General features: G+C 65.7%; 99 protein-coding genes. 62 read left to right on the top strand and 37 right to left on the bottom strand.

Features of this window, described 5'->3' with window-relative positions; all coding sequences use genetic code 11:
* The first annotated feature begins 43 nt into the window (after positions 1-43).
* From AC6LJY_RS07715 to AC6LJY_RS07680, 8 genes are all read left to right on the top strand, one after another.
* On the top strand, positions 44-868 hold the full coding sequence (locus tag AC6LJY_RS07715) for an ABC transporter ATP-binding protein (RefSeq protein ID WP_046805787.1): 825 nt from the start codon (positions 44-46) through the stop codon (positions 866-868).
* Positions 868-1746 carry a branched-chain amino acid ABC transporter permease gene (locus AC6LJY_RS07710; RefSeq protein WP_046805786.1) on the top strand — a complete coding sequence of 293 codons (879 nt, stop codon included), beginning with the start codon at positions 868-870 and terminating at the stop codon, positions 1744-1746. The genes AC6LJY_RS07715 and AC6LJY_RS07710 overlap by 1 nt, the downstream gene beginning before the upstream one ends.
* Before the next feature lie 3 nt (positions 1747-1749).
* A complete protein-coding gene (locus AC6LJY_RS07705; RefSeq protein ID WP_046805785.1) occupies positions 1750-2787 on the top strand; it encodes a branched-chain amino acid ABC transporter permease in 1038 nt (345 codons plus the stop codon).
* Positions 2788-2836: 49 nt separating this feature from the next.
* A complete protein-coding gene (locus AC6LJY_RS07700; protein ID WP_498135671.1) occupies positions 2837-4018 on the top strand; it encodes an ABC transporter substrate-binding protein in 1182 nt (393 codons plus the stop codon).
* A 64-nt stretch (positions 4019-4082) separates the two neighbouring features.
* Complete coding sequence (locus AC6LJY_RS07695; protein WP_046805831.1) at positions 4083-4877, top strand: ABC transporter ATP-binding protein; 795 nt, start codon at positions 4083-4085, stop codon at positions 4875-4877.
* Positions 4878-4888: 11 nt separating this feature from the next.
* Positions 4889-6730: an AMP-dependent synthetase/ligase gene (locus tag AC6LJY_RS07690; RefSeq protein ID WP_498135670.1), complete on the top strand. Its 1842-nt coding sequence runs from the start codon at positions 4889-4891 to the stop codon at positions 6728-6730.
* Positions 6727-7881 (top strand): acetyl-CoA C-acyltransferase, encoded by a 1155-nt coding sequence (locus AC6LJY_RS07685; RefSeq protein ID WP_314358913.1) that lies wholly within the window; start codon positions 6727-6729, stop codon positions 7879-7881. Before AC6LJY_RS07690 ends, AC6LJY_RS07685 begins: the two co-directional genes overlap by 4 nt.
* 6 nt (positions 7882-7887) lie before the next feature.
* Positions 7888-8532, top strand: coding sequence for a TetR/AcrR family transcriptional regulator (locus AC6LJY_RS07680; protein WP_104145031.1), 645 nt, complete (start codon positions 7888-7890; stop codon positions 8530-8532).
* Here AC6LJY_RS07680 and AC6LJY_RS07675 read toward each other — a convergent pair.
* From AC6LJY_RS07675 to AC6LJY_RS07650, 6 genes are all read right to left on the bottom strand, one after another.
* Positions 8529-8849, bottom strand: coding sequence for a preprotein translocase subunit TatB (locus AC6LJY_RS07675; RefSeq protein WP_498135669.1), 321 nt, complete (start codon positions 8847-8849; stop codon positions 8529-8531). The genes AC6LJY_RS07680 and AC6LJY_RS07675 overlap by 4 nt on opposite strands.
* A 36-nt stretch (positions 8850-8885) precedes the next feature.
* Positions 8886-10409: a lysine--tRNA ligase gene (gene lysS / locus AC6LJY_RS07670; protein ID WP_498135668.1), complete on the bottom strand. Its 1524-nt coding sequence runs from the start codon at positions 10407-10409 to the stop codon at positions 8886-8888.
* A gap of 10 nt (positions 10410-10419) precedes the next feature.
* A complete protein-coding gene (locus AC6LJY_RS07665) occupies positions 10420-11175 on the bottom strand; it encodes an SDR family oxidoreductase (RefSeq protein WP_314358904.1) in 756 nt (251 codons plus the stop codon).
* A gap of 43 nt (positions 11176-11218) precedes the next feature.
* Positions 11219-12323 (bottom strand): peptide chain release factor 2 gene (gene prfB / locus AC6LJY_RS07660; RefSeq protein WP_100856261.1). Its coding sequence is split into 2 segments (ribosomal slippage): positions 11219-12241 and positions 12243-12323, totalling 1104 coding nucleotides; the frame shifts between segments, so codons are not numbered across the junction.
* Positions 12324-12463: 140 nt separating this feature from the next.
* On the bottom strand, positions 12464-14164 hold the full coding sequence (recJ, locus tag AC6LJY_RS07655) for a single-stranded-DNA-specific exonuclease RecJ (protein ID WP_046805778.1): 1701 nt from the start codon (positions 14162-14164) through the stop codon (positions 12464-12466).
* Positions 14146-15090, bottom strand: a complete 945-nt coding sequence (locus AC6LJY_RS07650; RefSeq protein ID WP_046805777.1) for a hypothetical protein — start codon at positions 15088-15090, stop codon at positions 14146-14148. The genes recJ and AC6LJY_RS07650 overlap by 19 nt, the downstream gene beginning before the upstream one ends.
* 178 nt (positions 15091-15268) lie before the next feature.
* On the opposite strand from AC6LJY_RS07650, the gene AC6LJY_RS07645 reads away from it, so the two are divergent.
* The 4 genes from AC6LJY_RS07645 to AC6LJY_RS07630 all read left to right on the top strand — a co-directional run bounded on the left by AC6LJY_RS07645 (position 15269) and on the right by AC6LJY_RS07630 (position 20554).
* Complete coding sequence (locus tag AC6LJY_RS07645; RefSeq protein ID WP_498135703.1) at positions 15269-16501, top strand: lipoprotein-releasing ABC transporter permease subunit; 1233 nt, start codon at positions 15269-15271, stop codon at positions 16499-16501.
* Positions 16494-17198 carry an ABC transporter ATP-binding protein gene (locus AC6LJY_RS07640; protein WP_046805775.1) on the top strand — a complete coding sequence of 235 codons (705 nt, stop codon included), beginning with the start codon at positions 16494-16496 and terminating at the stop codon, positions 17196-17198. Before AC6LJY_RS07645 ends, AC6LJY_RS07640 begins: the two co-directional genes overlap by 8 nt.
* A gap of 48 nt (positions 17199-17246) precedes the next feature.
* The gene (locus AC6LJY_RS07635) at positions 17247-18065 is read left to right on the top strand and encodes a TatD family hydrolase (protein ID WP_498135667.1); all 819 of its coding nucleotides are present in this window, start codon (positions 17247-17249) and stop codon (positions 18063-18065) included.
* 209 nt (positions 18066-18274) lie between these two features.
* Complete coding sequence (locus tag AC6LJY_RS07630; RefSeq protein WP_498135666.1) at positions 18275-20554, top strand: TonB-dependent receptor domain-containing protein; 2280 nt, start codon at positions 18275-18277, stop codon at positions 20552-20554.
* Here AC6LJY_RS07630 and AC6LJY_RS07625 read toward each other — a convergent pair.
* Positions 20544-21974 carry a sensor histidine kinase gene (locus AC6LJY_RS07625; RefSeq protein WP_485858975.1) on the bottom strand — a complete coding sequence of 477 codons (1431 nt, stop codon included), beginning with the start codon at positions 21972-21974 and terminating at the stop codon, positions 20544-20546. The genes AC6LJY_RS07630 and AC6LJY_RS07625 overlap by 11 nt on opposite strands.
* The gene (locus AC6LJY_RS07620) at positions 21974-22687 is read right to left on the bottom strand and encodes a response regulator transcription factor (RefSeq protein ID WP_104145039.1); all 714 of its coding nucleotides are present in this window, start codon (positions 22685-22687) and stop codon (positions 21974-21976) included. Before AC6LJY_RS07620 ends, AC6LJY_RS07625 begins: the two co-directional genes overlap by 1 nt.
* 211 nt (positions 22688-22898) lie before the next feature.
* On the opposite strand from AC6LJY_RS07620, the gene AC6LJY_RS07615 reads away from it, so the two are divergent.
* The 5 genes from AC6LJY_RS07615 to AC6LJY_RS07595 are packed head-to-tail and all read left to right on the top strand — an operon-like array spanning position 22899 to position 28694.
* Positions 22899-24920, top strand: a complete 2022-nt coding sequence (locus AC6LJY_RS07615; RefSeq protein WP_498135665.1) for a ligand-gated channel protein — start codon at positions 22899-22901, stop codon at positions 24918-24920.
* 59 nt (positions 24921-24979) lie between these two features.
* Positions 24980-25930 (top strand): siderophore ABC transporter substrate-binding protein, encoded by a 951-nt coding sequence (locus AC6LJY_RS07610; RefSeq protein WP_498135664.1) that lies wholly within the window; start codon positions 24980-24982, stop codon positions 25928-25930.
* A gap of 31 nt (positions 25931-25961) precedes the next feature.
* Positions 25962-26954 (top strand): ABC transporter permease, encoded by a 993-nt coding sequence (locus AC6LJY_RS07605; protein WP_498135663.1) that lies wholly within the window; start codon positions 25962-25964, stop codon positions 26952-26954.
* Between the two features lie 25 nt (positions 26955-26979).
* Positions 26980-27939 carry an iron chelate uptake ABC transporter family permease subunit gene (locus AC6LJY_RS07600; protein WP_485859013.1) on the top strand — a complete coding sequence of 320 codons (960 nt, stop codon included), beginning with the start codon at positions 26980-26982 and terminating at the stop codon, positions 27937-27939.
* Positions 27936-28694, top strand: coding sequence for an iron ABC transporter ATP-binding protein (locus AC6LJY_RS07595; RefSeq protein WP_498135662.1), 759 nt, complete (start codon positions 27936-27938; stop codon positions 28692-28694). The genes AC6LJY_RS07600 and AC6LJY_RS07595 overlap by 4 nt, the downstream gene beginning before the upstream one ends.
* Positions 28695-28721: 27 nt before the next feature.
* On the opposite strand, the gene AC6LJY_RS07590 is transcribed toward AC6LJY_RS07595, so the two are convergent.
* From AC6LJY_RS07590 to AC6LJY_RS07565, 6 genes are all read right to left on the bottom strand, one after another.
* The gene (locus tag AC6LJY_RS07590) at positions 28722-29939 is read right to left on the bottom strand and encodes an MFS transporter (RefSeq protein ID WP_498135661.1); all 1218 of its coding nucleotides are present in this window, start codon (positions 29937-29939) and stop codon (positions 28722-28724) included.
* 88 nt (positions 29940-30027) lie between these two features.
* The gene (locus AC6LJY_RS07585) at positions 30028-32154 is read right to left on the bottom strand and encodes a 5'-nucleotidase C-terminal domain-containing protein (protein WP_498135660.1); all 2127 of its coding nucleotides are present in this window, start codon (positions 32152-32154) and stop codon (positions 30028-30030) included.
* Positions 32155-32304: 150 nt separating this feature from the next.
* Entirely contained in the window at positions 32305-33132 is an 828-nt protein-coding gene (thiM, locus tag AC6LJY_RS07580; RefSeq protein WP_498135659.1) for a hydroxyethylthiazole kinase, read from the bottom strand.
* A gap of 97 nt (positions 33133-33229) precedes the next feature.
* On the bottom strand, positions 33230-33946 hold the full coding sequence (locus AC6LJY_RS07575; RefSeq protein WP_498135658.1) for an IclR family transcriptional regulator: 717 nt from the start codon (positions 33944-33946) through the stop codon (positions 33230-33232).
* Between the two features lie 17 nt (positions 33947-33963).
* On the bottom strand, positions 33964-34860 hold the full coding sequence (locus AC6LJY_RS07570) for an NAD(P)-dependent oxidoreductase (RefSeq protein WP_498135657.1): 897 nt from the start codon (positions 34858-34860) through the stop codon (positions 33964-33966).
* A gap of 69 nt (positions 34861-34929) precedes the next feature.
* Complete coding sequence (locus AC6LJY_RS07565) at positions 34930-36384, bottom strand: aldehyde dehydrogenase (RefSeq protein WP_498135656.1); 1455 nt, start codon at positions 36382-36384, stop codon at positions 34930-34932.
* Positions 36385-36555: 171 nt separating this feature from the next.
* Between AC6LJY_RS07565 and AC6LJY_RS07560 the strand changes: the two genes are divergently transcribed.
* The 25 genes from AC6LJY_RS07560 (at position 36556) to AC6LJY_RS07440 (ending at position 59239) form a co-directional block, all read left to right on the top strand.
* Positions 36556-37524 carry a tripartite tricarboxylate transporter substrate binding protein gene (locus tag AC6LJY_RS07560; RefSeq protein ID WP_046805761.1) on the top strand — a complete coding sequence of 323 codons (969 nt, stop codon included), beginning with the start codon at positions 36556-36558 and terminating at the stop codon, positions 37522-37524.
* Positions 37525-37623: 99 nt separating this feature from the next.
* Entirely contained in the window at positions 37624-38604 is a 981-nt protein-coding gene (locus tag AC6LJY_RS07555; RefSeq protein ID WP_120156143.1) for a Bug family tripartite tricarboxylate transporter substrate binding protein, read from the top strand.
* Positions 38605-38649: 45 nt separating this feature from the next.
* Positions 38650-40197 carry an acyl-CoA carboxylase subunit beta gene (locus AC6LJY_RS07550; protein ID WP_120156142.1) on the top strand — a complete coding sequence of 516 codons (1548 nt, stop codon included), beginning with the start codon at positions 38650-38652 and terminating at the stop codon, positions 40195-40197.
* Positions 40198-40217: 20 nt separating this feature from the next.
* The gene (locus tag AC6LJY_RS07545) at positions 40218-41579 is read left to right on the top strand and encodes an acetyl-CoA carboxylase biotin carboxylase subunit (RefSeq protein WP_485858966.1); all 1362 of its coding nucleotides are present in this window, start codon (positions 40218-40220) and stop codon (positions 41577-41579) included.
* 72 nt (positions 41580-41651) lie between these two features.
* Positions 41652-41864, top strand: coding sequence for an acyl-CoA carboxylase biotin carboxyl carrier protein subunit (locus AC6LJY_RS07540; protein ID WP_104145050.1), 213 nt, complete (start codon positions 41652-41654; stop codon positions 41862-41864).
* Between the two features lie 7 nt (positions 41865-41871).
* Positions 41872-43959, top strand: a complete 2088-nt coding sequence (locus AC6LJY_RS07535) for a 3-hydroxyacyl-CoA dehydrogenase NAD-binding domain-containing protein (RefSeq protein ID WP_498135655.1) — start codon at positions 41872-41874, stop codon at positions 43957-43959.
* Between the two features lie 64 nt (positions 43960-44023).
* Positions 44024-44422: a Zn-ribbon domain-containing OB-fold protein gene (locus AC6LJY_RS07530; protein WP_498135654.1), complete on the top strand. Its 399-nt coding sequence runs from the start codon at positions 44024-44026 to the stop codon at positions 44420-44422.
* Entirely contained in the window at positions 44422-45594 is a 1173-nt protein-coding gene (locus tag AC6LJY_RS07525; protein ID WP_219992701.1) for a thiolase family protein, read from the top strand. Before AC6LJY_RS07530 ends, AC6LJY_RS07525 begins: the two co-directional genes overlap by 1 nt.
* Positions 45595-45630: 36 nt before the next feature.
* A complete protein-coding gene (locus tag AC6LJY_RS07520) occupies positions 45631-46323 on the top strand; it encodes a 3-oxoacid CoA-transferase subunit A (protein ID WP_046805756.1) in 693 nt (230 codons plus the stop codon).
* Positions 46313-46984: a 3-oxoacid CoA-transferase subunit B gene (locus tag AC6LJY_RS07515; RefSeq protein WP_104145054.1), complete on the top strand. Its 672-nt coding sequence runs from the start codon at positions 46313-46315 to the stop codon at positions 46982-46984. Before AC6LJY_RS07520 ends, AC6LJY_RS07515 begins: the two co-directional genes overlap by 11 nt.
* 111 nt (positions 46985-47095) lie before the next feature.
* Entirely contained in the window at positions 47096-47491 is a 396-nt protein-coding gene (locus AC6LJY_RS07510; RefSeq protein WP_314358846.1) for a hypothetical protein, read from the top strand.
* Positions 47488-48336, top strand: coding sequence for an alpha/beta fold hydrolase (locus AC6LJY_RS07505; RefSeq protein ID WP_219990385.1), 849 nt, complete (start codon positions 47488-47490; stop codon positions 48334-48336). The genes AC6LJY_RS07510 and AC6LJY_RS07505 overlap by 4 nt, the downstream gene beginning before the upstream one ends.
* Before the next feature lie 48 nt (positions 48337-48384).
* A complete protein-coding gene (locus AC6LJY_RS07500) occupies positions 48385-49557 on the top strand; it encodes an ABC transporter substrate-binding protein (RefSeq protein WP_314358844.1) in 1173 nt (390 codons plus the stop codon).
* An 18-nt stretch (positions 49558-49575) separates the two neighbouring features.
* A complete protein-coding gene (locus AC6LJY_RS07495; protein ID WP_104145056.1) occupies positions 49576-50445 on the top strand; it encodes a branched-chain amino acid ABC transporter permease in 870 nt (289 codons plus the stop codon).
* Between the two features lie 3 nt (positions 50446-50448).
* Positions 50449-51423: an ABC transporter permease subunit gene (locus AC6LJY_RS07490; RefSeq protein WP_314358841.1), complete on the top strand. Its 975-nt coding sequence runs from the start codon at positions 50449-50451 to the stop codon at positions 51421-51423.
* A complete protein-coding gene (locus AC6LJY_RS07485) occupies positions 51420-52202 on the top strand; it encodes an ABC transporter ATP-binding protein (RefSeq protein WP_498135653.1) in 783 nt (260 codons plus the stop codon). The genes AC6LJY_RS07490 and AC6LJY_RS07485 overlap by 4 nt, the downstream gene beginning before the upstream one ends.
* Complete coding sequence (locus AC6LJY_RS07480) at positions 52189-52902, top strand: ABC transporter ATP-binding protein (protein ID WP_219990382.1); 714 nt, start codon at positions 52189-52191, stop codon at positions 52900-52902. Before AC6LJY_RS07485 ends, AC6LJY_RS07480 begins: the two co-directional genes overlap by 14 nt.
* A gap of 14 nt (positions 52903-52916) precedes the next feature.
* Positions 52917-53732, top strand: coding sequence for an N-acyl homoserine lactonase family protein (locus tag AC6LJY_RS07475; RefSeq protein ID WP_498135652.1), 816 nt, complete (start codon positions 52917-52919; stop codon positions 53730-53732).
* 181 nt (positions 53733-53913) lie between these two features.
* Positions 53914-54354, top strand: a complete 441-nt coding sequence (locus tag AC6LJY_RS07470; protein ID WP_046805748.1) for a nuclear transport factor 2 family protein — start codon at positions 53914-53916, stop codon at positions 54352-54354.
* Between the two features lie 129 nt (positions 54355-54483).
* Positions 54484-55443, top strand: a complete 960-nt coding sequence (locus AC6LJY_RS07465; protein WP_498135651.1) for a Bug family tripartite tricarboxylate transporter substrate binding protein — start codon at positions 54484-54486, stop codon at positions 55441-55443.
* Positions 55444-55502: 59 nt separating this feature from the next.
* Positions 55503-56267, top strand: a complete 765-nt coding sequence (locus tag AC6LJY_RS07460) for an SDR family NAD(P)-dependent oxidoreductase (RefSeq protein WP_120156132.1) — start codon at positions 55503-55505, stop codon at positions 56265-56267.
* Positions 56268-56276: 9 nt separating this feature from the next.
* Positions 56277-56807: a VOC family protein gene (locus AC6LJY_RS07455; protein ID WP_498135650.1), complete on the top strand. Its 531-nt coding sequence runs from the start codon at positions 56277-56279 to the stop codon at positions 56805-56807.
* 60 nt (positions 56808-56867) lie between these two features.
* On the top strand, positions 56868-57896 hold the full coding sequence (locus AC6LJY_RS07450; protein ID WP_498135649.1) for a LacI family DNA-binding transcriptional regulator: 1029 nt from the start codon (positions 56868-56870) through the stop codon (positions 57894-57896).
* A gap of 25 nt (positions 57897-57921) precedes the next feature.
* Positions 57922-58428, top strand: a complete 507-nt coding sequence (locus AC6LJY_RS07445) for a 2,4'-dihydroxyacetophenone dioxygenase family protein (protein ID WP_046805743.1) — start codon at positions 57922-57924, stop codon at positions 58426-58428.
* A 16-nt stretch (positions 58429-58444) separates the two neighbouring features.
* On the top strand, positions 58445-59239 hold the full coding sequence (locus AC6LJY_RS07440; RefSeq protein ID WP_120156128.1) for an SDR family NAD(P)-dependent oxidoreductase: 795 nt from the start codon (positions 58445-58447) through the stop codon (positions 59237-59239).
* Between the two features lie 86 nt (positions 59240-59325).
* On the opposite strand, the gene AC6LJY_RS07435 is transcribed toward AC6LJY_RS07440, so the two are convergent.
* On the bottom strand, positions 59326-59625 hold the full coding sequence (locus AC6LJY_RS07435; RefSeq protein WP_498135706.1) for a hypothetical protein: 300 nt from the start codon (positions 59623-59625) through the stop codon (positions 59326-59328).
* On the opposite strand from AC6LJY_RS07435, the gene AC6LJY_RS07430 reads away from it, so the two are divergent.
* Positions 59542-62049 carry a DNA internalization-related competence protein ComEC/Rec2 gene (locus AC6LJY_RS07430; RefSeq protein ID WP_498135702.1) on the top strand — a complete coding sequence of 836 codons (2508 nt, stop codon included), beginning with the start codon at positions 59542-59544 and terminating at the stop codon, positions 62047-62049. The two genes, AC6LJY_RS07435 and AC6LJY_RS07430, sit on opposite strands and share 84 nt — an antisense overlap.
* A gap of 76 nt (positions 62050-62125) precedes the next feature.
* On the opposite strand, the gene AC6LJY_RS07425 is transcribed toward AC6LJY_RS07430, so the two are convergent.
* The 5 genes from AC6LJY_RS07425 to AC6LJY_RS07405 form a co-directional block, all read right to left on the bottom strand.
* Positions 62126-63727 (bottom strand): four-carbon acid sugar kinase family protein, encoded by a 1602-nt coding sequence (locus tag AC6LJY_RS07425; protein ID WP_498135648.1) that lies wholly within the window; start codon positions 63725-63727, stop codon positions 62126-62128.
* The gene (locus AC6LJY_RS07420) at positions 63724-65001 is read right to left on the bottom strand and encodes a ribulose-bisphosphate carboxylase large subunit family protein (protein WP_498135647.1); all 1278 of its coding nucleotides are present in this window, start codon (positions 64999-65001) and stop codon (positions 63724-63726) included. Before AC6LJY_RS07420 ends, AC6LJY_RS07425 begins: the two co-directional genes overlap by 4 nt.
* A gap of 141 nt (positions 65002-65142) precedes the next feature.
* The gene (locus AC6LJY_RS07415; RefSeq protein ID WP_046807840.1) at positions 65143-65682 is read right to left on the bottom strand and encodes a VOC family protein; all 540 of its coding nucleotides are present in this window, start codon (positions 65680-65682) and stop codon (positions 65143-65145) included.
* 73 nt (positions 65683-65755) lie between these two features.
* Positions 65756-67636 (bottom strand): TRAP transporter large permease, encoded by a 1881-nt coding sequence (locus AC6LJY_RS07410; protein ID WP_046807841.1) that lies wholly within the window; start codon positions 67634-67636, stop codon positions 65756-65758.
* 9 nt (positions 67637-67645) lie between these two features.
* On the bottom strand, positions 67646-68665 hold the full coding sequence (locus AC6LJY_RS07405; RefSeq protein WP_046807842.1) for a TRAP transporter substrate-binding protein: 1020 nt from the start codon (positions 68663-68665) through the stop codon (positions 67646-67648).
* A gap of 112 nt (positions 68666-68777) precedes the next feature.
* Between AC6LJY_RS07405 and AC6LJY_RS07400 the strand changes: the two genes are divergently transcribed.
* The 3 genes from AC6LJY_RS07400 (at position 68778) to AC6LJY_RS07390 (ending at position 72104) form a co-directional block, all read left to right on the top strand.
* Positions 68778-69839 carry a substrate-binding domain-containing protein gene (locus AC6LJY_RS07400; protein WP_314365604.1) on the top strand — a complete coding sequence of 354 codons (1062 nt, stop codon included), beginning with the start codon at positions 68778-68780 and terminating at the stop codon, positions 69837-69839.
* A gap of 107 nt (positions 69840-69946) precedes the next feature.
* The gene (locus AC6LJY_RS07395; protein ID WP_314365606.1) at positions 69947-70408 is read left to right on the top strand and encodes a MarR family winged helix-turn-helix transcriptional regulator; all 462 of its coding nucleotides are present in this window, start codon (positions 69947-69949) and stop codon (positions 70406-70408) included.
* A gap of 145 nt (positions 70409-70553) precedes the next feature.
* Positions 70554-72104 carry an MFS transporter gene (locus tag AC6LJY_RS07390; RefSeq protein WP_314365609.1) on the top strand — a complete coding sequence of 517 codons (1551 nt, stop codon included), beginning with the start codon at positions 70554-70556 and terminating at the stop codon, positions 72102-72104.
* A 191-nt stretch (positions 72105-72295) separates the two neighbouring features.
* Here AC6LJY_RS07390 and AC6LJY_RS07385 read toward each other — a convergent pair whose 3' ends face one another.
* The 9 genes from AC6LJY_RS07385 to AC6LJY_RS07345 all read right to left on the bottom strand — a co-directional run bounded on the left by AC6LJY_RS07385 (position 72296) and on the right by AC6LJY_RS07345 (position 82811).
* Entirely contained in the window at positions 72296-73573 is a 1278-nt protein-coding gene (locus AC6LJY_RS07385) for a nitrate- and nitrite sensing domain-containing protein (RefSeq protein WP_498135646.1), read from the bottom strand.
* A 16-nt stretch (positions 73574-73589) separates the two neighbouring features.
* Positions 73590-74363: a uroporphyrinogen-III C-methyltransferase gene (gene cobA / locus AC6LJY_RS07380; RefSeq protein ID WP_498135645.1), complete on the bottom strand. Its 774-nt coding sequence runs from the start codon at positions 74361-74363 to the stop codon at positions 73590-73592.
* A gap of 25 nt (positions 74364-74388) precedes the next feature.
* Positions 74389-76152 carry a bifunctional protein-serine/threonine kinase/phosphatase gene (locus tag AC6LJY_RS07375; protein WP_498135644.1) on the bottom strand — a complete coding sequence of 588 codons (1764 nt, stop codon included), beginning with the start codon at positions 76150-76152 and terminating at the stop codon, positions 74389-74391.
* Positions 76153-76176: 24 nt separating this feature from the next.
* Positions 76177-76989, bottom strand: a complete 813-nt coding sequence (locus tag AC6LJY_RS07370; RefSeq protein ID WP_046807848.1) for a formate/nitrite transporter family protein — start codon at positions 76987-76989, stop codon at positions 76177-76179.
* A 43-nt stretch (positions 76990-77032) separates the two neighbouring features.
* On the bottom strand, positions 77033-77431 hold the full coding sequence (gene nirD, locus AC6LJY_RS07365; protein WP_498135643.1) for a nitrite reductase small subunit NirD: 399 nt from the start codon (positions 77429-77431) through the stop codon (positions 77033-77035).
* Complete coding sequence (nirB, locus tag AC6LJY_RS07360; RefSeq protein ID WP_314365621.1) at positions 77431-80004, bottom strand: nitrite reductase large subunit NirB; 2574 nt, start codon at positions 80002-80004, stop codon at positions 77431-77433. Before nirB ends, nirD begins: the two co-directional genes overlap by 1 nt.
* Before the next feature lie 351 nt (positions 80005-80355).
* The gene (locus AC6LJY_RS07355) at positions 80356-80979 is read right to left on the bottom strand and encodes a low affinity iron permease family protein (protein WP_498135642.1); all 624 of its coding nucleotides are present in this window, start codon (positions 80977-80979) and stop codon (positions 80356-80358) included.
* Between the two features lie 61 nt (positions 80980-81040).
* On the bottom strand, positions 81041-82123 hold the full coding sequence (locus AC6LJY_RS07350; protein WP_498135641.1) for a flavodoxin family protein: 1083 nt from the start codon (positions 82121-82123) through the stop codon (positions 81041-81043).
* 52 nt (positions 82124-82175) lie between these two features.
* Positions 82176-82811 carry a helix-turn-helix domain-containing protein gene (locus AC6LJY_RS07345; protein WP_498135640.1) on the bottom strand — a complete coding sequence of 212 codons (636 nt, stop codon included), beginning with the start codon at positions 82809-82811 and terminating at the stop codon, positions 82176-82178.
* A 127-nt stretch (positions 82812-82938) separates the two neighbouring features.
* Between AC6LJY_RS07345 and AC6LJY_RS07340 the strand changes: the two genes are divergently transcribed.
* Positions 82939-84126: an NAD(P)/FAD-dependent oxidoreductase gene (locus AC6LJY_RS07340; protein WP_498135639.1), complete on the top strand. Its 1188-nt coding sequence runs from the start codon at positions 82939-82941 to the stop codon at positions 84124-84126.
* 99 nt (positions 84127-84225) lie between these two features.
* Here AC6LJY_RS07340 and AC6LJY_RS07335 read toward each other — a convergent pair whose 3' ends face one another.
* Positions 84226-85113 (bottom strand): LysR family transcriptional regulator, encoded by an 888-nt coding sequence (locus AC6LJY_RS07335; RefSeq protein ID WP_498135638.1) that lies wholly within the window; start codon positions 85111-85113, stop codon positions 84226-84228.
* A 187-nt stretch (positions 85114-85300) separates the two neighbouring features.
* Between AC6LJY_RS07335 and AC6LJY_RS07330 the strand changes: the two genes are divergently transcribed.
* Positions 85301-86959, top strand: coding sequence for a GMC family oxidoreductase (locus AC6LJY_RS07330; protein WP_104145079.1), 1659 nt, complete (start codon positions 85301-85303; stop codon positions 86957-86959).
* 19 nt (positions 86960-86978) lie between these two features.
* On the opposite strand, the gene cfa is transcribed toward AC6LJY_RS07330, so the two are convergent.
* On the bottom strand, positions 86979-88166 hold the full coding sequence (cfa, locus tag AC6LJY_RS07325) for a cyclopropane fatty acyl phospholipid synthase (protein WP_104145080.1): 1188 nt from the start codon (positions 88164-88166) through the stop codon (positions 86979-86981).
* Between the two features lie 331 nt (positions 88167-88497).
* On the opposite strand from cfa, the gene AC6LJY_RS07320 reads away from it, so the two are divergent.
* The 3 genes from AC6LJY_RS07320 to greB all read left to right on the top strand — a co-directional run bounded on the left by AC6LJY_RS07320 (position 88498) and on the right by greB (position 90979).
* Positions 88498-89433 (top strand): alpha/beta fold hydrolase, encoded by a 936-nt coding sequence (locus tag AC6LJY_RS07320; protein ID WP_498135637.1) that lies wholly within the window; start codon positions 88498-88500, stop codon positions 89431-89433.
* A gap of 70 nt (positions 89434-89503) precedes the next feature.
* The gene (locus tag AC6LJY_RS07315; RefSeq protein WP_046806948.1) at positions 89504-90349 is read left to right on the top strand and encodes a 3',5'-nucleoside bisphosphate phosphatase; all 846 of its coding nucleotides are present in this window, start codon (positions 89504-89506) and stop codon (positions 90347-90349) included.
* An 81-nt stretch (positions 90350-90430) separates the two neighbouring features.
* Positions 90431-90979 (top strand): transcription elongation factor GreB, encoded by a 549-nt coding sequence (gene greB, locus AC6LJY_RS07310; protein WP_046806947.1) that lies wholly within the window; start codon positions 90431-90433, stop codon positions 90977-90979.
* Between the two features lie 272 nt (positions 90980-91251).
* On the opposite strand, the gene AC6LJY_RS07305 is transcribed toward greB, so the two are convergent.
* From AC6LJY_RS07305 to AC6LJY_RS07295, 3 genes are all read right to left on the bottom strand, one after another.
* On the bottom strand, positions 91252-92280 hold the full coding sequence (locus AC6LJY_RS07305) for a DctP family TRAP transporter solute-binding subunit (RefSeq protein WP_219990365.1): 1029 nt from the start codon (positions 92278-92280) through the stop codon (positions 91252-91254).
* Between the two features lie 86 nt (positions 92281-92366).
* Positions 92367-93665, bottom strand: a complete 1299-nt coding sequence (locus AC6LJY_RS07300; protein ID WP_046806945.1) for a TRAP transporter large permease — start codon at positions 93663-93665, stop codon at positions 92367-92369.
* The gene (locus tag AC6LJY_RS07295; protein ID WP_498135636.1) at positions 93662-94195 is read right to left on the bottom strand and encodes a TRAP transporter small permease; all 534 of its coding nucleotides are present in this window, start codon (positions 94193-94195) and stop codon (positions 93662-93664) included. Before AC6LJY_RS07295 ends, AC6LJY_RS07300 begins: the two co-directional genes overlap by 4 nt.
* A 363-nt stretch (positions 94196-94558) precedes the next feature.
* Between AC6LJY_RS07295 and purL the strand changes: the two genes are divergently transcribed.
* Entirely contained in the window at positions 94559-98608 is a 4050-nt protein-coding gene (gene purL, locus AC6LJY_RS07290) for a phosphoribosylformylglycinamidine synthase (protein WP_219990364.1), read from the top strand.
* A 122-nt stretch (positions 98609-98730) separates the two neighbouring features.
* Here the strand turns inward: purL and AC6LJY_RS07285 are convergent, their stop codons facing one another.
* Positions 98731-99639 carry a LysR substrate-binding domain-containing protein gene (locus AC6LJY_RS07285; protein WP_046806943.1) on the bottom strand — a complete coding sequence of 303 codons (909 nt, stop codon included), beginning with the start codon at positions 99637-99639 and terminating at the stop codon, positions 98731-98733.
* A gap of 285 nt (positions 99640-99924) precedes the next feature.
* Between AC6LJY_RS07285 and AC6LJY_RS07280 the strand changes: the two genes are divergently transcribed.
* Positions 99925-101553: a methyl-accepting chemotaxis protein gene (locus AC6LJY_RS07280; RefSeq protein WP_046806942.1), complete on the top strand. Its 1629-nt coding sequence runs from the start codon at positions 99925-99927 to the stop codon at positions 101551-101553.
* Positions 101554-101852: 299 nt separating this feature from the next.
* On the opposite strand, the gene AC6LJY_RS07275 is transcribed toward AC6LJY_RS07280, so the two are convergent.
* Both AC6LJY_RS07275 and AC6LJY_RS07270 read right to left on the bottom strand, forming a co-directional pair.
* Positions 101853-102839, bottom strand: coding sequence for a Bug family tripartite tricarboxylate transporter substrate binding protein (locus AC6LJY_RS07275; protein ID WP_120156110.1), 987 nt, complete (start codon positions 102837-102839; stop codon positions 101853-101855).
* A gap of 19 nt (positions 102840-102858) precedes the next feature.
* On the bottom strand, positions 102859-103812 hold the full coding sequence (locus tag AC6LJY_RS07270) for an alpha/beta hydrolase (protein ID WP_046806940.1): 954 nt from the start codon (positions 103810-103812) through the stop codon (positions 102859-102861).
* Positions 103813-103933: 121 nt separating this feature from the next.
* Here AC6LJY_RS07270 and AC6LJY_RS07265 point away from each other — a divergent pair, with 121 nt between their 5' ends.
* From AC6LJY_RS07265 to AC6LJY_RS07225, 9 genes are all read left to right on the top strand, one after another.
* Positions 103934-104851, top strand: coding sequence for a LysR family transcriptional regulator (locus AC6LJY_RS07265; RefSeq protein WP_104145086.1), 918 nt, complete (start codon positions 103934-103936; stop codon positions 104849-104851).
* Positions 104852-105007: 156 nt separating this feature from the next.
* Positions 105008-106477 (top strand): M20 family metallopeptidase, encoded by a 1470-nt coding sequence (locus AC6LJY_RS07260; protein ID WP_498135635.1) that lies wholly within the window; start codon positions 105008-105010, stop codon positions 106475-106477.
* Positions 106474-107031 (top strand): DUF1415 domain-containing protein, encoded by a 558-nt coding sequence (locus tag AC6LJY_RS07255; protein ID WP_104145087.1) that lies wholly within the window; start codon positions 106474-106476, stop codon positions 107029-107031. Before AC6LJY_RS07260 ends, AC6LJY_RS07255 begins: the two co-directional genes overlap by 4 nt.
* A 131-nt stretch (positions 107032-107162) precedes the next feature.
* Positions 107163-108056, top strand: a complete 894-nt coding sequence (locus tag AC6LJY_RS07250; protein WP_498135634.1) for an alpha/beta hydrolase — start codon at positions 107163-107165, stop codon at positions 108054-108056.
* Positions 108057-108222: 166 nt separating this feature from the next.
* Complete coding sequence (locus AC6LJY_RS07245) at positions 108223-109521, top strand: SAM-dependent methyltransferase (RefSeq protein WP_104145089.1); 1299 nt, start codon at positions 108223-108225, stop codon at positions 109519-109521.
* A complete protein-coding gene (locus tag AC6LJY_RS07240; RefSeq protein ID WP_498135633.1) occupies positions 109518-110375 on the top strand; it encodes a DUF1295 domain-containing protein in 858 nt (285 codons plus the stop codon). Before AC6LJY_RS07245 ends, AC6LJY_RS07240 begins: the two co-directional genes overlap by 4 nt.
* A gap of 2 nt (positions 110376-110377) precedes the next feature.
* Positions 110378-111463 (top strand): class I SAM-dependent methyltransferase, encoded by a 1086-nt coding sequence (locus AC6LJY_RS07235; RefSeq protein WP_314355709.1) that lies wholly within the window; start codon positions 110378-110380, stop codon positions 111461-111463.
* A gap of 15 nt (positions 111464-111478) precedes the next feature.
* Positions 111479-112051, top strand: a complete 573-nt coding sequence (locus AC6LJY_RS07230; protein WP_498135632.1) for a lipocalin family protein — start codon at positions 111479-111481, stop codon at positions 112049-112051.
* Between the two features lie 372 nt (positions 112052-112423).
* A complete protein-coding gene (locus tag AC6LJY_RS07225; RefSeq protein ID WP_046806934.1) occupies positions 112424-113518 on the top strand; it encodes a TRAP transporter substrate-binding protein in 1095 nt (364 codons plus the stop codon).
* Positions 113519-113561 lie beyond the last annotated feature (43 nt).

Below are 113561 nucleotides of genomic sequence, written 5' to 3'. Positions count from 1 at the left end.
ACAAGGCGGCAAATAACTTCGCGATCAATCAGCGAGGAGACAAATGGTGGATCAGTCCGAACACGCTCCCTTGCTGGAGGTGGATGGCGTTACCTTGGCTTTTGGCGGCGTAAAAGCGCTGACGGGCGTGGGCTTCCGGGTGGCGCCCGGCACCATCACCACCGTCATCGGCCCCAACGGCGCAGGCAAGACGTCGCTGTTCAACACCATTTCCGGCTTCTACAAGCCGGCCACCGGCCAGATCCGATTTGAAGGCCGCGACATCAGTCGCGTGGCGGCGCCCGAGCGCGCGCGGATGGGCTTGGCGCGCAGCTTTCAGAACATCGCGCTGTTTCGCGGCATGACCGTGCTGGACAACATCAAGCTGGGTCGCCACGCGCACCTGCGCACCAACGTGCTGGATGCGCTGCTGTACCTGGGCCGCGCGCGCCGCGAAGAAATGGCGCTGCGGGCCGACATCGAAGAACGCATCATCGACTTTCTTGAAATCGACCACATCCGCCATGCGCCCGTGGCGGCGTTGTCCTATGGGTTGCAAAAGCGCGTGGAACTGGCCCGCGCGCTGGCCATGCAGCCCAAGGTGCTGATGCTGGACGAACCCGTGGCCGGCATGAATCGCGAAGAAACCGACGACATGGCGCGCTTCATCCTGGATGCGCGCACCGAATGGGGCGTGACGGTGCTGATGGTTGAGCACGACATGGGCATGGTGATGGACCTGTCGGATCACGTCGTGGTGCTGAACTTTGGCCAGGTGATTGCCGATGGCACGCCCGCCGAGGTGCAAGCCAACCCCGAGGTCATCAAAGCCTATCTGGGCGCGGGGGACGTGGGCGACCTGCGCCGCCGTCTGCGGGAGGCCGCGTGATGGACGCGCTGTTCTTCCTGGAAGTGACCCTGGCGGGACTGGGCAGTGGCGGCCTGTACGCGCTGGCTGCCCTGGCGTTCGTCATCGTCTACAAGGCCACGCGCGTCGTGAACATCGCCATCGGTGAATTCCTGATGCTGGGCGCCTATGTGTTTTACGCGTTTGCCACCGGCATGCAGTGGCCGATCTGGCTGGCCATTGTGGGTGCTGTCGTCGTGTCGGGCGCGTTGGGCGCGCTGGTCGAACGGCTGACGATACGGCCGATGCTGGGCGAAGCGCCCATCTCGGTATTCATGGTGACCGTGGGCCTGGCCTCGATTCTGGTGGGGGTGGTGGAACTGATCTGGACAGCGGATCAACGGCGCTTGCCGGAATTCATGCCGCGCTCGCCCGTGATGATCGGCGAGGCATTTGTTGCCCCCAAGGTGTTCTACGGATTCTGGGTGGCGGTGGTGCTGGCGTTGCTGGTGCTGGTGGTGTTTCGCTACTGGCGCGGCGGCGTGGCCTTGCGCGCCACGGCGTCCGATCAGGGCGCGGCCTATGCGATGGGCATCAACGTGCCGCGCGTGTTCTCGTTGGCCTGGGTGGCGGCGGGCGCGCTGGCGGCGGTGTCGGGCGTGATCGTGGGCGCCATCGGCGGCATCTCTTCGTCGATGGGCGTGTTCGGCCTGTCGGTATTGGTGGTGGTGATCGTGGGCGGGCTGGACAGCGTGGCGGGGGCGCTGGTGGGCGGTGTGTTCATCGGCTTGCTGGAAGCCTGGGCAGGCGCCTATCTGGGTGGCGAATTCAAACTGCTGGCCACTTTCATCGTGCTGGTCGTGGTGCTGATGGTCAGGCCCTACGGCCTGTTCGGCACCCGTGAAATCGAGAGGCTCTGACTCATGCGCATCGCGACCGCGAAACAGACTTACCTGGCGGACGAGGCCCTGTTCGATACGCGCACCCAGCACGTGTGGCTGGCCTTGCTGGCGGCTTCGCTGGTGTTGTTCCCATTCGTGGCCGACGCGTACTGGTTGTACCTGGCCTGTCTGGTCGCTATCAATATCGCCAGTGCCACGGGCTTGAATATCCTGACGGGCTACACCGGGCTGGTCAGCCTGGGTCAAGCCGCGTTCATGGGGCTGGGCGCGTACACGGTGGCCGTGATGGAACTGCGCCTGGGTACGCCGGTGCTGGTCAATTTGCTGGGGGGCGGGGTGGTGGCCATGCTGGGCGGGCTGCTGGTGGGCATCCCGTCGTTGCGGGTCAAGGGCCTGTACCTGGCCATCGCCACCATCGCCGCGTCGTTCATCGCGCATTTCATCTTTGCCAATTGGCAATTTACTGGCGGCACCACCGGCTTGCAGGTGCCCCCCGCGCGCTTGCTGGGCGTGGACCTGGACACGTCGTTCAAGATCTATTGGCTGATCGTGCCGGTGACGATCCTGATGGTGCTGGGCGCTGCCAACCTGTTTCGCACCCGCATCGGCCGCGCCTTCATCGCCATCCGCGACCGCGATATCTCGGCCGAAGTGCTGGGCATCCACCTGCTGCGCTACAAGCTGCTGTCGTTCGGGCTGTCGTCTTTTTATGCGGGCGTGGCGGGCGGCTTGTGGGCGTACTTTTTTCGCGTCGTCACACCCGAGAGCTTTCCGCTGATCATGTCGATTTTTTTCCTGGCTGCGATCATCGTGGGTGGCATGGGCTCGATCCTGGGGGCCATCCTGGGCGCGGTCTTTATGACGATGGTGCCGGAACTGCTCAAGCTGATCGTCGGTTGGCTGCCCGTAGGGGGCGACGCGCTTCGCTTGGTATCGCCGGTGCGCACCATTGTTTTCGGCCTGCTGATCGTGGGCTTCCTGATCTTCGAGCCGCATGGGCTCGCGGAAATCTGGCGGCGCGTGCGTCGCTTCTTTCACCTGTGGCCATTCCGGACCTGAACGCGGTTTGGCCGATTGCATGATCCAAAAAGACCCAAGGAGACACACCATGAAGCGCATCCGGATAGGCAGCGGTTTATCGAGGTTGTTGGCCCCGCTGGGCCTGGCGGCGGCAATAGCGGCGGCGCCCGCCGCGCACGCTGCTGACGACCTGGTGCTGGGCGGGTCAATTCCCTTGAGCGGCGTGTTCGCGTTCGCCGGTCAGGGCATCCACGCCGGCATCACCGATTACGTGAAGATCATCAACGACCAGGGCGGCATCAAGGGGCGCAAGCTGCGCTACGTGCCGGAAGACACGGCGTACAAGGTCGATGCGTCGGTGGCCGCCTTCAAGAAGATCACCAGCCAGAATAAGGTGAATTTCTACTACGGCGATTCCACGGGCTTTTCAAAGACTATCAACGCTGAATTGAACCGCACGGGCGACATTCTGATGACGGGCGCGTCGTTCGCCACCGAGCTGAACGACCCCGCCAAGTATCCGGCGCAGTTCATGCTGGGGCCCGACTACACCGAAATGTTCGGCATCCTGCTGCGCTACATCGCCAAGGAGCAGCCTGGTGCGAAAGTCGCGTTCGTGTATTCCGACACCGAGTTCGGCCGCGACCCGATTGCCAGTTCGCGCGCGGTCGCGGAAAAGCTGGGCCTGAAGGTCGCTACCGAGATCATGACGCCGCCGGGCAGCGTGGACGTGTCCACCGAAGTCATCAAGCTGCGCCGCGCCGACCCTGACTTCACGATCTTCCACGGCTACGTGCTGGCGCCCATTCCCGAATTCGTGGGACAGGGCAAGCGCATGGGCTTGAAGACGCGCTACATGGGCACGTTCTGGACGATGGACAACTCCACCGTGATGCAGATGGGCGAAGACGCCGAGGGCTTCATGGGCGTGATGCCGTATCGCTACTACTACGACACCGAGGGCGATGCGCCGATGCTCAAGAAGATTCGCGAGATGCGTCCGCAATATCAAAGCACGGGCTATATGCAGGGCTTCCTGGCCGCGATGCTGTTTTCCGAAGTGGCCAAGCGCACCCTGGACGCCGGCAAGGAGTTGACCAGCGCCAACATGAAAGCCGCGCTGGATGGCATCAAGGACTTCGACACGGGTGGGCTGATCGGCGTGCCCATCACCATCAAGGGCAACTCCATTCCGGTGGGCCGGATCTATCGCGCCGATGTGAAGCAAAAGCAGATGGTGCCGGCGTCCGACTGGATCGTGCTCAAGTGAGGCGCCTGTGACGTTCGCCCCTGACGCGCACGCGGCATCGACCGGCACCGCCACGCCCGCGGCGGTGCTGGACATCAACAATATCGAAGTCGTCTACAACAAGGCGGTGCAGGTGCTGCGCGGGCTGTCCCTGTCGGTGCCGGCCGGCAACATCGTGGCGCTCTTGGGCAGCAACGGCGCGGGCAAGTCCACCACGCTCAAGGCCGTGTCGGGTCTGCTGGACCTGGAAGACGGGGCACTGGTGCGCGGCCACATCGTGTTCAACGGCGGCGACACTCGCGGCGCCAAGCCGCAGAACCTGGTGCGATCGGGCCTTGCGCACGTGATGGAAGGGCGCCGCGTATTTGAAGACCTGACCGTGGAAGAAAACCTGGTGGCCGCCACCTACGCGCTGACGGGCAGGCCCGGCGCGCGGGTGGACTTCGACCTGGTCTACGGCTACTTTCCGCGCCTGTTCGAGCGGCGGCGCGGCCTGGCGGGCTATCTGTCTGGCGGTGAACAGCAGATGCTGGCCATCGGCCGAGCGTTGATCGCGCAGCCGCGCCTGATGCTGCTGGACGAGCCCTCGCTGGGCTTGTCGCCGATGCTGGTCGAAAACATTTTTTCCATCATCGCGCGCATCAACGCCGAGCAGGGCGTGTCGATGTTGCTGGTTGAGCAGAACGCGTCGGTGGCGCTGGCCGTGGCGCACTACGGCTACATCATGGAAACCGGCAAGGTGGTCATCGACGGCTCGGCCGACAAGCTGGCCGCCGACCCCGACGTGCGCGAATTCTATCTGGGCGTGGGCGGCACGGGCGAGGCGCGCGGCTTTCGCGATATCAAGCATTACAAGCGCCGCAAGCGCTGGCTGTCATGAAGGACAAGGCCATGGTTGCGTTGATTGATCCCGCCGTCTGGCCCGAGCTGACCCTGCCGCAGATGTTGCGCGAGCAGGCGCGGCGCAAACCCACGGCCATCGCCATCCGGCAAAAAGACTTTGGCATCTGGAAGCCGCTGTCGTGGGCGGACTACTGGCAGCGCGCCTGCCGCGTGGGCCTGGGGCTGCGTGCCCTGGGCTTGGGGGCAGGCGGGCGCGTGGCCATCGTGTCGGAAAACCGCGTGGAATGGCTGCTGACGCAGTTGGGGGCGGGCACGGTGGGCGGCGTGGCGGTGGGTGTGTATTCGACCAGCCCGGCCGAGGAAATGGGTTATGTGCTGGAGCATGCCGACGTCGAACTGGTGGTGTGCGAAGACCAGGAGCAGACCGACAAGGTGCTGCAAGTGGCCCACCGGCTGCCCTTGCTGCGCCGCATTGTGATGATGGAGACCAAAGGCCTGCGGTCATACCCGCCCGCCGACCGCACGCGCATCGTCACCTTTGCCGAAGTCGAAGCCGACGGCGCGCGTCGCGAGGCCGTCGAGTTTCCCGCGCTGAACGCCGCGCTGGATACGCAGCGGCTGGATGACACGGGGCTGATGATTTATACGTCGGGCTCCACCGGCAAGCCCAAGGGCGCCATGCTTAGTTACCGCAACATGCGCGGCGTGGCGCCGGGCATCGCGGACCGGCTGTCGATGGATGCGGCCAGCGTGCACCTGTCGTATCTGCCGTTATGCCATGTGGCCGAGCAAATGCTGTCCACCTTCGTGCCTCTGTACCTGGGGTCGCAGGTGAATTTTGGGGAATCCATTCGCACCGTGCAGGAGGACCTGCGTGAAGTGGCGCCGACGATTTTCCTGGGCGTGCCGCGCATCTGGGAAAAGTTGCACGCGTCGATCTCGATCAAGATGCAGGAGGCGGGGCGGCTGCAACAGTGGTTGAACCGGCGGGCGCTGGCGCGTTGTGCGCCGTTTCTTGAAAAGTCGCCTGCGCAATACAGTGCGGGCGAACGGCTAACGCATGCGCTGTGGTACTGGCTGGTGCTGCGCGCCTTGCAGAACTTCATCGGCTTGCGGCGCGTGCGCGTCGCGATGACGGGCGCCGCGCCGATACCGCCCGATGTGGTCCGCTACTTTCGCAATCTGGGCGTGCCGCTGCTGGAAGTCTATGGGCTGACCGAGTCCGCCGGCATGATCTTCGGCCAGCACCCCGATCGCGTGAAGGTAGGCACGGTGGGTGAACCGATCCTGGGCGTGGAATGGAAGATGGGCGAGGCGGGTGAATTGCTGGTGCGCGGCGACATGGTGTTCCAGGGCTATTACAAGAACCCGGACGCCACCGCCGATACGGTGCGCGACGGCTGGCTGCATACGGGCGACGTGGTGGCGGAACAGGACGGCCGCGTGCGCATCGTGGATCGCCTGAAAGACATCATGATCACGGCCGGCGGCAAGAACCTGACGCCGTCCGAAATCGAAAACGCCGTCAAGGGCAGCCCGTATGTGAAGGAATGCATCGTGATCGCGGATGGGCGCAAGTTCGTGTCGGCGCTGATCCAGCTTGAATTCGACACGGTGGGCAAGTGGGCCGAGTCGCGCCGCATTGCGTTTACGCATTTCCGGTCTCTGGCGGAATCGCCCGAGGTGCGCGAGCTGGTGCAGCAGGAGGTGTCGCGCGCCAACGCCGGGCTGGCCCCGGTGTCGCAGATCAAGCGCTTTCACCTGTTGACCAAGGAACTGGACCACGATGATGGCGAGGTCACGGCCACGATGAAAGTGCGCCGGGCCAGCATCTATCGCACGTACGCGAACGAAATCGAAAGGCTCTACGTTGAGGAGACGATGGCATGAATGACGCCGTGATCGTGGAGGCGGTTCGCACGCCGTTTGGTCGGCGTGGCGGATGGTGGGCCGATACGCGGCCCGATACGTTGCTGGCGCAGACGGTGGATGGCTTGCTGGCGCGTGCCGGCTTGCCGGGCGACAAGGTCGAGGACCTGATCGCGGGCTGCGTCAGCCAGGCGGGTGAGCAGGGCGCAAACGTGGGGCGGCTGGCGGCACTGCTGTCCGGCGTGCCGGCAACCGTTCCGGGCGTAACACTGAACCGCATGTGCGGCTCCAGCCAGCAGGCGGTGCATTTTGGCGCGCAAGCCATCGCGGCGGGCGATATGCGCTACGTGGTCGCGGGCGGCGTCGAAAGCATGAGCCGCGTGCCGATGTTCCTGGACGTGACCTTGGGCCAGGGCGAATTCAAGGGTTTTGAATCCTTGAACCCGGCGCTGTTGGAACGCCATGCGCTAGTGCATCAGATTGAAAGCGCCGAGCGCATTGCCGACCAATGGAAACTGTCGCAGGCGGACATGGACGATTGGGCGCGTGAAAGCCACGCACGCGCCTGGGCCGCCGCGCGGGCCGGCCTGCATGCCGAACTGCTGCCCGGCCCGCAAGACGCCGCGCATCGGGACGAAGGTATCAGGGAGAAGACCGACGCGGCGCGTATGGCTGCCATGGCGCCCGCGATGCGGCCCGCTGGCCAGGGCGGCGTTACCGCCGCCAACGCCAGCCAGCTGGCAGACGGGGCGGCGGCGGTGTTGCTGGCGGATCGCGACACCGCGCTGTCCGACGGGCTGCGGCCTCGGGCGCGCTTCCTGGCGCGGGTGGTCGTGGGGTCCGACCCGGTGATGCAGCTGACGGGCGTGATCCCGGCGGCGCGTCAGGCCTTGGCGCGTGCCGGGTTGGCGCTGGAAGACATCGACTGGATCGAAATCAACGAAGCCTTCGCCAGCGTGGTGCTGGCGTGGCAGCGCGAGCTTGATGCGAAGCCCGCGCGCGTGAATCCCTGGGGCGGCGCCATCGCGCACGGCCACCCATTGGGTGCGACCGGTGCCGGGCTGATGGCCAAGATGCTGGCGGGGCTGGAGGCGACCGAGGGTGAAATCGGCATGCAGCTGATGTGCATCGGCCATGGCATGGCCACGGCCACCATCATTCAAAGGCTGTGATCGGCCATGACCAAGACCGCGGCCCTTGTGCCGCGCGAAGAGGGCGCTGATTCCGAACGCCGCCGCGAACTGGTCCTGACGGCCGGCAGGCTGTTCTGCAAGCACGGCTACGAACGGACCACGGTGCGCGAACTGGCGCGCGCCGTGGGCTTGCAGTCGGGCAGCCTGTTCCATCACTTTCGCAGCAAGGAAGAGATCCTGGTGGCGGTGATGAACAACGGCATCCAGGAAGTGATCGACGGCGGCGAACGCGCGCTGGCGTACTACGATGCGCCGGCGGATCGGCTTGCCGCGCTGTTTCGCGTGCACATGTGGAGCATGCTGCAAGGCGCGGGCGGCGATGCAATGAATGCGTTGGTCTACGAATGGCGCAGCTTGTCCGCGCCCAGCCAGTCGGCGGTCAAGGCGCTAAGCGATCGCTACGAAGCGATGTGGCAGTCGGTGGTGGCGGATGCCGTTCAGACGGGGCTGATCCAGGGCGACGCGCGCGTCATCAAGCGCTGCGTGTTGGGGGCGATGAACCTGACGGTGCAGTGGTACAAGCCTGGCGGGCGTCTGGCGCCGGCGGCTTTCATCGATGCGATGTTGTTGGCGTCGTTGCCGGCGTTGCCGGAAGGGGCGGGCGCGTGGCCGCTGGATGCCGCCGCCTAGCCGCGACGCTTCAGGAATGCCGCCACGGCGCACGCCACGCCCAAGGCCAGCAGGCAACCGGAGACAGGCAGCAGGAAGTCGGCTTCGCCGTGATAGCCGCCGCCGGTGACGCCGCCGGCCACGCCACCCATCCACAACAGCGCCGTCAAGATCGCGGCCACCACGGAGATGGCGGTGGCGATGCATAGCGCAATGAACACCGGGCGGCGTGGCCGCGCGGGCGCGTAGGTCGCGCCCGGCAGGACGCGGCGGGGGTGCTTGATCCAAAAGACCAGCCCCGCCACGATCAGCAGCAGCATCAGGATCTTGAAGATCACGACGCTGCTCCGGCGCTCGCCTGCGCTGCTGCGACCTTAGTCTTCACGACGCAGGTGCGGGAACAGGATGACGTCGCGGATGCTGGGGCTGTCGGTCAGCAACATGACCAGGCGGTCGATGCCGATGCCGCAGCCGCCTGTCGGAGGCATGCCGTATTCCAGCGCGCGGATGTAGTCCGCGTCGTAGAACATGGCTTCTTCGTCGCCGGCGTCCTTGGCTTCGACTTGCGAGCGGAAGCGTTCGGCCTGGTCTTCGGGGTCGTTCAATTCCGAGAAGCCGTTGGCGATTTCGCGGCCGGTCATGAAGAGCTCGAAGCGCTCGGTGATGCCTGCTCGTGTGTCGGAGGCTCGCGCCAGCGGCGACACTTCAACCGGGTAGTCGATGATGTACGTGGGGTTCCAGAGCTTGGCTTCGGCCGTCTCTTCGAACAGCGCCAGTTGCAGCGCGCCCAGGCCGGCGCGCGACAGCACGGGGCCGTCAGCGTCCGCGCCCAGCTTCTTGAGTTCGGCGCGCACGAAGACCGGGTCGTCCAGCTGTGCCTGCGTGTAGCCCGGCGCGTACTTCAGGATGGCTTCGCAGATGGTCAGGCGGTCGAACGGCTTGGACAGATCAAGCTCGCGCTCCTGATACGTCAGCACGGCGCTGCCGGTGGCCGAGATGGCGGCCTGGCGGATCAGTTCTTCCGTGAAGTCCATCAGCCAGCGGTATTCCGCATAGGCCGCGTAGAACTCCATCATCGTGAATTCAGGGTTGTGACGCGGGCTGACGCCTTCGTTGCGGAAGTTGCGGTTGACTTCGAACACGCGTTCGAAGCCGCCGACGATCAGGCGCTTCAGGTAGAGCTCGGGCGCAATGCGCAGGTACATTTCCATGTCCAGCGCATTGTGGTGCGTGACGAACGGCTTGGCCGCCGCGCCGCCCGGAATCGGGTGCAGCATCGGCGTTTCCACTTCCAGGAAACCGGCGTTCAGCATGAACTGGCGGATGCTGCCCACGGCCTTGCTGCGCGCTTCGAACGTGCGGCGCGTGGCGTCCGTCATGATCAGGTCAACGTAGCGCTGGCGGTAGCGCAGTTCCTGGTCGGCCACGCCGTGGAACTTGTCGGGCAGCGGACGCAGCGACTTGGACAGCAGGCGGGCGGTGGCGGCGTGCACCGACAATTCGCCCTTGTTGGTCTTGAAGACCGACCCTTCGATCGCGATGATGTCGCCGATGTCCCATTGCTTGAACGCGGCGTAGTTGTCTTCGCCCAGCGTGCCCCGGTCCAGGTAGATCTGGATGCGGCCGGTGCTGTCTTGCAGCGTGGCGAAGCTGGCCTTGCCCATGACGCGCTTGAGCATCATGCGGCCGGCCACCTTGACGGTGACGCCGGCGGCGGCCAGGGCTTCCTGCTCCTCGCCGTCGTACTTGTCGTGCAGCGCGGCGGCGCGGGCGTCCGGAACGAAGTCGTTCGGGTACGCAACCCCGGTTTCGCGCAGTTTGGCCAGCTTGGCGCGCCGTTCGGCGATCAAGCGGTTTTCATCCTGGGCGGGTGCCGGAGCGGTCGAGTGGTCGGTCATGGTAAGGGGATCAGTCGTAATTGCGGATGTCGTCGATGTCGGTCGTGCCGAAATCTTCGCGATCCAGGTAGGCAAGGATGCGGGCGGCCACATTGGCGGGCGAAGCGAGCTTGCCCGTGGCGTGGAAGTCCTGGAACTTGGCCAGCGCGGGGAAGCTGTCGGGGTCGCTGGAACGGATGGCGACCTGCATGTCGGTGTCGACAATGCCGGGAGCCAGCGCGACGATGCGCGCGCCGTCGGCGCCTTGTTCCTGCTTGACCACGCGCGTGTACATGTCCAGCGCGGCCTTGGTGGCGCAGTAGACGCCCCAGCCGGCGTTCGGGTTGCGGCCCGCGCCGGAGGAAATGTTCAGCACGCGGCGGTCAGCGTTAAGGCCTTCGACGGCGGCCAGAAAGCGCGCGGTCAGCAGCATGACGGCGGTGACGTTCAGGTTGAAGGCGGCGGTAATGGCCGCGCTGTCGATCAGGGCGTCGGTACCGGCCACGGGGTGCACCGTGCCCGCATTGTTGATAAGCAGATAGCGCTTGGCATCGCGCGGCAGGGCCGCGCAGATGCGTTCAGCCGAGGCTTCGGCCGCTTTCAAGTCCGAGAGGTCCACGGACAGTTGTTCCAGCTGCACATCCTGCGACTGCGCGTAGGCGGCCAGTTCGGGGTCTTCGCGGCGCGCCAGCGTGATCAGGCGGGTGCCCGGTTTGGCCAGGCCGCGCGCCATGGCGGCGCCGATGCCGCGCGAAGCGCCGGTAAGGATTGCGATGGTGTCAGACATTCGTGGACCTCTGGGTACGGTTAGCGGAAGTATCGCGACAGACTTAAACGCCTTGCTTCAGGCTGGCCTGGATGAAGGGATCCAGGTCGCCGTCCAGCACTTTCTGCGTGTTGGAGATTTCAACGTTCGTACGCAGGTCCTTGATGCGGCTTTGGTCCAGCACGTACGAACGAATCTGGTGGCCCCAGCCCACATCGGTCTTGGAGTCTTCCAGCTTCTGCTGTTCGGCCATGCGGTTGCGCATTTCCAGTTCGTAGAGCTTGGACTTCAGCATCTGCATGGCTTCGGCGCGGTTGCGATGCTGCGAGCGGTCGTTCTGGCACTGCACCACGATGCCCGTCGGGATGTGCGTCAGGCGCACGGCGGAATCGGTCTTGTTGATGTGCTGGCCGCCCGCGCCGGACGCGCGGTAGGTGTCCACGCGCAGGTCGGCGGGGTTCACTTCCACTTCAAACGATTCATCGACTTCGGGGTATACGAAGACGCTGGCGAACGAGGTGTGGCGGCCGCCGGACGAATCGAACGGGCTCTTGCGAACCAGGCGATGCACGCCGGTTTCGGTACGCAGGTAGCCAAAGGCGTATTCGCCTTCCATCTTGATGGTGGCCGACTTGATGCCCGCGACGTCGCCTTCGGATTCTTCCAGGACTTCGACCTTGAAGCCCTTGCGCTCGGCGTACTTGAGGTACTGGCGCAGCAGCATCGATGCCCAGTCCTGGGCTTCCGTGCCGCCCGCGCCCGCCTGGATGTCCAGGAAGCAGTTCAGCGGGTCGGCCGGGTTGGAGAACATGCGGCGAAATTCCAGGTTTTCCAGCTTTTCCTGGAACGCGTCGGCGTCCTTTTCGATGGATTCGAGCGTGGAATCGTCGTCGTCGGCCTCGGCCAGTTCAAACAATTCGTTGGCGTCGGCCAGGCCCGTGCCAAGACCGGTGAGCGTTTCCACCACGTCTTCCAGGGCTTTCTTTTCACGGCCCAGGTCCTGGGCGTGCTTGGGGTCGTTCCAGACCGCCGGGTCTTCGAGCTCGGCGTTTACAACGTGCAGGCGTTCAGCTTTGGCATCGTAGTCAAAGATACCTCCGTAGAGCCTGTTCGCGCTCCGCGTAATCGGCGAGGCGGGCTGCGAGCTGGTTCTGACGTTCGGCTTCCATGATGATCCTGTCCTGATGACTTTTGTGCGAAACCTGGCATTTTACCGTGGTTGGGGCAACTACGCGGGCGCGTGTTGCAACAGAGGGGACGGATCGCTGGTTGGGAAGCGATCGTGCCGGCGTCGGCTCCCCCCCAGGCTTTACCCCGCGTGCTCGATCACCAGCTGCACGGACACCATGCCGTTCCAGACGTTCTGTTCCAGGCGGTACGCGGCCTGGATGTGTTCGGGCAGCGACTGGTCGTGGCCGAACCAGATGGCGTCAAAGCGCTGGTGGCCGCGTTCCAGCGACAGCTTCAAGTGCTTTTCGCCGACCAGGCGCTGGTTGCGTACGGTGAATTCGTCCAGGAACAGGGGGGCGGCAAAGCCCGCGCCCCAGACCTGTTGCTGCAACATGCCGGCGATTTCGGCGTTGGCGTAGCCGGTTTCCAGCGACCCGTCGGTTTCAATGACCGGTTCGAAGGTGTCGCGGCCGGTCAGCTCGCGCACGGCGGCGTCGAACGCGGGCGCGAAGGCGGGAAAGTCGGCGCGGCCCAGCGTCAGGCCGGCCGCCATGGCGTGGCCGCCGAATTTGCGGATCAGGTTGGGGTGGCGCTTGGACACGAGGTCCAGCGCGTCGCGCAGATGCACGTCGGGAATGGAGCGGCCCGAGCCACGGATTTCGTCATCGCCCGCCGGCGCGAAGGCCAGCGTGGGACGCCAGAATTTTTCTTTCAGGCGCGAGGCCACCAGCCCCACCACGCCCTGGTGCCAGCCGGGGTCGAACACGCAGACCGTGGCGCCCGCCGCCGCATTGGGCGCTTCCATGGCGGCCAGTGCCTGTTCGCGCATTTCGGCTTCGATCGTGCGGCGTTCGCGGTTGATGTTGTCGAGCTCGCGCGCCATTTCCAGCGCTTGCGCTTCGTCATCCGTCGTCAGGCAGGCGATGCCCAGGCTCATGTCGGCCAGGCGGCCCGCCGCGTTGATGCGCGGGCCCAGCGCAAAGCCCAGGTCGAAACCATTGGCGCTGCGCGGTTCGCGGCCCGCCACGGCAAACAGCGCGCGCAGGCCCGGTTGCAGCCGGCCGCTGCGCATGCGCTGCAAGCCCTGCGTGACCAGCAGGCGGTTGTTGGCGTCCAGCTTGACCACGTCGGCAACGGTGCCCAGCGCCACCAGGTCGGACAGCGCGTCCAGGCGCGGGCCGCCATCGGCGGGGTAAACACCACGGCGACGCAACTCGGCGCGCAGCGCCAGCATCATGTAGAAGATCACGCCCACGCCGGCCAGGTTCTTGGACGGGAAGCCGCAGCCGGGCTGGTTCGGGTTCACGATGGCCAGCGCGTCGGGCAGGGTGTCGCCGGGCAAGTGGTGGTCGGTGATGACCACGCCGATGCCCGCGTCGTTGGCGGCGGCCACGCCGTCCACGCTGGCGATGCCGTTGTCCACGGTGATGATGATGTCGGGCTTGCCGCTGCGGTGGCGCACGGCCAGCTCGACCACGGCGGGCGACAGGCCATAGCCGGTCTCAAAGCGGTTGGGCACCAGGAAGTCGACGTCGGCGCCCATGGCCGACAAGGCGCGCAGCCCGACCGCGCAGGCGGTGGCGCCGTCGCAATCGTAGTCGGCCACGATCAAGAGCTTTTTGCCGGCCTGGATGGCATCGGCCAGCACGCCGGCGGCGTGCGCGGAATGGGTCAGGCCGGCGGGCGGCAACAACGATGGCCAGGCCAGCTTGGTCTGATCAGGATGCGTGACGCCGCGCGCGGCCCACAGGCGGGCCAGCAAGGGATGGATGCCCGACGCTTCCAGGACGCGGCAGGCGTCCAGGTCGGCGGGGCGAGTCGTTAAGCGGGGTGAGACCACCAGGCGCTCCAGTTTTTCTTGGGCGCGGGCAGCAAGCCCAGCAGGCCCCCGCGCGGTTTCAGGGTCAGGGCGACTTGGCGGTCGTCGCCCAGCAGCAGCAGTTCGGCGGGCCTGTCGGGCACGCCCTGCTTGCCCGCCAGGGGGCGCAAATGCTGCGTATCGAGTTCGGTCAGGGCATCAAGCCAGGCGGCCCAATCGCCCGCGCGCTGGGGCGCGTCAAGGCCGGTCAGCACGCGTTCCGGGCCGGGCGCGGCCACCGGCCAGGGCGTGCCGCCGCCGTACAGCCATAGCGCATTGACGGGCGGCAGGCCGCGCGCGGCGCGGTCGTCGTTGACGGGGTGTTCGTGCCACGCCATCTGTATTTCATTCAGCAAGCGCCGCCACGGCCGCGTTTCCGCGTCCTGGCGCCACCATTCATTCAAGCGATGCCCCGCCACGACCATCGGCGATGCCGTCTGCGGACGCAGGCCGTCAGGCAAGGTCAGCCGCCAGCGCTGCGGGGACAGGGGCTGGACCGTAAAACCGGTGCCGTCGAACAAGGGCTGCGCCGTGTCCAGCAAGGCGGCGGATTCTTCGGGGCGCAGATCCATCTGGCCCGGGTCCAGCAGATTGGCCTGGTCCGCGCCCAGGGCCAGATGGACCAGCTCGGCCAGCCACACGGCTTGCCCGGACGGGGCCTGCTCATCGGCCAGCAACGGACCCAGGCCCGCGCCTTGCAGCAGGCCGGGCTCGGGTCGGTAGCCCGCGCGGGTCAGTTGCCAGGATTCGAAAGCCGTGCACCCGGCGGCACGTACATCGAAGGGGGCGGCCCGGGCGGCGCCGGCCAGCAACCAGCGGTGCAGCGTGGGGGCGCGTTCAGGCAGCAGCTTGGCCAGTTCGGCGGCAACGGGAAGGGCGGGCAGGGCGCCCGGAATGACGATCAGCATGGCCGCGATTGTAGTCCGCCCGGGCGGCGGGAACTAAGCGGCGGTGTCGGCTGCCATAGGTTGACACGGCTGGTCGTGGAACCGCACATCCGCGGCGCGATTTCCAGGCCGTTAATGCCATAATGCGCACGTGCTGAAAATACCCTACGAACTCTGGATAGGCGCCCGCTATGCCGGGATGGCCCGAATCCGCCAGCGACGCGGGCGCCGCGATCGCTTCATCTCCTTCATCGCCGCCAGCTCCATGGCGGGCATCGCGCTGGGCGTTGCCGCCCTGATCGTAGTGCTGTCCGTGATGAACGGTTTCCAAAAAGAAGTGCGCGACCGCATGTTGTCGGTGCTGCCGCACATCGAACTCTATATTCCCGGCGCCTTGCCCGAACAGGTGCTTGAGCGCTGGCAGCAGTTCGCCACCGCCGCCGAGCAAAACCCCCAGGTCAAGGCCGGCGCGCCCTTCGTGGCGGCGCAGGGCATGCTGGTGCGGGGGCAGGCGTTGCGTGGTGTGCAGGTACGGGGCATCGACCCGGTCACCGAAGGCAACGTGTCGGACCTGCCGCGCCAGATGGTGTCGGGCAAGCTGACCGATCTGAAAGCCGGTGGCTTTGGCGTGGTGCTAGGCAACGAACTGGCCGACGGGCTGGGCGTGAAAGTGGGCGACACGCTGTTGATGATGGCGCCGCAAGGCTCAATCAGCCCGGCCGGCTTTGCGCCGCGCATGCGCCAGTTCACCGTGGTGGGCGTGTTCTCGTCGGGCCACTATGAATACGATTCGTCGCTGGCGTTTGTCGATAACCAGGACGCCGCCCGCGTGTTCCGGGAAAGCGGCACGGCCGGTGTGCGGCTGCGCATTGCCGACATGCAAAAAGCGCCCGAAGTCGCCAATGAACTGAAGAAGGTGCTGCCGCCTTACGTGATGGCCAGCGACTGGTCGCGCAACAACCGCACCTGGTTCGCCGCCGTGCAAACCGAAAAGCGCATGATGTTCCTGATCCTGGCGCTGATCGTGGCGGTGGCCGCGTTCAACCTGCTGTCGTCGTTGGTGATGGCCGTGAAAGACAAGCAGTCGGACATCGCCATCTTGCGCACGCTGGGCGCGGGGCCGGGTGAAGTCGCGCGCATCTTCCTGGTGCAAGGCGCGATGATCGGCGTTATCGGCACCTTGCTGGGCGTGGTGGGCGGCATTGCCATTGCCTACAACGTGGATGTGATCGTGCCGTTCATCGAGCGCATGCTGGGCGTGCATTTCCTGCCGCGCGAAGTCTATTTCATCAGCGCGTTGCCGTCCGACCCGCAAATGGGCGACATCGCCACCATCGGCCTGACGTCGCTGGTGCTGTCGTTGCTGGCGACGCTGTATCCCAGCTGGCGCGCCTCGCGTCTGCAACCGGCACAGGTGCTGCGCCATGATTAAGATTCCAAACGCAGACGCCCTGACGCCCGCGTTGCAGGCCGAGAACATCGTCAAGTACTACGACGAAGGCCCCGCCCGCATTGACGTGCTAAGCAACGTCAGCCTGTCGGTGGCGCGCGGTGAAATGGTTGCCATCGTGGGCGCTTCCGGCTCGGGCAAGAGCACCTTGCTGCACATCCTGGGCTTGCTTGACGTGCCCACCAGCGGCTCGGTGTCGGTGGACGGCAAACTGGCCGTGGGCTTGTCCGAGGCCAAGAAAAGCGCCGTGCGCAACAGCAGCCTGGGCTTTGTCTATCAGTTTCATCATCTGCTGCCGGAATTTTCCGCGCTGGATAACGTGGCCATGCCGCTGATCGTGCGCCGCGAGACCCGCGACAAGGCTCGCGCCGCCGCGCGCGAAGTGCTGGCGCTGGTGGGCCTGGCCGCGCGCGAGGACCATTTTCCGGGGCAGTTGTCGGGCGGTGAACGCCAGCGTGTGGCGCTGGCGCGCGCGCTGGTCACGCGACCTGTTTGCGTGCTGGCCGACGAACCCACCGGCAACCTGGACCGCAACACCGCGCACAAAATGTTTGAATTGTTGACGCGCGTGAACCAGGAATCGGGCACGGCATTCGCCATCGTCACGCATGATCCTGAACTGGCCGCCCGCGCCGACCGCCAACTGCTGATGGAAAACGGCCGGCTGGTGTCGGGGTAGCAGGGCCATGCCGGCGGCGAGCATAATGGCGCCAAGGAGACCCCGCCCATGCTGATCGACACCCACTGCCATCTGGACGCCGCCGAGTTCAACGCCGACCGCCAGCAGGTAGCCGACCACGCATGCGAAGCCGGCGTGGGGTCCATCGTGATCCCCGCCGTCGAACGCGCCAACTTTTCCGTGGTGCAGGCACTGGCCGGGCAGATTGCCGGCGGCGCCTACGCGCTGGGCATCCACCCGCTGTACGTGCAGCGCGCCGACGATGCCGACCTGGACGTCCTGCGCGACACCATCAAGCAATGCCTGGGCGACCCCCGCTTTGTCGCCATCGGCGAAATCGGCCTGGATTTCTTCGTGCCCGAGATCGCCACGGGTGAACCGCGCGAACGCCAGGAACGCTTCTATGCCGCGCAGCTGGCCATGGCCGCCGAGTTCAAGCTGCCGGTGCTGCTGCACGTGCGCCGTTCGCAAGACATCCTGCTCAAGTACCTGCGCCGCCATGGCCCCATCGGCGGCATTGCACATGCCTTCAACGGCAGCGCGCAGCAGGCGCAGGCGTTTGTCGACCACGGTTTTGCCTTGGGCATGGGGGGCGCGATGACCTACGAACGCGCCTTGCAGATCCGTCGCCATGCGGCGGATGTGGACTTGTCCCATCTGGTGCTGGAGACGGACGCGCCCGATATCCCGCCCGCCTGGCTGCACCCGCCGCAGCGCCGCAACCGGCCAGGCGAACTGCCGCGCATTGCCGCCGTGCTGGCCGAGCTGCGCGGCATCACGCCCGCCCAGGTGGCGCACGCCACTACCGTCAACGCCATGCGCGTCTTGCCGCGTTTGCCCGCCGCCATTCTGGCCGGAGACGACTGAATCCGTCCCCGCATGATGCCGCCGGAAGGCGGCATTTTGTCGTCTGGATACATCAAAGATCCGAGAAATTTCTTAAAACTTTCTAAAAACTGAATTAAAGCTGACAAAAAGTTGAATCGCATATTGGGAATGCCTATCATTGCCGTTCATTGAAATTCCCAATCAGCGCACTGCGCGCCGCCCGCCTCGGGTGGTTGTCCCGATTCCCCATGTCGACTCAGAAAAGCACTAAAGACCTCGACCTCGTCGCCCCCCGTCCTTCCCATCTTGTTCCTCGTCTTGCCCGCCGTCCTGGCTTCCGTCTGTTGCCGCTCGCGCTGGCCATCACCGCGTCATGCGCGGCGCATGCGCAAAACACGGCCGGCGCCATGGAAGACACCATGGGCGTGGCGCAGCTGGACACCGTGGTGGTAACGGCCGCCGGCTTCGAACAGGAAATCAAGAACGCGCCGGCGTCCATTTCGGTCATCACGCGTGAGCAGCTGGAGACGCGCCCGTTTCACAACCTGGCCGATGCGGTTGCCGACGTCGAAGGCGTGACGGTCGAGCGGGGCGGCAAGGCGGGTGGCATGAACATCAGCATCCGTGGCCTGCCCAGCGACTACACGTTGGTGCTGGTCGACGGCAAGCGCCTGAACCAGAACAGCTCGGGTGCGCGGCCCAACGGCTTTGGCGACGTCGACACCAACTTCATCCCGCCGATGGCCGCCATTGAACGCATCGAGGTCGTGCGCGGCCCCATGTCCACGCTGTACGGCTCGGATGCCATGGGCGGCGTCATCAACATCATCACGCGCAAGGTCAGCCAGGACTGGACCGGCCAGATCACGCTGGACGGCACCGCACAAGGCGACAACACCTACGGCAACAACTATGGCGCGGCCTTCTACCTTAGCGGCCCCATCAAGACCGACAAGCTGGGTCTGACGCTGCGCGGCGGCCACTACCGCCGGCTTGGCGCCAACGGCAGCTACCCGGTCAACCAGGCCGAATACAACAGCGGCAACTACACCGGCGACATCGCCAGCTTTTCCGGCCTGGGCGACAGCACCCAACAGAACGTGGGCCTGCGCCTGGCGCTCACGCCCAACCGCAACCACGACGTGCTGTTCGACGTGGACAGCAACTGGCAAACCTATGACAACGGCAACGGCGAGCTGGGCACGCTGAACACCAGCATCGCGCCCAATCGCCAGGGCGGTGGTTACGACCCGGAAATGGAGTTCAACCGCCAGCGCTATGCGTTGACGCACCTGGGCCGCTACGGCGGGTCGGTCAGTTCCGATACCAGCTTGGTCTATGACACGACCGAGACCATCGGCCGCACCAACCCGATGAACGCGCCGCGCCGCCCGACCGACGGCGACAAGCGCGATCTGGAATACGACAACTGGGTGTTCGACACCAAGTGGACGATGCCGCTGTTCAATGAACGCCACAACCTGACGGTGGGCGGCCAGTGGCGCGAACAGCACTTCAAGGACACGCTGGTGTCCGCGCCGCTGGACCAGCGCCAGTATCAATGGGCATTGTTCGCCGAAGACGAATGGCGCATCGTGGACGACCTGGCCCTGACGGCGGGTGCGCGTTACGACCGCAACGAGCAATTCGGCGGCAAGTGGAGCCCGCGCGGCTACCTGGTCTGGAACGCAACGCCGATGTGGACGGTGAAGGGCGGGGTCAGCAAGGGCTACAAGACGCCCGACATCAATCTGATGACCGACGGCATCATCGGCCTGGGCGCCCAAGGCACCATGCCGCTGTTGGGCAATTCGCAGCTGAAGCCGGAAAGCAGCACCGCGTCCGAATTGGGCCTGCTGTTTGACGACGGGGAAGGCCTGTCGGGCAACCTGACGGCATTCCACACCAAGTTCAAGGACAAGATCGACAGCCAGAACGTGCCCAACTGCCTGGCCGTAGGTGGCCCGGCCGCAGGCTGCCTGGACCTGGGCGTATGGGAACGCAACGGCATCCCGGTGGCCAATTTCTCGCAACGCGTGAACGTCGATACCGCAACCATCCAGGGTTTCGAGCTGGGTGGACGCGTGCCGCTGGGCGGCGGCGTGTCGTTCAACGGCAACTACACCCTGACCGCCAGCGAAGTGACTTCGGGCGCCAAGCAGGGCCAACCGCTGGGTTCGCAACCGCGCCACGCGCTGAACCTGGGCTTGAACTGGCGCATCAACGACCAGTTCAACGTGTGGGCGCGCGGCGAATACCGCGCCAAGCAGTTCAACGACATCGATTGGGAAAAAGAGCAGGTGTTCTACAACCCGTACTGGCTGGCCAGCACGGGCGGTTCATACGTGGTCAACAAGAACGTGACCTTGTCGGCGTCAGTGTTCAACCTGTTCGACAAGAACTTCGTGAACTACGGCCCGACCAAGGTAGGCGCCACGATCCCGGCCGCCAACGCCAACTGGACCAATTCCTACCGGCAGGTGCTGGAAGGGCGCCGCTTGTGGGTGTCGGCCAACATCACGTTCTGATCGGGGGCGGGGAGCCAGGCGGCGGAGCGGGCAGCGGATGTGGCACTTCAATGCGCACCGCCAGCCCGTGCGGCGACACGTTCCGTGCCGCTATCCGCCCCTTGTGCGCGGCCACGGCGGCCTGGGCGATCGACAGGCCCAGGCCCGCTCCGGAGCCCGGCGTCTTGGCGCCCGAGGCCGCGCGAAAAAAGGGTTCGAACAATGATTCCAAATCATTCGGCGACACGCCGGGCCCTCGGTCTTCAATTTCCACGCAGGCGTAATTCGCGTTCTGTATCAGCCGCACGCGGATGGCGCTGTGCGCCGGCGCGAAACGCAGCGCGTTGCGCATGACGTTTTCAATGGCGCTGGACAGGCTGTCGCGTTCACCCGTGATCAGCACCGGCGGGGGCGGCTCCCAGGCGATGCGCACTTGCAACGTGGTCGCTTCAAAGCGGGCGTCTTCGACCACGGCGTTGACGATATCGCCAAGGTCTAGCGTGTCGTTCGGTTCGGGCAGCGCGCCCAGCCGCGCCAGCCGCAGCGTGCTGCCCACCAGCGCATCCAGCCGTTCGCATTCACGTTCGATGCGGTCCAGCTGCACGTCCTGGCGTTCATCCTTGCGCCGCGCCAGCTCGCTGGCCAAACGCAGCCGCGCTAGCGGCGAACGCAATTCATGCGCGATGTTGTGCAGCAGTTGTTCACGCGTGTCGACCACCGCTTTCAGGCGGTCGGCCATGGCGTTGAAGTCGCGCGCCAACAGGCCAAGTTCGTCCTTGCGGCCGGCCAGCTTGGCCGGCGTGTGCGCGCCCAGATGGCCCGCTGCCAGCGCCTGCGTGGTGTGACGCAACTGCGTCAAGGGCGCCGTCACGTGACGGGTCAGCGCCCAGCAGAACGGCGCCGTCACTGCTAGCGCGAACAGCAGCAAGGCCAGCGCCACGGGCGACAGTCCCAACACTTCCCAGTGCGACGAGTCGAACGGCAGGAACAGCATCAGCAGCTCGGCGCCATCCGGTAGCACCAGCAGCTGCGGCTGCCACCACGACACGCGTTGCACAGAGGGGTCCGGCTGCGCCGGGTCCGCCGGCACGGGCCGGTCGGGCGCCGCGCGGTAAGCGCTTAGCCAATCGTGCATGCGGGCCGGCAGCGTGCGGCCCAGGATCTCGCGGTCGTCCGTATCCAGGATGTAGATCTTCAGCGCGGAATAGCGCTGGTCCATCGCTTGCACCCAGCGTTCCAGGCCGTCCTTGCCGTGGATGCGCGCCACCTGGGCGGCGTCATGCGTCAGGCTGCCCGGGTTCAGGCCGTCCAGCGAATTGATGCGATACCAGGCCACGGCCGCCGTGAACAGCATGCCGCACACCAGGATGATGGCCATGGCGGACCAGAAGGTCAGGAACGCGCGCCAGAACAGCGAGCGCGTCGGCAATAACCAGCGCATCAGGCCGCGCCCGCCAGCACGTAACCCAGGCCGCGCAGATTGCGGATCGACAGCGTGCCGTTGGCCTGATCCAGCCGCAGCTTCTTGCGCAGCGCGCTGATGTGCGTGTCGATACTGCGGTCATAGCGGTCGGGCCGCCGGCCCAGCGCATACATGCCGATCTGTTCGCGCGCCACGACCTGGCCCGGCGCGCGCATCAGCAGTTCCAGGATGCGCTGTTCGGCGCCGGTCAGCAGCACCTCCTCGGCGTCCAGGCAGGCGCGCCCGGAGGCCGGGTCCAGCGACAGCGCGCCCAGCGTCAGGCTGGGCTTGGTGGTTTCAGGTACCTCTTCAAAGCGCCGCAGCACGGCGGTGATGCGGGCCTTGAGTTCGCGCGGGCTGAAGGGCTTGGCCAGGTAATCGTCGGCGCCGAATTCCAGCCCCAGCACGCGGTCGGTTTCGCCGCCGTGCGCCGTGAACATGATGACGGGGCGGCGCGAGCGTTGCCGGTATTGCTTGAGCAGGTCCAGGCCGCTGCCGTCTGGCAGCATCAGGTCCAACAGGATCAGGTCGTAGTCGTCCTGCGCCAGCAGGGCCAGCCCGTGCGTGCCCGTATGCGCCAGGGTCAGCACGCAATGGTTGGGTTCAAGGTATTCACGCAGCATCTGTGCCAGTTCGACGTCGTCGTCGATAAGCAGGATGCGGCGCGCGACCGCTGATTGGGAGAAGAGCATCCGTAGTGTGTTCCGCACCCGGCAGTGTGGCCGATGGCCGCCCGCCGAAGTGTCAAGAAGTCTGAAGAAGATAAAAGTTGCGGAAAGGTGTTTGCCCGGTTCCGAAAGCCTCAATTCTAATATGAGAATAGTTTTCATTAAGAAATAAGAGGCAGCGCCGAGGCCGCACGCGGGGTGCGGCAGGGCGCTGGTACGGGAGAAAACAAGCATCATGAGCAGCAACGATCTGGCCTTGGGCGGCCGTGTTTTGACATCGCGCACGCAGCTGGCGGCGGCGTTGTGCGCGGCCGGCCTGGGCATGGCGCCTGCGGCGTCGTGGGCGCAGGCCGCAAGCGAAGCCAAGACGCTGGACACCGTGGTGGTCACGGCCAGCGGCTTCGAACAGCAGATCCAGGACGCGCCGGCTTCCATCAGCGTCATCACCCGCGAAGACCTGGACAAGAAGTTCTACCGCGACGTGAATGACGCGCTGATCGACGTGCCGGGCGTCATCGTTACCGGCGGTGGCGACCGCCAGGACATCAGCCTGCGCGGCATGGGCCCGCAGTACACGCTGATCCTGATCGACGGCAAGCGCCAAAGCTCGCGCGAGACCCGCACCAATTCCGACTCCGCCGGGGTCGAAGGCGGCTGGACGCCGCCGCTTGCCGCCATCGAACGCATTGAAGTCGTGCGCGGCCCGATGTCGTCGCTGTACGGCTCGGACGCCATGGGCGGCGTCATCAACATCATCACCCGCAAGGTGCCCAAGGAATGGCACGGTGAAATCCGCATGGATACCACCATCCAGGAAAGCAGCAAGTCGGGCGATATCTACCAGGGCAACTTCTACCTTGCCGGCCCCATCAAGAATGACCTGCTGGGCCTGCAAATCTACGGCCAGGCCTCGCAGCGCGACGAAGACAATATCGTTGACGGATTCCGCAAGCGCAATTCCGACAGTGTCACGGCCAAGCTGGCGCTGACCCCCAACCGCGACCACGACATCGTGCTGGAAGCCACCACGATGCGTCAGAAAATCCAGGAAACGCTGGGCAAGACGGTCGCGCCGCTGGCGCCGGGAGCGGCGTGCGCGCGCACCGGTTGCCCCGCGTCGGCGCAGAACGACTACCGCAGCAACAAGTGGGCGCTGTCGCATACCGGGCGCTGGGGTTGGGCGGTGTCGGACAGCTATGTGCAGGAAGAAGAATTCGACAACCGCTCGCGCCAGATGAAGGTCAAGAACCTGAACCTGCAAACCAGCTGGACCCTGCCGCTGGGCTCGCACATGCTGACGCTGGGCGGCACCTACCTGAGCCAGCGCCTGAACGACCAGACCGGCAACCAGCTGTCCGGCGGCCCCAACAAGATCGACCGCTACCAGTGGGCATTGTTCGCTGAAGACGAATGGCGGCTGACCGAGCAGTTTGCCGTCACTGCCGGCCTGCGCATGGACGAAGACGAAAACTTCGGCACGCACTTCAGCCCGCGTCTGTACGGCGTGTGGCATTTCGCTGACCGCTGGACCCTGAAGGGCGGCGTGTCCACCGGTTTTCGCGCGCCGGACCTGCGCCAGACGGTGGCCGGCTGGGGTCAGGTCAGCCGGGGCGGCAACATGTACGGCAACCCGGACCTGACGCCCGAGAAGTCCGTCACGGAAGAAATCGGCCTGCTGTATGACGACGGCGAAGGCTTCAACGCGGGCGTCACGCTGTTCAACAACGACTTCAAGGACAAGATCACGCGCGTGGCGTGCCCCTTGTCCCAGTGCACCGAAGGCCCTAACCAGTTCGGCTCCAACCCCACCACCTACATGAACGTGGACAAGGCCGTGTCGCGCGGCGTGGAAGCCAGCATGAAGTTGCCGCTGGCGCGCGACTGGTCGCTGACCAGCAGCTACACGTTTACCAAGTCGGAACAGAAGTCGGGCCAGTACAAGGGCGAACCGCTGAACCAGTTGCCCAAGCACTTGTTCACCACCACGGTGGACTGGCAGGCGTCCGACGCGCTGCAAGCGTGGGCGCGCGTGAACTATCGCGGCAAGGAAAGCCAGCCGACCACGGGCGCATCGTCGTCGTCGGTGGTGGCGCCGTCCTACACCTTCGTGGACATGGGCGCGTCGTACGCGGTGAACAAGACCGTGTCGGTGTATGCCGGCATCTACAACCTGTTCGACAAGCAGGTCACGTATGACGATTACGAATACGTCGAAGACGGCCGCCGGTACTGGCTGGGCGTAGGCGTGAAATTCTGATCGGGATGAATGAACTGGGGGGGCGATTCCTGCTTCCCCGCGAAGCCTGAGAGGTACGTATGACGATGCAGCAAAACACCGGCCATGGCCGACGCCGGCTGATCCAGGCAGGCGCCGCGCTGGCCCTGTCGGCCGCCTTTGGCGTGTGCATGGCGCAAGCCACCGTGCCGGTCAAACACGCACGCGGGCAGACGAGCGTGCCGGCCAATCCCACCAAAACCATCGTGATGGACATGGCGGTGCTGGACACCCTGCACGCGCTGGACGTGGAAGTGGCCGGCGTGCCCACGGCCGCCAAGCTGCCGCCGCAGCTGGCGCAATATGCCGAGCCGCGCTACCTGAAAGTGGGTTCGCTGTTCGAGCCCAACTACGAAGTGATCCACGCCGCGCAGCCGCAGGTGATTATCGTCGCCGGCCGGTCGGCGCCGAAGTACGACGAACTGTCCAAGCTGGCGCCCACCATCGACCTGACCGTCGACCCGCGCGACCTGGTCGGCAGCGTCACCCGCAACACCGAAACGCTGGCCGCCATCTACGGCAAACAGGCGCAAGCGCGCCAGAAGCTGGACGCCTTGCGTGCATCGATTTCCGCGCTGCAAGGCCAGGCCGCCACGGCCGGCACGGCGCTGATCATCCTGACCACGGGGGGCAAGATGAGCGCCTACGGCCCGGGTTCGCGCTTTGGCGTTATCCATGATGCGTTCGGCCTCAAGCCCGCGGCCAAGGGGCTGAACGTGTCCAACCACGGCCAGGCCATCTCGTTTGAATTCATTGCCGAGACGAACCCCGACTGGCTCTTCGTGATTGACCGCGATGCCGCGATCGGTCGCGAAGGCGTATCGGCCCAGCGCATGCTGGACAACGACCTGGTGCGCGCCACGGCCGCGTGGAAGAACAAGCGCGTGGTCTATCTGAACGGCTTTAACTGGTACCTGCTGGGCAGCGCCGGGCTGACGGCCATGCAGCAGAACGTGGACGACATCGCGGCCGCGCTGGCGCCGGGAAAGTAAGCGGCATGGCTGGGGCAAGGGAAGGCCGCCGATGACCTGGCGGCGCACGATAAGCGGGTGGGGCGGCCTGACGCTGGCGGTGATGGTGCTGTTGGCGCTGTGTGCGGCCAGTGTCAGCCTGGGCGCGGGCACCTTGTCCGTCTCGGCGCTGCGGGGCAGCGGCGAAGAGGCCGAGCGCGCCTGGCGCCTGTTGATGGTCAGCCGCGTGCCCCGCACGCTGGCCTTGCTGCTGGCCGGCATGGCGCTGGCGGTGGCGGGGTTGATCATGCAGATGCTGGTGCGCAACCGCTTTGTGGAACCCACCACGGCCGGCACCGTCGAATCGGCCACGCTGGGCATTCTTGTTATTACCTTGCTGGCGCCCGATACGCCGGTAATCGGCAAGATGATGACGGCCACCGCTTTTGCGCTGGCCGGCACCTTGCTGTTTTTGGCCTTGCTGCGCCGCGTGCCGCTACGCACGCCGTTCATCGTGCCGCTGATCGGCCTGATCCTGGGCGGGGTCATCCATGCGGCCACTACCTTCATTGCCTTTCGTTTTGACCTGCTGCAATCGCTGCACGCCTGGACCACCGGTGATTTCTCGGGCGTGCTGCGCGGCCGCTATGAATTGCTGTGGATCGGCTTTGTGCTGGCCTGCGCCGCCTATGTAGCGGCGGATCGCTATACGGTCGCGGGCATGGGCCGCGAGTTCGCGTCCAACCTGGGCTTGAACCACGCGCGCCTGACGTTCGTGGGCCTGCTTATCGTGTCGGCCATTTCAGCCGTGGTGGTGGTCACGGCGGGCGGCATACCCTTCCTGGGCTTGATCGTGCCCAACGCCGTCAGCCTGGTGCTGGGCGACAACATGCGCCGCTCCATCCCGTGGGTAGCCCTGCTGGGCGGCGTCTTCGTGCTGGCCTGCGACATCATCGGGCGGCTGGTGATCCACCCCTACGAAATCCCGATCGGCACCGTGGTGGGCGTGGTCGGCAGCATTCTGTTCCTGTGCCTGCTGCGTTTGAAAAGGACTCGTCTTGGCTGATCCGGCTATCTTGCCCGCCGTGCAGATGCGCGCACGCTCGCCGCAGCGCGCGCGGCTGCTATGGCTGTCCGCCGTGGCGCTGGCCTGCGTGGCGGCGTATATGAGCCTGGGCGCCAATGGCCAGTGGTCGTTCGTGATCCCGTTTCGTGGCGGCAAGCTGGTGGCGATGGTGCTGGTGGCGTATGCCGTGGCCGTGTCGTCCGTGCTGTTCCAGACCATCACGCACAACCGCATCCTGACGCCCGCCATCATGGGCTTCGATGCGCTGTACCTGCTGATCCAGGCGGTGGTGGTGTTCGGCTTCGGCCAGGCCGCCACGGCGGCCCAGCATCCCGTGGCGGCCTTCATGCTGGAGGTGTGCGCGATGACGGCGTTTGCCTGTCTGCTGTTCCGATGGCTGTTTTCGGATGCGTTGCGCAGCCTGCACCTGATGATGCTGGTGGGCATTGTTTTCGGCCTGCTGTTTCGCAGCCTGTCCAATTTTGTCGTGCGCTTGATCGACCCCAACGAATTCCTGGTGCTGCAAGACCGCATGTTCGCCAGCTTCAATGCCGTGCGCGTGTCGCTGTTGCCCATTGCCCTGGCGGCGGTATGCGCGGCCACGCTGGTGATCTGGCGGCTGCGCCAACGCTACGACGTGTTGGCGCTGGGGCGGGACATTGCCGTGAGCCTGGGCGTGGACTATCGCCGCAGCCTGCTGCTGACGCTGGGCGCTATTGCGGTGCTGGTGTCGGTGTCCACCGCGCTGGTCGGCCCCGTCACCTTCTTCGGCCTGCTGGTCAGCAACCTGGCATACCAGGCGATGGGGTCCGACAAGCATCGCTACACCGTGCCGGCCGCCACCTTGCTGGGCGTCATCTTCCTGGTTGGCGGGCAAACACTGCTGGAACGCGTGCTGGGCTTGAACACCACCGTCAGCGTGGTGATCGAATTTGTGGGCGGCGTGATGTTCCTCGCCCTGATCCTGCGCAAGGGGCGCCGATGATAGAAATAGACAAGGTCAGCAAGCACTACGGCGACAGCGTGGTGGTGGATGACGTCACGCTGCAACTGCCCGCCAACGGCGTCACCGCCATCATCGGACCCAACGGCGCGGGCAAGTCCACGCTGCTGTCCATGGTGAGCCGGCTGCTGCCCGCATCCACCGGGCGCATCCATGTGGACGGCCTGGACGTGATGCGCGCCGACAGCCGCGAGCTGGCGCGCCGCCTGTCCATCCTGCGGCAAGACAACCACCTGCCGCTGCGCCTGACCGTCCGCGACCTGGTCGCGTTCGGCCGCTATCCGCATACGGGCGGGCGGCTGACCGTGGACGACAAGACCCACATCGACCGCGCCCTGGCGTATCTGAACCTGCAAGCCCTGGCCGGGCGCTATCTGGATGAGATGTCTGGCGGCCAGCGCCAGCGCGCTTTCGTTGCGATGGTGCTGTGCCAGGACACGCGCTACGTGCTGTTGGACGAACCGCTGAACAGCCTGGACATGAAGCACGCGGTCGCGATGATGGGCACCTTGCGCCGCGCCGCCGATGAGTTGGGCAAGACGGTGGTGCTGGTGCTGCACGACATCAATTTCGCGTCCAGCTACGCCGACCGCATCGTGGCCATGCGGCAGGGGCGCGTGGCGTATCAAGGCACCCCGGCCGAACTGATCCGGCCCGAGGTGCTGAGCCCGCTGTATGAATTGCCGATCGACGTGCACGAGATCGGCGGCAAGCGCATCTGCGTGTATTACCGCTAAGGAAGGTCGTGCGGCGCGCCACAACCCCTACGCTGATTCGGCGCTGGCGGTAAGCCCGGCCTGCCGCCTGGCGCGATGGCGGCGTTCCAGCATCACCGCCCACAGCCACAAGGGCATGCTGCCGATGGCCAGCAAACTGCCCACCCAACCCGTCGACGTCCAGCCGTAGCCCGCCGCGATGGCCAGGCCGCCTAGGAAAGGCCCCAGCGCATTGGCGGTATTGAAGGCGGAATGGTTTAGCGCGGCGGCCAGGCCCTGGGCATCGCCCGCCACGTCCATCAGGCGCGTCTGCAACACGGTGCCCAGCGCGCCGCCCACGCCCACCAGGAACACGTTCAGCGTGATCAGCCAGACGTTGTGCGCCATCAACGGAAATAGCGCCAGCACCACGGCCGACCACACCAGCAGCAGCCCGGCCGTGCGCATCACGGCGCGGTCGGCAAACACCGGCACCACCATGTTGCCCACCGTCAGCCCCACGCCGAACGCGCTGAGCACAAAGGGCACGGTGGTGGGCGCTACCTGCGTCACGGCGGTCAGCGTGTCGGCCAGGTAGGTGTAGATGGAGAACAGGCCGCCAAAGCCCACCGCGCCGATCGCCAGCGTGATCCAGACCTGACCCCGGCCCAGTGCGCTCAGCTCGCGCAGCGGGCTGGCCTTGTTGTCGGCGGGCGTATCCGGCGCGTAGACGGCCACGCTGATCATCGTCAGCACCGCCAGCAGCGACACCAGCCCGAAGCTCCAGCGCCACCCGATCACCTGACCCAGCCAGTTGGCCAGCGGTACGCCGACGATGGTGGCCACCGTCAGCCCCAGGAACACGCGCCCCACGGCCATGGTGCGGCGATTGGCCGGCACCAGCGAACTGGCCACCAGCGACGCAATGCCAAAGTACGCACCATGCGGCAGTCCGCTAAGAAACCGGAAAAACAGCATCCAGTGATAATCCGGCGCAATGGCGCTCAGGCCGTTGCCAACGGCAAACAAGCCCATCAACGCAATCAGCAGGCGGCGGCGCGGCATTCTGGCGCCCAGCACGGCCAGGATCGGCGCGCCAACCACCACGCCCAGCGCATAGGCGCTGATGACGTGGCCGGCGGTGGGGGCGTCGATCCCTAGGGATTGGGAAAAATAGGGCAGCAGGCTCATCGTGGCGAACTCGGTGGTTCCGATGGCGAAGCTGCCCACAGCAAGGGCAAGCAGCACCAGCGCGGGGCGGTGCTGCAAGGAAGCAGGGTGAGACATGGGGATGGCTAGGGGTGATTCGAGGAATGTTGCAACGCAACAGCCGTATTGTAAGCACCCCTGGCTGTCATCCACATGTCTACGCGGCCTACTGGGTCAGATCCACCGCATAGCGCGACAACTGCGTCGTAGCGTCCGGGGTGGCGTCATACACGCTGACATTGGTCACGCCGTGCGCCGCCGCCATCGGCAGGGTGCCGGGCACCGACCAGAAGACCACGGGGCCGGCCAACCCGCTTAGCGGCTTGAAGCGCCAGCTGCGGTCCAGGCCGTAGGTGGCCAGGTCCAGCGTCGGGTTCTTCTTGATAAAGCTGATCAGCACGTCGCGGCTGGCGTCCGGGGCTTGCAGCACGATGTCGCCCTTGCCGCCCGCCAGGCCAGGAAAGTCACCGCCACCGCTGGCGCGGTAGTTGTTGGTGACCACCAGGAACTGCGCGGCCAGATCCAGCGGCGCACCTTGGTAGGTCAGGTTCGAGATACGCGTACCCTTGGGCTGGCTGACATCGATTTCGTACTTCAGCGCATTGCCCGGGGCATAGAGCACATCGAAATTGAACGTGGGGAAGGTCGTGTCGACCAGGTCTTGCGGTGCGACCTGGGCGGGGGCGATCTGCTTGAACTGTTCGGCCGTCTTCTCCAGCCACTGGCGGACCGTATCGCCCGTGACGCGCACCACCTGCAAGGTGTTCGGGTACAGGTACAGGTCGGCCGCGTTGTTGATGGCCACATTGCCTTGTTTGACGAAGGTGAAGTCGCCCGGCCCATTGCGCCCGCCCTTGAACGGCGCGGCGGCCGACAGGATGGGCAGGGCGCCGTAAGCCGGATTGTTCTTGGCGATATAGTCCTTCAGGTAATCGATCTGCGCCATGTTCACGATTTGCAGCGCCGACACGTCGCCCGTCAGCGCGTAGTAGGTTGCCATGTCGAACTGGCTTTGGCCGATTGGCGTCTTCACGTAGTCGATGGTGGCGGCATGCTCGCCTTGCACCAACTGCTGCACGGCGGTGTCCGGCGCCACGTAGGTGGCCGGCGTCGAGCCGCTTTGCGCGGTCAGGCGCGTGGAAATGCGCTGCACCGTGGTCGCGTCCTGCTGCACGCGCCAGCCCTTGTCATACGACAGCTTCAATGTGATCTGGCCCAGGTTGTTGCCCCACTGGCCCGCCTGCACGGCGGGCACGCCGTTGACCAGGCCACGCACCGGGTCCACGCCCGGCTGCCCGACGAACGGGGACGTGGCGCTGGTGTCCGGAAACAGCAAGTGCTGGTGGCCCGTGATCAGCGCGTCGATGCCCGGCACCTGGCTCAGGTAGCCGGCGCCGTTCTCCATTGCCGGGTCGTACGCCGTCTTCATGTCGATGCCGCCGTGCGCCAGCGCCACGATGATGTCCGCGCCCGCCGCCTTCATCTCGGGCACGTAGCGCTGCGCGGTTTCCTTCCAGCCCGTGACCTGCACGTGGCCTTCCAGATTGGCCTTGTCCCATTGCAGGATCGGCGGCGGGGCAAACCCGATCACGCCCACCTTGAACGGCACATCTATCGTCTTGCCACCCGCGTCCGTCGCCTTGAAAGTCTTGTCCAGCAACACCCAGGGCTTGAAGATGGGTTGCTTGCTGGCGGTCGACACCACGTTGGCCGACACGAAGGGGAAGGCCGGCGCGGCGCAGTTCTTGGCGCCGGTGGGATTGGTCTTGTCCGTGCCTTTGCCGATGCCGGCCAAGCCGAAGTCCACATTCGTGATCTGCGACAGATAAGGCAGGCCGTAGTTGAATTCGTGATTGCCCATCGTGCCCGCGTCGTAGGCCAGCAGGTTCATCTGCTTGTAGATGGCGATCATGTCCGAGCACTGCACCGGCGTCACCAGCGCCTGGTAGTCGGACAGCGCGGTGCCCTGGATGGTGTCGCCGTTGTCGAACAACAGCGTGTTGGCGTGCTGCTTGCGCGCGTTGGCGATCAGCGTCGCGCTGCGGTCCACGCCATAGCTCTTGTCTTCGGCCAGCTTGTAGTAGTCGTAGCCCAGCACATTGGCGTGCAGGTCGGTGGTGGCCAGGATCGCCACGTCCAGCGCGGCGCCTTGCGGCACGCTGGCGACGGGCGGGGTGACTGCGCCGGTGTCATCATCATCATCGTCATCGCCGCCGCAGGCGGTCAGGCCCGCCAAGAGCGCAACGCTGGCCGATACCGCGAATAGTTTTCGTACGTGGGGCTTCACCGTCATTCCTCCGTGTCATGAAGGAATCTGAGTGTGAGGATGGTGTGTGACCTGGGCGTGACACGGATGACGCCGGGTATGCAAGCCGGGGTATGCCAGCGGGGTGTGCCCGCCGGGGTGTGCAAGCCGGGGTGTGCAAGCCGGGTAAGCGGCGTCCTACCGCAGCGGTGATGCTCCTGTCAGGCTGTCGGGTTCCAGCGCCGCCAGCGCATCCAGGAAGCGCCACGCGAATGAGCCCGGGCCGTCCGCCAGCGCGCCCGCGCGTTCGCCTGCGATGGCAAAGCAGGTCAGGGCGGCAACGGCCGCGATGTACGGGTCGTCTTTGGACACGGCGGCAAAAGCGCCCACCACTGCCGTCAACGCGCAGCCCGTGGCCGTGACGCGCGGCATCAGCGGCGAGCCGCCCGTGATGTGCACCGAACGTTGGCCATCGGTGACGTAATCGGTTTCGCCCGTCACGGCCACCACGGTGCCATGGGCAGCAGCAATGGCGCGTGCCGATTGTTCTGCCTGCGCCACGGCGTCGCGCGCATCCACGCCCTTGCCGGCGCTGTGACCGCCCGCCAACGCAATGATTTCCGACGCGTTGCCGCGCACGATAGTCGGTTGCAAGGCCAGCAATTGCCGCACGGCGTCGCGCCGGAAAGCGGTGGCGTGGTGCGCCACCGGGTCCAGCACCCACGGCACGCCGGCCTGCCGCGCCGACGCTGCTGTCAAGCGCATGCTTTCCAACCAGGGCGCGGACAGCGTGCCGATATTGATGACCACCGCCCCGGCCATGCGCGCAAACTCCGGCGCTTCTTCGGCGGCGTGCACCATGGCGGGCGATGCGCCGATTGCCAGCAGCACATTGGCCGCGATGTTCATGGACACGAAATTGGTCAGGCACTGCACCAGCGGTGCATCCTGCCGCAGCGCCGTGTACCGGTCTTGGCACGCGCGCGCCAGGGCGGCGGTGTCGAGGTCGATGGAAGATTCAGCCATGCCTAAAGGTCCTTGCTACGCGTTCCGATGGATCGGCGTATGTTCTGGTGTTGCCCGGCACGCTGTCAATCGAGTCTGGTCGCGACCGTTCGTCACCTTACTTCGCGGACGGCCAGCGTCCGCCCAGGGCGCGCGTGGCGTCGGCCGCCGCTTCCTGCACCAGCTTGGCCATTTTCTTGACGGCCGCGGGCGAATAACGTTCTTTAGGGCCAGACAAGGAAATCGCCCCGCAGATGTCGCCGTCGGGGCCGAATACCGGGCTGGCCACCGCCGCGCAGTTCGGGTCGCGTTCGCCCATGGACGTCAGCATCAGGCCGACTTCGGCGGGGGGCTTGCCGTCGACCAGATACGCGGTCAGCAGCCTGCCCGCCGCTCCCTTGTCCAGCGGCAGTAGGTCGCCGACACGAATACGGTCCAGCGTGGAATGGTGCGAATCCACGCGCAGCACGCAGGCGCGTGAATTGGCATCGTGGTAGACGTGGAACGACGCGCTTTCGGTGCCCTTATCGACCAGGGCTTGCAGCAGCGGCAGGATGGTTTCGGTCAGGCGGTAGGTGGCTTCGTACGCGCGCCCCAGGTGATGCGCGTAAGGCCCCAGGGAATAGCGGCCGTCGGCGCGGCGCACCACCAGCGCCACTTTTTCAAGCGAGGCAATCAGCCGCAACAAGGTGCTTTTGTAGAACCCCGTGGCCCGGGAAAGGTCGGCAAGCGTGATGGGCTCGGTGCGTTGCGCAACGGCCCCGACGATGGTCAGGGCGCGTTCGACGGCGGCGACGCCGTCAGTGGAATTGTCCTGAGTAGGGGTGCGACTCATTGGAATGGTAGGGATGATTAGGCATGGGTTCCCGACTCCGGATCGATCACCCGGCTGATGACCGGGAAATAGCGGTTGCCATGGCCCTGGGCCAACGCGGCGCTGAACCAGTGGTCAACGTTGCGGGCGCCCAGCGCTTGTACGCCGGTTTGTTCCGCCAACGCCAGCGCGTAGCGCAGGTCTTTGCGGGCATAGTCCACGGGGAAGGCTTTTTCGGGAAATTCACCGGGCAGAATAGCCTTTAAGCCGTGGTTGCGCAACGCGAAGCTATCCGCCGAACCGCGCGTGAAAGTCTCCAGCAATACCTGCGGATCCACGCCGGAACGCCGCGCAATTGCACGCGCTTCCGACAACGCCACCACGGTTTCGAACAGCACCATATTGTTCAGGATCTTCACCACCTGGCCGCTGCCGACCGGGCCGCAATAGGTGATTTCGTTGGCGAAGGTGGACACCAGCGGCTTGACCCGCTCAAACGTCGCGGTCTCGCCGCCGATCATCACGGACAGCGTGCCGGCCTCGGCGGCGGCGCGGGTGCGGGCAACCGGGGCGTCGATGAACGTTGCGCCCTTGGCGGCAAATTCACCGGCCAGCTCGCGCGTCACATCAACGGGCGACGTGCTCAGGTCCACGATCAACTGGCCGCTGCGTGTATTGGCCAGCAAACCATCGGCGGCGCGCGCCAGCTGCGCCACGACTTCGCCGGACGGCAGCGACAGGAACACCACGTCGCAGTCGCGCACGATCTGCTGGGCCGTCGCGCTCTGGACGCCATGTGGGGCCAGACGCTGCAAGGGTGCCGCGTCGGTGTCGCAGCCCAGCACGGGCAGGCCGCCCTTGGAGGCCAGGTTGCGGCAGATGGGTTCGCCCATGACGCCCAGGCCGATGAAGCCGGCTCGTTGAAATTCAGACATGTGGATAGTCTCCGAAGAAGGGGGGCCGTCGTCGCGGCCCTGGAAAGAATGCGTACAGGCTCCTGCGGCCTACATGCCGAAGTAGATGCCCTTGGATTGTTGGTACAGACGCAGCCCGCTGACGCCTTTTTCGCGCCCGATGCCGCTTTGCTTGAAGCCGCCGAACGGCGTGGATATCGACAATTGCTTATACGTGTTGATCCACACGCTGCCGGCTTCCAGGCGCCTGGCCACGCGCCACGCGCGCCGGTAGCCCGCCGTCCATACGCCGGATGCCAGGCCGTAGACGCTGTCGTTGGCCTGGTCGATCAAATCGTCTTCGTCCTCGAAGGTCAGCGCGCACAGGACCGGGCCGAAGATTTCTTCGCGCACCACGTGGGCATCGCGAGACAGCCCGCCCAGGATGGTGGGCCGGTAGAACGCGCCCGCTTGCAGCGCGTCGTCGTCGGGCCGCTGCGCGCCCAGCAACACTTGCGCGCCGTCGCGCTTGGCGGATTCCACCATGCCTTCAATCTTGTCGCGATGGCCAAAGGACGCGATCGGGCCCATCTGGGCGCCGGTGGCGTCGGGCAGGTTGACATTGAGCCGTGCGGCACGCGCCACAAGTTTTTCGATGAACGCTTCTGCGATACCGCGCTGCACGTACAGCCGCGATCCGGCAACGCAGGATTGCCCGCTGCCTTCAAAAATGCCGCCGATCACGCCGTCTATCGCCGCGTCCTGGTCCGCGTCGTCAAACACGATGTGCGGGGACTTGCCACCCAGTTCCAGTGCCACGGGCATTAGCTTTTCAGCGGCGGCATGGGCGATGGCCCGACCGCTGGCGGTGCCTCCGGTGAACGACACCATGCGCACGCCCGGATGTTCCACCAGGCGACGGCCCACGGTGGCGCCCAGGCCGGTGACCACGTTGAGGATGCCAGGCGGCAAGCCGGCTTCCAGGGCGATGCGGCCCAGCGCCAGGGCGGGCGACGAGGTCACCTCCGACGGCTTGAGGATCACGGCGTTGCCGGCGGCCAGCGCGGGCGCCACCTTCTGCGCTTCCATCGTCAGCGGCGAGTTCCACGGCGTGATCGCCACGACCACGCCATACGGCTCGTAATGCGTCATGGACAGGTAGTTGCCGCGCGCCGGCGTGACTTCCGCGCCCAGCGTTTCGCACACGCCCGCGTAATAGCGGAAGGTGGCCGCCGCGCTGGCGACCTGCGTCTTGCATTCCGCCCAGACCTTGCCGTTTTCAATCATCTGCAAGCGTGCCAGCAGTTCCGAATGCTGTTCGATGCCATCGGCGATGCGGCGCAGGATCGCGGCGCGCTGGTGCGGCAGCATGTCGCGCCAGGCAGCCTGGCGCACTGCCTTCCAGGCGGTATCCACGGCCTGGTCAACCTGCGCGTCCGACGCGGCGCTGACCAGGTAGTTCTGCGCGCCCGTGGCCGGGTTGGTGGACGCGAATGCCGCCTCTTGCCGGGCGATCCATTCACCGCCGATCAGCATGGATTTAAGGGTTTCCGATGATTCGGACATGACGTGATGTTCCTCTCTTGATGGGATTTTCCGGCGCGTCCGATGGCGGCCGGTATGCATTTATTCGTTGACAGTCGCTGGCCGAAAAAATATAAAATAGAATAAGCGTTCTGTCTACAGGAACGGTAAGAATAAACAAACCGTCATTCAAAGACAAGAGGAGACAACTCGATGCACCGCAATGTCTTGTGCGCGCTGGCATGTGCCACGGCGCTGTTCGCGGGAACGGCGCAGGCCGATTCCTACCCTTCAAAACCCGTGTCGATGATCGTGCCGTATCCGGCCGGCGGCGCCACCGATGTGGTGGCGCGCGCCGTCGCTGAAAAGCTGACGCAGTCGTGGGGCCAGTCCGTCATCGTTGAAAACCGCGCGGGCGCCGGCACCACCATCGGCGCCAGTTCGGTGGCGCGGGCGCCGGGCGATGGCTACACGCTGTTCATGACCACGTCTGCCCACACGATCAGCGGCCATCTGTACAGCAAGCTGAACTACGACCCGGTCAAAGACTTTGCCCCCATCACGCTGGTCACCAAGGTGCCGCTGGTGCTGGTGGTCAACCCCGCCATCCCGGCCAAGACATTGCAGGAATTTTTGGCCTACCTGAAGCAGAACAGCGGCTCGGTCAACTTTGCGTCTCCGGGCAACGGCACCGCGCAGCACCTTAGCGGTGAGCTGTTCAAGATCGCCACGCAGTCCAGCATCACGCACGTGCCTTATCGGGGTGACGCGCCGGCCTTCACGGACCTGGCGGGCGGCCAGGTGCAGATGATGCTGGCCACGATTACGTCGGCGCTGCCCTTGATTGAATCCGGCAAGCTGCGCGCGCTGGCCGTGGCCAACGGCACGCGCGTGCAGGCGCTGCGCAATGTGCCGACCTTTGCCGAAGCCGGCATGCCCGGCTTCGAGGCCGCAACGTGGTTCGGGCTGCTGGCCCCCGCATCGCTGCCACCGGCGCAGGCGCAACGCATCTACGAGGACGTGTCCAAGATCGTGGCCACGCCCGCGATGCAGGCGCGCATCGAGAGCCTGGGCGGCGAAGTGGTCAACAGCACCCCGCAGGCGTTCGCCGCGTTCATGTCCAGCGAGCAGGACAAGTGGGGCCGCGCGGTCAAGGCGTCCGGCGCCGTCGCCGCGCAGTAATCACAACGCCAGGCACATAGCCAGGCACAGCAACGGCCCGGAGCCGAGCGCCGATGCAGCGCAAGGCACGGGTTCAGGCAACCACGGAGGAGACACATCATGACAGTTTCAAAATGGCTGGCAGCAAGCGTGTTCGTGTTGTCGACGGCAGCGCCCCTTGCGGCAAGCGCTGCCGACTACCCCAGTGCACCGGTGAAGTTCGTGGTGGGCTTCAGCCCCGGCAGCACTATCGACACGGTGGCGCGCATCGTCGGCGAGGCGCTGTCCGCGCGGATGAAGCAGACCTTCGTCGTGGACAACAAGACGGGCGCCAACGGCATGATTGCGGCACGCGCCGTCGCGCAGGCCAAGGCGGACGGCTACACCATCCTGGTCAGCAATTCCAGTTCGATCACCGTTAATCCCTTGCTCTACAAGGATCTGCAATACGACCCCTTGAAGGATTTTGCCCCGGTCACCACGGTGATGTCGGTGCCCTTCATTCTGACCATCAACGCCGAGAACCCCCGCGTGGCGGGTGTGACCGACGTCAAATCGCTGGTGGCGCTGGCCAAGCGCAATCCCAATACGGTCAGCTATGGCTCGGCCGGCAACGGCAACCTGATGCATCTGGCGGGCGCGCAGCTTGCCGCCATGTCCAACGTGCAGATGCTGCACGTGCCGTACCGGGGCGCCGCGCCGATGGAAGCCGGGCTGCTGTCCAAAGAGGTCGACTTCGGCTTTGACACCTTGTCCGGCGTACCGCTTATCAAGTCGGGCAAGTTGCGTGCGCTGGCGGTGTCGTCCGCCGACCGCTGGCACGACCTGCCGGACGTGCCCGCCGTGTCCGAGCTGGGCTATCCCGGGTTCGACATCTCGTTCTGGGTCGGCATCTTTGCGCCCGCGGGCACGCCGCAGACGGTGGTGGACCGGCTCAATCGGGAAATCGCAGCGGTAACCCAGGACCCCGAGGTGCGCGCACGGCTGGCGGCGCAGGGCAATCCGCTGACGCAATCACCACAGGCTTTCCGCCAGAAGATCGCCGAAGAACTTACGCAAAACGAAGCGCTGATCAAGCGCGCCAACATCAAGATCGATTGACCGGGCGGCAACCGCCGCATCGGCAACGGGCAGGGAGGAGCACACGTGTCCTGGGACAAAGAACTGCAAGAACTGGCGCTGCGCAAAGAACTGGCGCAGCGCATGGGGGGCGAGGCCAAGGTGCGCCGGCATCGAGAGGGCGGCAAGCTGCCGGTGCGCGAACGCATTGCGCACATGGTCGATGTGGGATCGTTTCGCGAGGTGGGCGCGCTGGCGGGCAGCGGGGAATACGATGCCGAAGGTCGCTTGACGGATCTCACGCCGTCGAACCTGCTGATCGGCCGCGCCAAGGTCGACGGCCGGCCGGTGGTGGTGGCGGCCGACGACTTCACGGTGCGTGGCGGCGCCAACGACGGCGCGGTGGGCGATAAGCTGGTCGAGGCCGAACGCATGGCGCATGACCTGAGGCTGCCGCTATTGCGGCTGGTGGATGGCACGGGCGGCGGCGGGTCGGTGCGCAATATCGAAATCAAGGGCCACACCTTGCTGCCCAAGCTGCGCATGTGGCCGTTGATGGCACAGAACCTGGCCACCGTGCCCGTGGTGTCGCTGGCCCTGGGGTCGGTGGCGGGCCTGGGCGCCGCGCGCGTGGCTGCCAGCCATTACGCCATCATGGTGCGCGAGACTTCGCAGCTGTTCATCGCCGGCCCGCCGGTCGTGGCGCGCATCGGCCAGACGCTGGACAAGAATGAACTGGGCGGCAGCGACATCCATACCCGCAACGGCGTGGTGGACGACGAAGCTGATTCGGAAGCCGACGCCTTTGCCATGGCGCGGCGCTTCCTTTCTTATCTGCCGCGTTCGGTGCATGAATTGCCGCCCCGCGAGACCGGCACCGCCGTCGCGTCGGCTGACCAGGATTGGCTGCGCAAGGCCATCCCCGCCGACCCGCGTGCCGTCTACAAGATGCGACCCATCGTGTCGGCCTTGATGGACGAAGGCTCGTTCATGGAGATCGGCAGGCGCTGGGGCAGGGCGGTCATCACGGGGCTGGCGCGCATCGACGGCTGGCCGGTGGCGGTGTTTGCCAGTGACCCCTATCACTACGGCGGCGGCTGGGACGGCCCGGCCGCCGAGAAGTTCACGCGCTTGCTCGACCTGGCCGAAACGTTTCACTTGCCGGTCGTGAACCTGGTGGATGTGCCCGGCTTTCAGATCGGCCTGAACGCCGAGAAGGCCGGCGCCATGCGCTACGGCGTGCGCGCGCTGACGGCGGTGGCGCAGTCCACCGTGCCCTGGTGCTCGATCATTGTGCGCAAGGCCTTTGGCGTGGCGGGCGGCGGCCACCAAAGCGCGGGCCGCTTCAATTTCCGCTATGCGTGGCCGTCTGCCCAATGGGGATCGTTGCCGGTCGAAGGCGGCCTGGAAGTGGCCTACAAGGCCGAGATCGAAGCCGCCGCCGACCCCCAGGCCAAGATGCGTGAAATTGAAGCGCGCGTGCGCGGCCTGACCTCTCCGTTTCGCAGCGCCGAAGCTTTCGTCGTGGAAGACATCATCGACCCGGCCACCACGCGGCAGGTGCTGGAAGAGTTCGTGGAAGTGGTTGCGCCGCTGCGCGAACCCGGCCCGCGCGCCTTTGGGTATCGGCCATGACGGCGGGCTTGGAGCGCAATATGAAAAGAGTCATCGTCGCCAACCGGGGCGCTGTCGCCCGGCGGGTCATCCGAGGGTTGCGCGCGCTTGGCCTGGAATCGGTCGCCGTGTATTCCGAGGCGGATCGCGATCTTCCTTATCTGCGTGAAGCGGACGTGGCCGTTCCCATCGGGCCGGCGCCCGCCGCGCAAAGCTATCTGAACCGCGACACGCTGCTGCGCGTGGCGCGCGAGACGGGCGCCGATGCATTGCATCCCGGTTATGGCTTCCTGTCCGAGAACGCGGACTTTGCCCAGGCGGTGGAATCGGCCGGCATGATCTTCGTCGGCCCGTCGCCGCGCTGGATACGAATGCTGGGGCACAAGACGCGGGCGCGCGATGCGATGCGGGCGCTTGGCATGCCGATGGCCGCCAGTAGCGCCGTGTTGGGCGCCGACCTTGACGCTGTGCGCCATGCCGCCCAGGACCTGGGCTACCCGGTGCTGATCAAGCCGGCCTCGGGTGGCGGCGGCATCGGCATGATTCCGCTGCACGGCCCGCAGGAGGTGGAACCCGAATGGGCGCGGGCGCGGCAGATCGCCGAGCGCAGCTTTGGCGGATCGGACTTGTATCTGGAAAAGCTGCTCGTCAACCCGCGCCATGTGGAATTCCAGTTCCTGGCGGACCGCCATGGGCAAGTGCGCTGCCTGTATGAACGCGACTGCTCTACGCAGCGGCGGCACCAGAAGGTATTGGAAGAGGCGCCCGCGCCGGGGCTGGACCGAGACTTGGTGGCCGACATGGCGGCAAAGCTGGAAGGCATGTTGTCGACGTTGGGCTACGACGTGATTGGCACCGTTGAAATGCTGTACACGCCCGAGTCCGGCTTTTCGTTCCTGGAAATCAACACCCGCCTGCAAGTTGAACACGCCGTGACGGAAGCGGTTACGGGCATCGACATCGTGGCCGCTCAACTGAGGCTGGCGGCGGGCGAACGGATGGGCAGCGTGTTGGCGCGGGTGCCGCCTTTGCAAGGGCATGCGCTGGAGGCGCGCGTCTACGCGGAAGATCCTGTGCGTTTTCTGCCGTCCCCCGGTGTGCTGCAAGTCTTTGCGCCGCCCGTGCTGCCCGGCGTGCGCGTGGAGACGGGCTACGCCGAAGGTTGCCGCGTGTCCAGCCATTACGACCCGATGCTGGCCAAGGTGATCGCGCATGCCGCCACGCGCGACCAGGCGTTGCTGTTGTTAAAGCAAGCGCTGACGCAGTTTCAGGTGGACGGCGTCAAGACCAACATTCCCTTCATGTTGCGCGTGCTGGACGACCAGGGCTTTGGCGCGGGCCAGGTGTCCACCGGCATGGTCGCCCGCATTCTGGACGCGACGCGCGCGGCGCAGGCGGCGTGAATAGCGAATCAGCAGCCAGGCGTTGACCGCCTTGGCATCGTGGACTGAACCGAAGTATTCAAGGAGACAACGATGTTCAAAGTAGAAACCCCCGTTGTGGGCCGAGTGGTTGCCGTCAGCGTGCGTCCGGGCCAGCGTGTCGACGCTGGCGATAGCGTCATCAAGGTCGAGTCTATGAAGATGGAAATCCCTGTCGAGTCCGAACGCGCGGGCATCGTCGCACGCGTGCTGGTGGGCGAAGGCGACGAGGTGGACGAAGGCCAGGTTGTGGTCGAGCTGGAGTAACGCCGCCATGCTGATCCATACGGAACGAACCGAGGCGGGCCGGGTCGCGATGCTGCGGTTGCGCAACCCGCCGGTCAATAGCTTGAGCGCGGCCTTGCGCAGCGAACTGCAAGCGAGCATCAAGGACGCGCTACAGGACCCGGAAGTTCGCGCACTGGTCTTGATTGGGGACGGCGGCTTCTTTTGTTGCGGGGCCGAGATCCGCGAATTCAATACCCCTATGTCGACGCGCGAACCGACACTGCGGTCCCTGATCGCGTTGATCGAAGGCGCATCCAAACCCATCGTTGCGGCAATACATGGCGCCGCCTTGGGCGGTGGGCTGGAGCTGGCGCTGGGTTGTCATTACCGGATCGCGCTGCAAGGCGCGTCGCTGGGTCTGCCCGAGGTGAAGCTTGGCGTGCTGCCCGGCGCGGGCGGCACGCAGCGGCTGCCCAGACTCGTCGGCGTCGAGCGCGCGCTGACGATGATTGCGCAGGGCGACCCCATCGACACCGCCACCGGCCTGGTCTGGGGCCTGCTTGATGCAGTCGTGGCCGACAATCTGCCCGAACGCGCCGCTGCCTATGCGCGGGCGAAGGCCGACGCGCCACTGGCCGGGCGCAACGTGGGCGCGCGGCAGGTGCCTGCGCCGCAAGATTCGGGCGTGTACGAGCGTGCCCGCGAACAGGCCGCGCGCCGTTATCGTGGCTGCGTGGCGCCGCTGGCGTGCATCGATTGCGTGAAAGCCGCCACCCACGGCACGCTGGAAGACGGCCTGGCGTTTGAACGCGCGCACTTTCTGGACCTCGTCAACGGCAACCAGTCCCAGGCGCAGCGTCACCTGTTCTTTGCCGAACGCGCCGCCGTCAAATTGCCGGCGGAGTGGACGGCCACAGCCGGCATCACGACCGTGGGCGTGGTCGGCGCGGGCACGATGGGCGGCGGTATCGCGATGAGCCTGGCCAACGCCGGGCTGGACGTCGTGCTGGTCGAACGCGATGCGCAGGCGCTGGAACGCGGCTGGTCGGCCATCCGCAAGAACTACGCGGCGACGGCGGCGAAGGGCAAGCTGACGGCGGCGCAGGTGGACGAACGGCAGGCGCGCATCCGCCCGTCACTGGATATGGACGATCTGCGCGATGTCGATCTGGCGATCGAAGCCGCGTTCGAGGACATGGACGTCAAGCGCCAGATCTTTACCGCGCTGGACGCGGTGTGCAAGCCGTTGGCGATTCTGGCCTCGAACACGTCGCGTCTGGATATCGACAAGATCGCCGGCTTTACGCGTCGGCCCGCCCAGGTGTTAGGCATGCACTTCTTCAGCCCGGCCCACGTCATGCGCTTGCTGGAAGTGGTCAAGGGTGGCCAGACGGATGGCAACGTCATCGCCTCGGTGTTCCAGCTGGCGCGCCGCATGGACAAGTTGCCGGTGCTGGTGGGCGTATGCGACGGATTCGTCGGCAACCGCATGGTCAGCCCTTACACGCGCGAGGCGCATTTTCTGCTGGAAGAGGGTGCGTCGCCGTCGCGGGTGGACGGCGCCTTGCAGCGTTTTGGGCTGGCCATGGGGCCGCTGCGCATGGCGGACATGGCGGGTCTGGACATCAGCTGGGCGTTTCGCAAGCGCACCGCATCGACCCGGCCGGCGCACCTGCGCTATTCGCGCGTGGCCGACAACCTGTGCGAACAAGGGCGCTTTGGGCAGAAGACGGGCGCCGGCTTTTATCGCTACGCAGCGGGCAGCCGTGAGCCGTTGGAAGACGCGCGGGTGTTGGCGTTGATCGAGGCATGCGCGCGCCAGGACGGCATCGTGCGACGCGACATCACCGACGAGGAAATCGTGCAGCGCACGATGTGCGCGCTGGTGAACGAAGGCGCGCGCATCCTGGAAGATGGCATCGCCCGCCGCGCGTCGGATATCGACGTCATCTACGTCAACGGCTACGGCTTTCCGGCGCATCGGGGCGGCCCGTTGTTTTATGCCGACCAGCAAGGCTTGCCGAATGTGCTGGCCACGATCCGGCGCTTTCACGATCAACACGGCGAGCTTTGGCAGCCCGCCCCGTTATTGGAACGCCTGGTGGCGCAGGGCAAGCGTTTTGCGGACTTGTAAATCGTTGGCCCGCCGCGCCGTGACATCGGGCGCGGCGACTCAGAACAAATAGAAGGAGACAGCAATGCATACGGAACAAGCCGAGGCCCTGTCGCGGGGGCCACAGGAACAGTACTTTGCCGCGTTGGCCAAAGGCCGTTTTCAAATTCAACGTTGCAGGGCATGCGAACGGCATCAGTTCTTACCCCGCACACTGTGCATGCACTGCGGCGCGACGGACCTGGCGTGGATCGAGCCCGCGGGCACCGGCACGGTCTATTCGTTCAGCATCGTGCGGCGCAAGGCGGAAGCGGGCGGCGACTACAACGTGGCGCTGATCGATCTGGACGAGGGCGCGCGCATGATGAGCCGGGTGGACGGCGTGCCGTTGGAACGGCTGCGGATCGGCATGCCGATCAAGGCGCGGGTGTTGTTGGATGCGGCCGAGCCGCTGGTGGTGTTCGAGCCTGTGGAGGCCGCATGATGACGCTGGAATCACTGCGCGGCCGGGTCGCCATTGCCGGGGTCGGGCACGCGGGCCTGGGCGAAGCGCACGGCTACACCGAAATGGAAGTGCTGGCCCAGGCCGCGTCGCGGGCAGTGGCCGATGCCGGGCTGACCATGAAGGATATCGACGGGCTGGCCACATGCAGTTCATCGGCCACGATGTGGAGCATGCCCGTTGCCGAATACCTGGGCCTGCGTCCTCGGTATATCGAAGCCACGATGCTGGGTGGGTCCAGCTTTGTCTCGCACCTGCTGCCCTCGGTGATGGCATTGGCGTCCGGGCAATGCAATGCGGTGCTGGTCTGCTATGGCAGCACGCAAAAGACCGCCACGTTCGGCCGCAAGGAAGGCATCAAGGCGCGTACGTTGCTGGACCCCCAACCATTCGAACATCCGTATTCGCCGCTACAGCCCGTGACGTCCTACGCGTTGGCCGCCGCCCGCCACATGCATCAATACGGCACAACCCGCGAACAGCTGGCCGAAGTGGCCGTCGCGGCGCGCGCTTGGGCGGCGCTGAACCCCGAGGCCGCGATGCGCGACCCCTTATCGATCGAGGACGTGCTGCGTTCGCGCCCGGTCTCGGATCCATTGACGGTGCGCGACTGCTGCCTGGTCAGCGACGGTGGCGGCGCCTACGTGATGGTGCGCGCCGACCGAGCCCGCCAGCTGCGGCAGCCTCCCGTGTACGTGCTGGGCAGCGCCACGGCGGTGTGGAACCGCCAGATATCGTCCATGGAAGACCTGACCGTGACGGCGGCGGCGGAATCCGGCAAGCGCGCGTTGGCCATGGCTGGTTTGAACGTGGCGGACGTGGACGTGGCCGAGCTTTATGACGCCTTCACGATCAACACGTTGCTGTTCCTGGAAGACCTGGGCTTTTGCAAAAAGGGCGAAGGCGGCGCCTTTGTTCAGGGCGGCGGCATTGCGCCCGGTGGGCGTCTGCCGGTGAACACGAACGGCGGCGGCTTGTCGTGCGTGCATCCCGGCATGTACGGCATTTTCCTGGTGATAGAAGCCGTGCGTCAGCTGCGGGCTCAGGCGGGCGAACGACAGGTGGCGGGCGCGGATATTGCGCTGGTACACGGCAACGGCGGCACCTTGTCCAGCCAGTCCACCGCCATCCTGGGCGGCCCGTCCACGCGCTGACGCCGGCCTTGCGCCTTCCTTAGAAATGGGATTTTCATGCTGGACAAAACAGTCGATACGCTGGCCGCCGCGGTGGCCGGCGTGCAAGACGGCGCGGTGATTCTGATCGGCGGCTTTGGCGCCTCGGGCGTACCGACCGAACTGGTTTGCGCGCTGCTTGACCAAGGCGCGCGCGACCTGACCATCGTCAATAACAACGCCGGCAATGGCGAACGTGGCCTGAGCCAATTGGTGCGAGCAGGCCGGGTGCGCAAGATGGTCTGCTCGTTTGCGCGTTCGTCGGATCGCAAGAACCCAAACGCCGCCGCCTTCGCCGAGGCCTATCACGCGGGAAAAATCGAGCTGGAATGCGTGCCGCAGGGCACGATGGCCGAGCGCATGCGCGCGGCGGGCGCGGGGCTGGGGCCGTTTTTCACGCCAACCGCCTTTGGCACGCCCTTGGCGAAAGGCAAGGAGACGCGCGTGATAGACGGCGTTGGGTACGTGCTGGAAGCCCCGTTGAAGGGCGACTTTGCTTTCGTCAAAGCTCGCACGGCAGACCGCTGGGGCAATCTGGTGTACCGCTATGCCGGGCGCAATTTCGCGCCGGTGATGTGCATGGCGGCCACCACCACGGTGGCGCAGGTGGACAGCATCGTGGAGCTGGGCGCCATCCCGCCCGAACACGTCATGACGCCGGGAATTTTCGTTAAACGAGTGGTGCAAGTGGAGCGCGATCATGGAATATGAAAAGCTGAATCGACGCCAGATTGCACGCCTGGTGGCCCAGGACATTCCGGATGGCGCCTATGTCAACCTGGGCATCGGCATACCGACGCTGGTATCGGCCTTTTTACCGGCCGACCGCGATGTGATCCTGCACACCGAAAACGGCATCGTCGGCATGGGGCCGGGCGATCCCGACGCGCCGCTGGACCTGGACCTGATCAACGCCAGCAAAGAAGCGGTGACCTTGTTGCCGGGCGCATCCATTACCGACCACGTGGTGTCGTTCGCCATGATGCGCGGCGGCCATCTGGACCTGACGGTGCTGGGCGCATTCCAGGTGTCCGCGCGCGGCGACCTGGCCAACTGGGACACCGGTGCGCCGGGCACGATTCCGGCCGTGGGCGGCGCGATGGACCTGGTGGCCGGCGCGCGCCAGGTCTACATCACGATGGACCACGTGACCAAGGATGGGCGGCCCAAGATCGTGCGCGAATGCACCTATCCGCTGACTGGCGCTGGCGTGGTCGACCGCATCTATTCTGATCTGGCCATCATCGATGTACTGCCGGATGGCATGCGAGTGATCGCGATGGTGGCGGGGCTGCGGTTTGACGCCTTGCAGGACCTGACGGATTGCCCGCTGACGCTGGCGGACGATTGGCGGGTGTTGTCGCCTGAATAGCCTTCGGCTCGTACTTCCCCGTGTTGACAGGGGAAGTTTTCGATACTTAGAATGTTCTTATAGAAAGAATATACGTTCTGCACATAAGAACAACATAAGCGGGAAGAGACAATGGAAAACCACGCCACGCCAGCGCAACACGCGTCGGACGCGCAGCTTGCGCATCGATTCCGTAGCCGCGCGTTGTCGTTCTCGCGGCCGCGCCAGGTCGATATGGACCTGCTGGTGCGGGTCGGCGATGCGCCGCTGCTTGTACGCATTCGCGACGGCCGGGTCGCCAGCGCCGACGCGCCCGCTGCGCCGCTGCCTTCCTGCGACGTATCGCTGCGCGCCTCTGCCGCCGCCTGGTCGCGCTTCTGGCAAGCCGTGCCGGATGCGGGCTGGCATGACATCTTTGCGCTGAGCAAGCGCGGCGAACTGGCTATCGAAGGCAACTTGCAACCCTTGATGGCGCACTTGCAGTTCGTCAAGGATCTGCTGGCCAGGGGCCGCGAGGCGCACGCATGAACGCCGCCCTGGAACCCATCGTTGGCCGTTATGTGCACATCGACATCGGCGGCAAGCCTTGCCGTGTTTACTTCGAAGAAGCGGGCGAGGGCATCCCGCTGGTCTGCCTGCACACCGCCGGCGCCGACAGCCGCCAGTACCGCCACATGCTGTGCGATGCGGACATCACGTCGCGCTATCGCGTCATTGCTTTCGACATGCCATGGCACGGCAAGTCCTACCCGCCGGCCGGCTGGCAGGACGAGGAATATCGCTTGTCCACCGAACGTTATGTGGAAACGGTCATGGCGTTCTGCCAGGCGTTGGCGCTGGATCGCCCCGCGCTGATCGGCTGCTCGATCGGCGGACGTATCGTGTTGCAACTGGCGCATCAGCACGCCGAACGCTTTCGCGCGTTGATCGGAGTCGAAGCGGCTGATTTCCAGCAGCCCTGGTACGACACCTCGTGGCTGCATCGCGGCGACGTCCATGGCGGCGAGGTCTGCGCGGCCTTGGTATCGGGCTTGGTGGCGCCGCAGTCGCCGGACGTCTATCGGCACGAAACCTTGTGGCAATACATGCAGGGCGGCCCCGGCGTGTTTCGCGGCGACCTGTATTTCTACCGTGTCGACGGCGATTTGCGGGGCCGGCTGGACGGCATCCGCACCGAGCGTTGTCCGCTATTTCTGTTGACGGGGGAATACGACTTTTCGTGCACGCCCGAAGACACCTTGCGCACCGCCGCCGGTATTCCCGGTGCGCAGGTCACCATCATGCGCGAATTGGGGCATTTCCCCATGAGCGAGAACCCACAGCAGTTTCGCGGCTACATATTGCCGGTGCTGGACGCCATCGCCCGCCTATAGCGCGGCAACAACGACGGGCGGCATTGCCCGCGACTCACAGGAGGCATCATGCGTTATCCGATCATTCTGGCCGGCATCTTTGCGCTGGCCGCGGTTCCCGCCGTCAAGGCGCAAGAGGCACAAGGCACACTCAAGCTTGGCGCCTTGGTCACGCTGTCCGGCGCCGGTGCCGCCTGGGGGCAGGGCATGAAAAATGCCGCCGAGATTGCGGCGGACCAGGTGAACGAGGCGGGCGGACTGGAGGTGGACGGCAAGAAGTATCGCGTGCAGGTGGTGGCCTATGACGACAAGTACCAGGCCAACGAAGCCGTCACCGTGGCCAACCGCCTGGTGTTCGAGGACAAGGTGCGCTATGTGATCGGCCCGGTGGGATCGGCGCCGGTGCTGGCCATCCAGCCCATGACGGAAAAGAACAAAGTGATCGTCATGACGCTGGGCTTTACCGCCAAGGCGCTGGCCGCGGACAAGCCCTATACGTTCCGTCCCAACGTCACCACGGCCGAGGTGTCGCAGCCGCAGATCGACTGGCTGGTCAAGTCGCAAGGCCTGCGCAAGGTGGGGGCGCTGTTCCCCAACGACGAAACCGGGCAGCAGATTGCGCTGGACCTGGAAGCTGCCTACAAGAAGGCGGGCGCGGCCTTGTCCGTCAAGGAATTCTTCGAACGCGACCGGGTCGACTTCGTGCCCGTGCTGACGCGCATGATGGCGCGCGGCATCGACGCCATCGAACTGGACGGCAATTCGCCCACCACCGCCGGCTTGATCGTGAAGCAGGCGCGCGAACTGGGCTTTGAAGGACGCATCGTGCGTACTGGCGGCCCGGCCACGCAGGAAATCGTCAACGTGGCCGGCAAGGCGGCTACCGAGGGCATGTTCGTCCATACGCCGATCGATCCCGAGCTGCCCGCTACCAAGGCCTACGCCCAGCGATATGCCGCCAAGTACAAGCACGCGATGAACGGCTTCAGCCCCGCGTTTTATGACGGCACCAACATGCTGTTCGAAGCCATGCGCCGCGCCGGCACGGTGGAAGACACGGACCGCGTGCGCGTCGAACTGGAAAAGCTGGAAGGCTTTGACGGATCACTGGGCAAGCTCAGCTGGACGGGCAAGGCCATGTACGGCATCAACCATCAGTTGAACGCGCCGTTCTACGTGGCCGAGGTCAAGGATGGCCGCGAGGTGATCCGCGCGCGCTGCACCGTCGAGGGATGCCGCTAGCGCGGCGGGGGATGGCACGTGGATTGGAGCATTTTGCTGACGCAGGCCACGATCAACGGCTTGATCGTGGGATTGCTGTATCTGTTGATGGCGGTGGGCTTCACGCTGGTGTTCGGCGTGATGCGGATGGTGAACTTTGCCCACGGCGAGTTCTACATGCTGGGCGCTTTTGGCGCCTACTACCTGACGACCCAGGCGGGCTTCTCGTTTCTGCCTGCCGTGGCGCTGACCTTTGCGTTGTCGGTGGTCGGCGGCGCGGTGCTGGAATGGGGCGTGCTCAAGCCGTTTCGCCGGGACGAATTGAACGGCATGATCGCCACCATCGGCCTGGCGATGATTCTGCAAAACCTGGCCTTGATGTTCTTCGGCCCCGACCCCTTGTCCATGCCCGCCGTGGCGCAGGGCACCGCCCGCATGGGCAAGCTCGTTGTGCCGTTGTCGCGCGTGTACGTGGTGGTGTTTGCCTTGCTGGCGCTGGCCTTGCTGTATGGCTTCCTGCGTCACTCGCGGCCGGGCCGCGCGCTGCGCGCCGTGGTCGAGGACTTTGAGATTGCCGGCATCCAGGGTATCCGCTCGCGCATCTATTACCCGCTGGGTTTTGGCCTGGGGGTAGGGCTGGCAGCGGTGGCCGGCGCGCTGATGGCGCCGCTGTTCTCGGTGTCGCCATTCGTGGGCGCCACGCCGCTGCTCAAGGCGTTCATCGTCGTGATCCTGGGTGGGCTGGGCAGCATCCCGGGCGCGGCTTTCGCGGGCCTGGCGCTGGGCCTGGCGGAAAGCTATGGCAGCCTGCTGTTCGACAGCAGCACGGCGGACATGCTGATTTTCGCCGTCGTAATCGTGATGTTGGTCGTGCGGCCCAAGGGCTTGCTGGGCCGGGGGGAGGCATAAACCATGACGGACCTTTCACTTGATGCAGCCGTGACGCGGCCCGCGCCATTACGCTGGCTGTTGTGGGCGGCGTTGGCCGTGGCCGCGTGCACGCCGTGGTTTGCCGGGCCGTTCGCGCAACATCTGGCGGTGCTGACCTGCCTGAACGTGCTGATCGTCAACGGCTTGGCGCTGATTGCACGCTGCGGGCAATTGTCGTTGGGACACGCGGCCTTCGTCGCGCTGGGCGCCTACGGCTCGGTGCTGGCCGCCCGCTACCTGGGCTGGGGCTTTTTGCCGTCCACCTTGGTGGGGGTGGCGTTGACGGCGGGTGTGGCGCTGATATTGGGCGCGATCATCCTGCGCTTGAAAGGCGTTTATTTCGTGCTGGTGACGTTTGCGTTCGGGGAACTGGTGCGGCTGATTTTGCTGGACGGGTCATCCTGGTCGGGTGGCGCGAACGGAGTCGCCAGCATCCCGCCGGCCGCGCTGGCCGGTATCGTGTTCGATACGCGGGCCAGTTTTTACGGCCTGGCGCTGTGCGCGGCCCTGGGCTCGGTCGCGCTGTTGAGCGCGGTGGCAAGGCAGCCATTCGGCCACGCCATCGACGCCGTGGCCGAGAACCCGGCCCTGGCCGAATCCACCGGCCTTAGCGTGCACCGGATTCAGCTGTGCGCATTTGTGGCCGGTTGCGCGCTGGCGGCAGTGGGCGGCGCCTTGCAGGCGCGTTACGTGGGCTACGTGTCGCCCGAGTCATTCAACGCCAGCATATCCATCGGCTTCATCATCATGCTGGTCATCGGCGGCCGCCGCTCAGTATGGGGCGGGCTGATCGGCGCCATGGTGCTGACGCCGCTGCCCGAGCTGTTTCGCGGGGCGGTGCAAACGCAGCACATTTTTTACGGCGCGGCGCTGATCCTGATCCTGCGTTTTCTGCCGGCGGGCCTGGCCGGCTTGCCGGGGCCGTGGCAATCGCGTCGGCACAAGGAGTCCGCATGAACACACCTTTATTGCAGGTGCAGGGCCTGTCGCGCAGCTTCGGCGGCTTGGCAGCCTTGCGCAACGTCAGCTTCGCCATCGCGCCGGGCGAAATCGTGGGCTTGATCGGCCCCAACGGCGCGGGCAAGACAACGGCCTTCAACGTCATCAGCGGCACGATGCCGCCGTCGTCGGGCTCCGTGCATTTCGATGGCCGTGATATTTCCGGCGGCCCGCCCAGCCGTGTCGTGGTGCGAGGGCTGGCTCGTACGTTTCAATCCACCTCGACCTATCCCGAGGCCACCGTGGCCGAGAACATCCGGCGCGGCATGCTGTCGCGCATTCAGCATTCCTGGCTGCGTCGTCTGGCCGGGCGTAACCAGGATCTGTTGCCGGCGTCGGAAGTGACGCGGGAGGTCGACCGGCTGCTGGTCCTGCTAGACCTGCAAGGCTGGCGCGACGCGGCGGCCGGATCGCTCGCCTACGGCTTGCAGAAAAAGCTGGGCATCGCCGTTGCGCTGGCCTGCCGGCCGCGCATGTTGTTGTTGGACGAGCCGGCGGCGGGGCTGAACCATGAAGAATGCAACGAGCTGGGGCGGTTGCTGCGCCGCCTGCAATCCGAGGAAGGGCTGACGATGCTGCTGGTGGAACATCACATGGCGCTGGTCATGGAACTTTGCCATCGCATCGTGGTGCTGGTGCAGGGAGAAAAAATCGCCGAGGGCACGCCGCAAGCCATCCGCGACAACCTCGCCGTGATCGAAGCCTATCTGGGAGCGCCCGACTATGCCCATGCTTGACGTCCAGGACCTGAAGGTTCGCTACGGGCCGCTGGAGGCGGTGCGCGGCATCAGCTTTACGGTTGAACAAGGCCAGATCGTTGCGCTGGTCGGCTCGAACGGCGCAGGCAAAAGCTCTACCTTGAAAGCGCTGATCGGCCTGGCGCCGGCCGCGGGCGGGCGCATTGTGTTTGACGGGAAAGACATCGCGGGGCTGGCTTCGGCGGCGCGCGTATCGGCCGGCTTGTCCTTGTCGCCGGAGGGGCGGCGCTTGTTCGGCCGCATGACCGTGCTGGATAACCTGATGGCCGGCGCGCATGGGGTGAGGTCGCGCAGCCGCGTTCGCGCGCGGCTGGACGAGGTCTACACGCTGTTTCCGCGTGTGCAGGAACGGCGTGCACAGTTGGCGGGCTCGTTGTCCGGTGGCGAGCAGCAGATGGTGGCCATCGGCCGCGCGCTGATGGCGCAACCCCGCTTGTTGATGCTGGATGAACCGTCGTTGGGCATCGCGCCCAAGGTCGTGGCCGAAATCGCGGACGCCATTGAGCGCATCAACCGCGACAGCGGCATCGCCATTGTGCTGGTGGAGCAAAACGCGCGGCTGGCGCTGCGCCTGGCGCATCATGCCTATGCGTTCGAACATGGCGAGGTGGTGCGCAGCGGCAAGGGCGCCGACCTGCTGGCCGACCCCTTCGTGCAGAAAGCCTATCTGGGCATATGAAGAGAGCCTTGGCGATGCAGAACGTTCTTCCCGAATACGAAATCTACGCCATCCGCTACGCCCGCATGCCGCGCCAGCGACGCGACAACTTCCTGGGCGGCGATCCGCATGACGGCGACATGCCCATGGACTTCTACGTGTGGTTGATACGCGGCGCGGGCCGCGTTGTTCTGGTCGACACGGGGTTCAATGCGGACATGGCGCGGGTGCGGCGGCGTGAGCTGATCCAGTGCCCGATCTCGGCCCTGGCCCAACTTGGCGTGCAGCCAGAAGACGTGCAGCACGTGGTGCTGACCCATCTGCATTACGACCATGCGGGCAACCTGGACTTGTTGCCGCAGGCGCGCTTTCACGTGCAAGACGATGAGCTTGACTTCGCCACCGGCCGTTGCATGTGCTTTGAACCGCTGCGGCATGCCTACGCAGTAGAGGATGTGATCGCGCTGGTGCGGCGCGTGTACGACGGCCGGGTGCAGTTTCATGACGGCGACAGCACGTTGTTGCCGGGCCTGGAACTGCTGCATATCGGCGGCCACACGAAAGGCCTGCAAGCGGTGCGCGTGCATACCGAACGCGGCTGGGTAGTGCTGGCGTCCGACGCCAGCCACTACTACGAAAACATGGGGCAGGGCAGGCCGTTTCCCATCGTCTACAACACGGCCCAGATGCTGTCGGGATACGCCAAGCTGTTTGGCGCGGCGCAGTCCGAGCAGCATGTCGTGCCGGGGCATGATCCGTTGGTGCTGGATCGGTATCCAAAGTGGCAGGAGTCAGCGCACGTGGTGATGCTGCATCGCGAACTTCTGTCTGGCGGTGCGCAGCAGCCGTAACAACGATTCCCCTTACCACCCCAACCGTTCAAGCCCGCCCTCACGCGCAGCCCGGTCCCGAGCGCCGCCTCGTCGGACCAGGCTGCGTTATCGTTTCCACTAATTATCGTAATCCCTAGCTTTTTATGGACTTACAGCGCGTCCATAATCTGCGGAAACGTTTCCACAAAAGAGGGTTTCCATGAGTACCGAGTTGCAGGCTGCACGCGTGAAGACCGTCGTTGACCACATGGCGCTGGAATGCGTTCAGGAGTGGGACAAGGTCATCGACACCTTCGAACATCCCCGATACGAGATGCACTCCAGTGGTGCGGTCTTTGACGGCGAGAGCGAAGTCATGGGGTATTTCGAGTCGTCGCGGGCCTCGTTTCCCGACTTGAAGAACGAGATCATCGCGGTGGCCGCCGCCGAGGGCACGGACATCGTCCTGGTGGAATTCTGGCTTTCCGGCACGCATGCCGGCCCGTTCACTGTTGACGGCAAGACGTACGAGCCGACGGGACGCCAGTTTCGCGTTCGCATGGCGGCCACGTTCGAATTCGCGCCGAACTCGGCCAAGGTGATCTGCGAGCGTCCGTACACCTGTCAGAACGCCAAGCTGCGTTCGCTCGGGTTGCTGTAGGGATAGCGGTAGCGGTAGCGGTTGTTCCGTTCAGGAGGCGGGCAACCTGGTTGGGCCAATGCGTTCTACAGAAAAAACCGGGCAGGCCGGTCAGGCGCTGCACCCGGAGATAAATCCGAGGAGACAACAATGAAGAAGCTGTCCGTTGCAGCCGCGCTGCTGACCTTGCTGGGCATGGGCGCGGCCCATGCCGACGACTACCCGAATCGCCCGATTCGCATGCTGTTGCCGTTCTCGGCCGGCGGCGGTGGCGACACCTTGGGCCGGATCCTGGCAGAGCGGTTTTCAGCCGAACTGAAGCAGCCCATCATCGTCGAGAACAAGCCCGGCGCAGGCGGCACGATCGGCATCGCCGCCGTGGCCCGCTCGGCGCCGGACGGCTACACGATCACCATCGGGGGGATGACCACGCACATCCTGTCTCCGTCGGTCTACAAGGATCTGCCGTATGACCCGATCAAGAGCTTTACGTCGCTGGGCGCCATCGGCAATTCGGCCATCATGGTGGTTGCGAACAACAACTTTCCGGCCAACGATATCGAAGGCCTGAAGAAACTGGCGGAATCCCGCAAGGACCCTATCCAGTACGCAAGCTGGGGCATCGGCTCAACGGGTCACTTCTGCGGCGAAGTCATGGTGCAGAAGGGCGACCTGAAGATGCAGCACGTGCCCTACAAGGGCACCACGCAGATCATGACGGACATCATGGGCGGGCATATCGACCTGGGTTTTGTCGACATGGCCACCGCCACGCCGATGGTCACGCAGCACAAGGTGAAGGGGCTGGCCGTCTGTACCAAGCGGTCGCCCAGCGTGCCGGAAGTTCGCAGCTACAAGGAACAGGGCATCGACTTTGACCGCGACCTGAATTGGGCGATGTACGTGCCGGCCGGCACGCCCCAGCCCATCGTCGATCGCCTGTCCGGCACCTTGGAAAAGGTGCTGAAAGAACAGGAAGTGATCGACAAGTTGCTTGGCCTTGGCATTTCGGCTCGGTACGTTGCCGGGCCCGCGCATCAAAAGGCAAACATGGCCGACATCGAAGCCTGGCGCGTGGTGGCGAAAGAAGCCGGCATTACGCCGCAATAGACGGTTCCTTGGCTGTGGCAACGAACCGTCGCGTTGCCCCCTTTCCTGCACGAGACACTATGAAACTGCTTCAAGACCGCGTGGCTGTCATCTCGGGGGCCGCGCACCCCAAAGGCATCGGTAAAGCCACCGCAAAGCTCTTTCTTGAGCATGGCGCGCGCGTGGCGATCCTGGACGTTGACGAGGCACGCATACAGGAAAGCGCGGCGGACCTGGGCGCCCCGGCGGCTCAACTGCTTGCGCTGGCTTGCGACGTGGGCAGCGACGAGCAATGTCGCGCTGCCATCGACAAGGTGGCCGCCTGGTCCGGCGGCGTCGTCGACGTGCTGGTGAACAACGCGGCGATCACGCAGAAAGCCACGTTCCGGGACATCACCCCCGCCGACTTCGAACGCATCCTGCGGGTCAACCTGACCGGCGTGTTCAACCTGAGCCAAGCGGTCATCCCCTTCATGGTTCAGCGCGCCGGGGGAAGCATCATTTCCATTTCGTCGCTGTCGGCGCAAAACGGCGGCGGCATCTTCGGCGGCGCCCATTACTGCGCCGCCAAGGCGGGCGTGCAGGGCATTACCCGCGCCATGGCCAAGGAATTCGGCGAACACAAGATCCGCGCCAACGCGATTGCGCCAGGCCTGATCACAACGGACTTTTCGCGTACCGGACGCTCGGATGAAAGCAAGGACGACGCCGCGCAAGTCTGGCCGCTGCGTCGCGCCGGACGCCCGCATGAAATCGCGGGCGGCTGCCTGTTCCTGGCCAGCGACCTTTCCAGCTACATCACCGGCACGACGTTGGATATCAACGGCGGCGCCCACATGAATTAAGGAACATCAATGAGCAAGATTTTCGGCGGCGTCCGGCAAGTGGGCTATGTAGTCCGCGACATTGAAAAGGCCATGCGCCACTGGTCCGAGGTGCTAGGCGTCGGACCCTGGTTCTACAAGGAAGAGGTCGGGACCACTGAATTCCGATATCGCGGCCAGGTCTCGCAACCGCCGCGTTTGTCGATTGCATTGGCCAATTCCGGCGACCTGCAAATCGAGCTGATCCAGCAACGAGACGAGGCGCCATCGCTTTATCTGGATTCCCTGCGTGCAAGCGGGGAATGCGCGCAGCACGTGGCGTTCTGGACGCTGGATAACTTCGACGAGTTTTGCGACCGGCTGCGTGGCAGCGGCTACGAAGAAGGGCACGGCGGAAGGATGGGCCTGCGCGGCCGCTTCGCGTACTTCGTGCATCCTGATTTGCCCAGCGGCATGATCGAAGTGTCTGAAATGAAAGGCGGCAAGGGCGAATATTTCGACGAGATCAGAAGGGCGGCCGGAACCTGGGATGGGTCCGCGCCGATACGCCCGCGCACCTAGCCGGCCCGGTGCCGAAGACGGTGTATGTTAGCCACTTCCGGCACAGACAAAACCAACATCATGAAAGACCGAAGCACCCGAATCACCATACGCGACGTCGCCAAGAAAGCGGGGGTATCCCTGGGCACGGCGTCGCGCGCGCTGAACCGCACCGGCCGTGTCAGCGAAGCCGCCATCGCGGCGGTCGAGCAGGCGGTACGCAGCCTGGACTATCGCCCGGATGCCGTGGCCAGAAGCCTGCGCACAAAGTCCTCGGGCGTGATCGGGCTGCTGGTGTCCGACCTGGCCAACCCGCTGTACGCGCGCATCATCACGGCCACCGAGACCGCGCTACAGGCCGAAGGCTATTCGTTGCTGGTGGCCAGCACGCATAACGAAAGGCGTCGCGAAGCGTCGCTGATCGACATCTTTCGCGGCCGCCGCGTTGACGCATTGATTCTGGGCCCGTGCGAAAAAGAATCTGCCGAGCTGATCGACAAGCTGTCTCAAGAAGTTCCCGTTGTGGCGCTGGACCGGGAGTTTGGCGACGTGTCCGTCGGTATCCATGTGGATCATGCAACGGGGGCGTTCCAGGCGACCCAGTATCTGCTGAACCTGGGCCACACACGGATTGCGCTGTTGACGCCGGGTACGGATTTGCGCACCGGCAAAGAGCGTATCGCGGGCTTTCGCCAGGCGTTCAAAGAGCGCGGCATGGTTCCTGACCCGGCGCTGATCCGGGCGGAACAGTCCGCAATGCAGTTTGCGTTTTCGGAGGCGATGTCGCTGCTGTCGCACGCGAATCGACCCACCGCATTTGTATGCCTGGGAACCAGAATTTTGTCCGGCGTGCTGCAAGCACTGCGCCATACCGGAGACGCGGTGCCCAACGATATCAGCGTAATCAGTATCGGCGACACCGATCTGTCTCAGCTGTTCAGCCCGGCCATCACCTCGCTTAGTTGGGACCTTGAGGCGGTGGGCACTTGCGCGGCACAACTGGTCCTAAAGCAACTTGATCGCCAGAGCGCGCCCGCGCAAGGCGATCGCATCGTTATCAAGACGCAGCTGATATTGCGCGAATCGTGCGCGCCCGCGGCGCCGTCTTGACCCTACACCCTTATCAGGAATGCTCATGACACTACCGTACACCGTCACCCATCAAGATCGCCTGCTGACCGTCAACATCGAAGACGGCGTCCAGCTGCCAGGCGCCGCCCCGGGCTCGTCGATCATTCCGTTGTTCCTGGATCGGGAAAACGGCGTGTGGGTGCTGTACGGCAAGTTCGCGCCGGGCACCCGCCTGCCCACGCACTTTCATACGGGCGTCGTCCACTTCTACACCACCAAGGGGCAGTGGAACTACCTGGAATATCCCAACGACGTGCAGACGGCGGGCAGCTATCTGTACGAGCCGGGCGGGTCCGTTCACACCTTTTCAGTACCCGAGGACGCCAAGGAGCCCGCCGAAGGATTCATGGTCGTTTTCGGCGCCAACATCAACTTCATCGACGGCCAGTTCGCCAACATCCGCGATGCCGGCGCCATCGAGGACTCGATTATCGACGCGGCCAAGAAGGCCGGCTTGCCCATCCCCCGCTATATCCGCCCCAAGGGCGGCGCCGAGTTCACGCGCGACTGAGCGCAGGAGTCGGATCATGCGTCTGGCATCAAAAGTGGCGCTGGTAGCCGGCGCCGGAACGTTAAGAAATTCGTTTTCCGCCGCCGACCAGGTCGGCAATGGCGCAGCCTGTGCGATTCGCTTCGCCCGAGAGGGGGCGGCGGTCATCTGCACCGACCGGTCCTTGGCCGCCGCGCAAGAGACCGCCCGGCAGATCCGGTCGGAAGGCGGCGTGGCGGAGGCTATCGAGCTCGACGTTACCGACTCGGCGCAAATCGCGCGGGTGGCGCAAGACGTGGCATCGCGCTTTGGCGGCATCGATATCCTGCACAACAATGTCGGCATCGAAATCCAGGGCGACCTGCTCGCCGTGCAGGACGACGAGTGGGACCGCGTCATGACGGTCAACGTGCGCGGCTCCATGGCGATGGCGCGCGCCTTTCTGCCGCAAATGAAGGCGCGCGGCGGCGGGGCCATCATCAACGTCTCGTCAACCGCAAGCCTGAAATGGAGCCCGATGCAATTCCTGTCGTATAGCACGGCAAAAGCGGCGGTCAACCACATGACGCGGGTCATCGCCCGTCAGTACGCGGCGGACCAGGTGCGATGCAACTGCATCATCCCCGGCATGATCCGCACGCCGCATGCCGACGCGCTGTATGCAAGCAGCGAGGCGGCGCAAGAAGGGCATAAGGCTCGGGACGCCAGGTGCCCGATGGGGCGCCAGGGCAGCCCGTGGGATATTGCGAACGCGGCGCTGTTTCTGGCGTCTGACGAGTCGGCTTATGTCACGGGGTGTTTGATGGTGGTGGATGGGGGGTCAAGTTTGTGAGCGGCTTGCGTGGCAAGGCGCCCGCTTGCGGCAAACCGAGGTGGATAAAAACGTTCATTCGGTGATTGGCTTACGGCCGGCTTGTCCTACGCTTCTGGTTTCAGGAGGCGGACATCACCGGTCGTTCTTTTTGCCTGGCGTTCGTGGGCGGCGCGGCGTGGGTGCAGTGCTTCCCGGTATTGCCCGGCGCCTTCGTTCTGTCGCTGATAGGCATTGCGGGGGGCGTTGCTGCCGTCGTTTTGGCCGTTGTTTCGGCCGTTGTTTCGGCCGGCGTTGCGGCCAGCGTTGCGGCTGCGGATCGCCTGCGATGCCGCGCCGGTTCTTTGCGCGTTGTCTGTGCTCTTGTGCTTGGCCTTTGCGCCGGCACGCTTAACGCGTGCCTTCAAGCGCACCTGCGCCTTGACGATTCACTGGCGGACTTGCATCAGGACCAAGTCTCCCGCCTGACCTTGCGCGTAGCCGAGCTGCCGGATGGCGATGACCGGCATCATCGCTTCATTGCCGAACGAGCCGAGCCCGCGCGCCCGGGCATTCCGTCTCGCATCCAGGTCACATGGCAAGCGCCGCCCGGTGCGACCGTGCCACTGCCCGCACTGCTGCCGGGCCAGATCTGGCGCATGGCGCTTGTGTTGCGGCGGCCGCATGGCGTACTGAACCCCGCAGGGCCGGACGTGGAAGGGCGCATGTTCGCGCGGGGCTTGCGGGCGGTGGGCACGGTGCGTGGGCGGCCGCAGTTGTTGGATGACAAGCCTTGGGCGTCGGCAGGGGTGGCCATCGAACGGGCGCGACACCACGTGCGCGTGGGTTTGCGGCAAGCCTTGGGCGAACACCGTTATGCGCCGGTGCTGATTGCTTTGGCCATTGGCGACCAAGCGGGCGTGGCGCGCGATGACTGGCGCATCTTCAACCGCAGCGGCATTACGCATTTGGTGTCGATCAGTGGCATGCACGTGACGTCTATCGCGGGTATCGCGGGCGTGCTGGTGGCGGCGGGGTGGCGGCGGGCGCGATGGCGCGGGACGGGCTTGCCGGAATTCGTGCCGTCGCGCGTGGCCGGCGGCGCGGCGGCGGCCGTGGTGGCGCTGCTGTATTGCCTGCTTGCGGGCTGGGGCGTGCCGGCCCGGCGCACGTTCTTCATGTTGTCGGTGGTGCTGGCGGCGGTGATGTCGCGGCTGCCGCTCACGGCGGGCAGGGTGTTGGCGTGCGCTGGGGCGGGCGTGGTGGCGTTGGACCCGTGGGCGCCGTTGTCGGCGGGGTTCTGGCTGTCTTTCGGCGCGGTGGCGATATTGCTGCGCATTGCCGAGCTGCCGTTTGATGCCGAGGCGGGCTGGCGCCGCCGTTGGGCAAGCCGGTTGGCGCAAGCGACGCGTTTGCAGCTGCTGGTCACACTGGGCTTGACGCCGCTGCTGGCGTATCTGGTGTATCAGGTATCGGTCGGATCGCCCCTGGCCAATGCCGTGGCAATTCCGTCGGTGACGTTCATCGTCACGCCCTTGGCGTTGCTGTGCGCGGCGCTGTCCGTGGTGCCCGGTGCGCAAGCGGTGGCCGCGTGGGTCGGCCAGGTGGGGTTGGCGGCGTTTGATTACACGATGGCCCCGGTGGCGTGGGTAGGTAACGCTGATTGGGCCAGCTTTGCCGTGGCGGCGGCGCCTTGGCCTTGGCTGCTGGTCGCCGTGGCCGGCATGGTCTGGGCCTTGCAGGTGCGCGGGTGGCCGGCCCGCCAACTTGGCTGGGTCTGCATGCTGCCTTTGCTGTGCTGGCTGCCGGACAAGCCCGAACCCGGCCATTGGCGCATGACGGCCCTGGACGTGGGGCAGGGCAGCGCCATCCTGGTCGAAACGGCAACGCAGACCCTGCTGTTCGATGCCGGCCCGCGTCATTACGGCGGCAGCGACGCGGGCGATCGAGTCGTGGCGCCGTTCATGCAGGCGCGCGGTATCGATGTGCTGGATGTGCTGGTGCTGTCCCACGCCGACCAGGACCACGTCGGCGGGGCGCGGGCGGTGCTGGCGGCGGTACCGGTGCGGCGTAGTTATGCGTCATTTGATGTGGCGGCGTTTGTACGGCGGGATGCCAGTGTGTGGCCGGTGGTGGGGGCGATGGGCGGGACGGCAGGTGGGGCGCGGGGTTGGACGGTAGGCGGGACGGCGGGAGGGACGGCGGGAGGGGCGGTAGGTGGGACGGTAGGCGGGACGGCGGGAGGGACGCGGGGTTGGACGGTAGGAGGGATGGCGGGAGGGACGGTAGGCGGGGCGGGGGGAGGGACGGCGTCGGGTGCGGCGTCGAGCCGAGCGGCGCCCGGCACGCCGTCCACGCTGCCCGATCGCATGTTGCGCTGCCGTCGCGACGACTCCTGGGAGGCGGACGGCGTGCGGTTCACCTTTCTGCATCCTGCCGACGGCGGCGGCGCCGAACCGGTGGACCGTAACGCGGACAGCTGTGTGCTTTTCGTAGAAGGAGCCAGCCATTCGCTATTGCTGACAGGCGACATCGGCGTGGCGCAGGAGCGCGAACTGGTCGCACGCGGGGTGCCTAAAACCGATGTGGTGCTGGCCCCGCACCACGGCTCAGCATCGTCATCGGGGCGCGACTGGGTACGCGCCGTGCAAGCCACTCATGCCATTGCGCAAGCGGGCCATCTAAACCGTTTCCGCCATCCCGCCCCGGCGGTGGAGCGGCGTTGGCTAGCGGCGGGGGCGGTGTTCTGGCGTAGTGACCGGGACGGCGCGGTGATGGCTCTATCCACTGCAAACGGTCTGTCGGTTTGGTCGCAGCGTGATGACGGTGCGCGCTACTGGCATGGGCGATGACTGTCGGCTAAGGCGCGATAGGCAAGCGCTTGGGGACGGTTAGACGCGGACCGCAGCCAGTCTAGCCGCCGCTGTGCTAGCCCACACTCATCACCAACCGATCGAACAAATCGTCCCCGCCCATCTGTCCGCCCTTAAGCATCAACTCCACACCATCAACGACAGGGTCGTCGCTGCGGGCAACGCTGACGGTGACGCCCGGCGCCAACACACATCGGAACTGCAAACCCCACAAACCCAGCGCCAGCGTGGCTTGGCTTGAAGTGTCGCCGCCGGCGATGCCGACCCGTGCAAGCCGGGTTCCCGCTTGCGCGCTGGCGGTGATGATGGCGGCGGCAAGCTGTGCGGTGGCGCGGGCGGTGGAGGCCGCTTCGTCCGAGGTGACGGCCTGTTCGGGGCGGTCGGTGTGGACGAGCACGTTGTGGCCTTGCGCCAAGGCGGCGACCGCCGATTGAATTTGTTCGGCTACATAGGCGGGTGACGCCAACAGCGCCTGTACTTGCAGGGGCTGATGCTTGTAGCGGGTGCTGGCAGAGATTTGCCGAGCGGTGACGGGTGACAGGCTGCCGGCCATGACCAGCACGGGGCCAGAGGCCGGGGCAAGCGGGACTACGCCACTGAGTAAAGAGGTAGCGGCATCACGCGCAGCCATCTTGCCGCCGTGCGCGGCCGCGTGCCCGTCTGGGCCAGCCGCCGCTTTGTCACGCTGAAACACGCTTGCGTCGCGCTCGAACGCCGCCGCGCGCGCCAGCGCCTGCTGTACGCTGCTTGGGCCAACCGCCAACAACGGCGCACTTGCCGCCGCGCGCCAGATCAGGCGGCCAATCACGGCGAGCTGCTCGTCGTCCGTCACGTCGAACAGGACCGGGCCGTCACTGGTGCTGATCAGGTCGTCGATCCAGGCATCCAGTTGGGCGACGTCGTTCGCACCCACCGCACTCGACGCACAGGGCGCACCCGACGCACCAGGCGCACCCGACGCACCTACATCCCCAGCACCCCGCAATCGCGGGTACGCAATATGCGGCACCGACCGAATCCCCTCCAGCCCCTGCGCGGCCAGATGCCGTCGCAAGTCTGCCTCATGCATCGGCGTGACCGGGTGCTGGCTCATCACCGGATGCCGGTCAATGCGATACACCTCCGGCGCGGCCCCCGCGCGGGCGAACAATTGGGCAAAGCTGCAATAGCGTCCGATGCTGGGTTGCCCGCCCACAATCGGTACCAGCCGGTTCGGCAGGTGGCGCCGCAGTTCGCGGATGGCGACGCCGATGCTGCCGACGTGCGGGGCGCTGTCGAAGGTGGAACAGCACTTGTAATGCAGCACGCGTGCGCCGGTGCCGGCCATGAAGCGGCCGACAGAACGCAGTTCCGTTTCCATATCGGCGGGGGACATGGCGCGCGCGGCGCCCGCGATGCCGATGGCGTCCAGCGGGCCGGCGCGGCGCAGTTGTTCGGGCGTGGGCACGCCAAGGAACAGCAAGCCGCGCAGGCCGGCGCGCGCGACTTCGGCCAGCGTGTCGGTGGCGCCGGTGAAATCGTCGCCGTACCAGCAGATGCTCGGTGCGGTCAGGTTGACTGCGGCATTTGCGCTGCTCGCGTCATCGGCATGGCCTGGGCCGTCGTGATCTTTGGCGCTGCCCGCCCCACCGCCGGCGCTACCGACCCCCGCAGTCATGCCCGCCCACCAAAAAATTCCAATGCCCGCTGCAACTCGGGCGCGTTCCGCGCACAGTCGTCCAACGCCTGTCCGTCCCGCACCGCCTGCCACGCTTGCCGAATGCTCTGCACGCCCGCGGCTGGCCCATCCGGATGCGCCAAAATCCCGCCGCCGGACATGAACATCAAATCATCGGTGCGCACGGCTGCCCACGTGGCGGGCACGGTGCCGGCCCATTGGCCGGACGAGAACGCGGGCATGACCGGGTCGTCGATGCCGGGCGTGAGCGAGGCCAGGCAGTCGCGCGCCGATTCGACGACTTCGCTGTCTTCCTGTGCGAACTTGCCTTGCAGGCCGTGCACGTGCATATGGTCCACGCCGGCCAGGCGCCACAGCGTTTGATACGCCTGAAAGCCGATGCCCAGCAAGGGCGCGCGGGACAGGGCGCCGAAGCCGTTGCGATGGCCGTGCAAGGCCAGCGGCGTGCTGCGGCGCAGGGTCTGGATGGCGGAAAAGCCGCACCAGTTCAGGCTGGCCATGACGCAGGTGCCGCCTTCGCGTTCGATCAGGTCGGCGTGGCGGCGCATGGCATCGGTTTCGTCGCTGATGTTGAACGCCACCATCACCTGGCGGCCGGTGCGTTCGCGGTGGGCGCGCACCACCGCCATGACGGCGGCGACGCGTTGCGCCAGCGGCGCGTGCGCGGGGTTGGCGCACACCTCGTCGTCCTTGATGAAGTCCACGCCCGCCGCGCACAGCTGGGCGACCAGATGCGCGGTCTGCTCGGGCGACAGGCCCACGTTGGGCTTGATGATGGTGCCTACCAGCGGCCCCGTTGCCACGCCCGTCAATTGCCGCGTGCCGGCGATGCCCACTTGCGGCATGTCGAACTGGGCGCGGTAGTTGGCGGGCAGCTCCATGCTTTCCAGGCGCAGGCCGGTGACTTCGCCCAGGTCGTACAGGTTGCCGCCGACGGTGGCTGCCAGCGTGGGCAGGTTGGCGCCGACGTTGGCCACGGGAAAGGCGATGCGGACGCGAGCGCGCTGGTACTTGCCCGGCATGCCGCCCGCTTGGCGCGCCAGCCAGGCGTTGGGCAGGCTGGGTGTGTCGGTGGTGTCCAGCAGGTCGATGGCTTCGATGCGCGCGCGGGCCCGGGCGCGCAGCTCGTCGGTTTCGCCTTGCACGCGGGTGAAGGTGCCGCAGGACTGCTCGCCCGCCATCACTTCGGCGACCCGCGCGGGGTCCATCGGGGTTTCGATCAGGTAGGTCGCGCTAAAGGACTGGGAATTCATAGGCTTGGGAATTCAAAGGGGGCGGCGGGCGGCAATGTTGGGTCAGCAAGGGACAGCGGGCGGCAGTAGCGATCAGCATGCGACAGAGGCATCAGCGGGCACTAAGCACGCACTAAGCAGACACCAGCAGACGTCAGCAGATCAAAGGCGCGACAAATCCGGGAACGGGCGGACCGGGTCCTTGCCGTCCCAGCCGTTGGCGCTTTCTCGGATCAGGTCGAACAATCGGCCCTTGGGGCCGGCCACTTCCGACAGTTCGATGACGGTGCCCGGGTGGTATTCGGTGTCGAAATAAATGAAGCGGCCTTTCTCGCCGACTTCGCCGCTCATCTTGGGCTTGAAGCCCTGGGCCAGCAGGCGTTCCAGATCGGCGTCGTAGCTTTCGGTCCAGTAGGCCACGTGTTGCAGGCCGGTGCGGCCGGCTTGCAGGAAGTCGCGGTACATCGACGGCACGTCGTTGCGCGTCTGGATCAGTTCAACCTGCACGAAGCCGGAGTTGGCCAGCGCCACGGAATTGTGCGGCTGGTGGCTTTCGCCGTCGTACTGGTAATTGACGATGGGCACGCGCGGGTTGTAGTACCACGGGCCTACGCCCAGCGTGGTGCTCCAGTACTCCATGGCGGCTTCGATGTCGTGCACCACATAACCGAGTTGGCGGATTTCGCCCAGGAAACGACTCATGATGGATCTTTATAAAAGGAAGACGAAAGAGGGGGGAGGCGGCCCGACGCGGATCTGCGCGGGCCGCGTCGGGTCACAGGAAGCCGATGGAGAACCAGGGAAAGGCCGCCACGATGATCAGGCCGATCAACAGCGCCGCAACGTAACCCCAGATGGGGCCGATGCCCTCGTTGGGGTCGACGCGGCTGATGGCGCAGGCGCCGTAATAGCCCACGCCGAAGGGCGGCGCGAACAGGCCGATGCCCATGGCGAAGATGACGACCATCGCGTAATGCACTTCGTGCACGCCGGCCTGCACCGCGATCGGGAACAGCAAGGGGCCGAACAGCACGATGGCGGGTATGCCTTCCAGCACGCTGCCCAGGATGATGAACGCCACGATGGACACGGCCAAAAAGCCGTAGCTGCCGCCGGGCATGCCGGCCATCAACTTGGCCAGATCGCCGGAGAAGCCGGACTGCGTCAACGCCCACGCCATGGCCGTGGCGCAACCCACGATCAGCATGATGGCGCCGGACAGCGAGGCGGTTTCGATCAGCATGGGGCGCAGGCGCGCCCAGTCGAAGCGGCGGTAGATCAGAATGCCGATCAGCGCGGAATACACGATGCCGATGGTGGACACTTCGGTGGCGGTGGCCACGCCTTCCACCACTGCCGCGCGGATGACAAACGGCAGGGCCACGGCGGGAAGGGCGATCACGAAAAAGCGGCCGATCTCTTTGAAGCTGAAACGTTGCACCAGGCTCAGGTCTTCGCGGCGATAGCGCCACCACACCACCGAGCACAGCGCCAGGCCCAGCACCACGGCGGGCAGCAGGCCGCCCGTGAACAGCGCGGCAATCGATACGCCGGTAACCGAGCCGATGGTGATCAGCACAATCGACGGCGGTATGGTCTCGGTCTGCGCGCCGGTGGCCGACAGCAGCGCCACCAGGTCGCCCGGCTTGGCGCCGCGCTTGCGCATTTCCGGGAACAGCACGGGGGCGATGGCCGCCATGTCGGCGATCTTCGAGCCCGAGATGCCCGACACCAGATACATCGCGCCGATCAGCACGTACGACAAGCCGCCGCGCACGTGGCCCAGCAGGCTGGCCAGGAACTGGATCATGGCGCGTGCCATGCCGGTCATCTCGATCAACGACCCCAGGAAGATGAACAGCGGCACGGCCAGCAGCATCAGGTGCGACATGCCTTCGTCCAGCCGGCCCACCATGACTTCCATGGGCGTGTTGGTCGTCAACGCCAGGTACGAAAACGTGGCCAGCGCGAACGAAAACGCAATCGGCACGCCCGAGAACACGGTGGCCGCGACGATGCCCACGAAGAAGATCACCAGGTTCAGCTTTCCCAGGCCCTTGAACATGGGCTGCGCCAACCAGAACAGGGCAACCACCACGGCCACGCCGGCCAATGCCACGAGCACATGGCGCAGGGGTTGCGTGCGCAACAGCCGCAGCAAGGCCACCACGCCCATCAGCGCCATGCCCACGGGAATGGCGGCGGCGCGCCAGGCGTTGGACAGTTCCAGTGCGGGCGTGATGATGAAGTGTTCTTCGTGCGCGTATTCGATCGCGGGCGACAGGATCAGCACCAGGAACGCCAGTGACGCGGCCAGCGCCGCCGTTTCCAGCTGCGCGCGCCGGGCCGGGCTGACGTTGTTGACCAGCGCCGTCATCCGCATGTGTTCACCGCGCCGCAACGCAACCACGGCGCCCAGCATCGACAGCCACAGGAACAGGATGGAAGCCAGTTCGTCGGACCAGACCAAGGGGCTGTGGAAGGCGTAGCGCGCGACGACGCCGGCGAACAGCACGCAGATCTCGACCAGCACGATGGCGGCCGCAACGTGCTCGACCACGCCGCCCAGCACGCTGTCCAGCGCGTTGGCGGCGCGCCGCAAGGGGTTGGCCGGCAGCACCGGGGTGGCGGCGTGGGGGGCGGACAAGGAAGACATGGCGCGACCTCAGGCCAGCTTGCCGACGCTTTGTTCCAGCAGCGACCAGGCTTCGTTGCCGAAGCGGCCCTGCCATTCCTTGTAGAAGCCGGCGGTGCGCAGCGCCTGGCGGAAGGTGTCCGGGGCCGGCTGGTTGAATTTCAGGCCCTTGGCTTCCAGGTCGGACTGCACCGACGCGTTCAGCTTCTTGATGTCTTCACGCTGTGCCAGGCCGGCTTCGTTGATGCCGCGCGCAACGATGGTCTTCAGGTCTTGCGGCAGGCCTTCCCACATGCGGCCGTTGGCGATGAACCAGTAGCCGTCCCAGATGTGGTTGGTCAGCGAACAATACTTCTGCACTTCGTACAGCTTGGCCACCTGAATGATGGGCAGGGGGTTTTCCTGGGCGTCGACCACCTTGGTTTGCAACGACGAATACACCTCGCTGAACTGCAAGCTGGCGGGCGCGGCGCCCAGGCCCTTGAACATCGAGATGGGCAGCGAGCTGACCGGCACGCGGATCTTCAAGCCGTCCATGTCGGCGGCCGTGGTCACGGGCGCCTTGCTGCTGGTGGTTTGGCGGAAACCGTTGTCCCACATCTTTTCAAACGCGTAGAGCTTGCGCTGCGCGATGGCGGCGCGCACGTGCGCACCCAGCGCCCCGTCCATGGCGCCCCAGACCTGGCTGTAGTCCTTGAATGCGAAGCCCACGGCGTTGATGGCGGCCACCGGCACCAGCGTGGCAATGACCAGCGCCGACGGGGTGAAGAAGTCGATGCCGCCCGAGCGCACTTGCGCCAGCATGTCGGTATCGCCGCCCAGTTGGTTGTTCGGGAAAATCTTGATGTCGACGCGGCCGTTGCTTTCCTTCAGGATGCGGTCCGCGGCTTCTTGCGCGCGGATGTTCAGCGGATGCGTCACCGGCAGGTTGTTGCCGTACTTGAGCGTGTAGTCGGCCGCGCGGGCGATCAGCGGGAATCCGCCGGCCAGGGCAACGGCGGGCACCGCGCAAAGGCGGCGCAGAACACTACGGCGTGTCAGCAGCTTCATGGTTGTCTCCAAAATCGGTTTTATGATGTTTTTTGATGTGCCACAAAAGCGCCATAACCATGCGGCAGACTGGACAATAGTGAATTGACGCTATCATCGTCAAACCTTATTCATGATGGTTTTTGATGTGAATAGAACGTCGCCCGACCGCAAGCTAGCCCGTTTGGCCGATGTGGCCGCACGCGCCGGTGTGTCTACCGCCACCGCCGATCGTGTGTTGAATCGCCGGGCCGGCGTGCGCGCCAACACCGCCCAGAAGGTGTTGAAGGCCGCCATGGAACTGGACTATCTGCCCGAACAGGAACTGGCCGCCGCCCTGCCGGCCGAGCCGATGCGGCTGGTGTTCTTGCTGCCGCGTGGCAGCAACCGGTACTTGCGCATGCTGGGCGACACCGTCAGCTATGCGCATGAACACTTCGGCCCGCTGAACGCCAAGTGCCAGATCGAATACGTTGAAAGCTTCAACCCCGACGCGCTGGCCCAGGCGCTGGCCAAGCACGGCAAGCGCGCCGACGGCATTGCCTTCATGGCGCTGGAACATCCGGTGGTGCGCGAAGCCGTCAACACGCTGGCGCAGCAGGGCGTGCCCACGGTGACGCTGATTTCGGACCTGGCCAACAGCGCGCGCACGGCTTACGTGGGGCTGGACAATCGCGCCGCCGGGCGCACGGCGGGTTACCTGATCGCGCGCTTTGTCGGCCCGCGCGCGGCGCACGTGGCGCTGATTGCGGGCTCGCGCCATTACCGCGCGCACGAGGAACGCGAAAGCGGCTTCTTGCAGCTGTATGCCGAACAGTTCCAGGCGATGCAGGTGGTGGATCTGCGCGAAGGCTATGACGATGCGCAGCGCAACTACGAGCAGACGCGGCAGTTGCTTGAGCAATATCCCAATCTGGCGGGCATCTACAACATCGGCGGGGCGTCGGACGGCGTGGCGCGCGCGTTGAAAGAGGCCGGCTTGCAGCATCGCGTGGTGTTCATTGGCCACGGGCTGACGCCGGACACGCGCTCGCTGTTGATTGACGGCACCATGGACGCCGTGATTACGCAAAGCCCGATGGAGGCGCTGATGAGCTGTGTGCGCATCTTCAGCAACTTGCGCGACAAGCGCAGCCCGATGAACGGCGTGGAACTGGCGCGCAGCCAGGTGATTTTTCGGGAAAACCTGCCCTGAGGGGAGTTTGCTTCAACATGCTTGCTATTTAACTGCCTAGGCAGATAAAATCCGCTATCGGCAATCGCCATCGCGGTCGCCATCGCCATCCACCCCACGAGACAACCATGGCCACCGCCAAACCCGCCGTGCTGGACCGCTTCTACACCGGTGAGCTCGGTTTCATGATCACGTCCGTGCGCGGCAGCATTCACGATGCGCTGGAGCGCGAACTGGCGCCGTTTGACCTGACGACCCCGCAGTACGTGGTGCTGAACTGCCTGGCCAAGGGGTGGGGCCGCACGCTTAGCGATTTTTGCCGGGTGCTGGCGTATGACTCGGGCGCGATGACGCGGCTGCTGGATCGCATTGTGGCCAAGGGCTATATCCGCCGCGTGGAAAACGAAGCGGATCGGCGCAGCTACCTGATCGAATTGACCGAACAGGGGCAGGCTGCATTGCCGCAGGCGCTGGCCGCCACGGAAGTCGCCATGCGCCGTCTGCTGGCCGGCTTTTCTGAAGCGGACGCTGAGACGCTGCACAAGCTGTTGTCGCGCGTGTTGATGAATGCGCAGGCGGACGAGGTGTAGGCAGCCCGTACGCAGCGACCCGTACGCAGCGACCCGTTCGCAGCGATCCCTGCGCAGCGACCCGTAGGCCCTTTTCCCCAGCATTTTTTTTATCCATTTATCTGCCTAGGCATATACAGCCTGGGCATAAAAATAAGCCAAAGCCATGCAAGCCTTTTCCAGCGACGCCCCAGCCACACCCCGAATCCCTCCCGCCTTGCTCGCCACCATCGGCGCGCTGACGTTCATCGACTTCCTGCAAAACGGCATGGTCACGTTTGCCGCCACGCCCATCATGGGAGAAATCGGCGCCAGCCCCGAGGAATACACGTCCGTTGCCGTCATCTACGCCTGCGTCGCCGTGGTGATGATTGCGTTGCAAGGCTGGCTGGTGCATCACCTGGGCCTGCGCCGTTATCTGCTGGCGTCGCTGGGCGCGGCCGCAGCGGGCGCGGTGGTGTGCGCGATGTCTCGGGGTGAGGCCGGCTTTCTGACGGGCCGGGTGATGATGGCGATGGGGTGCGCGGCCATGCTGACGTCGTCCCGTTTGACGGTAAACCTGATCGCGCCGGGGCCGGCGCGCTTTCATGGCATCAAGGCGCTTGCCACGGGCCTGTGCACCGGCACGGCGCTGGGGCCGTTGCTGGCATCGGCGGCGGTGGACCACGATGGCTGGCCGCTGATGTTCTGGTTGGTGGCCGGGCTGTCGCTGCTGGCGATGTGGCCGGTGGCGCGCGCCATGCCGGGCAAGCAGGCGGGCGCCACGGTGGCCGGGCAGGCACGCCTGGCGCCGATTGCGGCGTTGGGCGTGGGCAGTTTTCTGCTGCTGCATGCGTTGCAGCGGTCCTACTACGATTTTTTCAGCGACCGCCATCGACTGGTGCTGTTCGCCCTGGCCGGCTTGCTGGCGCTGGCGTATTTCATCCGCGCCGAGACGCGCAACGGCGCGCCGCTGCTCAAGCTGGGCGGCATGAACGAGGTGCGCTTTCTGTGCGGCCTGGCGTTGTTCATGTTTTGTTATTTGATGTTGGGCGCCAACGGCTACCTGGTGCCGCAGATGCTGCAACGCGCGCTGGGCCTGTCGTGGGCCAACACGGGGATGTTCTTCGCGATGGGGTTGGGGGCGGGCGTGCTGACTTTTGCGGTCATGGCCCAGCTGCTGCCGCGTTGGCCGTCGCCCCGCAAGTTCTTCGTGGCCGGGTTTGTGGCGCTGGCGGCGTTCAGTGTGCTGATGGCTCGGCTGACGCCAATGGCAGATCCCTGGGCCGATGTGCTGCCCGCGTTGGCTTGCTATGGCGTCTTCATCATGATCTTGATGCCGGCTACCGCCATGAACACGTTCACCGGGCTGACGCATGACCCGGCGGTGTTTGCGCATGCGCAGCAGGTCAAGAACATGCTGGCGCAGGTGGGGCAGGCGCTGGGCATCATGGCGGCCACCGTGGGGCAGCAGTGGTTGACCTCCAAGCACTACAACGTGCTGCAAGCGGGCGTGACGCAGGGCAACATCAATGTCGAAGCCGCGAAGGCCGCGCTAAGCGGCGTGTATGCCGCGGTGGCCGATCCGGTGCAGGCGCAGCGCATGGCGCTGGCGCGCATCGCGCAGCTGGTGGATCAGCAGTCGGCGCTGCTGGCCAATCTGGATCACTTTCGCGCCCTGGCTGTGTTGGCAGTGGCCGGCGTGCTGATCAGCTGGACGCAGCGGGTGTTCCGGTAGCGTGGCCGTGCCGATGGCGCGCATGTTTCGATACCGCGCAGGTTCCGGTACCGCGCATGTTCCGATACCGCGCAGGTTCCGGTACCGCGCATGTTCCGATACCGCGCAGGTTCCGGTACCGCGCATGTTCCGAACCCGCAGCCACCCGAACCCGCACCCGCCCGAACCCGCAGCCGCGCCGACACTGCCCCTCAGTTCGGCCCCAGCTGCCCGATCACCTGCCGCGCCACATCGGCCAGGGACAGGCCGCCGTCCATGGCCGCGCGTTGCAGGCGTTCATGGGCGGCCTGCTCGGTCAGGCCGTATTGGTTGATCAGCAGCCGCTTGGCGCGGTCGATGCGCTTTCTTTCTTCCAGCGCGACGCGCACCGTGTTCAAGGCGTCGTCGGTGCGCTGCATGTGCAACGTCTGCTCGCGCATCATTTCAAGAATGGACCGCTCCAGCACGCTGCCCACGCCATCGGCGGGCGGCGTGTCCAGGGGCCGGCTTTGCACGCTGAACACCATGCTGGGCGCGCGGCCGCTGGCATGGTCGGCGTAGCGCGACAGCAGCAGTTGTCGGTCGTCCAGCTCCTGGCGGGTCTCGACGATGCGGCGTTCGCATTGCCGCGCCAGCGCCTGCGCCAACAGGCTTTCAACGTCGCGCATGGCGTCGATGCGGGCCGTGCACAGCTCGAACCACAACTCGGCCAGCGTGCCGTCCACGCGCTGGTCGGCGGACGTGCGTTGCGCCATGTCGCGTAGCCGTTCGACCGGCTGGCCTTGTTGCTGGATGCTTTCCCAGCGTTGCAGCGCGGCGTCTTCGGCATATTGCGCGTAGATGTCGAAGCTGCGGGCCTGGTGCGCGGCCAGGCCCAGCATGCGGGCCTTCTGCGGGTCGGTGAAGAAACCGTTGGTGAAGCCGATGACGCCGGTGGCGCGTTCCTGGCCGCTGAGTTCCTTGCCCTGCATGAAGTTCAGCAGCGCGACCAGCAGGCGCGTCACGCCGGGGTCCAGCGCGGAATCGGCGGCTTCGAACACCACGGCCAGCAGGCTGCTGATGATTTGCGTGTAACGGGCATCGGCGTCTTCGGCGGGCACGGACACATCACGCACCTGGCGGCGCAGCGCCGGCAATTCGTCCAGCCGAAACAGCGCGAAGGCAATGCAGTTAAGCAGGCGGGCCTTACCGCCGGCGTGGGGGGCGGTGGCCGCCAGCCCGTCAAGAAAACGGCGGACGTCGGCCTCGACGCGGGCGGATTCCTGAGCCAGCCCGCTCAGCGTCTGGGCCTTGCCGTCTTGCGGCACGCCGTTCTGTGCGCTGCACAGCGTCAGGTTGGAGTAGCCGCGTTCTTTTTGCAGCGCGTGCACCAGCGCGCTGACGTGCACGGCCAGTTCGCACGTGACGGCCAGGGTTTCCAGGCCGTGCAGTTCACTGCGCCGCGCGGCAAGCAGGAAACGCAGCGGGGGTGGGATGTGGCGTTCGACCATAAGGGCAAAGGGAGGATCAGGCGCTGCGGCGCATCAGCGGTTCGGCGGCTTGCGGCAGGGGGGTATCAACCCTGTCAAGCACGTGGCATGCCGCGACGTCGCCGATGACCAGCACGGCGGGGCTGCGCAGCTGAAAGGCGGCGGCGTCGGACGTCATGCCGGACAGCGTCGAGCGGCATTCACGTTGATCCGCCAGCGAAGCGCGTTCGATCATCGCCACGGGCGTGTCGGGCGCCATGCCGGCTGCCAGCAACTGGCTGCTCATGTCGTGCAATTTGGCTACCCCCATGTAGACCACCAGCGTCGTGCCGCTTTGCGCCAGCCCCGTCCAGTCGGGCGTGGCGCCGTCCTGGGAATGGGCGGTGATCAGTGTAACGCCCTGGGCCATGCCGCGTTGGGTCAATGGGATGCCGCAAGCGGTGGCGGCGGCCAGCCCGGCCGTGATGCCGTTGACGATTTCACAGGCCACCCCGTGGTCGCTCAGCCATTGGGCTTCTTCGCCACCGCGTCCGAAGATGCAGGGGTCGCCGCCCTTTAGTCGCGCCACGCGCAGCCCTTGGCGGGCATAGCGCAGCATCAGCCGCTGGATGAATTCCTGCGGGGTTGAACGGCAGCCACCGCGCTTGCCCACATAGACCAGCCGCGCCTGCGGGCAGTAGTCCAGCACTTGCGGGTTGACCAGGTCATCGACCAGGACGACGTCGGCTTGTCCCAACGCCCGCACGGCTTTGATCGTGAGCAGTTCGGGGTCGCCGGGGCCGGCGCCGATCAGCCAGACGGAAGGGTTCATGATGGGCTCCAGGGGATGCAGGGGATCAGCGATCAAGCAAAAGAAAAACTACCACCACGAACTGGACCAGGCACAGGCCTTTCCAGAACGCCAAAGGGTTGCGTTCCAGCAGCGGCAGCCGTTCGCCCCGGTGCGTGGCCTCGGGCGGATGGCGCAGCGCGTGCGTGAATTCCGATAGCTCGGCGGTGCGCAGCGCGGGGTCTGGGTGCAGCGCCCGGCTCAGGACTCCGTCGACCCAGGCGGGCAGCTCGCGCTCGCGGTCCAGCACCGACACATAGGTCAGCCGCATCTGCGCGGCGCGGCTGCGCGCGCGCGCCACGTCGGCGCCATAGGGCAGCCGGCCGGACAGCATCTGGTAAAGCATGGCGGCCAGGGAATACAGGTCGGATCGCGGCGTGCCGGCTTCGCCCAAAAAGTATTCGGGCGCGGCGTATTGGGCGGTGCCCAGCATGGCGGGCGGCTCGTCGCCCTGCGGGGCGGCGTCCCACAGCCCGGCCGCCTGGGTCGAGCCCAGGTCGATGATGCGCGCCACGCCGTCGTCACCGATCAGCACGTTGTCGGGCCGCAGGTCCTGGTGCACGATGTCCAGGCGATGAAACGCTTGCAGGCCACGGGCAACCTGTTCAATCAGCGTCACCGCCTGCGCCAGCGTGGGGCGAGGGTTTTGCGCCATCCAGCGCGTCAGCGTGCGCCCGGGCAGGTATTCGCTGACGGTGTACAGCGTGCGGCGCTCGCGCGGCATGGCCCAGGCGCGCACGACATGGCGGCTGTCGATGCGGCGGGCGATCCATTCCTCGGTCAGCAGGCGTTCCAGATACGCGGGGTCATGCCGCAGGTCCAGCGACGGAATCTTGATGACCACCGCGTCGCCGCTGTCGATGTCATGCGCCAGATAGACGTGGCTGCGGTGGCTGGCGTGCAGCTCGTCCTGGATGCGAAAGCCCTCGAATTCCATGCCGGCCGCCAGCAGCGGCGGGCAGGGCAGGTTCAGGCTGTATTGCGCCAGTTCAAAGGCGCGGCGCGCAGGCAGGGCGTCGATGCGGACGATTTGCGCGGTCAGGTTGTCGGTGCTGCCGCGTTCCAGCGCCCGCTGCGCCAGGCGGCGCGCCGCCGCGTCCAGTGCGTCGGGGTGGGCCGCGATGGCCTGGGCGACGTCGTCCGCATTGATATGTTCGTAGACGCCATCGGTAGCCAGCAGAAAGACGTCGCCGGCTTCCAGCGGCTGCGTGTGGTAGTCCACTTCCAGGTGCGGCGCCAGGCCCAGCGCGCGGCCCAGATAGCTTTTGTCTTGCGATATCCAGACGCGATGGTCGTCGGTCAGCTGCTCCATCACGCCCGCGCGCAAACGGTAGATGCGCGCGTCGCCAATGTGCAGGATGTGCGCGGTGGTGGCTTTCAGCACCATCACCGTCATGGTGCAGACGTAACCCCGATCCGCATCGCGCGGCTGGTCGGCGTGATGGCGTTGGCGCGTTTGCCCGTGCAGCCAGCTGTTGGCCGCGCTTAATACCTTGTGCGCCGACTTTTTCACCGACCAGGTTTCGGGCGTGCAGTAATAGTCTTCCAGAAAGCTAGCCACCGCCGTTTCGCTGGCGATGTGGCTGACCTGGCTGCTGCTGATGCCATCGGCCAGCGCAATTGCGATGCCCTTGGTGTGCAGCAAGGGCTCGCCGGGCACGCACAGGCCGTGAAAATCCTGGTTGACGGGTTTGACGCCCGGCTCGGTGTGCTGGCCCACCGCCACCCGCAACGTAGCGGCGGTGCTGGGGCCGGGTTCGCGGCGGTCCATTGCGGTGGGCGTCCCGATGCGCAATCAGTTGAAGCGGCGCTTGGGCGCGGTCTTCATGTGCGTGGTGTACAGCGTCAGGCCGGTCAGCGAGATGCCGCCGATCAGGTTGCCCAGCACCACGGGGATTTCGTTCCAGATCATGTAGTCCATGATCGAGAACTTGCCGCCCATGATCATCGCCGACGGGAACAGGAACATGTTCACGATGGAATGTTCAAACCCCATCGCAAAGAACAGCATCACGGGCATCCACATGGCGATGACCTTGCCGCTGACCGACGTCGAAATCATGGCGCCGACCACGCCCAGCGACACCATCCAGTTGCACAACACGCCTCGGATGAAGATCGTCAGCATGCCGCCCGCGCCATATTCCTTGTAGCCCAGCGTGCGGTTTTCACCGATGTGCGCAATGACTTCACCGACCTTGTTGGGCGGTACGGAAAAGCCGTAGGTAAACACAATCGACATCAACACGGCCACCGTCAGCGCACCCAGGAAATTGCCCACGAAGACAACGCCCCAGTGCTTGAGGATGGCCTTCGCGGTCACGCCCGGGCGCTTGTCGAAGAGGGCCAGCGGCGTCAGCACGAACACGCCGGTCAACAGGTCAAAGCCCATCAGGTACAGGATGCAAAAACCCACGGGGAACAGCGCCGCGCCCAGGATGGGCGAGCCGGTCTGCACCGTGACGGTCACCGCGAACACGGCGGCAATGGCCAGGATGGCGCCCGCCATGAAGGCGCGGATCAGAACGTCGCGCGTCGCCATGTAGATTTTGGATTCGCCGGCGTCCACCATCTTGGTGACGAATTCGGAAGGGACCAGGTAGGACATGATTTACCTTTTGCGTTGGTGACAGTGATCAGGAGGCGCGGCGTCAGGCGATTTCAACGGTGTCGCCGTTGAAGCGGGCCTGCCAGGTGCGCAATTGCTGTTCGGGGTACTGCACGCAGCTGCCGTCGGCCAGACGGAAGTGCTGCTTGTAAAGCGGCGAGGCCACGACCAGATTGCCGCCCAGATGGGCAAGCAGGCCGCGCCCGATAACGTTGGCGCCGGATTTGGGATCGCGGTTTTCAATCGCGTATAAGTCCGGGCCGTCGGCGTCGGGCAGGTAGAACAAGGCAATCTGCTGGCCATCCAGCAAGACGACCACGCCGGAGTCGGCAACGAGGTCATCGCGGGTGCAGACCGCGCGCCAGGTCGGTGCGCGGGAGGCGGGGGGGGCAGAGCGCGCGGCAGTGCGGGCGCCAGTGGGGGCGGGGGCCAGGGCGTTCATCAGACGATCTCCTCGGCGATGGGGATGACGCGCGCCGCCGGGCGTGCAGGCGAGGGGGCCGGGGCGGGCCGGGGTTGGCCGCGTTCTTGAACAAACTGAATGTCCGGGTCGCCGCCACGCTCGTTGACGAAGGTGCGGAAGCGCTTGAGCTTTTCCGGGCTGCTGACGGTGTTGGCCCATTCGCATTCATAGCGGTCCACCACCAACTGCATTTGCGCTTCCAGCTCGGCGCCCAGGCCCAGGCTGTCGTTCAGCACCACGTCCTTCAGATAGTCCAGCCCGCCTTCCAGCGACTCGCGCCAGACGGATGTGCGTTGCAGCTTGTCGGCGGTGCGGATGTAGAACATCAGCACGCGGTCGATCATGCGGATCAGCGTGGCGTCGTCCAGGTCGGTGGCGAACAGTTCGGCGTGACGCGGGCGCATGCCGCCGTTGCCGCACACGTACAGGTTCCAGCCGTTTTCGGTGGCGATGACGCCGATGTCCTTGCTTTGCGCCTCGGCGCATTCACGGGTGCAGCCGGACACCGCGAACTTCAGTTTGTGCGGCGACCGCAGGCCCTTGTAGCGGTGTTCGATGTCCAGCGCCATGCGCACGCTGTCCTGCACGCCGTAGCGGCACCACGTGCTGCCCACGCAGGACTTCACCGTGCGGGTGGACTTGCCGTAGGCATGGCCGGTTTCAAAGCCGGCGGCGATCAGTTCGCTCCAGATGTCCGGCAGTTCGTGCAGCTGCGCGCCGAACAGGTCGATGCGCTGGCCGCCCGTGATCTTGGTGTACAGCTTGTATTTCTTGGCGACGGCGCCGATGGCGATCAGGCCGTCGGGCGTGATCTCGCCGGCCGGTATGCGCGGCACCACCGAATAGGTGCCGTTCTTTTGCATGTTCGCCATGAAGGTGTCGTTGGTGTCTTGCAGCGGCACCAGGCGCGGTTCCTGAATGGGGCGGTTCCAGCACGACGCCAGAATCGACCCCACGGCGGGCTTGCAGATGTCGCACCCGACGTGGCCCTTGCCATGGCTGGCCAACAGTTCTTCAAACGTTTCGATGCCGCCGACGCGCACGATGGCGTAGAGCTCCTGGCGGGTATAGGCAAAGTGTTCGCACAGGCTTTTGTCGACGGCGACGCCGCGACTGGCCAGTTCGTGTTCCACCACCTGCTTGAGCAGCGCGGCGCAACCGCCGCAGCCCGAGGCCGCCTTGGTGCAGCTTTTTACGCCGGCCAGGTCGGTGCAGCCGCCGTCGATGGCGGCGCTGACGGCGCCTTTGCTGACGTTGTGACAGGAGCAGATCGTGGCGGTGGCGGGCAACGCATCGACGCCCAGCGCGGGCGCGGCGCTGCTGGCGGGTAGGATCAGGCTGGCGGGGTCGGCAGGCGGCGCGATGCCGTTCTGCGCGTATTGCAGCAAGGTGTCGTAGTAGCGGTTGTCGCCCACCAGCACCGCGCCCAACACGCGCTTGCCGTCTGCCGATACGACCAGGCGGCGATAGCTGGCGCCGGCTTCGTCGATGTAGCGGTAGCTGCGCGCGCCGGGCGTCGTGCCATGGGCGTCGCCGATGGAACCCACGTCCACGCCCAACAGCTTGAGCTTGGTGGACATGTCGGCGCCGGTAAAGGGCTGTTCCGGCACGCCGCACAGCTCGGCGGCGGCGATGCGCGCCATCTGGTAGCCCGGCGCCACCAGGCCGAACACGCTGCCGTTCCAGGCAGCGCATTCGCCAATGGCGTAGATGTTTTCATCGCTGCTGCGGCAATGGTCGTCGATGGCCACGCCGCCACGTTCGGCCAGCGCCAGCCCGGCGCGGCGTGCCAGCGACACCTGGGGGCGGATGCCGGCCGAAAACACGATCAGGTCGGTTTCCAGCGGCGCGCCTTCGGCAAAGCGCATGCGATAGCGGTACTGCGTGCCGGGCTTGATGTCTTGCGTGGCGCGCGACAGGTGCACGCCCACGCCCAGCGCCTCGATGCGCGCCTTGAGCGCGGCGCCGCCTTCCTCGTCCAACTGCACCGGCATCAGGCGCGGCGCGAATTCCACCACGTGCGCTTCCAGGTTCAGCGACTTCAATGCGTTGGCCGCCTCCAGCCCCAGCAGGCCGCCGCCCACCACGACGCCACGGCGCGCGCCTTGCGCGGCCGCGCGGATCAGGTCCAGGTCGTCGATGCTGCGATACACCAGGCGCGACGCGCCCTCGGCGCCGGCGATGGGCGGCACGAACGGGTAAGAGCCCGTGGCCAGCACCAGCTTGTCGTAGCCGACGCGGCCGTTGGCCGTGACCACTTCGCGCGCGTGGCGGTCGATGTCCAGCACCGGTTCGCCCAGATGCAGGGTCAGCCCGTCGCGGTCATAAAAGGCGGCCTCGCTCATCGACATCGATTCGGCGTCGCGGCCATTCAGGTATTCGGACAGATGCACGCGGTCGTAAGCGCGGCGCGTTTCCTCGCCATAGACGTGGATGCGATAGCGCTCCAGCGCGCCGCGTGCAATCAACTGTTCGACGCAATGGTGGCCCACCATGCCGTTGCCGATGACAACCAAGGTCTGCAAGGAGGCGGGAGTGGCCGTTGCTTTCATGAATTTCCCCAGGCTTGTGGTTTGGGTTTCAAAAGACAAAAAGCGCCCTGGACCTGTCGGTCGGGGCGCCTTTGCCGGTACTGCTTAAATTGTGCCGCGGGCCTGTTGGGGCCTGCATGAACACTTAAGCAAAGACCATGCCAGGTTGGAAAAGGACGGCCGCGCGGGGCGGGATTGCGCGCGGCGTCATAGGGAAAAGGGGGGAAAGCGTGGGGACATCAGGCGACACACGCGGCCTCCAGGCGGGCCGCGCGGTGCGTCAAAGCGGTGCAAGTTGTTGTGCGCCGCGCACTGCTTTGGCGCGGCGCGATGGGGTACGGCGTGGCGGCGGGCGGCAGGGCGTCGTCGGGGTCAGTGATTCGCGCCTTTGCCCGCGCGGAACGCGCCGCGTCGTACCCGCAGGCTGCTACGGACGGTGGTCTTGCTGCCCCTGACCGACTTCGATCGGCGTGACTTGGTCCCCTTGGGGCGGTCGCTGCGTGCCTTGGCGCGCGCGCGTGCGGTGCACGCCGCGGCCAGCGCCAGCAGTTTGTCTTCGTCCAGTTGTTCGGCGTCCACCAGTTGTTCGTCCGCGCCTTTCAAGGCGATCAGCAGTTCGTCCAGCTTCAGGTGCAGCGCGCGGCCGTCCTTGTTCTGACTTTGCTGAATCAAGAACACCATCAGGAACGTGACGATGGTGGTGCCGGTGTTGATGACCAGCTGCCAGGTTTCCGAATAGCCGAAGAAAGGGCCGGTGACGGCCCACACGATCACGGCGCACAAGGCAGAGCCGAACGCGATGGGCGAGCCCGCCCAATGCGTGACGCGCGCGGCAAAATGGTCGAAGAATTTTGTGAAGGCATTCGACTTCGGCACGGGTTGCGGCTGCTTGCCTTGCTTGTCGGCCGGCGTGTCGCCCGGCTTGTCGTTTTGCTTATCGCTCGGCTTGTCGCCGTGCTGTGGCGCCGTCTTCTTCGCTTCCACATCGTTCTTCATGAGCATCACCTGCTAATCCTCATCGTCTGATTGCATTGCATCTACAAAGCCGCCGTCCCGGCTACTTGGGCCGCGGGTCGTGCAGCCCCGCATCGGGCGGGGTCAATTCACCGGCGCGCAGGCGCGGCAGGCAGTTCGCCATGGCGCGCGCAACGTTGCGCACCTCTTCCTGCACCGCCGTGTCCAGGTCCAGGTCGGCGTGGCTGGTGGCGTAGGGCTTGTAGTAGCCGATGTACCGCTCCAGCCGGGCCATCGACCCGGCATCAATCAGGCCCATCCAGTCCAGCCAATCGCTCAGCGCGCGCCGTTGGCCCTCGATACCGGCCACGTCGCCGTGCACCACCAGGCCGTAAGCCCGGCCCGCCAGGTGTTTCGGATAGGGCCAGCCGTCCAGTTCAATGGCCTTGGCCTTGGCCGCGTCCTTGCCGGACGTGGTGGTGGGGTCCGGGTTGCCGCCGTCGGCGCACACCAGCCGGTCGATCATCAGCTTGAGCGGGCTGGGCGACTGATACCAATAGGTGGGCGCCAGCAGGATCACGCCGTGCGCCGCCACCCACTGCTCGTAGATGTCATTCATGGCGTCGTTGTCCTGGCCCAGCGAATGGTTGGGATAGCAGCTGCACGGCCAGTGGCAAAGCGGCATGGCGGTGGACACGCAGCCTTTGCACGGATGGATCTGATATTGGTATTCGGACGTGAGCCGGCTCAGGTCCAGCAGGTCGGCCTGGACGTGGGCGGCTTCCAGCTCGGCGCACACGATCTGCGCCAGACGCCACGTTTTGGATACCTCGCCCGGACAGGTGCCGTCGTTGCGCGATGCGCCCACCACGACCAGCACGCGCGACGGCGTATCCGCGCGGCGCTGCTTCTGTGCGGCTTGCGCCAGGCGGTCGTGGGCGTCTTTCCATTCCACCGACAAGTCGTAGTCGGGATCGGCGTAGGCCGCGCCGGCCTTGACGGTGATGGGCGCTTTGCGGCCGCCCTGGTAGGCGTCCCACGCAATGGCTTCCAGCCGGTCCAGCGCGGCTTGTTCGGCCTGGAAGGCGGGGTCATAGAAGCGGCGCATGAAGCGCAGCCGGAAGGTGTCGCGCGAAAGTGGTCCGGAGTATTGGCCGGTGCGCACATCGGGCTTGGGTGCGGTCATGAAGCTCTGCCTGCGAACAGTGACGCATGGCAAGCAGCAAGCCGCGTGCCCGTCAGTTGCCGCCCGTCATCACCACCATGATCTCGGCTGGCCGGGCGCTGCGCGTTAAATAGATGTGCCCCACACCGCTGTCGAAATAGGCCGTCTCGTGCTTGGCCAGCACCAGCGATTCCCCGTTTTCAAAGCGAATTTCGATTTCGCCTTCCAGCACCACCAGGAATTCCTGGCCGGCGTGGCGCATGTAGTCATCGAATTCCGACGCGTCGCGCGCCAGGATGCGGCCGTACATGGGCGTCATGCTGCGCTGGGGATACTGGCCGGCCAACAGTTTGTAGTCGTAGGCGCCGGTCATGTAGCCGGGCGATTCGGCCAGGGTGCAGCGCAGGGCGGCCGGGGCAGGGCGGCCGTTTTCCGCGGGGGTGACGGGGCCGAACAGGTGGGCAATATCGACGTCAAGCGCACGCGCCACGGCGGCGAACTTGGCGTAGCTGATCGACACCTGGCCCAGTTCCATCTTCGATAGCGTAGACAGCGCCACGCCGGTCAAGGCCGACAGTTCCTTTAATGTCATTGAGCGCGCCCGGCGCAGGCCCCGCAATCGGACGCCCAGGCTGGTCCGGTCGGCCAGGATGTTGTCGGCGGGCGAGGCGGCGGGGGGCGTAGAGGCGGGCGGTCGGATGATGGGCATGTCGGTGCTTTCCCTAGGCGTCAGGGGCAAGCGCTAGGCTGGCCGGTTTTTTTCGTTGACGGATATTTTGTCATATCCGAGAATTCTCAAATACGAGAAATAGCCGCTTCATACATTGGCTCGTACATTGACACGTACTTTGGGACTGCAAGTGGAACACGCATCGAAAGCGCAGCAATTTGACGTGGTGATTGTAGGCGCGGGCATTGCCGGCGCGTCGTTGGCGTATCGCCTGACCGCCGAAAAACCGGGACAGACGCGGGTCATCTTGCTGGAACGCGAGTCGCAGCCTGGCTACCACTCCACCGGCCGCTCGGCCGCGATGTTCATGGAAACCTATGGCACGGCGCAGATCCAGGCGCTGACGCGCGCCAGCCGCGCTTTCTATGAGAACCCGCCCGCCGGTTTCACCGAACACCCTTTGCTGCAGGAACGCGGCTGCCTGTATATCGCCAGTGCCGAGCAGCGCGACCAGCTGATCCAAGGCTATGAGGCGGCGACGGCGCAAGCGGGCAACGTGCAGTTGCTGGACGCCGCCCAGGCCATGGCACGTGTGCCGTGTATCCGCCCCGAAGCGGTGGCGGGCGGCGCCTTGTTTGAAGCAGACGCGCGCGACCTGGACGTGCATGCGTTGCACCAGGGCTTTCTGGCGGCAGCGCGGCGGCAGGGCGCGGTCGTGCATTGCAATGCCGAGGTGGAAGCCGGCCAACGGTCGGACGACGGCGTGTGGACGTTGCGGCTGACGGACGGCGCCACGCTGCACGCAGGCGTGGTGGTCAACGCGGCGGGCGCGTGGGCCGACGACCTGGCCGGGCGCTGCGGCGTGGCGCCCGTGGGCTTGCAGCCCTGCCGGCGCAGCGCCTTCATTTTTGCGCCGCCCGACGGCGTGGATTGCAGCGCGTGGCCTGCCGTGGTCGGCATCGACGAAAGCTTCTACTTCAAGCCGGACGCGGGTCAGTTGCTGGGCTCGCCCGCCAACGCGGACCCGGTTGCCCCGCACGATGTGGTGGCCGAAGAACTGGACGTGGCCACCGGCATCTATCACATCGAATCCGCCACCACGCTGACCATCCGGCGGCCGTCCCACGTGTGGGCCGGGCTGCGTTCGTTCGTGCCGGACGGCGACATGGTGGTGGGCTATGACGTGGCCCAGCCCGGGTTTTTCTGGCTGGCGGCGCAAGGCGGCTACGGCATCCAGTCGGCGGCGGGCGTGTCGGCGATGGCGGCGGCGTTGCTGGCCCGACAGCCGCTGCCAACGTGGCTGGTGGACGAGGGCGTTGCGCCGTCCCTGATGGCACCGGGCCGGCTGCGCTAGCGCGGACGGCCGGCGACCGGGCTGCGGCCGGGGTGCGGCCGGGAGTTGCGGCCGGGAGTTGCGGCCGGCGTTGCGGCTGCGCAGCGGCGTTGCGGCCGACTACCCGAACGCGGCCATGACTGCCGTGAAGGCCGCCGCGACCAGAGGATCGGCGCGGCGGGTGGCTTGCGTGATAAACGACAGTTCCGCCTGGATCGCCAGGCCGGGCAGCAACAGCAGCCCGTTCGCCTGGGACTCACGCAGCGCGATGGAATCGCGCACCAGCGACAGCCCCACGCCCGACCGCACCAAGTCCAGCATCGAGGCTTCCTGATCCACCTGCGCCACCGCGTTCGGCGTGACGCCCAGCGCATCGAACCGGGTGGCCAGCAGCCGATGGTGCACCGAATCCGGCGGCGTCCAGATCCACGGCAGCGCGGCAATGTCCTGCCATCCACGCCCGGCCACCTGCGCGCCCCATCCCTTGGGCGCCACCACGTAGTACGTGAACGTGGCCAGCGGCAACACGTCCAGCAGCGGTGGGCCGCCCGTGGCCCCGGCCGGACCCAGGAAAAACCCCACATCCAGCTCGCCCGCCCGCACTTGCCGTCCCACCGAGCCGGACATGCCGTGGCGCAGCGTGGGGCGGATTTTCGGATAGTGCTCCATCAGGTGTTGCAGCGTGGCCCCCAGCCGCAGGAACTCCGGGTCCAGGATCGTGCCCATGCGCAGTTCGCCCTGCACGGTGTCACGCAAGGCGCTGATGGCGCGCTGGAAGTCTTCCATGGCGTCCAGCACGCGCTGCGCGGCGGGCAGCAGCGCGCGCCCGTCGGCATTGGGCGCCAGGCCCTGGGCGCTGCGCGCAAACAGCGTCAGGTCCAGCGATTCCTGAAAGTTCTTCAGTTGCAGGCTTAACGCTGGCTGCGTCAGGTGCAGGTGTTCGGCCGCGCGGGTCAGGTTGCCTTCGCGCGCCACGGCGGCAAAGGTGCGTAGATGCTTGAGGTCCATGGCGCCGTCCGAAATGGGGTGAGCATTATTAAAGGTGCTTATAAACGGATTTTCAACATTTCATTGGACAGCGGCGGCCTGCTGCGCCAGAGTCACGCCAGATGCCCGGCGTGCGTGGCAACGCCGAAGCCGGGTCGGCTCAATGTGGCGGCAGGTGTAAACCCCGCCAAGCAGATAAGAAGAGCTTATGGAGACATACGACTTCGTCATCGTGGGCGCGGGCTCGGCCGGCTGCGTGCTGGCCAACCGGCTCAGCCAGGACCCCGGTACCCGGGTGCTGCTGCTGGAGGCAGGCGGCCGCGACAACTACCACTGGATTCATATCCCGGTGGGCTATCTGTATTGCATCGGCAACCCGCGCACCGACTGGATGTACCGCACCGTGAAAGAACCGGGGCTGGGCGGCCGGTCCCTGATCTACCCGCGCGGCCGGGTGCTGGGCGGGTGTTCGTCCATCAACGGCATGATCTACATGCGCGGCCAGCGTGAAGACTATGAAGACTGGGCTGCGCTGTCGGGCGACCCGGCCTGGGGCTGGGACCAGGTGCTGCCGGTGTTCAAGCGTAGCGAAGACCACCACCGGGGCGCCAACGAATTTCACGGCGCCGGGGGCGAATGGCGGGTCGAGGCGCAGCGCTTGCGGTGGGACATCCTGGAAGCCTTCGCGCAAGCGGCCGAACAGGAAGGCATCCCTCGCGTGCAGGACTTCAACCGGGGCGACAACTTCGGCAGCGGCTATTTTGAAGTGAACCAGCGCAGCGGCTGGCGCTGGAATACGGCCAAAGCATTTTTGCGCCCGATTCGAAAGCGGCCCAACCTGCATGTGATGACGGGGGCGCAGGCCGAGCAGCTGGTGTTTGAAGGCAAGCGCTGCGTGGGCGTGCAGGTGCGCGTCCAAAGCCAGGGGCAGGGCAAAGGGCAGGGCAAGGGCGAGCCGCGCCTTGTCACCGTGCGCGCGCGACGCGAGGTGGTGATGGCGGCTGGCGCGGTCAACACGCCGCATCTGCTTGAACAGTCGGGCATCGGCGAACCCGCGCGCTTGCGCGAAAGCGGCATCGCGCTGCGCCATGCCTTGCCGGGCGTGGGCGAAAACCTGCAAGACCATCTGCAATTGCGCGTGATCCTGAAGGTCAATGGCGTCAAGACGCTGAACCGGATCGCGGGATCTTGGTTGGGCAAGGCGGGCATCGGGCTGGAATACCTGCTGCGCCGTAGCGGCCCGATGAGCATGGCGCCGTCGCAGCTGGGGGCCTTTGCCAAGTCTGACCCGGGCCAGGCGCGCGCGAATGTAGAGTTTCATGTGCAGCCCTTGTCGCTGGGCGCGTTTGGCGAACCGCTGCACGCCTTCGACGCCTTCACGGCCAGCGTGTGCAACCTGCGGCCGACGTCGCGCGGCAGCGTGCATGCGCAAGGCGCGGCGGGCACGCCCGCTGGCGCGGCGCCGGTCATTGCCGCCAATTACCTCAGCACCGAGGCCGACATCCAGGTGGCGGCCGATTCCATCCGACTGGTCCGCCGCATTGCCGCCGCGCCGGCGTTGCAGCGCTATCGCCCAGAGGAATGGTTGCCGGGGCCGGACTACCAGACGGACGCGCAACTGCGCGAGGCCGCCGGCAAAATCGGCACCACGATCTTTCACCCGGTGGGCACGTGCGCGATGGGCAAGAGCGCGGACAGCGGCGCGGTGGTGGATGCGCGCCTGCGCGTGTTCGGGCTGGAGGGGTTGCGCATCGCCGACGCGTCGGTGATGCCGCTTATCACGTCGGGCAACACCAATTCGCCCACCATCATGATCGCGGAGCGCGCCGCCGACATGATCCGCGAGGACGCCGACATGCGGCGTTAGGTGGGCGAATGGCGCCGCGTCAGCGCAGCGAGCGGTACACGTCCTGGCGCTGCGGGTGCGTCAGGATGACTTGCCACAGCTGCCCTTCGCGTGACCGGAAGAACCCGGCGCAACACATCAAATAGTATTTCCACATGCGGTAGAAGCGCGTGCCGTAACGCGCTTGCAGCGACGGCCAGGCGCGTTCAAAGCGGTCCCACCAGGCCATCAGCGTGCGGTCGTAGTCGGTGCCGAAGTTATGCCAGTCTTCGATGATGAAGCGGTGTTCGACGGCGCCGGCGATTTCGCGCGCGGACGGCAGCTTGCCGTTCGGGAACACATAGCGGTCGATCCACGGGTCGGTGCTTTGGCTGGTGGCCGCGATGCCGATGGTGTGCAGCAGAAAGATGCCGTCCGGCGACATCAAACGCTGCACGTTGCTGAAGTACGTGTCGTAGTTCTTCGGCCCCACATGTTCAAACATGCCCACCGACACGACCTTGTCGAAGTTGCCTTGCAGGTCGCGGTAGTCTTGCAGCAGCAGTTGCACCGGCAGGCCCTTGACGCGATCCTGCGCCAGCGCCAGCTGCTCTTTCGATACCGTCACGCCGGTGACCGACACGCCGTAGTTCTCAGCCGCGAACTTGGCCAGCCCGCCCCAGCCGCAGCCGATATCCAGCAGCGTTTCACCGGGCTTGAGTTGCAGCTTGCGGCAGATCATGTCCAGCTTGGCCAACTGCGCTTCTTCAAGCGTCTGGGCGTTTTCCCAGTAGGCGCAGGAATAGATCATGCGGCTGTCCAGCATGGCTTCGAACACGTCGTTGCCGGCGTCGTAATGCTGTTCGCCCACTTCAAAGGCGCGATGCTTCGATTGCAGGTTGAACAGCTTGTGCCGCAGGTGTTCGGCAATCAGCTTGATGCGCGCGACGCCTAGTGCGGCCGAGCCCATGTCGGCGCGCAGCAGTCGGGTGAACAGCTCGTCGAGCCGTTCGCAGTCCCATTCGCCGTCCATATAGGATTCGCCCAGCCCCAGCGACCAGCTGGCGAAGACGCGTTCGTACATATGTTTGTCATGTACCTGGATGTCCCACGGGCGCGTGCCGTTGATCTGCACGTCGGCGCGAGACAACACGTCTTGAAGCACTTTTGGCGGTTCGGGGGGCGGGGGGCTGACGTCGGGTGAAGAATGGTCGGCGGTCAGCGGAGAGACAGGACTGCTTTGCTGCATACGGACTCCATATCAATTTTGGGATGACTGATCTGGCAATGCCTGAAGCTCATAACTCTGGCCCCAACGAACGGCCGATTCCAATTTAATGAATGGATCGGCTTGATAGCCAACGGCAATTTACCTGCCGTGCAAACCGGGGGCGCCAGTGAGAATGGGGTGATCGTAGCGAGGCGCGGGCGCAGTGTCCAGCCTGCGGCACGCGGGCGAATTCAGAGTGGGCGGCCGCGCAACTGTCGTGCGTTTGTCCGGCTGGCGCGATTACACTAGTCCGCCTTGGTGAACCGCCGTTTCGGCGCGCGCCGATCCGTTCGATACGTGGAGCCTTTACATGGTGGACGCCAGCCTGCAACCCCGTTTGGAATTCGTCACCTGCGCCAGCCCGGCGGGCTTGCACCGGATGGCGTATTGGGAATGGGGCGACCCGGCCAATGACCAGGTGCTGGTCTGCGTGCACGGCCTGACGCGTAGCGGCCGGGATTTCGACGTGCTGGCCCGCCGCCTGGCGTCGCGCTACCGCGTCGTGTGCCCCGACGTGGTGGGCCGTGGCCGGTCGGACTGGCTGGCCAACCCCGCCTTCTACACCGTGCCGCAGTACGTATCCGACATGGTCACGCTGCTTGCGCGGCTGGCACCGGCAAGGCTCGCCTGGGTGGGCACGTCGATGGGCGGCTTGATCGGGCTGGCGCTGTCGGGCGCCGCGGTATTCGCCGGCGCCATGCAGGCGATGCGGCCCCACGCGGGCATGTTGCCGCCCGGTCAGGGCATCCAGCTGGACAAGCTGGTGCTGAACGACGTGGGCCCGCGCCTGGAAACGGGCGCCTTGTCGCGCATCGGCCAATACGTCGGTCAGCCGGGCGAATTCCCCACGTTTGAAGAGGCGGTGGCTACGATGCGCGCCAATTCCGAAACCTTCGGCCCGCACACCGACGCGCAATGGACCGAGCTGGCCCGGTTCCTTTACCCGGAGTTCGATGGCAAATGGGTCAAGCACTACGACCTGGCGCTGGCCCAGGCGCTGGCCGCGCAAACGCCGGACGAATTGGCCGCCGGCGAACAGATCCTGTGGCGCTCGTATGACGCCACGCCGTGCCCAATCCTGATCGTGCGGGGCGAGAAGTCCGATCTACTGACCCGCGCCACGGTTGACGAAATGCTGAAACGCAATCCGCGCGCGCAGGCGCTGGAAGTGCCGGGCGTGGGACACGCGCCTACCCTGATCGCCGATAGCCAGGTGGAACCCGTGGCGGCGTTCCTGTTGGCTTGAATGTCCGCCGTGCGATTACGGGGACGGCACGGCGCTATTCAGCGCGGCGGGCCTTCTCTACAATAGCCCGATGACATCGCCCACCCTGAACATCGATCTGCATTGCCATTCCACTGTGTCCGACGGCGCGCTGGCGCCTCGCGACGTGGCGCAGCGCGCGCACGCCAACGGCGTCGACGTCTGGGCATTGACGGATCACGACGAGGTAGGCGGGCTGGCCGAAGCGGCCAGCGCGGCCCAGGACCTGGGCATGCGGTTTTCCACCGGCGTTGAAATTTCGGTCACGTGGGCGGGCTTGACGGTGCACATCGTGGGCTTGCAGTTCGACCCGAACAACGCCGACTTGGTGGCCGGCCTGCGCCAGACCCGCTCGGGCCGCGCCGAACGCGCCAAGCGTATCGGCGACCGGCTGGCCGACATGGGCATGCCGGGCGCCTACGAAGGCGCGTTGCCGTTCGCGGGCAACCCCGAACTGATCAGCCGCACGCACTTTGCGCGCTACCTGGTCGAAGCGGGCTACTGCCCCGACGTGCAAACCGTATTCACCAAGCACCTGGGCGACGATCGCCCCGGCCATGTGCCCATGCAATGGGCCACGCTGGCCGAAGCCGTGGGCTGGATCCGCGGCGCGGGCGGACGCGCGGTCATCGCGCACCCGGGCCGCTATAAGTACACGCCGCTGCAATTCGCCGCGCTGTTCGACGAATTCCTGCAATTGGGCGGCGAGGGCATCGAAGTCACCACCGGCAGCCACACCGTCGAAGAAGCGCGCCAGTATGCCGAGGTTGCGCGCCGCTACGGCTTCCTGGCATCGCGCGGGTCTGACTTTCACAGCCCCAAGGAAAGCCGGATCGACCTTGGCCGCCTGCCGTCGCTGCCGTCCGACCTGAAGCCGGTCTGGCACGATTGGTTCTGACGCGGGCGGCCCGCGCCGCTCCGCCTGCCAGCCCCGACTAATGTGATTGCGCCGTCACGGCGCCAGTGCTTGAGCATCGCCATGAATAAAGCCTTTGTTAAAGAGTCCGACAACGAGGACGACGACGACCTGCCGCAAGCCCAGGCTTTGCCCGTGGGCACAAAGAACTACATGACCCCCGAGGGCTACGAACGCCTGCGCGCCGAACTGACGCACCTGATGAACGTCGAGCGTCCGTCGGTGGTGCAAGTGGTGTCGTGGGCGGCGTCCAACGGCGACCGCTCGGAAAACGGCGACTACCTCTACGGCAAGAAACGCCTGCGGGAAATCGACCGCCGTATGCGCTTTTTGACCAAGCGGCTGGACATCGCCGAAGTCGTCGACCCCGCCTTGCAGCCCAACCGCGACCAGGTCTTTTTCGGCGCCACGGTGCTGTATAGCGACAAGGCCGGCGAAGACCACACCGTTACCATCGTGGGCGTGGACGAGGCCGAGCCGCTGGCCGGCAAGATCAGCTGGATTTCGCCGGTGGCGCGCGCGCTGATCAAGGCCAGGGAAGGGGACACGGTGGTGTTGCGCACGCCGGGTGGCATCGAAGAACTGGATATTCTGGAAGTGCGCTACCCGTAGGCGCGACGGGCCGAAAAAGGCAAAAGCCGGAAAAGGGCGAAAGGGCAACAGGGTCCGCGCGCAAACCGGAACATTGCCCGCCGCCCAAAAAGGAAACAGGCGCCAGCTTTTGACTGGCGCCTGTTTGGTTGGGAGGGCTCTGACGTCCCTGCCTCGGTTTGGCGGCTTGCGCCGTCGTTCCCCTGGGGCTTGCTGCTTAAATCGATGCGTAGGTGTCGGTGTCGGTGTCGGTGTCGGTGTCGGCGTTGGCGTTGGCGTTCACCGAGCCGGCCTTACTTCTTGCGCGCGGCGATGGACTTTTCGGCCATGTTGACCAGGTCTTCGCCGATCTGCTTCTTCCACTTGTCGTACACGGGTTGCGTGACCTTGGCGAAGGCGTCGTGTTCGGCCTTGGACAAGGATGTCACGGTCACGCCGTGGCCTTCAATTTCCTTCAGCAGCGACGGGTCTTCGGGCGTGACGCCCTTGCGCGCAATCACGATCTGCTGCTTGCCGGCATCCAGCGCGGCCTGGCGCACAATGTCGCGATCCTTTTCCGACCACGAATTCCACACTTCGCGGTTCACCACGAAGATCAGCGGATCCGCCACGTAGTTCCACAGCGTCAGGTATTTCTGGCCCACCGTGTACAGCTTGGAACCCGTGTAGATCGACAGCGGATTTTCCTGCCCGTCAACCGCGCCGCTGGCCAGCGCCGGTTGCGCATCGGCCCAGCTCATCTGCGTGGGGTTGGCGCCCAGCGCGGTGAACGTGTCGATGTACAGGGGCGAACCCACCACGCGCAGCTTCATGCCCTTCATGTCTTCGGGCTTTTTGATGTCGCGCTTGGAATTGCTGAGCTGGCGATAGCCGTTTTCGCCCCAGGCCAGCGGCACGACGCCGGCCTTTTCAATCAGCTTGAACATTTCGCGGCCCACGTCGCCTTGCACCAGCGCGTCGATGGCGGCGTAGTCGGGCATCAGGAAGGGCAGCGAGAACAGGTTCAGCTGCTTGACCTGCGGCGACCAGTTGATGGTGGACCCCACGGCCATGTCGATCACGCCCTGGCGGATGGCGGTGAATTCGCGCGTCTGGTCGCCCTGCACCAGCGACGTGCCCGGGTACACCTTGATGTTGATGCGGCCATCGGTGCGTTCGCGCACCAGCTTGGACCAGATCTCGGCGCCCTGGCCCCACGGGAAGGTCGTGCCCACCACGATGGACAGCTTGTATTCGGGCTTGTAGTTCTGCGCGTGCGCCGGCGTCATGCCGACCACGGCGGCGGCGCACAGCGCGGCGCCGATCAGGTTGCGGAATTTCATGGGGTGTCTCCTCTCTCTGAGTGTGTCTGTTGTTGTTGTCGGTTGTTTGTTGTCGGTCGTTGATGGTTGTGCAGCAACCTGCTCTTTCAATAGCCCAGCTTTTTCGGCAACCACAGCGCCAGCTGCGGAAACACCAGCACCGCCACCAGCACCAGGAACATGGCGCCCAATAGCCACACCACCCAGCGCACCGTGGATTCCATCGGCACGCGCGCAATGCGGCACGACACCATCAGGTTCACGGCAAGCGGCGGGGTGAACTGGCCCAGCGCCACCTTCAAGGTCAGGATCACGCCGAACCACACCGGGTCCCAGCCGTAGGCATTGGCAATGGGCATTAGCAACGGCACGAAGATCAGGAAGATCGAAATGCCGTCCAGGAACATGCCCACCGTCATCAGCAGCAGAATCAGCAGCGACAGCACGCCCCATTCGCCCAGGCCGGAATTGACGATGGCGTTGGTGATCGGGTCAATCACGCTAAGCGTGGACAAGGCCCACGCGAAGATGCCCGCCAGCGTCACCACCAGCATGATCACGGCGGACAGCTCGGCCGCCTCGCGCAAGATGGTGTACAGGTCGCGCAGCTTGATGGTGCGGTGGATGAAGCCGCCCACGAACAAGCCGTAGAACACCGCCACGACCGCCGCCTCGGTGGGCGTGAACCAGCCCAGGCGCATGCCGCCCAAAATCAGCACCGGCGCGGCCAGGCCCCATGACGCTTCGCGCAGGCTTGCCCAGAAGGGCGGGCGCGGCAAGTGCGCCTCCAGCGCGCCCATCTTGTATTTGCGCGACAGCCAGACGGCCGGAATGATCAGCGCGAAACCGGCCAGGATGCCGGGGATCATGCCCGCTGCGAACAGCGCCGGCACCGACGCGCCGGGCACCAGCACGGAATAGATGATGAAGGCGACGGACGGCGGAATCAGGATGTCGGTGGCGGCGCCGGCTGCAACGACGGCCGCCGAGAACGAACCCGGGTAGCCGGCGCGCGACATGGCGGCAATCATCACCGCGCCCACCGCTGCCGCGCATGCCGGGCCCGAACCCGAAATGCCGCCCAGGAACATGGCCACCGCAATCGACACCAGCGGCAGCATGCCCGGGCCCCGGCCCACGATGGCAATCGCAAAGTCCACCAGCCGCTTGGCCACGCCCGATCGGTCAAAGATGGAACCCACCAGCACGAACATGGGGATGGCCAGCAGCGGGTACTTGGCCAGCCCCGCGTAGAAGTTCTGCGGCACGGTCAGCAGGCCATACCAGGGCGTGTCCAGGTTGGACAGCACGATGGCGACGGTGCCGCCGATGCCCAGCGCCACGCCCACGGGCACGCCGATCAGCATCAGCACAATGAAGACAACGAAGAGCAGGGTGGCGATCATTTCGTGTCGGCGCCCCGGGCGATGCGGCGGAGGGTGCCCAGCGTGCGCAGCGAGATCGCCGCGGCCATCACGGGCAGCCAGATCGAATACCACCAGGTAGGCACGCCAATGGCCGGCGACGTTTCTTCGTAGATGAATTCGTCGGACACCAGCTTGACCGACAGCACGGTCAGCAGCACGAAAAAGGCCAGCACGCAGCCGTTGGAGATCAAGGCCAGGATGCGCTGGCGGCGGGGCGAGCCGCTGTCCGCCAGGATTTCGATGCGGATGTGGTGGTTGCGCACGAACGCCACGCTGCCGCCCGCCATGGTCAGCACGATCAACAGGAACACCGAGATTTCTTCGGTCCAGGCGAATGACTGGTCGGTGAAGTAGCGCACCAGCACGTTGGCGAAGGTGATCAGCGCCAGCGTGGCCAGCAGGATGACGGCCAGCCAGTCTTCGATGGCAAGCGGCACCTTGACGGCGGGATCGGATTCAACGGGGATGATCGGTTCGACGGGTTCGGCGGGGGCTTCAGGGCGGGACATGGGTGCGGCGACGGCAGGGCGCTTGGCGCGTTCTAGTCATGGGGTCGCTGCATCCTACCGTCGGCCCGCAGGCGCCGGTCTTCGTGTTTTCCCGTGGTGCGGGGCGGCAACAACATGCTGCGTTGCGTCAGAGTCGGCCATGCCCTCGGGGCCGCGCGGCGCGTGTCGCCAGCGACAGCGCGCGATGACACCAAGGCTTTACCGCGATATTGCCGTGCACCATTTTTGTGCGGCGGCGTTGGAATTCTTTTGTAACATCGGCCGAAATGGCCGCTTGGCAAGCTTCTTGAACAACAGCTCCGGGAAAACCCCCTAAACAGGTAAAATCACTTTTTGCACCCATCCTTATACGGCGCCCGCATCGTGTCCCTAGTTCAGCATCTGCCTGGTTCCTCCGTCCTGTCCTCCTTTCGTCGCGATCGCCTGTTGGCGCAATTGAAGGAAGCCGGCCTGCCGGTGGCCGACATCTCCGCTCGCTACGAGCACTTCGTCAGCACCGACGCCGCCTTGACGGCCGAACAGCAGCAACACCTGACCCAACTGCTGGATTACGGCACCCCCAGCACAGCCGACGCCCCGGCCAAGAGCCTGTCGCTGCTGGTCATTCCGCGCCTGGGCACCATTTCCCCGTGGGCCAGCAAGGCCACCGACATCGCCCACAATTGCGGCCTGTCGTCGGTGCACCGCATCGAGCGCGGCGTGCGCTATGTCATCACCCCCGAACGCGGCCTGCTTGGCACCAAGTCGTTTGACGACGCCATGCTGGCGCGCGCGGCCGACTGCCTGCACGACCGCATGACCGAAACCGTGGTCGACGCCAACTTCGACGGCCAGGCGCTGTTCCAGACGCTGGCCGGCAAGCCGATGCGCACGGTTGGCGTGCAGGCCGATGGCGTCAAGGCGCTGGCCGAAGCCAACGTGTCCTTGGGCCTGGCCCTGTCGGAAGACGAAATCGAATATCTGGCCAAGTCCTTCACCGACCTGGGGCGCGACCCCACCGACGTGGAACTGATGATGTTCGCGCAGGCCAACAGCGAACACTGCCGCCACAAGATCTTCAACGCCGAATGGGTCATCGACGGCCAATCGCAACCGAACACGCTGTTCGGCATGATCCGCGCCACCCACAAGGCGCAGCCGGAAGGCACGGTCGTGGCGTATTCGGACAACGCCGCCATCATGGAAGGCGGCCCCGCGCAGCGCTTCCAGGCCGGCGTGCCCGGCGTCACGGGGCAGGGCGCTGACGGCGCCAGGTACATCCGCCGCGACACCACCGTGCACACCTTGATGAAGGTGGAAACGCACAACCACCCGACCGCGATTGCCCCGTTCCCGGGCGCATCCACCGGCGCGGGCGGCGAAATCCGCGACGAAGGCGCCACCGGCCGGGGCTCCAAGCCCAAGGCCGGCCTGACTGGTTTTACCGTGTCGCACCTGCGTTTCGACGACGCGCTGCAACCCTGGGAAGCCGACCACCACGGCCTGCCCGAGCGCATCGCCTCGCCCTTGTCCATCATGATCGACGGCCCCATCGGCGGCGCGGCGTTCAACAACGAATTCGGCCGTCCCAACCTCTTGGGCTACTTCCGCTCGTTCGAGCAGACGGCAGGCGGCACGCGCTGGGGCTATCACAAGCCCATCATGATCGCGGGCGGCCTGGGCAGCATCGACGCCGGCCTGACCCACAAAGACGTGATTCCCCCCGGCGCGCTGCTGATCCAGCTGGGCGGCCCGGGCTTCCGTATCGGCATGGGCGGCGGCGCCGCCTCCAGCATCAGCATGGGCAGCAACTCCGCCGAACTGGACTTTGATTCCGTCCAGCGCGGCAACCCGGAAATCGAACGCCGCGCGCAAGAAGTCATCGACCGCTGCTGGCAGCAGGCCGAGAACAACCCCATCATCGCCATCCACGACGTGGGCGCGGGCGGCTTGTCCAATGCCTTCCCGGAATTGGTCAACGACGCCGGCCGTGGCGCCATCTTCGACTTGAAGCGCGTGCCGCTGGAAGAATCGGGCCTGTCGCCCGCTGAAGTCTGGAGCAACGAATCGCAGGAACGCTACGTCCTGTCGATTCTGCCGAAAGACCTGGAACGCTTTGACGCCATCGCCCGCCGCGAACGTTGCCCGTATGCGGTGGTGGGCGTGGCCACTGAAGAGCGCCAGCTGCGCGTGGTGGACGGCGAGGGCCTGCCCGGCCTGGACACGATCCGCCCGCAAGGCGAGGCCGAAGTGCGCCCCGTGGACGTGCCGATCGACGTCATCCTGGGCAAGCCGCCGCGCATGACGCGCGACGTGCGCCGCCTGCCGGGCGTGTCCGCGCCGCTGGACCTGGCCGGCATCGACCTGACGGAAGCGGCCTACCGCGTGCTGCGTCACCCCACCGTTGCCAACAAGTCCTTCCTGATCACCATCGGCGACCGCACCGTGGGCGGGCTGTCCAGCCGCGACCAGATGGTTGGCCCGTGGCAGGTGCCGGTGGCGGACTGCGCCGTGACGCTGGCCGATTACGAAGGTTTCCGTGGCGAAGCCATGTCGATGGGCGAACGCACCCCCATCGCCATGCTTGACGCCCCGGCGTCCGGCCGCATGGCCGTGGCCGAAGCGCTGACCAACCTGGCTGCCGCCGACGTGGCGCGCCTGGAAGACATCAAGCTGTCCGCCAACTGGATGGCCGCTTGCGGCGTCGATGGCCAGGACGCCGCGCTGTATGACACCGTGTCCGCCGTCAGCGAACTGTGCCAGGCCACCGGCCTGTCCATCCCCGTGGGCAAGGATTCCCTGTCCATGAAAACGTCCTGGGAACAGGACGGCGAGCAGCGCCAGGTGGTCGCGCCCGTGTCGCTGGTGGTGACGGCGTTTGCGCCGGTGGCCGACGTGCGCGCCAGCCTGACCCCGCAACTGCGTACCGACGCGGGCGACAGCGTGCTGATTTTGATCGACCTGGGCCGTGGCCGTCACCGCATGGGTGGCTCGATCCTGGCGCAGACGTACAACCAGATCGGCGAAACCGTGCCGGACATCGACGCGCCGCAAGACCTGCGCGCGTTCTTCATCACCATCCGCACGCTGGCCGAAGCCGGCACCATCCTGGCCTACCACGACCGTTCCGACGGCGGCCTGTTCGCCACGTTGACCGAAATGGCCTTCGCCGGCCGCACCGGTATTTCCGTGAACCTGGACATGCTGACGTTCGATCCGCAATCGGCGGACTGGGGCGACTACAAGATCCGCCCGGACCAGGTGAAGGTGCAGCGCGAAGAACTGACGCTGAAGGCGCTGTTCTCGGAAGAAGCCGGCGCCGTCATCCAGGTGCCCGCCGCGCAACGCGACGCGGTCATGCAAGTGCTGCGCGGCGCGGGCCTGTCGGCTCACTCGCACGTCATCGGCGGCCTGAACGGCGCCGACGAAGTCGAGTTCTACCGCGATGGCAAGAAGGTCTGGGGCCAGCCGCGCGCTGAACTCGGCCGCGCCTGGAGCGAAGTGTCCTACCGCATCATGGCCCGCCGCGACAACCCGGCTTGCGCGCAAGCCGAACTGGACGTCTGGAACGATACGACCGACCCGGGCATGAGCCCGAACGTGTCGTTCGACCCGCAAGAAGACATCGCCGCGCCGTTCATCAACACCGGCAAGCGTCCGCGCGTGGCCATCCTGCGCGAGCAGGGTTGCAACAGCCAGGTGGAAATGGCCTGGGCGTTCGACACTTCGGGCTTCGAAGCCATCGACGTCCACATGACCGACCTCTTGGCCGGCCGCGTGGACCTGGCGCAGATGCAGGGCCTGGTGGCCGTAGGCGGTTTCAGCTACGGCGACGTGCTGGGCGCCGGCGAAGGCTGGGCGCGCACCATCCGCTTCAACAGCCAGTTGTCGGATCAGTTCGCCGCGTACTTCGCGCGTCCGGATACGTTTGCGCTGGGCGTGTGCAACGGCTGCCAGATGATGGCGGCGTTGGCTCCGATGATTCCGGGCGCCGAGCACTGGCCGCGCTTCACGCGCAACCAGTCGGAAAAGTACGAAGCACGCCTGTCGATGGTGGAACTGGCCAAGTCGCCGTCCATCTTCTTTGCCGGCATGGAAGGCGCCCGCATCCCGGTCGCGGTCGCGCACGGCGAAGGCTTTGCCGACTTTTCCCAGCAGGGCGATGCCGGCCGCGTGCTGACCGCCGCACGCTACATCGACAACCGTGGACTGGCCACCGAAGCCTACCCGTTCAACCCGAACGGCAGCCCGGGCGGCCTGACTTCCGTCACCACCGCCGATGGCCGCTTCACGGTGATGATGCCGCACCCGGAACGCGTGACCCGCAACGTCATGATGTCGTGGGCGCCCGAGAAATGGGGCAGCGCCGACCAGGGCGGCACGTACAGCCCGTGGATGCGCATCTTCCGCAATGCGCGCGTCTGGCTGAAGTAAGCTCGGGGGCGGCAATGCCGCCGCCGTATGACAAAAAGGACGGGCCACGGCCCGTCCTTTTTTTGTTGTTGCCGGACGGGCGTTGCCCGTCCTTTTTGTTGTCACTGCGTCCGCTGTGACGCTTAACTGGCAGCCGCCCGCAGCGTTCCCGCCTCGCGCTCGAACTGGCTGGCCAGCTCTTCCGCCGCGGGTGTCAACGGCTGCGATGTGCGTTGCAGCAGCCCGATCACGTAGTCGGGCAGCGGGTCGGTGATGGGCACGATGTCCAGTTGTTCGCGCAGCATCCCGGTGGCGATCAACGTGGTCGGCAGCAACGCCATGCGGTCGCTGTTGGCCACCAGTGCCGCCGTGTCGATCACCCCGTCCGTGTGCATGTCCACGCGCGGCGTGCCCAGGCCGGCCTGCAAGAACACGTCGTACACCGACGCGCCGGGCTGGCCGGGCGGCCCCGCCACCGCGAACACCACGTCGCGCAGTTCCTGCAACGCCTGGGCTTGCCGCAAAGGGTGGTTGCGGCGCGCCGCGACCACCAAGGGGCAGGTCAGCAAGGCGCGCGCGGTCAGGTTCGGGTCGGCCTGGTCCGTGTTGACGGGGCAGATGGCGAAATCCAGTTGCCCATCGCGCAGCAGCGGCATCAGGGAATGGTAAAGGCCGCTGCGGCAGTGCAGTTCAACCTCGGGGTAGCGCTGCCGAAAGCGCTGAATCGCCGTGGGCGCCAGCAGCACCGAGGCCGCCGCCGAAATGCCGTATTGAACGGTACCCAGCCGTTCGCCCCGCATTTGCGCCATGGTGTCGCGGGCGCGCTTGGTTTCGTGAACCAGGTATTGCGCGTGCGGCAAGAAGCGCTTGCCGTAGTCGTTGGGCCGCATCCCCTTGGCGTGCCGGTCGAATAACGACAAGCCCAGCGTGCGTTCAAGACGCCGCAGGGACTTGGTCATTGCCGGTTGGGTTTGTCCGGTGGCGCGGGCTGCCGCGTGCACGCTGCCATGTTGCGTGACGGCAAGAAAATCGAATACCTGCTGCAACTTCATGTTGATGCCCCCCTATTGCTCAGTCGAGCTTGCTGAAAGGTCCCCGGCTACTCATCCAAAGTGCTGACCGACCGTAGTTCATTAGCTGTCAAGGTAGCAAGCAAGGGCAGGGTGCCGCAGCCGTGTCCAGCGCATGCGGATTCAACACTGGCGCGGCTTGCAGGCCGATTGGGGCTTGCGAGGCATCGCTCGCTGACAATCTTTTGTAACGTAATGAGATATTTAACTTTTCGTTGCAACCTGCCGTAAACCCGTAGAGCGTAATGCAACCCGGAGTGGCTTTTCATGTTCAAGAACCTAAGTATTCGCGCAATCCTGACGACCGCCTTGGGCGTCTTTTTCGCGCTTTTCCTATTGACCGGCGTGGCCGTCTATCAACAATTGACCTCCAACCGCACCTCGATCGAAGTGCTGCTGGACACCAACCTGGTCCGCGCCAACGCGGTGGATGGCGCGGGCGCCGAACTGCTGCGCGCCCGCCTGGTGCTGCTGGCCGCGCAGAGCGCGCTGCTGGAAGGCAAGTCCATCGACAACATGGCCAGCATGCAGCGCCTGGATGGCTATACCAAGAAGGCGTCTGATTTGATCGACGCCGCGCGCAAGCTTCCAGAAACCACGGAAGTGGGTAAGCCGTTGTTCGACGGCGCGCTGGCCGCCTACGACGTCTATGTGCGCGACGCCATTGCGCCGATGGTGGCGGCCATTCGCGCGGGCAAGCCGCAGGACGCCAGCCGCCTGAACCTGGAAAAGGTCACGCCGCTGGGCATCCTGTTCACGCAGGCCATCCAGAAGTACGTGGATTACGCCGACGACGTGGGCCAGCGTGTGGCGCGCGAGGCATCCACGCGCATCAACGGCGCGATCGTCGTGCTGATCTGTTTGCTGGTGGTGGTGGCGGTGTTGGTGGTCAGCCTGTACGCGATCTTTGCGCGTTCGGTGTTCCGTCCGCTGCACGAGGCCGGCCGCTTGTTTGACCGCATTGCCGGCGGCGACCTCAGCAACCGCATCGAGCAGCGTGGCAATAACGAAATCGGCGTGCTGTATGCCGCCGTCAAGCGCATGCAGGACAGCTTGTCGCGCACCGTGTCGGCCGTGCGCCTGGGCGTGGAAGAAATCCACACCGGGTCGCGCGAGATCGCGGCGGGCAACATCGACCTGTCGTCCCGCACCGAGCAGCAGGCCGCGTCGCTGGAAGAAACGGCCGCCAGCATGGACGAGTTGTCGTCCACGGTGAAGAACAATGCCGACAGCTCGCGCAGCGCTTCGCAATTGGCGTCGGCGGCTTCGGAAGTGGCCACGCGCGGCGGCAAGGCCGTGGGCGACGTGGTGGGCACGATGCGCGGCATTGCGGATAGCTCCAAGCGCATCGCCGATATCGTGGGCGTGATCGACGGCATCGCCTTCCAGACCAACATCCTGGCGCTGAACGCGGCGGTGGAAGCGGCGCGCGCGGGCGAGCAGGGCAAGGGCTTTGCGGTGGTGGCCAGCGAAGTGCGCGCCTTGGCGCAGCGCAGCGGCCAGGCGGCCAAGGAAATCAAGGGCTTGATCGACGAGTCGGTGCAAAAGGTGTCGATCGGTTCGGACCAGGTGGAAGCCGCGGGCGCCACCATGCAGGAGATCGTGACGTCGGTGCGCCGCGTGACGGACATCATCAACGAAATCTCCAGCGCGTCGGAAGAGCAGTCGCAAGGCATTCAGCAGGTGAACCAGGCGGTGTCGCAGATGGACAGCGTGACGCAGCAAAACGCCGCGCTGGTCGAGCAGGCGGCCGCATCCGCCGCATCGCTGGAAGCCCAGGCGCAACGGCTGCGTGAAGCGGTGGCGGTGTTCAAGCTGCAAGCCGGCGGACAGGTGATCGATGCCGACGCCGCTGCCTTGGGCCGCAATGGCGAACCGGCGCTGCTGGGTGCCTGAGCCGGGGTGGCTATTGCTGGGGGGCGCCTAGCTGGGGCGCCTAGCTGGGGGCGCCGAGCTCGGGGCGCGTAGCCGGGAGCGCCGAGCCGGGGGCGCCGAGCCGGGGGCGCCAAGCCCGCGGCGCCATAGCCGGGATGCCATAGCCGGGGCGCTTTCGTCCTGGCGAGCCGGGGCGTCTTAGCCGGGCCCCCGACCGGGGAACCGCAACCCAGCCTTTCCCAGCCTGCCCACGGCCGACCGCGACACCGCCGTCGGCCAAAAAAAAAAGCGCCCCTCGGGGCGCTTTTCTCATTTCCGTCTTACTGGTCCAGCTGAATATTGGCGTCGGCGGCGACGTTCTTCCACTTCTTCACGTCGCTGGCGATCACTTGCTGGAATGCGTCCGACGAACCGGCCACCACCGTGCCGCCCAGGCTGGCCAGCTTGGCCTTCACTTCCGGCGTGTTCAGGGCCTTGACCGACGCGTCGTGCAGCGCCTTCTTCACGTCATCCGGCAACCCCTTGGGCGCCAGCAAACCGTTCCAGGCGTTGGCTTCGTAGCGCGGCAGGCCGGCTTCCTTGAAGGTGGGCGTGTCGGGCAGTTCGGGCGAACGCGCGTCGGCCGCGATGGCGATGGGCCGGATCTGGCCGCCCTTGATGTACGGCAGCGACGCCGGCACCGGTTCCCAGATCATCGACACCTGGCCGCTGATCACGTCGGTGAACGCCGGGCCCGCGCCACGGTAGGCGATGTGCATCAGCTTGGCGCCCGTCATCGACTTCATCAGCTCCATGGCCAGGTTGCCCAGCCCGCCCGCGCCGGACGAGGCGTAGGTGTACTTGTCGGGGTTGGCCTTGGACGCGGCGATCAGCGCGTTCAGGTCGGTGGCGGGAAAGTCCTTGGTCACGCTCAGCACGCCCGGCACCGTCACCAGCTGCGTGATGGCGGTGAAGTCCTGCACGGGGTCATACGTCAGCGACTTGTACACGGCCGGGTTGGTGCCGTGCGTGCTGGACGAAGCCAGCAGCAGGATGTAGCCGTCGGGCGCGGAGTCCGCCACGAAGCGCGTGCCGATCGAACCGCCCGCGCCGGCCTTGTTTTCAACGACCACGGTGGCGCCCAGCTCGGTGCCCAGCTGCGCGGCGAACACGCGGCCGATGATGTCGGCGGTGCCGCCCGGTGCAAACGGCACGATCAGGCGCACAGGCTTGGCGGGGTAGGCGGCTTGCTGGGCCGACGCGGCGCCGGCGGCCAGCGTGGCGCCGGTCAGCAGTGCCAGCGCGATGGTGGTTTTCTTGAAAGTCATCAGTGTCTCCAGGCGAAGGTTAGTCGAGGCTGCGGGCGAGCCAATCGACGATCAATTCGGCGATCTGGTCGCTATTGCGGTCCAGCATGCAGAAATGGGAATTGCCGGCGATGCCGGTGGCGGGCAGGTCCAGCACGTCGGCGCGCTGGCCGGCCGCGCGCAGCGCCGCCCAGTACGCATCGGTTTGCGCGCGGTAGCGCTGCCAGGTGTCGTCGGCGCCAAAGTGGTCGCCCCACACCAGCAATTGCGGGGGCAGGCCGGGGGCGGCGGCGGCGGGCGTGCCGGTGGGTTCCAGCGCCACCACGGCGCGTACCGTGCTGGCGTATTCCTGGGCCAACAGCGTGGCGTAGCCGCCGCCCTGGCTGTGTCCGACCACGATGCACGGGCCGGTAAGGTCGAGCAGGGCGCGGTAGGCGTCCAGCGCCATCTCGCCATGCGTCAGCCAGCGCGGCACGAACTGCTTGGCGAACGTGTCGAAGGCCTCTACCGGGAATTGCTGCGCGGGATAAGCGCGGCGCGGCTGGCCGGCCGGTGCATAGCCGGCTTCCGAGCCGATGCGAAACAGGCGCCACGCCTCTTCCTTGGAGCGGAAGATGGGCGCGCTGTCGTACACCTGCGGGTACATGGCCCAGGACGCGCGGCCGCGTTCGGGCGCGTCGGACACAAACACGTCATAGCCCGATTGCAGCAGCCGCCACAGCCAGCCCTGGCGTCCGTCCGGCGTGCTTTCCCATTGCGCGCCCGTCATGCCGCCGCCGTGCCAAAGCAGCACGGGGTAGGGGTGGCGCGGTTGTGCCAGCCGGTATTCCTGCACGTACAACTGGCCGACGGGGTAGCCGCCGTTCATGTCGATCAGGCGGGGCGCGTTGTCAACGACCTGCATTTGCTGCATGGGCACGCCGCCGGCCACGGCCTCGGCACCGCCCACGAAATGGCTGCGGATGGACTTGAGCAACACGGGGGAGTCGGGCATCAGGGTTTTCCAGAAGTCGATGCCGGGATGTTAGTTGCCAGATGTTTCTGCCTTGTGCAAAATGCGCAATGCCTGTGCCGAATCGGCACAGATGAACCAGGGCTGGGACGGAGCAATACCGATGGACACGAAATGGCTGGAGGACTTCGTCGCGCTGTCGAAGTCGCGCAATATGTTCCAGGCGGCCGAGGCGCGCAGCGTGACGCACCCGGCGTTCGGGCGCCGCATCAAGGCGCTGGAGGAATGGGCGGGCGTGCCGCTGGTGGAACGCGGCCATCAGGTGTCGACGCTGAACGCGGCAGGGCGCAGCATGCTGGCGGCGGCGATCGATGTGCTGGATATCCTGCGCGACACGCGCCAGGCCCTGCAAAAGCCCGAGCAGGAACGCAATCGGAAAATCACCATCGCCTCGGGCAAGACGCTGGCGCATTCGGTGCTGCCCGGCGTGATGGCGCGCGTGCAGCAGGGCATGGCGCCGTTTCAGCTCAAGGTGGTCACCACCACGCTGAACTACGGCGTGGACATGCTGGCCGATGGCGAAGTGGACTTTCTGCTGTGCCATGCGCACGAGCCGCTGTATGCAAAGATCGACAACCCCGGCTACCGCTGGCGCCGCGTGGGCGCCGACAAGCTGGTGGCTGTCAGCGCCCCGGTGGCGGCGGGCGGGCGGCATCCGCGCTACGCCGTGCCCAAGCTGCCGTCCGATCCGCCCGTGCCTTTTTTGGCCTATGCCGACAGCATGTCGCTGGGGCGCATCCTGGACGATCGGCTGCGCGGCTTGTGCCTGATCGGGCAGTTGCAGACGATGTACGAATCGGACCTGGCCGACGCGCTACACGCCATGGCGCGCCAAGGGTTCGGGCTGGCCTGGCTGCCGCACACATTGATCGAATCGGATCTGCGCGCAGGCACCCTGGTGCGCGCCGATAGCGCCCGCAATGATATCCATATGGAAATCCGGATTTATCAATCGGTAGACAACGCCAAACCCCTGGCGCGCGATGTGTGGGGGCGTATCGAAGCGTACGCGGCTCGATGACGCAATTGTGTGGGGCGGGGCGGGGTGGGGGCTCCCACACATGACAGCGAGCCGAAGCCGCCGACGCCGCGCCCGCTCCCCGCGATGGCGGCCGCGGGCATAAAATACCGGATTACCCCAATCCCGCCCCCCACGCACCCTACAGGATTCCGCGCCATGAACGCCCGTATCCCCGACGACGCCCTGCCGCCCACCCTTGATCCCGACGCCCTCCAGGCGTTTGTCGACGACAAGTGGGACAACGAAATCATCCCCGCGCTGACCGACTACATCGCCATCCCGGCCAAGAGCCCGGCGTTTGACGCCGACTGGGAAAAGAACGCGTTCATCGAACGCGTGGTGCGCGATGCCGCCGCCTGGGTCGAAGCGCAAAAGGTGTCCGGCCTGAAGCTGGAAGTGGTGCGCCTGCCGGGCCGCACGCCCGTCATCTTCTTTGACGCGCCCGCCACGCGTAGCGACCACGGCGACACCGTGCTGCTGTATGGCCACCTGGACAAGCAGCCGGAATTTTCGGGCTGGCGCGCGGGCCTGGGCCCCTGGACCCCCAAGTATGAAGACGGCAAGCTCTATGGCCGTGGCGGCGCGGACGACGGCTACGCCGTGTACGCCTCGCTGACCGCCATCATGGCGCTGGACAAGCAGGGCATTCCGCGCCCGCGCTGCGTGGGCATCGTGGAAACCTGTGAGGAATCGGGCAGCTACGACTTGCTGCCGTACGTGGACGCGCTGCGCGACCGCCTGGGCAACGTCGCCCTGGTGGTGTGCCTGGATTCGGGCGCGGGCAACTACGACCAGCTCTGGATGACGACCTCGCTGCGCGGCATGGTGTCGGGCACGCTGGAAGTGCAGGTGCTGGACGAAGGCGTGCATTCGGGCGATTCCAGCGGCGTGGTGCCGTCGTCGTTCCGCATCCTGCGCCATCTGCTGGACCGCCTTGAAGACAGCGCCACCGGCCGCCTGCTGCCGCAAAGCCTGCATTGCGAAATTCCCGCCGAACGCGTTGAACAAGTGGCCGCCACCGCGCGCATTCTGGGCGACGAAGTGTGGCGCCGTTTCCCCTGGAGCTGCGGCGCCGAAGGCGGCTTTGTGCTGCCGATGACGACCGAGCCCGAACAGGCGCTGCTGAACCGCACGTGGCGCCCGACCTTGTCGGTGACCGGCGCCGAAGGCCTGCCGCCGCTGTCCAGCGCCGGCAACGTGCTGCGTCCGCGCACCGCATTCAAGCTGTCACTGCGCCTGCCGCCGCTGATCGACGCCGTGGCCGCCTCGCAGGAAATCAAGGAACTGCTGGAAGCCGACGCCCCCTACAACGCCAAGGTCATCTTCAAGGCCAACGAAGGCGCCGCCACCGGCTGGAACGCACCGGCTTCCGTGCCCTGGCTGACGCAGGCGCTGGACGCAGCGTCCCAGCAGTACTACGGCCAGCCTTGCGGCTATATCGGCCAGGGCGGCACGATTCCGCTGATGAGCATCCTGCAAAAGGGCTTTCCGAAAGCGCAGTTCATGGTGTGCGGCGTGTTGGGTCCCAAGTCGAACGCGCACGGCCCCAATGAATTCCTGCACGTGCCCTATGGCAAGAAGCTGACGGCCGCCGTTGCGCAAACCATGGCGGCCATGCCGGCATGATTTCGACTTCCGACGCTTATGCCAACGTGGTGGCTGAAACCCGCCACTGGCTGAATCAGGCCGTGATCGGCCTGAACCTTTGCCCGTTCGCCAAGGCGGTTCAGGTCAAGGACCAGATCCGCTTTGCCGTCAGCGACGCCACCGACGCCGAAGGGGTGCTGACCGACTTGCAGGACGAGCTTGCCCTGCTGGCCGAGACCGACCCCGAGAAGATCGACACCACCTTGTTGATCATTCCCGACGCGCTGGACGACTTCCTGGATTTCAACGATTTCGAGGACCTGTCTGACCGCCTGCTCAAGCGCATGCGGCTGGTGGGGGAATTGCAGGTGGCCACGTTCCACCCGCAATTCCAGTTTGCCGACACGCAGCCGGACGACATCGAGAACTACACCAACCGCGCGCCGTACCCCATCCTGCACCTGCTGCGGGAAGACAGCATCGACCGCGCGGTGGAGTCGTTTCCGGACGCCTCGGACATCTATGAAAAGAACATCGACACGATGAAAAAGCTGGGCCTGGAAGGCTGGAAAAAACTGATGACCCGGCCCTAGGCATCCATTTCGCCGTTTGCTTCGTATATGGGATGACACCCCGCGGGCTGCCCCCGCCGGGTAGACCCTTCCCACGATGCGACAGGAGACGGCGGTGCCACACTTTTCACTGATCGCGCGGGCGCGCGGCGATGCGTAGCGTGCCCGTGGCGTCTTTGCTGGCGATGCTGCTGGCCGGCTTGCTGATCCTGGGCTTGACGGCCTGCTCGCCGCTGACGGTGCTTAACGGGGCGGTGCCCGACAACGCCAGCCGCATCGTCAGCGATGTGGCCTATGGCGACGACCCGCGCCAGCGCGTCGATATCTACGCGCCACCCGGGGTGCGGAACCCGCCCGTGGTGGTTTTCTTCTATGGCGGCAGTTGGCGCAATGGCTCGCGCGCCGACTACAAATTCGTAGGCGACGCGCTGGCCTCGCGCGGCATCCTGGCCGTGATCGCCGATTACCGCCTATACCCCGACGCCGCCTATCCCGACTTCCTGGACGATTGCGCGCGCGCCGTCGCGTGGACGCTGCGCCACGTGGCCGACTACGGCGGCGACCCCGCGCGCGTCTTCGTGGCGGGCCACAGCGCGGGGGGCTACAACGCCGCCATGATCGCGCTGGACCCGCGCTGGCTACAGCGTCAGGGCGCCTCACCGTCGATGCTGCGCGGGTGGATCGGCATGGCCGGCCCCTATGACTTCCTGCCGATCGTGGCGGCCAGCCTGAAGCCGGTCTTCCATTTTCCGGGCACGCCGCCCGACTCCCAGCCGATTACCCACGTCACGGCCAACGCGCCGCCCACCTTGCTGATGGTCGGCATGGCGGACACCACGGTCGACCCGCATCGCAACACCGAAGGCCTGGCCGCCGCCTTGCAGGCCGCCCATGTGCCCGTGACGCTGGTGCGTTACGACGGCCTGGGGCACGCACTGCTGGCCGGCGCGCTGGCGCGTCCCTTGCGCTGGCGGGCGCCGGTGCTGGACGACTTGGCGGGTTTTGTCTTGGATGCGTCGGGCGGGCCGCTGCGGTCGGACCCATAGCGCGTTCAAGTAGCGCATGGGTCGCATACCGACCCGGTGCTACGGGTTTTCCCCGATGAATCCAATGCATCCGGGTCTACGTATATACGGCATCCACACGCGCAGCCGGGAATTCCGACGCCCACCGAAACCCCTGCGCTTAACCCTCCGAACCAGGAGAAGACCGATGAGATCTCCCTCTGACTCCGAACGCCTGGCGCTGGACAAGGCGTGCGCGCCCCAGGCGGCGCAGCCCCTGTCGCTGACCGAGCGCCTGTTGCGTCGGCGCTTGCTGGGACAACTGGCGCAATTGCAAGGCGGACGGTTGGTGATTGACGACGCAATGGGCAGCGTTGAACTGGGCGGGCAGGACGCCACGGCGGGCCGGCCGTTGCGCCTGCGCGTGCGAGATCCCGCCTTCTACCGCGCCATTGCCGCCAACGGCAGCGTGGGCGGGGGCGAGTCCTATGGCGACGGCCATTGGCACTGCGACGATCTGACCGGCCTGATCCGGCTGCTGGTGCGCAACCGCGACCTGCTTGACGGCATGGAGCGTGGCGTGGCGCGGTTGGGCGGCGTGGCGATGCGGGCCTTGCACGCGTGCCGCCGCAACACGCGCGCCGGCAGCCGCCGCAACATTGCCGCCCACTACGATCTGGGCAACGATTTTTTCGGCCTGTTCCTGTCGCAAGACATGATGTATTCGTCCGCCATGTGGGCAGGCGAGGACGACACGCTGGAGCAGGCGTCCACCCGCAAGCTGGATGTGATCTGCCGCAAGCTGGACCTGCAACCCGGCCAGCATGTGGTCGAGATCGGCACGGGGTGGGGCGGTTTTGCGCTGCACGCGGCGCGCCACTACGGCTGCCGCGTCACCACCACGACGATCTCGCGCGAGCAGCACGCGCTGGCCACCGAACGCATCCGCCGCGCCGGCCTGCAATACCGCGTGGACGTGCTGCTGCAAGACTATCGCGACCTGCACGGCCAGTTCGACAAGCTCGTGTCCATAGAAATGATCGAGGCGATCGGGGCCGACTACCTGCCCACGTATTTCGGCAAGGTGGGCCAGCTGCTCAAGCCCGATGGGATGGCGCTGATCCAGGCCATCACCATCGAAGACCACCGTTATGCGCAGGCGCTCAAGGCGGTGGACTACATCAAGCGGCATATCTTTCCCGGCAGCTTCATGCCGTCCATCCAGGCGATGCTGCAAGCCAAGACGCGCGCCAGCGACCTGAGCCTGGTGCATCTGGAGGACTTTGGCCTGTCTTACGCGCGCACGCTGGCAGCGTGGCGCGAGCGCTTCATGGCCAACCTGGACGCGGTGCGCGGGCAGGGCTTTGACGACCGCTTCATCCGCCTGTGGGAGTTTTACCTGGCCTACTGCGAAGGCGGCTTTCGCGAACGCGCCATCGGCGTGTCGCACCTGCTGTTGGCGCGGCCCGGCGCCACGCCGGCAGCGGCGCGGTGGGCGGCGCCATGACGCCCGACATGACGCCCACCATGACCTCCGCCATGCCCCCCATCATGCAAGCCCTGATGGTGGCCGCCGTGGCCGCGTTGCTGATGGCCGGCGGCTGGCTGTGGCAGCGGCGCCATCACAACGCGGGCATCGTCGACGCGATGTGGGCATCCGGCATGGCCGTGGCCGCCGTCCTGCTGGCCTGGACCGGCCCGGGCGCGGCCACCCCGCGCGTGCTGCTGGCCGTGTTGGGCGGCGTCTGGGCGGGACGGCTGGCGCTGCACATCTGGAAGCGCGTGCGCCACGGCGAAGAAGACGGCCGCTACCGTGCCCTGCGCGAGCACTGGAACGGCAGCCAGGGCAAATTCGCGCTGTTCTTCCTGGCGCAGGCGGGGCTGGTCGTCTTCATGTCCTTGCCGTTCATTGCGGTGGCCGCCAACCCCGTGCCCGGCATGACGCCTTGGGCCTGGCTGGGCGTGCTGGTGTGGGCGGTGTCGGTGGCGGGCGAAACCGTGGCCGACCGCCAATTGGACGCCTTTCGCGCAGACCCCGCCAACCGTGGCCGCACCTGCCGTGCCGGCCTGTGGCGCGTATCGCGGCATCCCAATTATTTCTTCGAATGGTTGCACTGGTTCAGCTACGTGGCGCTGGCGGCGGGCAGCGGCTTGGCCTGGCTGGCGTGGGTGGGCCCCATCGCCATGTACATCTTCCTGCGCTGGATCAGCGGCATTCCCTACACCGAGGCGCAAGCGCTGCGCAGCCGGGGCGAAGACTATCGCCAGTATCAACGCACCACGCCGATGCTGTTTCCGTGGTTTCCGAAGCGCGATTGCGCCGGATCACCGCATCACCGCACCCCGACGCCAGAGGAATAATCATGAACGCTGCCACGTTGACTGAATCGCGCCTGGCTTCCGACCGGGCCGCGCCCGGCCTGCTGGGGCTGGCTGAACGCGGCCTGGTGCCCGACGCGCTTTTGCGCCTGGGCATCCGGCGCCTGTGCGCACAACGCCTGCGCGACGAAAGCGCCGGGGGTCCCGCCGCCCAGGCGCGGCGCTACCAACATTTGATCGATGAACTGCGCGCCAGCCCCGTGGCCATACACACCGACGACGCCAACGCCCAGCACTACGAACTGCCCGCTGAATTCTTCACGCTGTGCCTGGGCCGTCAATTGAAGTATTCCGGCTGCTATTACGCCACGGGGCGGGAAACGCTGGACCAGGCCGAAGCCGCCATGCTGGAGCTTTATGGCGTGCGCGCCGAACTGGCGGACGGCCAGCGCATTCTGGAACTGGGTTGCGGCTGGGGCTCGTTGACCCTATGGATGGCCGAACGCTATCCGACGGCGCGCATCACCGCCGTGTCGAACTCCGCCTCGCAGCGCCAGCACATCCAGGCGCAGTGTCGCGCGCGCGGGCTGGACAACGTCGAGGTCATCACCTGCGACGTCAACACGCTGCAATTGCATCCGCAGACCTTCGACCGCTGCGTGTCCGTGGAAATGTTCGAGCACATGCGTAATTACCAGGCGCTGCTGGCGCGGATCGCGTCATGGCTGCGTCCGGGCGGCAAGCTGTTCGTGCACCTGTTTGCACACCGCAGCCTGATGTACCCGTTTGAGACCGAGGGCGACGACAACTGGATGGGCCGGCATTTCTTCACGGGCGGCCTCATGCCGTCGGCAGACACCTTGCTGTGGTTTCAGGGCGACCTGCGCATCGAAGCGCGCTGGCTGGTTGACGGCAGCCACTACCAGCGCACCGCGAACCACTGGCTGGCCAACCAGGACGCCAGTCGCGCCCAGGTGCTGACGGTGCTGGAAAAGGCGTACGGCGCGCCGCTGGCCCGCCTGTGGTTCAACCGCTGGCGCATGTTCTGGATGGCGTGCGCCGAGTTGTTCGGCTATCAGAACGGGCAGGCCTGGATGGTGGCCCACTACCGCTTTGCGCGGCCAGACTGAAGGAGGGCACTGCCCATGCGCAAGACCTTACGCGTTGCCGACTTGGCGTTGATTGCCGCCTTGACGGGCTGCGGCAGCCCCACGCCCATGCCGCCCGTGGCGCAGGTGGACATCCCGCGCTTCATGGGCGATTGGTACGTCATCGCCGGCATTCCGACCTGGCCCGAGCGCGCCTCGTTCAACGCGGTGGAAACCTACGCCTTGCTGCCTGACGGCGGCATCCAGACCACGTTCCGCTATCGCCACGGCGGTTTTGACGCCAAGGTGAAAACGATGCGGCCCGAAGGCACGGTGCAACCGGGCACCGGCAACGCGGTGTGGGGCATGCAGTTCATCTGGCCGATCCAGGCGGAATACGTCATTGCCTATGTGGACGACGCCTATCAGCAGACGATCATCGGCCGCAGCAAGCGCGACTACGTCTGGATCATGGCGCGCACGCCCACCTTGCCGGATGCCGACTATGCGCGCCTGGTCGACAAGGTGCGCGAGCTGGGCTACGACCCGGCATTGCTGCGCCGCGTGCCGCAGCAATGGCCCGAACAAGGGCCGGACCCGCGCACCTACCCTGAAGCCGGCAAGGGTTAGGGGGTAGGGGGCAGGGCAAGGGCAGGGCGTCGGAATGCGCCGTGCGCTAAATATTTTTTGGTTATATAAGCCGGTGTTTTTATTCGCCGGTCGAACCCGGCATCGCGCCATCTGATCCGGTCCCCGTACCCGTGCAGAAGGCAATGACGCGGCCCTGAAAGCGGTGCTGGTCATACCAGTGCCGTGACGCACAAAAATTTCACGAAACTTACGGCAAGGGTTTTCCCGCTACGTACGGCGTTTATTTTTCCCATAGCATCGCACCCAAAATCAAAAGCGCGACCATTTGTTACCCATGGGATCGCGCCCACGGGGCTCCACCAATTCGCCCCAGGACCCGGAAAAGAACTTTATCCAAGTTGGGAGACTTGCATGCAACGCCGTTCGTTTTTGAAGAAAGCCACTTTGGGAGCCGCTGCCGGCGGCGCCACCCTGGCGGTGCCCGCCATCGCGCAGGAAGCCCCCACGCTGAACTGGCGCCTGGCCTCCAGCTTCCCCCGCAGTGCCGACGCCATTTTCTCGGGCGGCGAAAGCGTCGCCAAGTACGTGTCGGAAGCCACGGGCGGCAAGTTTTCCATCCGCGTGTTCCCGGCCGGTGAAATTGTTCCGGCGCTGCAAGTACTGGACGGCGTGCAAAACGGCACGATCGAATGCGGCCACAGCGCCTCGTACTACTACTACGGCAAGGACCCGGTCCTGAGCTTTGACGCCGCCGTGCCGTTCGGCCTGAACACCCGCCAGATGAATTCTTGGATGCGCCACGGCGACGGCCTGTCGCTGCTGCGCGACGTCTTCAAGACCTACAACATCGTCAACTTCCCCTGCGGCTATACGGGTACGCAGATGGGCGGCTGGTTCCGCAAGGAAATCAAGACGGTGGACGACCTGAAGGGCCTGAAGTTCCGCGTCAGCGCGTTCGCGGGCGCGGTGCTGTCGCGCCTGGGCGTGGTGCCGCAGCAGATCGCCGGCGGCGACATCTACCCGGCGCTGGAAAAGGGCACCATCGACGCGGCCGAATGGATCGGCCCCTACGACGATGAAAAGCTGGGCTTTAACAAGGTGGCCCCGCACTACTACTACCCGGGCTGGTGGGAAGGCACGCTGCAAGTGTCGCTGTACGTCAACCAGGACGCCTACAACAAGCTGCCCAAGCACTACCAGGCCATCCTGGCGCAGGCATCGGCCGCGGCGACCAACGACATGATCGCCAAGTACGACGCCGAGAACCCGGCCGCGTTGCGCCGCCTGATCGCCCAGGGCGCCAAGCTGCAATCGTTCCCCAAGCCCGTCATGGACGCGTGCTTTGCGGAATCGGTCAAGCTGTACGACGAAATGAGCGCCAAGAATCCGGTGTTCAAGAAGGTCTACGAAAGCATGAAGAACTTCCGCGACAACGAACTGCCCTGGTTCCGTGTTGCCGAAGGCAGCTATGACAGCTACATGGGCACGATCAACCGCGGCAAGTAAGCCCCGGCCAGTGCCCAAGGCGCGCGGGGATGTGCCGCATCCC

Source organism: Achromobacter sp. RT286_PF (genome assembly GCF_059760425.1).
Note: the sequence above shows the minus strand (reverse complement) of the source record. Positions and strands in the feature narration are given on the sequence as shown.

Excerpts from the sequence above, each read along its gene's own strand:
- AC6LJY_RS07525 (WP_219992701.1), top strand. The coding sequence starts at position 44,422 with ATGACGCTGGAATCACTGCGCGGCCGGGTCGCCATTGCCGGGGTCGGG.
- AC6LJY_RS07395 (WP_314365606.1), top strand. The coding sequence starts at position 69,947 with ATGGCCACCGCCAAACCCGCCGTGCTGGACCGCTTCTACACCGGTGAG.
- AC6LJY_RS07540 (WP_104145050.1), top strand. The coding sequence starts at position 41,652 with ATGTTCAAAGTAGAAACCCCCGTTGTGGGCCGAGTGGTTGCCGTCAGC.
- AC6LJY_RS07595 (WP_498135662.1), top strand. The coding sequence starts at position 27,936 with ATGATAGAAATAGACAAGGTCAGCAAGCACTACGGCGACAGCGTGGTG.
- AC6LJY_RS07305 (WP_219990365.1), bottom strand. The coding sequence starts at position 92,280 with ATGAAATTCCGCAACCTGATCGGCGCCGCGCTGTGCGCCGCCGCCGTG.
- AC6LJY_RS07390 (WP_314365609.1), top strand. The coding sequence starts at position 70,554 with ATGCAAGCCTTTTCCAGCGACGCCCCAGCCACACCCCGAATCCCTCCC.
- AC6LJY_RS07500 (WP_314358844.1), top strand. The coding sequence starts at position 48,385 with ATGCGTTATCCGATCATTCTGGCCGGCATCTTTGCGCTGGCCGCGGTT.
- AC6LJY_RS07635 (WP_498135667.1), top strand. The coding sequence starts at position 17,247 with ATGCTGATCGACACCCACTGCCATCTGGACGCCGCCGAGTTCAACGCC.
- AC6LJY_RS07460 (WP_120156132.1), top strand. The coding sequence starts at position 55,503 with ATGAAACTGCTTCAAGACCGCGTGGCTGTCATCTCGGGGGCCGCGCAC.
- AC6LJY_RS07515 (WP_104145054.1), top strand. The coding sequence starts at position 46,313 with ATGGAATATGAAAAGCTGAATCGACGCCAGATTGCACGCCTGGTGGCC.
- AC6LJY_RS07470 (WP_046805748.1), top strand. The coding sequence starts at position 53,914 with ATGAGTACCGAGTTGCAGGCTGCACGCGTGAAGACCGTCGTTGACCAC.
- AC6LJY_RS07535 (WP_498135655.1), top strand. The coding sequence starts at position 41,872 with ATGCTGATCCATACGGAACGAACCGAGGCGGGCCGGGTCGCGATGCTG.
- AC6LJY_RS07700 (WP_498135671.1), top strand. The coding sequence starts at position 2,837 with ATGAAGCGCATCCGGATAGGCAGCGGTTTATCGAGGTTGTTGGCCCCG.
- AC6LJY_RS07585 (WP_498135660.1), bottom strand. The coding sequence starts at position 32,154 with ATGACGGTGAAGCCCCACGTACGAAAACTATTCGCGGTATCGGCCAGC.
- AC6LJY_RS07275 (WP_120156110.1), bottom strand. The coding sequence starts at position 102,839 with ATGACTTTCAAGAAAACCACCATCGCGCTGGCACTGCTGACCGGCGCC.
- AC6LJY_RS07620 (WP_104145039.1), bottom strand. The coding sequence starts at position 22,687 with ATGCTCTTCTCCCAATCAGCGGTCGCGCGCCGCATCCTGCTTATCGAC.
- AC6LJY_RS07565 (WP_498135656.1), bottom strand. The coding sequence starts at position 36,384 with ATGTCCGAATCATCGGAAACCCTTAAATCCATGCTGATCGGCGGTGAA.
- AC6LJY_RS07335 (WP_498135638.1), bottom strand. The coding sequence starts at position 85,113 with ATGGACCTCAAGCATCTACGCACCTTTGCCGCCGTGGCGCGCGAAGGC.
- AC6LJY_RS07415 (WP_046807840.1), bottom strand. The coding sequence starts at position 65,682 with ATGAGTCGTTTCCTGGGCGAAATCCGCCAACTCGGTTATGTGGTGCAC.
- AC6LJY_RS07285 (WP_046806943.1), bottom strand. The coding sequence starts at position 99,639 with ATGAAGTTGCAGCAGGTATTCGATTTTCTTGCCGTCACGCAACATGGC.
- AC6LJY_RS07680 (WP_104145031.1), top strand. The coding sequence starts at position 7,888 with ATGACCAAGACCGCGGCCCTTGTGCCGCGCGAAGAGGGCGCTGATTCC.
- AC6LJY_RS07250 (WP_498135634.1), top strand. The coding sequence starts at position 107,163 with ATGCGTAGCGTGCCCGTGGCGTCTTTGCTGGCGATGCTGCTGGCCGGC.
- AC6LJY_RS07420 (WP_498135647.1), bottom strand. The coding sequence starts at position 65,001 with ATGAATTCCCAGTCCTTTAGCGCGACCTACCTGATCGAAACCCCGATG.
- AC6LJY_RS07425 (WP_498135648.1), bottom strand. The coding sequence starts at position 63,727 with ATGACTGCGGGGGTCGGTAGCGCCGGCGGTGGGGCGGGCAGCGCCAAA.
- AC6LJY_RS07270 (WP_046806940.1), bottom strand. The coding sequence starts at position 103,812 with ATGCCCGACTCCCCCGTGTTGCTCAAGTCCATCCGCAGCCATTTCGTG.
- AC6LJY_RS07385 (WP_498135646.1), bottom strand. The coding sequence starts at position 73,573 with ATGGTCGAACGCCACATCCCACCCCCGCTGCGTTTCCTGCTTGCCGCG.
- AC6LJY_RS07690 (WP_498135670.1), top strand. The coding sequence starts at position 4,889 with ATGGTTGCGTTGATTGATCCCGCCGTCTGGCCCGAGCTGACCCTGCCG.
- thiM (WP_498135659.1), bottom strand. The coding sequence starts at position 33,132 with ATGGCTGAATCTTCCATCGACCTCGACACCGCCGCCCTGGCGCGCGCG.
- AC6LJY_RS07630 (WP_498135666.1), top strand. The coding sequence starts at position 18,275 with ATGTCGACTCAGAAAAGCACTAAAGACCTCGACCTCGTCGCCCCCCGT.
- AC6LJY_RS07645 (WP_498135703.1), top strand. The coding sequence starts at position 15,269 with ATGGCCCGAATCCGCCAGCGACGCGGGCGCCGCGATCGCTTCATCTCC.
- AC6LJY_RS07710 (WP_046805786.1), top strand. The coding sequence starts at position 868 with ATGGACGCGCTGTTCTTCCTGGAAGTGACCCTGGCGGGACTGGGCAGT.
- AC6LJY_RS07350 (WP_498135641.1), bottom strand. The coding sequence starts at position 82,123 with ATGACCGCACCCAAGCCCGATGTGCGCACCGGCCAATACTCCGGACCA.
- AC6LJY_RS07455 (WP_498135650.1), top strand. The coding sequence starts at position 56,277 with ATGAGCAAGATTTTCGGCGGCGTCCGGCAAGTGGGCTATGTAGTCCGC.
- AC6LJY_RS07560 (WP_046805761.1), top strand. The coding sequence starts at position 36,556 with ATGCACCGCAATGTCTTGTGCGCGCTGGCATGTGCCACGGCGCTGTTC.
- AC6LJY_RS07715 (WP_046805787.1), top strand. The coding sequence starts at position 44 with ATGGTGGATCAGTCCGAACACGCTCCCTTGCTGGAGGTGGATGGCGTT.
- AC6LJY_RS07400 (WP_314365604.1), top strand. The coding sequence starts at position 68,778 with ATGATGGTTTTTGATGTGAATAGAACGTCGCCCGACCGCAAGCTAGCC.
- AC6LJY_RS07295 (WP_498135636.1), bottom strand. The coding sequence starts at position 94,195 with ATGTCCCGCCCTGAAGCCCCCGCCGAACCCGTCGAACCGATCATCCCC.
- AC6LJY_RS07485 (WP_498135653.1), top strand. The coding sequence starts at position 51,420 with ATGAACACACCTTTATTGCAGGTGCAGGGCCTGTCGCGCAGCTTCGGC.
- AC6LJY_RS07245 (WP_104145089.1), top strand. The coding sequence starts at position 108,223 with ATGAGATCTCCCTCTGACTCCGAACGCCTGGCGCTGGACAAGGCGTGC.
- AC6LJY_RS07255 (WP_104145087.1), top strand. The coding sequence starts at position 106,474 with ATGATTTCGACTTCCGACGCTTATGCCAACGTGGTGGCTGAAACCCGC.
- AC6LJY_RS07320 (WP_498135637.1), top strand. The coding sequence starts at position 88,498 with ATGGTGGACGCCAGCCTGCAACCCCGTTTGGAATTCGTCACCTGCGCC.
- AC6LJY_RS07260 (WP_498135635.1), top strand. The coding sequence starts at position 105,008 with ATGAACGCCCGTATCCCCGACGACGCCCTGCCGCCCACCCTTGATCCC.
- AC6LJY_RS07265 (WP_104145086.1), top strand. The coding sequence starts at position 103,934 with ATGGACACGAAATGGCTGGAGGACTTCGTCGCGCTGTCGAAGTCGCGC.
- AC6LJY_RS07450 (WP_498135649.1), top strand. The coding sequence starts at position 56,868 with ATGAAAGACCGAAGCACCCGAATCACCATACGCGACGTCGCCAAGAAA.
- AC6LJY_RS07330 (WP_104145079.1), top strand. The coding sequence starts at position 85,301 with ATGGAGACATACGACTTCGTCATCGTGGGCGCGGGCTCGGCCGGCTGC.
- AC6LJY_RS07605 (WP_498135663.1), top strand. The coding sequence starts at position 25,962 with ATGACCTGGCGGCGCACGATAAGCGGGTGGGGCGGCCTGACGCTGGCG.
- greB (WP_046806947.1), top strand. The coding sequence starts at position 90,431 with ATGAATAAAGCCTTTGTTAAAGAGTCCGACAACGAGGACGACGACGAC.
- AC6LJY_RS07240 (WP_498135633.1), top strand. The coding sequence starts at position 109,518 with ATGACGCCCGACATGACGCCCACCATGACCTCCGCCATGCCCCCCATC.
- cfa (WP_104145080.1), bottom strand. The coding sequence starts at position 88,166 with ATGCAGCAAAGCAGTCCTGTCTCTCCGCTGACCGCCGACCATTCTTCA.
- AC6LJY_RS07610 (WP_498135664.1), top strand. The coding sequence starts at position 24,980 with ATGACGATGCAGCAAAACACCGGCCATGGCCGACGCCGGCTGATCCAG.
- AC6LJY_RS07440 (WP_120156128.1), top strand. The coding sequence starts at position 58,445 with ATGCGTCTGGCATCAAAAGTGGCGCTGGTAGCCGGCGCCGGAACGTTA.
- AC6LJY_RS07640 (WP_046805775.1), top strand. The coding sequence starts at position 16,494 with ATGATTAAGATTCCAAACGCAGACGCCCTGACGCCCGCGTTGCAGGCC.
- AC6LJY_RS07555 (WP_120156143.1), top strand. The coding sequence starts at position 37,624 with ATGACAGTTTCAAAATGGCTGGCAGCAAGCGTGTTCGTGTTGTCGACG.
- AC6LJY_RS07230 (WP_498135632.1), top strand. The coding sequence starts at position 111,479 with ATGCGCAAGACCTTACGCGTTGCCGACTTGGCGTTGATTGCCGCCTTG.
- AC6LJY_RS07300 (WP_046806945.1), bottom strand. The coding sequence starts at position 93,665 with ATGATCGCCACCCTGCTCTTCGTTGTCTTCATTGTGCTGATGCTGATC.
- AC6LJY_RS07370 (WP_046807848.1), bottom strand. The coding sequence starts at position 76,989 with ATGTCCTACCTGGTCCCTTCCGAATTCGTCACCAAGATGGTGGACGCC.
- AC6LJY_RS07590 (WP_498135661.1), bottom strand. The coding sequence starts at position 29,939 with ATGTCTCACCCTGCTTCCTTGCAGCACCGCCCCGCGCTGGTGCTGCTT.
- AC6LJY_RS07650 (WP_046805777.1), bottom strand. The coding sequence starts at position 15,090 with ATGCTGATCGTCATTCCGGGCGCCCTGCCCGCCCTTCCCGTTGCCGCC.
- AC6LJY_RS07600 (WP_485859013.1), top strand. The coding sequence starts at position 26,980 with ATGCGCGCACGCTCGCCGCAGCGCGCGCGGCTGCTATGGCTGTCCGCC.
- AC6LJY_RS07570 (WP_498135657.1), bottom strand. The coding sequence starts at position 34,860 with ATGTCTGAATTTCAACGAGCCGGCTTCATCGGCCTGGGCGTCATGGGC.
- AC6LJY_RS07575 (WP_498135658.1), bottom strand. The coding sequence starts at position 33,946 with ATGAGTCGCACCCCTACTCAGGACAATTCCACTGACGGCGTCGCCGCC.
- AC6LJY_RS07405 (WP_046807842.1), bottom strand. The coding sequence starts at position 68,665 with ATGAAGCTGCTGACACGCCGTAGTGTTCTGCGCCGCCTTTGCGCGGTG.
- AC6LJY_RS07465 (WP_498135651.1), top strand. The coding sequence starts at position 54,484 with ATGAAGAAGCTGTCCGTTGCAGCCGCGCTGCTGACCTTGCTGGGCATG.
- nirD (WP_498135643.1), bottom strand. The coding sequence starts at position 77,431 with ATGAACGCCCTGGCCCCCGCCCCCACTGGCGCCCGCACTGCCGCGCGC.
- lysS (WP_498135668.1), bottom strand. The coding sequence starts at position 10,409 with ATGACCGACCACTCGACCGCTCCGGCACCCGCCCAGGATGAAAACCGC.
- AC6LJY_RS07685 (WP_314358913.1), top strand. The coding sequence starts at position 6,727 with ATGAATGACGCCGTGATCGTGGAGGCGGTTCGCACGCCGTTTGGTCGG.
- nirB (WP_314365621.1), bottom strand. The coding sequence starts at position 80,004 with ATGAAAGCAACGGCCACTCCCGCCTCCTTGCAGACCTTGGTTGTCATC.
- AC6LJY_RS07480 (WP_219990382.1), top strand. The coding sequence starts at position 52,189 with ATGCCCATGCTTGACGTCCAGGACCTGAAGGTTCGCTACGGGCCGCTG.
- AC6LJY_RS07520 (WP_046805756.1), top strand. The coding sequence starts at position 45,631 with ATGCTGGACAAAACAGTCGATACGCTGGCCGCCGCGGTGGCCGGCGTG.
- AC6LJY_RS07410 (WP_046807841.1), bottom strand. The coding sequence starts at position 67,636 with ATGTCTTCCTTGTCCGCCCCCCACGCCGCCACCCCGGTGCTGCCGGCC.
- AC6LJY_RS07445 (WP_046805743.1), top strand. The coding sequence starts at position 57,922 with ATGACACTACCGTACACCGTCACCCATCAAGATCGCCTGCTGACCGTC.
- AC6LJY_RS07355 (WP_498135642.1), bottom strand. The coding sequence starts at position 80,979 with ATGAAGAACGATGTGGAAGCGAAGAAGACGGCGCCACAGCACGGCGAC.
- AC6LJY_RS07505 (WP_219990385.1), top strand. The coding sequence starts at position 47,488 with ATGAACGCCGCCCTGGAACCCATCGTTGGCCGTTATGTGCACATCGAC.
- AC6LJY_RS07530 (WP_498135654.1), top strand. The coding sequence starts at position 44,024 with ATGCATACGGAACAAGCCGAGGCCCTGTCGCGGGGGCCACAGGAACAG.
- AC6LJY_RS07475 (WP_498135652.1), top strand. The coding sequence starts at position 52,917 with ATGCAGAACGTTCTTCCCGAATACGAAATCTACGCCATCCGCTACGCC.
- AC6LJY_RS07280 (WP_046806942.1), top strand. The coding sequence starts at position 99,925 with ATGTTCAAGAACCTAAGTATTCGCGCAATCCTGACGACCGCCTTGGGC.
- AC6LJY_RS07665 (WP_314358904.1), bottom strand. The coding sequence starts at position 11,175 with ATGTCTGACACCATCGCAATCCTTACCGGCGCTTCGCGCGGCATCGGC.
- AC6LJY_RS07545 (WP_485858966.1), top strand. The coding sequence starts at position 40,218 with ATGAAAAGAGTCATCGTCGCCAACCGGGGCGCTGTCGCCCGGCGGGTC.
- AC6LJY_RS07615 (WP_498135665.1), top strand. The coding sequence starts at position 22,899 with ATGAGCAGCAACGATCTGGCCTTGGGCGGCCGTGTTTTGACATCGCGC.
- cobA (WP_498135645.1), bottom strand. The coding sequence starts at position 74,363 with ATGAACCCTTCCGTCTGGCTGATCGGCGCCGGCCCCGGCGACCCCGAA.
- AC6LJY_RS07235 (WP_314355709.1), top strand. The coding sequence starts at position 110,378 with ATGAACGCTGCCACGTTGACTGAATCGCGCCTGGCTTCCGACCGGGCC.
- AC6LJY_RS07225 (WP_046806934.1), top strand. The coding sequence starts at position 112,424 with ATGCAACGCCGTTCGTTTTTGAAGAAAGCCACTTTGGGAGCCGCTGCC.
- AC6LJY_RS07510 (WP_314358846.1), top strand. The coding sequence starts at position 47,096 with ATGGAAAACCACGCCACGCCAGCGCAACACGCGTCGGACGCGCAGCTT.
- AC6LJY_RS07490 (WP_314358841.1), top strand. The coding sequence starts at position 50,449 with ATGACGGACCTTTCACTTGATGCAGCCGTGACGCGGCCCGCGCCATTA.
- AC6LJY_RS07375 (WP_498135644.1), bottom strand. The coding sequence starts at position 76,152 with ATGGACCGCCGCGAACCCGGCCCCAGCACCGCCGCTACGTTGCGGGTG.
- AC6LJY_RS07705 (WP_046805785.1), top strand. The coding sequence starts at position 1,750 with ATGCGCATCGCGACCGCGAAACAGACTTACCTGGCGGACGAGGCCCTG.
- AC6LJY_RS07315 (WP_046806948.1), top strand. The coding sequence starts at position 89,504 with ATGACATCGCCCACCCTGAACATCGATCTGCATTGCCATTCCACTGTG.
- AC6LJY_RS07345 (WP_498135640.1), bottom strand. The coding sequence starts at position 82,811 with ATGCCCATCATCCGACCGCCCGCCTCTACGCCCCCCGCCGCCTCGCCC.
- AC6LJY_RS07625 (WP_485858975.1), bottom strand. The coding sequence starts at position 21,974 with ATGCGCTGGTTATTGCCGACGCGCTCGCTGTTCTGGCGCGCGTTCCTG.